The 106754-nt window shown below is 59.8% G+C and carries 126 protein-coding genes, 2 tRNA genes and 1 other RNA gene (2 of these 129 only partly in view); 59 read left to right on the top strand and 70 right to left on the bottom strand.

Annotation, left to right across the window (positions count from 1 at the left end):
• Positions 1 to 889 carry the 5' portion of an SLC13 family permease gene (locus V5N13_RS14140; protein WP_442904963.1) on the bottom strand. The gene continues 638 nt to the left of window position 1, outside the view, so 889 of the gene's 1527 nt are visible here — the first part of the coding sequence; the start codon lies at positions 887 to 889; the stop codon falls past the left edge of the window.
• Between the two features lie 156 nt (positions 890 to 1045).
• Positions 1046 to 1297 (bottom strand): hypothetical protein, encoded by a 252-nt coding sequence (locus V5N13_RS14135; protein WP_336361280.1) that lies wholly within the window; start codon positions 1295 to 1297, stop codon positions 1046 to 1048.
• Between the two features lie 100 nt (positions 1298 to 1397).
• Between V5N13_RS14135 and mvaD the strand changes: the two genes are divergently transcribed.
• Together mvaD and V5N13_RS14125 are read left to right on the top strand one after the other, a co-directional pair.
• Positions 1398 to 2369, top strand: coding sequence for a phosphomevalonate decarboxylase MvaD (mvaD, locus tag V5N13_RS14130; protein ID WP_336361279.1), 972 nt, complete (start codon positions 1398 to 1400; stop codon positions 2367 to 2369).
• A 32-nt stretch (positions 2370 to 2401) separates the two neighbouring features.
• Positions 2402 to 3526: an NAD(P)/FAD-dependent oxidoreductase gene (locus V5N13_RS14125; RefSeq protein WP_336361278.1), complete on the top strand. Its 1125-nt coding sequence runs from the start codon at positions 2402 to 2404 to the stop codon at positions 3524 to 3526.
• Positions 3527 to 3528: 2 nt separating this feature from the next.
• Here V5N13_RS14125 and V5N13_RS14120 read toward each other — a convergent pair whose 3' ends face one another.
• Complete coding sequence (locus tag V5N13_RS14120) at positions 3529 to 3876, bottom strand: hypothetical protein (protein WP_336361277.1); 348 nt, start codon at positions 3874 to 3876, stop codon at positions 3529 to 3531.
• Positions 3877 to 3985: 109 nt separating this feature from the next.
• On the opposite strand from V5N13_RS14120, the gene V5N13_RS14115 reads away from it, so the two are divergent.
• Complete coding sequence (locus V5N13_RS14115) at positions 3986 to 5035, top strand: NADP-dependent oxidoreductase (protein ID WP_336361276.1); 1050 nt, start codon at positions 3986 to 3988, stop codon at positions 5033 to 5035.
• A gap of 52 nt (positions 5036 to 5087) precedes the next feature.
• On the opposite strand, the gene V5N13_RS14110 is transcribed toward V5N13_RS14115, so the two are convergent.
• The 4 genes from V5N13_RS14110 to V5N13_RS14095 form a co-directional block, all read right to left on the bottom strand.
• Entirely contained in the window at positions 5088 to 5669 is a 582-nt protein-coding gene (locus tag V5N13_RS14110; RefSeq protein ID WP_336361275.1) for a DUF7344 domain-containing protein, read from the bottom strand.
• A 358-nt stretch (positions 5670 to 6027) separates the two neighbouring features.
• The gene (locus V5N13_RS14105; protein WP_332898564.1) at positions 6028 to 6351 is read right to left on the bottom strand and encodes a hypothetical protein; all 324 of its coding nucleotides are present in this window, start codon (positions 6349 to 6351) and stop codon (positions 6028 to 6030) included.
• An 85-nt stretch (positions 6352 to 6436) separates the two neighbouring features.
• A complete protein-coding gene (locus V5N13_RS14100; RefSeq protein ID WP_332898563.1) occupies positions 6437 to 6712 on the bottom strand; it encodes a hypothetical protein in 276 nt (91 codons plus the stop codon).
• 1 nt (position 6713) lies between these two features.
• A complete protein-coding gene (locus V5N13_RS14095) occupies positions 6714 to 7409 on the bottom strand; it encodes a succinylglutamate desuccinylase/aspartoacylase domain-containing protein (protein ID WP_336361274.1) in 696 nt (231 codons plus the stop codon).
• A 206-nt stretch (positions 7410 to 7615) separates the two neighbouring features.
• Between V5N13_RS14095 and V5N13_RS14090 the strand changes: the two genes are divergently transcribed.
• Positions 7616 to 7942, top strand: coding sequence for a hypothetical protein (locus tag V5N13_RS14090; protein WP_336361273.1), 327 nt, complete (start codon positions 7616 to 7618; stop codon positions 7940 to 7942).
• Here V5N13_RS14090 and V5N13_RS14085 read toward each other — a convergent pair.
• Both V5N13_RS14085 and V5N13_RS14080 read right to left on the bottom strand, forming a co-directional pair.
• The gene (locus V5N13_RS14085) at positions 7939 to 8307 is read right to left on the bottom strand and encodes a VOC family protein (protein ID WP_336361272.1); all 369 of its coding nucleotides are present in this window, start codon (positions 8305 to 8307) and stop codon (positions 7939 to 7941) included. The two genes, V5N13_RS14090 and V5N13_RS14085, sit on opposite strands and share 4 nt — an antisense overlap.
• Before the next feature lie 143 nt (positions 8308 to 8450).
• Positions 8451 to 8525: transfer RNA gene (locus V5N13_RS14080), tRNA-Arg, on the bottom strand.
• A 94-nt stretch (positions 8526 to 8619) separates the two neighbouring features.
• Between V5N13_RS14080 and V5N13_RS14075 the strand changes: the two genes are divergently transcribed.
• The 3 genes from V5N13_RS14075 to V5N13_RS14065 all read left to right on the top strand — a co-directional run bounded on the left by V5N13_RS14075 (position 8620) and on the right by V5N13_RS14065 (position 10688).
• Positions 8620 to 9465 (top strand): geranylgeranylglycerol-phosphate geranylgeranyltransferase, encoded by an 846-nt coding sequence (locus tag V5N13_RS14075; protein WP_336361271.1) that lies wholly within the window; start codon positions 8620 to 8622, stop codon positions 9463 to 9465.
• Between the two features lie 127 nt (positions 9466 to 9592).
• Positions 9593 to 10213, top strand: coding sequence for an RAD55 family ATPase (locus V5N13_RS14070; RefSeq protein WP_336361270.1), 621 nt, complete (start codon positions 9593 to 9595; stop codon positions 10211 to 10213).
• A 67-nt stretch (positions 10214 to 10280) separates the two neighbouring features.
• The gene (locus V5N13_RS14065; protein WP_336361269.1) at positions 10281 to 10688 is read left to right on the top strand and encodes a CoA-binding protein; all 408 of its coding nucleotides are present in this window, start codon (positions 10281 to 10283) and stop codon (positions 10686 to 10688) included.
• A gap of 1 nt (position 10689) precedes the next feature.
• Here the strand turns inward: V5N13_RS14065 and V5N13_RS14060 are convergent, their stop codons facing one another.
• Together V5N13_RS14060 and V5N13_RS14055 are read right to left on the bottom strand one after the other, a co-directional pair.
• The gene (locus V5N13_RS14060; RefSeq protein ID WP_336361268.1) at positions 10690 to 11670 is read right to left on the bottom strand and encodes a PLP-dependent cysteine synthase family protein; all 981 of its coding nucleotides are present in this window, start codon (positions 11668 to 11670) and stop codon (positions 10690 to 10692) included.
• Positions 11671 to 11716: 46 nt separating this feature from the next.
• Positions 11717 to 12028: a DUF5798 family protein gene (locus V5N13_RS14055; protein WP_336361267.1), complete on the bottom strand. Its 312-nt coding sequence runs from the start codon at positions 12026 to 12028 to the stop codon at positions 11717 to 11719.
• 84 nt (positions 12029 to 12112) lie between these two features.
• On the opposite strand from V5N13_RS14055, the gene V5N13_RS14050 reads away from it, so the two are divergent.
• Positions 12113 to 12562, top strand: a complete 450-nt coding sequence (locus tag V5N13_RS14050; protein ID WP_336361266.1) for a DUF7548 family protein — start codon at positions 12113 to 12115, stop codon at positions 12560 to 12562.
• Between the two features lie 44 nt (positions 12563 to 12606).
• Positions 12607 to 12919: signal recognition particle sRNA (gene ffs, locus V5N13_RS14045), an RNA gene on the top strand.
• A gap of 75 nt (positions 12920 to 12994) precedes the next feature.
• Here ffs and V5N13_RS14040 read toward each other — a convergent pair.
• The 3 genes from V5N13_RS14040 to V5N13_RS14030 all read right to left on the bottom strand — a co-directional run bounded on the left by V5N13_RS14040 (position 12995) and on the right by V5N13_RS14030 (position 14471).
• The gene (locus V5N13_RS14040) at positions 12995 to 13867 is read right to left on the bottom strand and encodes a mechanosensitive ion channel family protein (RefSeq protein WP_332898553.1); all 873 of its coding nucleotides are present in this window, start codon (positions 13865 to 13867) and stop codon (positions 12995 to 12997) included.
• The gene (locus V5N13_RS14035; protein WP_332898552.1) at positions 13868 to 14113 is read right to left on the bottom strand and encodes a YhbY family RNA-binding protein; all 246 of its coding nucleotides are present in this window, start codon (positions 14111 to 14113) and stop codon (positions 13868 to 13870) included.
• Positions 14114 to 14195: 82 nt separating this feature from the next.
• The gene (locus tag V5N13_RS14030; protein WP_336361265.1) at positions 14196 to 14471 is read right to left on the bottom strand and encodes a ribonuclease P protein component 4; all 276 of its coding nucleotides are present in this window, start codon (positions 14469 to 14471) and stop codon (positions 14196 to 14198) included.
• 173 nt (positions 14472 to 14644) lie between these two features.
• Here V5N13_RS14030 and V5N13_RS14025 point away from each other — a divergent pair, with 173 nt between their 5' ends.
• On the top strand, positions 14645 to 15697 hold the full coding sequence (locus V5N13_RS14025; RefSeq protein ID WP_336361264.1) for a glycosyltransferase family 4 protein: 1053 nt from the start codon (positions 14645 to 14647) through the stop codon (positions 15695 to 15697).
• Positions 15698 to 15724: 27 nt separating this feature from the next.
• Positions 15725 to 16840 carry a glycosyltransferase gene (locus V5N13_RS14020; protein WP_442905102.1) on the top strand — a complete coding sequence of 372 codons (1116 nt, stop codon included), beginning with the start codon at positions 15725 to 15727 and terminating at the stop codon, positions 16838 to 16840.
• Here the strand turns inward: V5N13_RS14020 and V5N13_RS14015 are convergent.
• Positions 16828 to 17685: a 3-hydroxyacyl-CoA dehydrogenase family protein gene (locus tag V5N13_RS14015; RefSeq protein ID WP_336361262.1), complete on the bottom strand. Its 858-nt coding sequence runs from the start codon at positions 17683 to 17685 to the stop codon at positions 16828 to 16830. The two genes, V5N13_RS14020 and V5N13_RS14015, sit on opposite strands and share 13 nt — an antisense overlap.
• Positions 17686 to 17806: 121 nt before the next feature.
• Between V5N13_RS14015 and V5N13_RS14010 the strand changes: the two genes are divergently transcribed.
• The 5 genes from V5N13_RS14010 to V5N13_RS13990 all read left to right on the top strand — a co-directional run bounded on the left by V5N13_RS14010 (position 17807) and on the right by V5N13_RS13990 (position 22210).
• Positions 17807 to 18118: a hypothetical protein gene (locus V5N13_RS14010; RefSeq protein WP_336361261.1), complete on the top strand. Its 312-nt coding sequence runs from the start codon at positions 17807 to 17809 to the stop codon at positions 18116 to 18118.
• Between the two features lie 73 nt (positions 18119 to 18191).
• Positions 18192 to 18977 (top strand): class I fructose-bisphosphate aldolase, encoded by a 786-nt coding sequence (locus V5N13_RS14005; protein ID WP_336361260.1) that lies wholly within the window; start codon positions 18192 to 18194, stop codon positions 18975 to 18977.
• Positions 18974 to 19822 (top strand): class 1 fructose-bisphosphatase, encoded by an 849-nt coding sequence (locus V5N13_RS14000; RefSeq protein WP_336361259.1) that lies wholly within the window; start codon positions 18974 to 18976, stop codon positions 19820 to 19822. Before V5N13_RS14005 ends, V5N13_RS14000 begins: the two co-directional genes overlap by 4 nt.
• A gap of 65 nt (positions 19823 to 19887) precedes the next feature.
• A complete protein-coding gene (locus V5N13_RS13995) occupies positions 19888 to 21606 on the top strand; it encodes an acyl-CoA carboxylase subunit beta (protein ID WP_336361258.1) in 1719 nt (572 codons plus the stop codon).
• Positions 21607 to 21814: 208 nt separating this feature from the next.
• Positions 21815 to 22210, top strand: coding sequence for a DUF5658 family protein (locus V5N13_RS13990; protein WP_336361257.1), 396 nt, complete (start codon positions 21815 to 21817; stop codon positions 22208 to 22210).
• On the opposite strand, the gene V5N13_RS13985 is transcribed toward V5N13_RS13990, so the two are convergent.
• On the bottom strand, positions 22211 to 22726 hold the full coding sequence (locus V5N13_RS13985) for a MaoC family dehydratase (protein ID WP_336361256.1): 516 nt from the start codon (positions 22724 to 22726) through the stop codon (positions 22211 to 22213).
• A gap of 24 nt (positions 22727 to 22750) precedes the next feature.
• Between V5N13_RS13985 and V5N13_RS13980 the strand changes: the two genes are divergently transcribed.
• Both V5N13_RS13980 and V5N13_RS13975 read left to right on the top strand, forming a co-directional pair.
• Positions 22751 to 23602, top strand: coding sequence for an HpcH/HpaI aldolase/citrate lyase family protein (locus V5N13_RS13980; protein ID WP_336361255.1), 852 nt, complete (start codon positions 22751 to 22753; stop codon positions 23600 to 23602).
• Between the two features lie 65 nt (positions 23603 to 23667).
• Positions 23668 to 24924, top strand: coding sequence for a Glu/Leu/Phe/Val family dehydrogenase (locus tag V5N13_RS13975; protein ID WP_336361254.1), 1257 nt, complete (start codon positions 23668 to 23670; stop codon positions 24922 to 24924).
• Between the two features lie 69 nt (positions 24925 to 24993).
• On the opposite strand, the gene V5N13_RS13970 is transcribed toward V5N13_RS13975, so the two are convergent.
• Positions 24994 to 26136, bottom strand: a complete 1143-nt coding sequence (locus V5N13_RS13970; protein ID WP_336361253.1) for an acyl-CoA dehydrogenase family protein — start codon at positions 26134 to 26136, stop codon at positions 24994 to 24996.
• A 124-nt stretch (positions 26137 to 26260) separates the two neighbouring features.
• Here V5N13_RS13970 and V5N13_RS13965 point away from each other — a divergent pair, with 124 nt between their 5' ends.
• Positions 26261 to 27058, top strand: coding sequence for an RIO1 family regulatory kinase/ATPase domain-containing protein (locus V5N13_RS13965; protein ID WP_336361252.1), 798 nt, complete (start codon positions 26261 to 26263; stop codon positions 27056 to 27058).
• A 255-nt stretch (positions 27059 to 27313) separates the two neighbouring features.
• On the opposite strand, the gene V5N13_RS13960 is transcribed toward V5N13_RS13965, so the two are convergent.
• The 3 genes from V5N13_RS13960 to V5N13_RS13950 form a co-directional block, all read right to left on the bottom strand.
• Positions 27314 to 27751: an SRPBCC family protein gene (locus tag V5N13_RS13960; RefSeq protein WP_332898536.1), complete on the bottom strand. Its 438-nt coding sequence runs from the start codon at positions 27749 to 27751 to the stop codon at positions 27314 to 27316.
• 105 nt (positions 27752 to 27856) lie between these two features.
• Complete coding sequence (locus V5N13_RS13955) at positions 27857 to 28081, bottom strand: DUF7123 family protein (RefSeq protein ID WP_332898535.1); 225 nt, start codon at positions 28079 to 28081, stop codon at positions 27857 to 27859.
• 42 nt (positions 28082 to 28123) lie between these two features.
• Positions 28124 to 28312: a DUF7525 family protein gene (locus V5N13_RS13950; protein WP_336361251.1), complete on the bottom strand. Its 189-nt coding sequence runs from the start codon at positions 28310 to 28312 to the stop codon at positions 28124 to 28126.
• 95 nt (positions 28313 to 28407) lie between these two features.
• On the opposite strand from V5N13_RS13950, the gene V5N13_RS13945 reads away from it, so the two are divergent.
• The gene (locus V5N13_RS13945; RefSeq protein WP_336361250.1) at positions 28408 to 29580 is read left to right on the top strand and encodes an LEA type 2 family protein; all 1173 of its coding nucleotides are present in this window, start codon (positions 28408 to 28410) and stop codon (positions 29578 to 29580) included.
• Between the two features lie 120 nt (positions 29581 to 29700).
• Positions 29701 to 30066 (top strand): DUF7528 family protein, encoded by a 366-nt coding sequence (locus V5N13_RS13940; RefSeq protein WP_336361249.1) that lies wholly within the window; start codon positions 29701 to 29703, stop codon positions 30064 to 30066.
• On the opposite strand, the gene V5N13_RS13935 is transcribed toward V5N13_RS13940, so the two are convergent.
• Both V5N13_RS13935 and V5N13_RS13930 read right to left on the bottom strand, forming a co-directional pair.
• On the bottom strand, positions 30067 to 31101 hold the full coding sequence (locus V5N13_RS13935; protein WP_336361248.1) for a PhoU domain-containing protein: 1035 nt from the start codon (positions 31099 to 31101) through the stop codon (positions 30067 to 30069).
• Between the two features lie 86 nt (positions 31102 to 31187).
• Entirely contained in the window at positions 31188 to 32252 is a 1065-nt protein-coding gene (locus V5N13_RS13930; RefSeq protein WP_336361247.1) for an ATP-NAD kinase family protein, read from the bottom strand.
• Between the two features lie 116 nt (positions 32253 to 32368).
• On the opposite strand from V5N13_RS13930, the gene V5N13_RS13925 reads away from it, so the two are divergent.
• Together V5N13_RS13925 and V5N13_RS13920 are read left to right on the top strand one after the other, a co-directional pair.
• Entirely contained in the window at positions 32369 to 32758 is a 390-nt protein-coding gene (locus tag V5N13_RS13925; RefSeq protein ID WP_336361246.1) for a hypothetical protein, read from the top strand.
• Between the two features lie 45 nt (positions 32759 to 32803).
• On the top strand, positions 32804 to 32932 hold the full coding sequence (locus tag V5N13_RS13920; protein ID WP_332898528.1) for a hypothetical protein: 129 nt from the start codon (positions 32804 to 32806) through the stop codon (positions 32930 to 32932).
• Here the strand turns inward: V5N13_RS13920 and V5N13_RS13915 are convergent.
• The 3 genes from V5N13_RS13915 to V5N13_RS13905 all read right to left on the bottom strand — a co-directional run bounded on the left by V5N13_RS13915 (position 32923) and on the right by V5N13_RS13905 (position 34521).
• On the bottom strand, positions 32923 to 33615 hold the full coding sequence (locus V5N13_RS13915; protein ID WP_336361245.1) for a competence/damage-inducible protein A: 693 nt from the start codon (positions 33613 to 33615) through the stop codon (positions 32923 to 32925). The genes V5N13_RS13920 and V5N13_RS13915 overlap by 10 nt on opposite strands.
• 48 nt (positions 33616 to 33663) lie before the next feature.
• Positions 33664 to 34077, bottom strand: coding sequence for a hypothetical protein (locus tag V5N13_RS13910; protein WP_336361244.1), 414 nt, complete (start codon positions 34075 to 34077; stop codon positions 33664 to 33666).
• 177 nt (positions 34078 to 34254) lie between these two features.
• The gene (locus V5N13_RS13905; protein WP_332898525.1) at positions 34255 to 34521 is read right to left on the bottom strand and encodes an HAH_0734 family protein; all 267 of its coding nucleotides are present in this window, start codon (positions 34519 to 34521) and stop codon (positions 34255 to 34257) included.
• Between the two features lie 138 nt (positions 34522 to 34659).
• Here V5N13_RS13905 and V5N13_RS13900 point away from each other — a divergent pair, with 138 nt between their 5' ends.
• The 7 genes from V5N13_RS13900 to V5N13_RS13870 all read left to right on the top strand — a co-directional run bounded on the left by V5N13_RS13900 (position 34660) and on the right by V5N13_RS13870 (position 38134).
• A complete protein-coding gene (locus V5N13_RS13900) occupies positions 34660 to 35043 on the top strand; it encodes a hypothetical protein (protein WP_336361243.1) in 384 nt (127 codons plus the stop codon).
• Positions 35044 to 35233: 190 nt separating this feature from the next.
• On the top strand, positions 35234 to 35515 hold the full coding sequence (locus tag V5N13_RS13895; protein WP_332898523.1) for a 50S ribosomal protein L44e: 282 nt from the start codon (positions 35234 to 35236) through the stop codon (positions 35513 to 35515).
• Positions 35516 to 35519: 4 nt separating this feature from the next.
• Positions 35520 to 35693, top strand: coding sequence for a 30S ribosomal protein S27e (locus V5N13_RS13890; RefSeq protein ID WP_332898522.1), 174 nt, complete (start codon positions 35520 to 35522; stop codon positions 35691 to 35693).
• Positions 35690 to 36490, top strand: a complete 801-nt coding sequence (locus V5N13_RS13885; protein WP_332898521.1) for a translation initiation factor IF-2 subunit alpha — start codon at positions 35690 to 35692, stop codon at positions 36488 to 36490. The genes V5N13_RS13890 and V5N13_RS13885 overlap by 4 nt, the downstream gene beginning before the upstream one ends.
• Positions 36487 to 36669 (top strand): RNA-protein complex protein Nop10, encoded by a 183-nt coding sequence (locus tag V5N13_RS13880; protein ID WP_336361242.1) that lies wholly within the window; start codon positions 36487 to 36489, stop codon positions 36667 to 36669. The genes V5N13_RS13885 and V5N13_RS13880 overlap by 4 nt, the downstream gene beginning before the upstream one ends.
• Positions 36670 to 36675: 6 nt before the next feature.
• The gene (locus tag V5N13_RS13875; RefSeq protein WP_336361241.1) at positions 36676 to 37425 is read left to right on the top strand and encodes a proteasome assembly chaperone family protein; all 750 of its coding nucleotides are present in this window, start codon (positions 36676 to 36678) and stop codon (positions 37423 to 37425) included.
• Positions 37426 to 37600: 175 nt separating this feature from the next.
• On the top strand, positions 37601 to 38134 hold the full coding sequence (locus tag V5N13_RS13870; protein WP_336361443.1) for a J domain-containing protein: 534 nt from the start codon (positions 37601 to 37603) through the stop codon (positions 38132 to 38134).
• Here V5N13_RS13870 and V5N13_RS13865 read toward each other — a convergent pair.
• A complete protein-coding gene (locus V5N13_RS13865) occupies positions 38131 to 38907 on the bottom strand; it encodes a DUF7839 domain-containing protein (protein WP_336361240.1) in 777 nt (258 codons plus the stop codon). The genes V5N13_RS13870 and V5N13_RS13865 overlap by 4 nt on opposite strands.
• Positions 38908 to 38964: 57 nt before the next feature.
• Positions 38965 to 40221, bottom strand: a complete 1257-nt coding sequence (locus tag V5N13_RS13860; RefSeq protein WP_336361239.1) for an NAD(P)/FAD-dependent oxidoreductase — start codon at positions 40219 to 40221, stop codon at positions 38965 to 38967.
• 84 nt (positions 40222 to 40305) lie between these two features.
• Here V5N13_RS13860 and V5N13_RS13855 point away from each other — a divergent pair, with 84 nt between their 5' ends.
• Both V5N13_RS13855 and V5N13_RS13850 read left to right on the top strand, forming a co-directional pair.
• Positions 40306 to 41496, top strand: coding sequence for a threonine synthase (locus V5N13_RS13855; RefSeq protein WP_336361238.1), 1191 nt, complete (start codon positions 40306 to 40308; stop codon positions 41494 to 41496).
• Between the two features lie 44 nt (positions 41497 to 41540).
• Positions 41541 to 42218 carry a LysE family translocator gene (locus tag V5N13_RS13850; protein WP_336361237.1) on the top strand — a complete coding sequence of 226 codons (678 nt, stop codon included), beginning with the start codon at positions 41541 to 41543 and terminating at the stop codon, positions 42216 to 42218.
• Positions 42219 to 42229: 11 nt separating this feature from the next.
• Here V5N13_RS13850 and V5N13_RS13845 read toward each other — a convergent pair whose 3' ends face one another.
• Positions 42230 to 42910, bottom strand: coding sequence for an HD domain-containing protein (locus V5N13_RS13845; protein ID WP_336361236.1), 681 nt, complete (start codon positions 42908 to 42910; stop codon positions 42230 to 42232).
• Between the two features lie 113 nt (positions 42911 to 43023).
• On the opposite strand from V5N13_RS13845, the gene V5N13_RS13840 reads away from it, so the two are divergent.
• Together V5N13_RS13840 and V5N13_RS13835 are read left to right on the top strand one after the other, a co-directional pair.
• Complete coding sequence (locus V5N13_RS13840) at positions 43024 to 43734, top strand: alanyl-tRNA editing protein (protein WP_336361235.1); 711 nt, start codon at positions 43024 to 43026, stop codon at positions 43732 to 43734.
• A gap of 127 nt (positions 43735 to 43861) precedes the next feature.
• A complete protein-coding gene (locus V5N13_RS13835) occupies positions 43862 to 44038 on the top strand; it encodes a DUF7501 family protein (RefSeq protein WP_332898512.1) in 177 nt (58 codons plus the stop codon).
• A 2-nt stretch (positions 44039 to 44040) separates the two neighbouring features.
• On the opposite strand, the gene V5N13_RS13830 is transcribed toward V5N13_RS13835, so the two are convergent.
• The 3 genes from V5N13_RS13830 to V5N13_RS13820 form a co-directional block, all read right to left on the bottom strand.
• Positions 44041 to 44526 carry a peroxiredoxin family protein gene (locus V5N13_RS13830; RefSeq protein ID WP_332898511.1) on the bottom strand — a complete coding sequence of 162 codons (486 nt, stop codon included), beginning with the start codon at positions 44524 to 44526 and terminating at the stop codon, positions 44041 to 44043.
• Between the two features lie 75 nt (positions 44527 to 44601).
• Positions 44602 to 44766, bottom strand: a complete 165-nt coding sequence (locus V5N13_RS13825) for a DUF1059 domain-containing protein (RefSeq protein WP_332898510.1) — start codon at positions 44764 to 44766, stop codon at positions 44602 to 44604.
• Between the two features lie 83 nt (positions 44767 to 44849).
• Positions 44850 to 45077 carry a hypothetical protein gene (locus tag V5N13_RS13820; protein ID WP_332898509.1) on the bottom strand — a complete coding sequence of 76 codons (228 nt, stop codon included), beginning with the start codon at positions 45075 to 45077 and terminating at the stop codon, positions 44850 to 44852.
• A gap of 195 nt (positions 45078 to 45272) precedes the next feature.
• Here V5N13_RS13820 and V5N13_RS13815 point away from each other — a divergent pair, with 195 nt between their 5' ends.
• Positions 45273 to 46835: a pyridoxal phosphate-dependent decarboxylase family protein gene (locus V5N13_RS13815; RefSeq protein ID WP_336361234.1), complete on the top strand. Its 1563-nt coding sequence runs from the start codon at positions 45273 to 45275 to the stop codon at positions 46833 to 46835.
• Positions 46836 to 46849: 14 nt separating this feature from the next.
• Here V5N13_RS13815 and V5N13_RS13810 read toward each other — a convergent pair whose 3' ends face one another.
• The 4 genes from V5N13_RS13810 to V5N13_RS13795 all read right to left on the bottom strand — a co-directional run bounded on the left by V5N13_RS13810 (position 46850) and on the right by V5N13_RS13795 (position 50740).
• The gene (locus V5N13_RS13810; RefSeq protein ID WP_336361233.1) at positions 46850 to 47203 is read right to left on the bottom strand and encodes a hypothetical protein; all 354 of its coding nucleotides are present in this window, start codon (positions 47201 to 47203) and stop codon (positions 46850 to 46852) included.
• 56 nt (positions 47204 to 47259) lie between these two features.
• Positions 47260 to 48060 carry a formyltransferase family protein gene (locus V5N13_RS13805; protein WP_336361232.1) on the bottom strand — a complete coding sequence of 267 codons (801 nt, stop codon included), beginning with the start codon at positions 48058 to 48060 and terminating at the stop codon, positions 47260 to 47262.
• Entirely contained in the window at positions 48053 to 49024 is a 972-nt protein-coding gene (locus V5N13_RS13800) for a hypothetical protein (protein ID WP_336361231.1), read from the bottom strand. Before V5N13_RS13800 ends, V5N13_RS13805 begins: the two co-directional genes overlap by 8 nt.
• Before the next feature lie 219 nt (positions 49025 to 49243).
• Complete coding sequence (locus tag V5N13_RS13795) at positions 49244 to 50740, bottom strand: hypothetical protein (protein ID WP_336361230.1); 1497 nt, start codon at positions 50738 to 50740, stop codon at positions 49244 to 49246.
• Positions 50741 to 51555: 815 nt separating this feature from the next.
• On the opposite strand from V5N13_RS13795, the gene V5N13_RS13790 reads away from it, so the two are divergent.
• The 3 genes from V5N13_RS13790 to V5N13_RS13780 are packed head-to-tail and all read left to right on the top strand — an operon-like array spanning position 51556 to position 53364.
• Positions 51556 to 52125 (top strand): DUF2732 family protein, encoded by a 570-nt coding sequence (locus V5N13_RS13790; RefSeq protein ID WP_336361229.1) that lies wholly within the window; start codon positions 51556 to 51558, stop codon positions 52123 to 52125.
• Positions 52122 to 52724 carry a hypothetical protein gene (locus V5N13_RS13785; protein ID WP_336361228.1) on the top strand — a complete coding sequence of 201 codons (603 nt, stop codon included), beginning with the start codon at positions 52122 to 52124 and terminating at the stop codon, positions 52722 to 52724. Before V5N13_RS13790 ends, V5N13_RS13785 begins: the two co-directional genes overlap by 4 nt.
• Positions 52714 to 53364, top strand: coding sequence for a hypothetical protein (locus tag V5N13_RS13780; protein WP_336361227.1), 651 nt, complete (start codon positions 52714 to 52716; stop codon positions 53362 to 53364). The genes V5N13_RS13785 and V5N13_RS13780 overlap by 11 nt, the downstream gene beginning before the upstream one ends.
• Before the next feature lie 56 nt (positions 53365 to 53420).
• Here the strand turns inward: V5N13_RS13780 and V5N13_RS13775 are convergent.
• The 8 genes from V5N13_RS13775 to V5N13_RS13740 all read right to left on the bottom strand — a co-directional run bounded on the left by V5N13_RS13775 (position 53421) and on the right by V5N13_RS13740 (position 61773).
• A tRNA-Gln gene (locus V5N13_RS13775) sits at positions 53421 to 53493 on the bottom strand.
• Between the two features lie 142 nt (positions 53494 to 53635).
• Positions 53636 to 54094 carry a universal stress protein gene (locus V5N13_RS13770; RefSeq protein ID WP_336361226.1) on the bottom strand — a complete coding sequence of 153 codons (459 nt, stop codon included), beginning with the start codon at positions 54092 to 54094 and terminating at the stop codon, positions 53636 to 53638.
• A 49-nt stretch (positions 54095 to 54143) separates the two neighbouring features.
• Complete coding sequence (locus V5N13_RS13765; RefSeq protein ID WP_332898501.1) at positions 54144 to 54602, bottom strand: metal-dependent transcriptional regulator; 459 nt, start codon at positions 54600 to 54602, stop codon at positions 54144 to 54146.
• Positions 54599 to 55090, bottom strand: a complete 492-nt coding sequence (locus V5N13_RS13760) for a ferritin-like domain-containing protein (RefSeq protein ID WP_332898500.1) — start codon at positions 55088 to 55090, stop codon at positions 54599 to 54601. Before V5N13_RS13760 ends, V5N13_RS13765 begins: the two co-directional genes overlap by 4 nt.
• Before the next feature lie 102 nt (positions 55091 to 55192).
• Positions 55193 to 56404 carry a Fe-S cluster assembly protein SufD gene (gene sufD / locus V5N13_RS13755; RefSeq protein ID WP_332898499.1) on the bottom strand — a complete coding sequence of 404 codons (1212 nt, stop codon included), beginning with the start codon at positions 56402 to 56404 and terminating at the stop codon, positions 55193 to 55195.
• 1 nt (position 56405) lies between these two features.
• Positions 56406 to 57836: a Fe-S cluster assembly protein SufB gene (gene sufB, locus V5N13_RS13750; protein ID WP_336361225.1), complete on the bottom strand. Its 1431-nt coding sequence runs from the start codon at positions 57834 to 57836 to the stop codon at positions 56406 to 56408.
• A gap of 32 nt (positions 57837 to 57868) precedes the next feature.
• Positions 57869 to 58789 carry an ABC transporter ATP-binding protein gene (locus tag V5N13_RS13745; protein WP_332898497.1) on the bottom strand — a complete coding sequence of 307 codons (921 nt, stop codon included), beginning with the start codon at positions 58787 to 58789 and terminating at the stop codon, positions 57869 to 57871.
• Between the two features lie 290 nt (positions 58790 to 59079).
• The gene (locus V5N13_RS13740) at positions 59080 to 61773 is read right to left on the bottom strand and encodes a DNA-directed DNA polymerase (protein ID WP_336361224.1); all 2694 of its coding nucleotides are present in this window, start codon (positions 61771 to 61773) and stop codon (positions 59080 to 59082) included.
• A gap of 117 nt (positions 61774 to 61890) precedes the next feature.
• On the opposite strand from V5N13_RS13740, the gene V5N13_RS13735 reads away from it, so the two are divergent.
• From V5N13_RS13735 to V5N13_RS13725, 3 genes are all read left to right on the top strand, one after another.
• Positions 61891 to 62076, top strand: coding sequence for a DUF7331 family protein (locus V5N13_RS13735; protein ID WP_332898495.1), 186 nt, complete (start codon positions 61891 to 61893; stop codon positions 62074 to 62076).
• A 70-nt stretch (positions 62077 to 62146) separates the two neighbouring features.
• Complete coding sequence (locus tag V5N13_RS13730; RefSeq protein ID WP_336361223.1) at positions 62147 to 62461, top strand: DUF7322 domain-containing protein; 315 nt, start codon at positions 62147 to 62149, stop codon at positions 62459 to 62461.
• Positions 62462 to 62486: 25 nt separating this feature from the next.
• A complete protein-coding gene (locus V5N13_RS13725; RefSeq protein ID WP_336361222.1) occupies positions 62487 to 62909 on the top strand; it encodes a DUF7346 family protein in 423 nt (140 codons plus the stop codon).
• On the opposite strand, the gene rad50 is transcribed toward V5N13_RS13725, so the two are convergent.
• The 4 genes from rad50 to V5N13_RS13705 are packed head-to-tail and all read right to left on the bottom strand — an operon-like array spanning position 62889 to position 67670.
• Positions 62889 to 65558 (bottom strand): DNA double-strand break repair ATPase Rad50, encoded by a 2670-nt coding sequence (gene rad50, locus V5N13_RS13720; protein ID WP_336361221.1) that lies wholly within the window; start codon positions 65556 to 65558, stop codon positions 62889 to 62891. The genes V5N13_RS13725 and rad50 overlap by 21 nt on opposite strands.
• Positions 65555 to 67021, bottom strand: a complete 1467-nt coding sequence (gene mre11, locus V5N13_RS13715; RefSeq protein WP_336361220.1) for a DNA double-strand break repair protein Mre11 — start codon at positions 67019 to 67021, stop codon at positions 65555 to 65557. Before mre11 ends, rad50 begins: the two co-directional genes overlap by 4 nt.
• Positions 67022 to 67028: 7 nt before the next feature.
• Positions 67029 to 67379, bottom strand: coding sequence for a hypothetical protein (locus tag V5N13_RS13710; RefSeq protein WP_336361219.1), 351 nt, complete (start codon positions 67377 to 67379; stop codon positions 67029 to 67031).
• Positions 67380 to 67406: 27 nt separating this feature from the next.
• Complete coding sequence (locus V5N13_RS13705; RefSeq protein ID WP_332898489.1) at positions 67407 to 67670, bottom strand: MarR family transcriptional regulator; 264 nt, start codon at positions 67668 to 67670, stop codon at positions 67407 to 67409.
• Positions 67671 to 67834: 164 nt separating this feature from the next.
• Between V5N13_RS13705 and pan1 the strand changes: the two genes are divergently transcribed.
• Complete coding sequence (gene pan1 / locus V5N13_RS13700; protein WP_336361218.1) at positions 67835 to 69046, top strand: proteasome-activating nucleotidase Pan1; 1212 nt, start codon at positions 67835 to 67837, stop codon at positions 69044 to 69046.
• Positions 69047 to 69154: 108 nt separating this feature from the next.
• On the opposite strand, the gene V5N13_RS13695 is transcribed toward pan1, so the two are convergent.
• Positions 69155 to 69289, bottom strand: a complete 135-nt coding sequence (locus V5N13_RS13695; RefSeq protein WP_336361217.1) for a hypothetical protein — start codon at positions 69287 to 69289, stop codon at positions 69155 to 69157.
• A 40-nt stretch (positions 69290 to 69329) separates the two neighbouring features.
• Positions 69330 to 69530 carry a DUF5800 family protein gene (locus V5N13_RS13690; RefSeq protein WP_332898484.1) on the bottom strand — a complete coding sequence of 67 codons (201 nt, stop codon included), beginning with the start codon at positions 69528 to 69530 and terminating at the stop codon, positions 69330 to 69332.
• 102 nt (positions 69531 to 69632) lie between these two features.
• On the opposite strand from V5N13_RS13690, the gene V5N13_RS13685 reads away from it, so the two are divergent.
• The 3 genes from V5N13_RS13685 to V5N13_RS13675 are packed head-to-tail and all read left to right on the top strand — an operon-like array spanning position 69633 to position 72103.
• A complete protein-coding gene (locus tag V5N13_RS13685; RefSeq protein ID WP_442905080.1) occupies positions 69633 to 70490 on the top strand; it encodes an acyltransferase in 858 nt (285 codons plus the stop codon).
• 39 nt (positions 70491 to 70529) lie between these two features.
• Positions 70530 to 71711 (top strand): redox-regulated ATPase YchF, encoded by a 1182-nt coding sequence (locus tag V5N13_RS13680; protein ID WP_336361216.1) that lies wholly within the window; start codon positions 70530 to 70532, stop codon positions 71709 to 71711.
• Entirely contained in the window at positions 71708 to 72103 is a 396-nt protein-coding gene (locus tag V5N13_RS13675; protein ID WP_336361215.1) for a hypothetical protein, read from the top strand. The genes V5N13_RS13680 and V5N13_RS13675 overlap by 4 nt, the downstream gene beginning before the upstream one ends.
• Here V5N13_RS13675 and V5N13_RS13670 read toward each other — a convergent pair whose 3' ends face one another.
• The 4 genes from V5N13_RS13670 to V5N13_RS13655 form a co-directional block, all read right to left on the bottom strand.
• Positions 72104 to 73045 (bottom strand): ornithine cyclodeaminase family protein, encoded by a 942-nt coding sequence (locus tag V5N13_RS13670; protein WP_336361214.1) that lies wholly within the window; start codon positions 73043 to 73045, stop codon positions 72104 to 72106.
• A gap of 36 nt (positions 73046 to 73081) precedes the next feature.
• Positions 73082 to 73933 carry a UbiA family prenyltransferase gene (locus V5N13_RS13665; protein ID WP_336361213.1) on the bottom strand — a complete coding sequence of 284 codons (852 nt, stop codon included), beginning with the start codon at positions 73931 to 73933 and terminating at the stop codon, positions 73082 to 73084.
• 53 nt (positions 73934 to 73986) lie between these two features.
• Positions 73987 to 75108 carry a pyridoxal phosphate-dependent aminotransferase gene (locus tag V5N13_RS13660; protein WP_336361212.1) on the bottom strand — a complete coding sequence of 374 codons (1122 nt, stop codon included), beginning with the start codon at positions 75106 to 75108 and terminating at the stop codon, positions 73987 to 73989.
• A gap of 90 nt (positions 75109 to 75198) precedes the next feature.
• Positions 75199 to 75348, bottom strand: a complete 150-nt coding sequence (locus V5N13_RS13655; protein WP_336361211.1) for a hypothetical protein — start codon at positions 75346 to 75348, stop codon at positions 75199 to 75201.
• A gap of 307 nt (positions 75349 to 75655) precedes the next feature.
• Here V5N13_RS13655 and V5N13_RS13650 point away from each other — a divergent pair, with 307 nt between their 5' ends.
• On the top strand, positions 75656 to 75892 hold the full coding sequence (locus tag V5N13_RS13650) for a hypothetical protein (protein ID WP_336361210.1): 237 nt from the start codon (positions 75656 to 75658) through the stop codon (positions 75890 to 75892).
• 304 nt (positions 75893 to 76196) lie between these two features.
• A complete protein-coding gene (locus V5N13_RS13645; protein WP_336361209.1) occupies positions 76197 to 77126 on the top strand; it encodes a calcium/sodium antiporter in 930 nt (309 codons plus the stop codon).
• 366 nt (positions 77127 to 77492) lie between these two features.
• On the opposite strand, the gene V5N13_RS13640 is transcribed toward V5N13_RS13645, so the two are convergent.
• Complete coding sequence (locus tag V5N13_RS13640) at positions 77493 to 78233, bottom strand: proteasome assembly chaperone family protein (RefSeq protein WP_336361208.1); 741 nt, start codon at positions 78231 to 78233, stop codon at positions 77493 to 77495.
• A gap of 89 nt (positions 78234 to 78322) precedes the next feature.
• On the opposite strand from V5N13_RS13640, the gene V5N13_RS13635 reads away from it, so the two are divergent.
• Together V5N13_RS13635 and V5N13_RS13630 are read left to right on the top strand one after the other, a co-directional pair.
• The gene (locus tag V5N13_RS13635; protein ID WP_336361207.1) at positions 78323 to 79249 is read left to right on the top strand and encodes an RsmB/NOP family class I SAM-dependent RNA methyltransferase; all 927 of its coding nucleotides are present in this window, start codon (positions 78323 to 78325) and stop codon (positions 79247 to 79249) included.
• Entirely contained in the window at positions 79246 to 79752 is a 507-nt protein-coding gene (locus V5N13_RS13630) for a DUF7122 family protein (protein ID WP_332898474.1), read from the top strand. The genes V5N13_RS13635 and V5N13_RS13630 overlap by 4 nt, the downstream gene beginning before the upstream one ends.
• A gap of 1 nt (position 79753) precedes the next feature.
• On the opposite strand, the gene V5N13_RS13625 is transcribed toward V5N13_RS13630, so the two are convergent.
• Positions 79754 to 80299: a hypothetical protein gene (locus V5N13_RS13625; RefSeq protein WP_336361206.1), complete on the bottom strand. Its 546-nt coding sequence runs from the start codon at positions 80297 to 80299 to the stop codon at positions 79754 to 79756.
• Between the two features lie 24 nt (positions 80300 to 80323).
• Positions 80324 to 80803, bottom strand: coding sequence for a VOC family protein (locus V5N13_RS13620; RefSeq protein ID WP_336361205.1), 480 nt, complete (start codon positions 80801 to 80803; stop codon positions 80324 to 80326).
• Between the two features lie 185 nt (positions 80804 to 80988).
• On the opposite strand from V5N13_RS13620, the gene V5N13_RS13615 reads away from it, so the two are divergent.
• Positions 80989 to 81507 (top strand): Lrp/AsnC family transcriptional regulator, encoded by a 519-nt coding sequence (locus V5N13_RS13615; RefSeq protein ID WP_336361204.1) that lies wholly within the window; start codon positions 80989 to 80991, stop codon positions 81505 to 81507.
• 260 nt (positions 81508 to 81767) lie between these two features.
• Here V5N13_RS13615 and V5N13_RS13610 read toward each other — a convergent pair whose 3' ends face one another.
• Complete coding sequence (locus V5N13_RS13610) at positions 81768 to 83264, bottom strand: DUF790 family protein (protein ID WP_336361203.1); 1497 nt, start codon at positions 83262 to 83264, stop codon at positions 81768 to 81770.
• An 82-nt stretch (positions 83265 to 83346) separates the two neighbouring features.
• On the opposite strand from V5N13_RS13610, the gene V5N13_RS13605 reads away from it, so the two are divergent.
• Positions 83347 to 83823: a hypothetical protein gene (locus V5N13_RS13605; protein WP_336361202.1), complete on the top strand. Its 477-nt coding sequence runs from the start codon at positions 83347 to 83349 to the stop codon at positions 83821 to 83823.
• A gap of 1 nt (position 83824) precedes the next feature.
• Here the strand turns inward: V5N13_RS13605 and V5N13_RS13600 are convergent, their stop codons facing one another.
• On the bottom strand, positions 83825 to 85174 hold the full coding sequence (locus V5N13_RS13600; protein WP_442905079.1) for a DEAD/DEAH box helicase family protein: 1350 nt from the start codon (positions 85172 to 85174) through the stop codon (positions 83825 to 83827).
• Between the two features lie 123 nt (positions 85175 to 85297).
• On the opposite strand from V5N13_RS13600, the gene V5N13_RS13595 reads away from it, so the two are divergent.
• The 3 genes from V5N13_RS13595 to dnaK all read left to right on the top strand — a co-directional run bounded on the left by V5N13_RS13595 (position 85298) and on the right by dnaK (position 88360).
• A complete protein-coding gene (locus V5N13_RS13595; RefSeq protein WP_336361200.1) occupies positions 85298 to 85666 on the top strand; it encodes a hypothetical protein in 369 nt (122 codons plus the stop codon).
• A 6-nt stretch (positions 85667 to 85672) separates the two neighbouring features.
• Positions 85673 to 86320 (top strand): nucleotide exchange factor GrpE, encoded by a 648-nt coding sequence (locus V5N13_RS13590; protein WP_442905078.1) that lies wholly within the window; start codon positions 85673 to 85675, stop codon positions 86318 to 86320.
• Positions 86321 to 86479: 159 nt separating this feature from the next.
• Positions 86480 to 88360, top strand: coding sequence for a molecular chaperone DnaK (gene dnaK / locus V5N13_RS13585; RefSeq protein WP_336361198.1), 1881 nt, complete (start codon positions 86480 to 86482; stop codon positions 88358 to 88360).
• Between the two features lie 219 nt (positions 88361 to 88579).
• Here the strand turns inward: dnaK and V5N13_RS13580 are convergent, their stop codons facing one another.
• The 4 genes from V5N13_RS13580 to V5N13_RS13565 all read right to left on the bottom strand — a co-directional run bounded on the left by V5N13_RS13580 (position 88580) and on the right by V5N13_RS13565 (position 91640).
• Positions 88580 to 88873, bottom strand: coding sequence for a GYD domain-containing protein (locus tag V5N13_RS13580; RefSeq protein ID WP_336361197.1), 294 nt, complete (start codon positions 88871 to 88873; stop codon positions 88580 to 88582).
• A 208-nt stretch (positions 88874 to 89081) separates the two neighbouring features.
• Complete coding sequence (locus V5N13_RS13575) at positions 89082 to 89564, bottom strand: hypothetical protein (protein WP_336361196.1); 483 nt, start codon at positions 89562 to 89564, stop codon at positions 89082 to 89084.
• Between the two features lie 64 nt (positions 89565 to 89628).
• Positions 89629 to 89841, bottom strand: coding sequence for a hypothetical protein (locus V5N13_RS13570; RefSeq protein WP_336361195.1), 213 nt, complete (start codon positions 89839 to 89841; stop codon positions 89629 to 89631).
• Positions 89842 to 89903: 62 nt separating this feature from the next.
• Positions 89904 to 91640 carry a Rieske (2Fe-2S) protein gene (locus V5N13_RS13565; RefSeq protein WP_336361194.1) on the bottom strand — a complete coding sequence of 579 codons (1737 nt, stop codon included), beginning with the start codon at positions 91638 to 91640 and terminating at the stop codon, positions 89904 to 89906.
• A gap of 128 nt (positions 91641 to 91768) precedes the next feature.
• Between V5N13_RS13565 and dnaJ the strand changes: the two genes are divergently transcribed.
• Positions 91769 to 92917, top strand: coding sequence for a molecular chaperone DnaJ (dnaJ, locus tag V5N13_RS13560; RefSeq protein WP_336361193.1), 1149 nt, complete (start codon positions 91769 to 91771; stop codon positions 92915 to 92917).
• A 79-nt stretch (positions 92918 to 92996) separates the two neighbouring features.
• Here dnaJ and V5N13_RS13555 read toward each other — a convergent pair whose 3' ends face one another.
• Both V5N13_RS13555 and V5N13_RS13550 read right to left on the bottom strand, forming a co-directional pair.
• Positions 92997 to 93713 (bottom strand): AMP-binding protein, encoded by a 717-nt coding sequence (locus V5N13_RS13555; protein WP_336361192.1) that lies wholly within the window; start codon positions 93711 to 93713, stop codon positions 92997 to 92999.
• Between the two features lie 54 nt (positions 93714 to 93767).
• Positions 93768 to 95756 (bottom strand): AMP-binding protein, encoded by a 1989-nt coding sequence (locus tag V5N13_RS13550; protein WP_336361191.1) that lies wholly within the window; start codon positions 95754 to 95756, stop codon positions 93768 to 93770.
• Positions 95757 to 95899: 143 nt separating this feature from the next.
• On the opposite strand from V5N13_RS13550, the gene V5N13_RS13545 reads away from it, so the two are divergent.
• Positions 95900 to 96478, top strand: coding sequence for a GNAT family N-acetyltransferase (locus tag V5N13_RS13545; RefSeq protein WP_336361190.1), 579 nt, complete (start codon positions 95900 to 95902; stop codon positions 96476 to 96478).
• A gap of 1 nt (position 96479) precedes the next feature.
• Here the strand turns inward: V5N13_RS13545 and V5N13_RS13540 are convergent, their stop codons facing one another.
• Both V5N13_RS13540 and V5N13_RS13535 read right to left on the bottom strand, forming a co-directional pair.
• Complete coding sequence (locus V5N13_RS13540; RefSeq protein ID WP_336361189.1) at positions 96480 to 98009, bottom strand: class I adenylate-forming enzyme family protein; 1530 nt, start codon at positions 98007 to 98009, stop codon at positions 96480 to 96482.
• A gap of 74 nt (positions 98010 to 98083) precedes the next feature.
• Positions 98084 to 99298 carry an acyl-CoA dehydrogenase family protein gene (locus V5N13_RS13535; RefSeq protein ID WP_336361188.1) on the bottom strand — a complete coding sequence of 405 codons (1215 nt, stop codon included), beginning with the start codon at positions 99296 to 99298 and terminating at the stop codon, positions 98084 to 98086.
• Positions 99299 to 99406: 108 nt separating this feature from the next.
• Between V5N13_RS13535 and V5N13_RS13530 the strand changes: the two genes are divergently transcribed.
• A complete protein-coding gene (locus tag V5N13_RS13530) occupies positions 99407 to 100561 on the top strand; it encodes an iron-containing alcohol dehydrogenase family protein (protein WP_336361187.1) in 1155 nt (384 codons plus the stop codon).
• Here V5N13_RS13530 and V5N13_RS13525 read toward each other — a convergent pair whose 3' ends face one another.
• Positions 100562 to 101008, bottom strand: coding sequence for a MaoC/PaaZ C-terminal domain-containing protein (locus V5N13_RS13525; RefSeq protein WP_336361186.1), 447 nt, complete (start codon positions 101006 to 101008; stop codon positions 100562 to 100564).
• 106 nt (positions 101009 to 101114) lie between these two features.
• Between V5N13_RS13525 and V5N13_RS13520 the strand changes: the two genes are divergently transcribed.
• On the top strand, positions 101115 to 102683 hold the full coding sequence (locus V5N13_RS13520) for an acyl-CoA synthetase (protein ID WP_336361185.1): 1569 nt from the start codon (positions 101115 to 101117) through the stop codon (positions 102681 to 102683).
• Position 102684: 1 nt separating this feature from the next.
• Here the strand turns inward: V5N13_RS13520 and hutI are convergent, their stop codons facing one another.
• The 3 genes from hutI to hutU are packed head-to-tail and all read right to left on the bottom strand — an operon-like array spanning position 102685 to position 106549.
• The gene (hutI, locus tag V5N13_RS13515; protein WP_336361184.1) at positions 102685 to 103899 is read right to left on the bottom strand and encodes an imidazolonepropionase; all 1215 of its coding nucleotides are present in this window, start codon (positions 103897 to 103899) and stop codon (positions 102685 to 102687) included.
• Complete coding sequence (gene hutG / locus V5N13_RS13510) at positions 103896 to 104810, bottom strand: formimidoylglutamase (protein ID WP_336361183.1); 915 nt, start codon at positions 104808 to 104810, stop codon at positions 103896 to 103898. Before hutG ends, hutI begins: the two co-directional genes overlap by 4 nt.
• Positions 104807 to 106549: a urocanate hydratase gene (gene hutU, locus V5N13_RS13505; protein WP_336361182.1), complete on the bottom strand. Its 1743-nt coding sequence runs from the start codon at positions 106547 to 106549 to the stop codon at positions 104807 to 104809. Before hutU ends, hutG begins: the two co-directional genes overlap by 4 nt.
• A gap of 88 nt (positions 106550 to 106637) precedes the next feature.
• Between hutU and V5N13_RS13500 the strand changes: the two genes are divergently transcribed.
• Positions 106638 to 106754, top strand: partial view of a helix-turn-helix domain-containing protein gene (locus tag V5N13_RS13500; RefSeq protein WP_336361181.1) — the start only. It continues 528 nt past the right edge of the window; 117 of the gene's 645 nt are visible here — the first part of the coding sequence; it begins with the start codon at positions 106638 to 106640; the stop codon falls past the right edge of the window.

The raw sequence follows: 106754 nt of genomic DNA, 5'->3' as shown, positions 1-106754 counted from the left end.
GTGGCAGAATCCCCTCAAAGAGGATGTCGAGGCCGCCGAGCACCCAGAGGAACGCTGTCGCACCAAAAATCCACGCGACGCGGCGGCCGCGAGTGGAGAGACTTCCCTCCTCTTCGAGGTACTGTTCTGCCTTGCGGCGTGCGCCGCTCACGTCTTTCACTTCCGGCGGGTAGAGCCGGAAGGTGAGGATGTACCAGACGAGCGGCAGGGTCACGAAGACGACTGGAATGCCGATGACGAGCCAGTCGAAGAAGGTGATTTCGTAGCCGAGGAGTTCTTTGAGTTGACTCGCCACGATGGCGTTTGGCGGCGTCCCGATGAGCGTGCCGACACCGCCGACGCTCGCGGCGTACGCCGTCCCGAGCAGCGTCGAAATCTGCATGTTCGAGAACGCTGCGGCGTCGTCCGTGTCCTCTTGAATCTCGTCGCGACCGATGACTTGCCCGAGCACCCCGAGGGCGATTGGTGTCATCATTGCCGTGGTCGCGGTGTTCGACACCCACATCGAGAGGAACGCTGTGGCGAGCATGATGGCGAGAATCAACAGCCGAGCAGAAGAGCCCATCTTCGCCATGAGCCAGAGGGCAATCCGTCGGTCGATGTTGTACTTCTGCAGCGCATTCGCCAGCATGAACCCGGCGATGAACAAGAAGATGAGGTGGTCTGCGAAGCCAGCCAACGCGGGGTCGATGTCGTCGTAGACGCCGAACGCCGTGAGTAACACGGGTATCGAGAGCGCCGTGACCGGGAGCGGCAATGCCCCCGTAATCCAGAGCGACCCGGCGAAGAACATGGTCGCAATCGCGTACTGACCGCGAATGGTGAGTCCGTCAGGATTCGGCGCAAGGGCGATGAGCGCCGTTCCGAGGACAGCGATACCGAACAACATGACCCGTCTACGAGACGTGCCGTCACCCGCCTGTATCATTGATACACCGGCTCATTCCAAATGATGATATTTAACGATTGTCTTACGTGGTTTGTAAAAAATGATAAAAGTAACTGTTAGAAAAGATACGATAATTACGTATCGGTGGGAAAATAATTAGAAGTGAGCCACGATGGCATGAATCTGCGGCGAACGCAACTGTTCTGCGTACAGCGAGAACAGCGCCGTGCGCCGTGAATGTGACAGCCCGCGACTGCCGCCTTCGAGCATCGAGATGTGCGCCTGGAGCAACCCGTCGATTTGCCGCTCGACTTCGCGCTGTTCGTAGCCCGCTGCCGTCCGCAGAAGTCGCCACGCCATCGGCGAAATCTCGTCTATCTCGACCCCCGGCTCCTCACCCGCGCCCATTGGTCTCAGTCTTGTGAACGACCTGAAAACAGTTGTGTCTCACGACCCACCGAGACGACAGAGCGGAGGAATTAAGCGCGCTTCTCTCACCTCACGAAGTATGAAAGCGACGGCGAAAGCCCACCCAATTCAGGGACTCGTCAAGTATCACGGGATGCGAAACGAGGAACTCAGACTGCCGTATCACGACAGTATCAGCCTCTGTACCGCCCCGAGCCATTCGAAGACGACCGTCGAGTTCGACGACGAGTTGGCGGAAGATATCTACCGCGTGGACGGCGAGGAGATCGCCGGGCGCGGCGCAGAACGCATCAAGCACGTCGTAGACCACGTCCGCTCGCTCGCAGATACCGACACGCGCGTCCGCTTCGAGAGCGAGAACAACTTCCCGAGCAACGTCGGGTTTGGCTCCTCCTCTTCCGGATTCGCCGCCGCCGCGCTCGCCGCGTGTGAGGCTGCAGGCCTCGACATGACGCTGCCCGAAATCTCGGCAGTTGCCCGCCGCGGCTCTTCCTCTGCTGCCCGCGCCGTCACCGGCGGCTTCTCCCACCTCCGAACCGGTCTCAACGACGAGGACTGTCGCTCAGAGCGCATCGACTCCGACTTAGCGGATGAGGTTGCCATCATCGCCGCACTCGTCCCGGCGTACAAGGAAACCGAAGAAGCCCACAAGGAAGCCGCGGACAGCCACATGTTCGACGCGCGGATGGCTCACATCCACGGCCAAATCGCCGAGATGCGCGACGGCCTGCGCGAGGCCGACTTCGACCGTGTGTTCGAACTCGCAGAACACGACTCGCTCTCGCTCACCGCAACCACGATGACCGGGCCTGCAGGCTGGGTCTACTGGAAGCCGGACACCCTCCGCGTGTTCGAAACCGTCCGCGAACTCCGCGACGACGGCGTGCCCGTCTACTTCTCGACCGACACCGGCGCGAGCGTCTACGTCAACACGAAACCCGAGTACGCAGACCGCGTTGAGGAGGCGATTGCCGCCCTCGACATCGAAACGCACGTCTGGGAAATCGGCGGCCCCGCCCACATCCTCGACGAATCTGAAGCCCTGTTCTAGACCGTTTTGAGGCTGGCGGCGCTAGAGGGCGTATGCGCGTCCTCGTCCTCGGCGCTGGCTACGCTGGCCTGACCCTCGCCCACCGACTCTCCCGCTCGCTCCCCACAGACGCAGAACTCACACTCGTAGATGAGACGGGAAGCCACCTCATCCAGCACGAACTCCATCGCGTGATTCGTCGTCCGGCACTCGCCGCGGAGTTGACGATTTCTCTCACCGACCTGTTTCCCGAACACACGATACTGCGCGCCCGCGTCGAACACGTTTCGCCCGAAGAAAAGACGGTGGCGCTCGACACGGGCGAGACACTCTCTTACGACATCTGTGCGGTCTGTCTCGGCGCGGAAACCGCCTACTACGGCTTACCCGGGCTCAGCGAACACGCGACGCCGCTCAAAACCGTTGCGGACGCGACGGCGATTCACGACCGCTTCGTCGAACTCGGCCCCGAAGACGGCCACGTCCTCGTCTGTGGAGCCGGGCTGTCCGGCATCCAAACCGCCGGTGAACTCGCCGCGCTCGCCACAGAACGCGGCTGGGAGTCGAAAGTCAGACTGCTCGAACAGGCCCACAGCGTCGCGCCAGGCTTTCCGAAAAACTTCCGGCGGGCCGTCCGTGACGCACTCACGAGCGAGGGCGTTACCATCGAGACGGAAACCACGGTGCTGCGCGCGGACGACACGGCGGTTCACCTCGAAGACGGAACGATGGCCTACGACCAACTCATCTGGACGGGCGGTATCGCTGGCCCCGCTGCCCTCGACGGCACGCGCCACCGCGTGCGGTACACGTTGGAAGTCGCAGACGGCACGTTCGTCGTGGGTGATGCCGCGGACGTCATCGACGCAGACGGCCAGCGCGTTCCCGCGAGCGCACAAGCGGCCATCCGCGAGGCGCGTGCGGTCGCACGAAGCATCGAGAAAATCGCAGCCCACGACCCTGCAGACGCGTTCTCGCCGCGACGGTCGGCGTTTCGCTTCGACTCACCGGGTTGGATTGTCACCGTTGGCGAGCAAACGGTCGCACAGGTCGGCCCGACAATTATCACCGGAACGCCGGCGCTCGCGCTCAAGGCGTCGATTGGCGCGGGCTATCTCACTCAAATCGGGGCGGTCGAAGAAGCGCTCGACCTCGTACGCGCGGAGTTTTCCGACTGAACTCAGACGCCGGGAATCCCAATCGCGCCGAGCGAGATGATTCTGAGCGCGCCAAGGAGGAACAGGACAATCGTTGCGGTAACCCACGCGACGAGCGCGATGCCGATGGCACTGCCCCAGCCGCCGGGATACCGCCAGTTGACCACCGCAATATAGGCGATGAGCGCGAGCAGCGTCCCGATGAGCGGGATGAAGCTCAATATCGCCCAGACAACCGCTCCAATGAGCGCCGTCACCACCGCGTGACCGTAATCGTCCATGTCGGTCAGTACACGAGCACCGACGTACAGCCCAAAGCCACCGACGAGCAGGCCGACGACGAACACGATGAGTGAATCAATAACTCCCATAGCCGTCCGTAACTCCGAGCGAACGGAAATACTCATTGGCCACCTGACGTGTGAGGTGGCCACATCCGCCACCCGAAGCGTCAAACCTCCGGCGGCCACAAACCCTGCTATGACCGAATCCAATAGACAGTTCCGTCTCGCACAGCGACCGACCGGCACGCCGACGCGCGAGGACTTCGATCTCGTCGAAGCCGACGTTCCCGAACCCGGCCACGACGAAGTACTCGTAAAGACCTGTTATCTCTCCGTTGACCCGTACATGCGCGGTCGAATGCGCGACGCAGACTCCTACGCAGAACCGTGGGACGTAGGCGACGTGATGAGCGCAGGTGTCGTTGGCGAAGTGGTCGAATCGAACAACCCACGATTCGAGACCGGAGACATCGTCGCCGGGAATCTCGACTGGGCCGAGTATGCGACCGCGAAGGGCCACGAACTCACGACCGTTGACCCAGATTATGCACCTATTTCGACCGCACTCGGCGTCCTCGGCATGCCGGGGCGAACCGCCTACTTCGGTCTCCTCGAAGTCGCAGAACCAACGCCCGGCGACACCGTCGTCGTCTCGGGGGCGGCCGGAGCAGTCGGTTCGGTCGTCGGCCAGTTGGCGCAACTCGCGGGCTGTCGCGTGGTCGGGACCGCAGGGAGCGACGAGAAGGTCGCGTGGCTGACCGAGGAACTCGGCTTCGACGCGACGATCAACTACAAAACCACCGAGAGCATGCCAACGGCACTGGCAGACGCGTGTCCGGACGGCGTAGACGTGTACTTCGACAACGTCGGTGGCCCCATCACCGACGCCGTGATGCAACAGCTCAACGTCGGCGCACGCGTGGCTGTCTGCGGGCAGATTTCACAGTACAACGCCACAGAACCGCCACAGGGACCGCGAAAATTCGGCCAACTTATCGTGAGTCGAGCGCGGGTCGAGGGCTTTCTCGTCTCTGATTTCGCCTCCGAGTTCGAAACGGCCACGGAACGCCTCGCGTCGTGGGTTGCCTCCGGTGACCTCGTCTACCGAGAATCAATCGTGGAGGGATTCGAAAATGCGCCAGCGGCCTTCCTGGGACTGTTCGAGGGCGACAACATTGGAAAGCAACTCGTGAAGGTTGCCGAACCATCGCTCACGGATGCAGAAAGCGTGAGGACGGAAGCGTAACGCTGCGACCGCACGGTCGCGCGCTAGCTTGTGATTGAAGGGTTCTTTGTGGTCAGAGGAACCGTTGTCCGAGGGCGGTGATACCGAAGGCGGCGACCGTAAGCACGCTCAGGAGGTAACTCGAGATGAGCGCGGCCGGGACGAGGCTGAGGGAGGTCGCGCCGAGGAGGAGGGCGCTCGCAGAGGAGAGACCAAGGTAGTAGTTAGACCACGCAAGGTCTTTGTCTGCGTCTGTCTCTGGCGCATCGGAGGCGTCAGCGCCGTCTGCAGCCTCTTGGCTCGACGTGGCGGCGTCGTGGGAGTCCGTGTCGATGAACGGGTAGAGCTGAGCGGCGTTCGCCGTGGGGGCGACGATGCCGCGGCTCTGGTTGTATTCGATGACGCCTTCGTCGTCGAGCTTTGGAAGATGCGTCTGGTACAGCGCGATGTAGACACGCTGGCGCTCGTCTGAGTGCAGCTGTTGAACCGTGGTGTCGTTTTCCCACGCCGCAACCTGCTCTGCAACGTCGCGCATGCGGACGCTGTCCTCGTTCGTCTGCGCGAGGTAGCGGAGAACCGCACGGCGGCGCTCGTTTTGCAAGAGATGGAAGATCTGGTCTTGCGACAGCGGGGAGTCGTCTGTGTCTTCTGGCATACCCGTGAGGGCATCAGTCTGCACGTTCGCGTTTGGGGAGTCGGTGCTTACCGTCATCACAATCTGCTCAAGAAGAGGGGAGATAATAAAGGGGGTCAGTGGTTTCGACCCGTTTCTTTCTGTTTCGAACCGTTTCAACCGTTTTCCGTCTGGCGATTAAACGGTATTGAACAATCTGTGAGTGAGGCTGTCAAGCGTGTGTGAATCGGCTGCAGTCAGGGGGTTTGTTCTGGCTTAATTTTCAGGAGTCTTGTAACCCCAACCTACTGCCAGTTCGTTCGTCTGGTGTGCACTGATACCACGCATCATGTGCCACTCTCACGGTGGTTTCTGTACGGAAAGACAGGAACGCGGGAAGTTACCGCGTCGCGGTAAGTCCCCGCTGGGCGGCTCCGATGAGGAGCACGGCGAAGAACGCCACGATAAGCCACTGGCCTGTCTGTGAGCTGAGCGCGTCTGCGACCATGCCCAGCAGATTCGCACCAACGGCCTGCCCCAGGGCGAACAACAGCAAGATAAAGCCGATGACGATGACGCCAGTGCGGACCGCGGTCGTTGCAAACCACGACGCCTGGGACGATTGGGTCGGCTGACCCTGCTGTGAGCCCTGTTGATTCGCACTCTGCTGTTGTGAGCGCTGTTGGCCGGACTGAGTCCGGGTGTTTGTTCCTGATTGGGGCATTGTAGGTCACCCCGTTTGGGGACACACACAGTACCTACCTTATTATTCGGCCGCTAAGACGCGTGAAAATGAGGAGTAAGAGGTCTCAGCCGCCAAACCCGGCGGCAATCCAGCGGTAAGTCGCCCCGACGCCGACGGCAATCAGGTAACTCACAATGACGTGTGGCACCCAGAACACGTAGAACTCGAAGGTCGGAAACAGGGCCTTGCCAAGCGCAGAGCCAATCGTAAGGATGAGATAGCCCGGCAGCGCAAGCGGCGTCATCCACTGGGTGTTGCGCGCACCGAGCGCGAGCGGGACGACCAACAAGAGGAATACGGAGATGGCAATCGGGTCTAGTAAGACGCGCTTTAGCTCCATGTCAGTTCCCTCCCGTCCGCTCGATGCCGTGGCGGGCGAGCAACGCTTCTGCCGCGCGCGTCGTCCAGTCAGTGCGCGTATCGAGGTCGAGCAGGAAACTCGTCGATTCGACGATGTACGCGGGCGTGTCCCTGTCCTGACCGACCTTGTTCGCGATGAGTGGGCCCGACTCCGGCATCGGGTCGCCTGCGCGATACTTGTGCAACGGCATATACCACGGCACTTTTTCTTCGTTGAGCAGGGCTGCGACGTCCCGTGCGTGTTCGAGCGCATCACCCGCCGCCGTCGGGAAGATGGCCTGCCCGACGTAGCCGGGCTGGACGTTGTAGATGCCAAGCGACCGGTGCAGGTCGATATACACGTCCGGGTCGTGGCGCTCAATCGCTTCCCAGAGCGCCTGTGCAAGTTCTGAGTTCGGCTTTTTGCCGGGCGGGAACAGCCGGTTCAGGTCACCGCTGGTTCCCTCGCGCGTGCCGCGTTCGATGGCGACGGTGTTCGCCCGCGGGATGACGATGAGCGTTCCCTGTGCAATGTCCCACCCAGAAACGGTCTCTGCTGCGCGATACCCGGAGATTTCGTCACCGTGGATCCCGCCCGTGACCATCGCCGTTGGCCCCGACTGTGCGCCCTCGATAACGACCACCTCAGTCGCGTGTTTGGTTCCGTCGAGTAGTGTGTAAGTTTCGCGGGTTGCCACAGGAGAGCCACGACTAGCGCCGGTTGCTGGAACGCTGCCCGCAACAGCGATTCCAACGACACCGCCAGCCCGAGATAATACGGCGCGACGTTTCATCGACTTGAGGTTGTAACGAGACGACTAAACTTATACGGCCGGTATCGGTGTGACAACCGACAGAGTGGTTGGGATAGTAACTATAAATTCTCCGCGTGTGAATTAATTACATGGACGAATGGGTCGAAAATCGAACAATTGGCGAGGGGCAACGGTACCGTGTCTCGATAGTAGAGCTGTCCGATGTCGTTGGCGTCTCCATTCAAACGCGTGACGACCCAAACGAAACGTTTGGCGAGCGCACGGTGCTCAATCCAGCAGAAACCGAAAGCTTCGTCGAATTTCTCGAAACGGGCATCACCGCCGCCCGATATCGCGCGCTCGCAGAAGTCGTCGGCCCCGACGCCCTTGATCTGTTCAAACGCGGCGAAATCACAGCCGACGAGCTCGCAGAAAACTTCGGCAATGAAATCGAACGAGAGATAAGCGACAATTAGTCAGTCCGTTCGAGCAGTTCAAGCCGATTCCCGAACGGGTCGCGAACGGAAACTCGCTCGCGGCCCGGTATCGGCGTTTCTTCGTTGATAGGCACGACGTGGGCTTCGAGCACCGCCCGTGTCGCATCAAGGTCTGCAACTTCGAGTGCGACGTGCTGTCTCGATTGAGGCTCCCTCGACGCTTCGACGCCAAGATGCAGTTCGATTGCCCCGTTCTGCAGCCACACACCGCCGTTTTTCCGGAGTGATGCGGGTTTCTCACATTCCTCGAAACCGAGTATCTCCACGTAAAACGCACGCGCACCGTCCTCAGTGCCGGGTGGAATGGGCAACTGGACGTGGTCGATTCGCTTCCACTGAATCATTGGCTTTCTGAGGTGCGGTTGGGGAGTGAGTGTGGTGGTAGGCGCAGCCAACGAGAGTTGAACCCCGGTCGCTTCGCTCCCTCGTTCAAATCTCTCAGTGAATCCGAGCGCCGTGGCTCACGAGTTTGTGAGCCGCGAAAGTACGAGCGCTGAGAGATTTGAACTCCCGACAACTTGGTCCGAAGCCAAGCACTCTGTCCAGGCTGAGCTAAGCGCCCTCATCCGATTCTAAGACGACGGACTATTTTAAACCCCGCGATTCGCCCCGCGAGATTCGCGCCATTTAACCGCGCCCCGCGAAGAACTCCTGTCATGTCGATGGGAGACCGTGTCCGCGGCTTGCTGGAGCTAACCCGCCCAGTCAACGCCGTCGCGGCGGGCGTTCTGACGTTTATTGGCGCATTTGTCGCAGGCGGCGCGTTCGCGCTCCCGATCGAAACGGGCGCCGCGGTCGGCGCAACCATCTTCGCAACGGGCGCGGGCAACGCCATCAACGACTATTTCGACCGCGAAATCGACCGCATCAACCAGCCCGGGCGCGCCATCCCGCGTGGAGCCGTCACCCCGCGCGAGGCACTCGTGTTCAGCCTCGCGCTCTTTGCGGGCGCGGTCGTTCTCGCGTTGCTCTTACCACTTGCCGCGATTGCGATTGCGGTCGTGAACCTCGTCGCGCTCGTCGCTTACACCAAGGTGTTCAAAGGCCTCCCGGGCGCAGGGAACGTGGTCGTCGCGTATCTCGGCGGGAGCACCTTCCTGTTCGGCGGCGCGGCGGTCAACGTCCTGAACGAGGCCGTCGTCGTCTTGTTCGCGCTGGCTGCAATCTCGACGCTGACCCGCGAAATCGTCAAAGACGTAGAAGACATCGAGGGCGACCGCGAAGAGGGACTCAATACGCTGCCGATTGCCATCGGTGAGCGAAATGCGCTCGGCCTCGGCGTCGTCTTGCTCGGGGTCGCCGTCCTCGCCAGCCCAGTTCCCTATCTCCAAGCGACGTTCGGCCTCGCCTACCTCCTCGTCGTGGTTCCCGCAGACCTCCTCATGTTGTATGCGGGGTACGAGAGCTTTCACGACCCGACGGCGAGCCAGTCCCATCTCAAGTATGGGATGTTCCTCGCGGCAGCGGCGTTCATCGCGGGGCGCATCGGCGTCATCGTCTGAGCGTAGTTGAGTACGATAGGGGTTTATGAGGCTGTGTCCCATTATCATGAATAGATGCGAAGGTGTGAACGGGATGTTCACCACTCTTGTCCATCGATGTCCATACGTGCAGGGGTGAAACTCCGAGATGTATAATCTCGGACCGAAACTCGATGGACAGTCGATAGCGGCCGGGTCGAACCTCCTCATTACTGGGCCGCCACTTTCTGGCAAGCGACAGCTCGCGCTCGATATTCTCAAACAGGGGTTCGAAGACGGCGAGGGCGGCATCGTCATCTCGACAAAAGACAGTGGCGACCGCATCGTAGAAGAGTATACGCGGACAGGTGACTCACTCGACAACGTGCCACTGGGCATCGTCGATTGCGTGACGAAACACCAGGGAATCGGGACGACCACCGAGACTGCGACGCGCAAGTTTGCCTCCTCGCCCCACGACATGACCGGCATTGGGATTAAACTCTCAGAGATACTCGAACACTTCTACGGCAATCAGGGCATCCACCGCAATCGTGTGATGCTCCACTCGCTATCGACGCTCATCATCTACTCGAACATCCAGACTGTGTTTCGCTTCCTCCACGTGTTCACCGGGAGAACACAGAGCGCAAACGCCCTCGGAATCTTCGTGATGGAGTCTACGGCCCACGACCAGCAGACGAAGAACATGCTGACCCAACTGTTTGACGGTGTCATCGAAACCAGCCAAGAGACGCCACAGGTCACGCTCAGGTCGTCAACAGCGTAGAGGCGCTTCTGTGTCTGGCGTACACACCTGCAGTGCCCTTTTGCAAGCCGCTCTCGTTCGTACGGTTATGCCAGTCGAGACGGACGCCGAACTCCGCGAGATTCTTGGACTCAAAACGATTGCTGTCGTTGGCTGCTCTGCGACCCCCGGGAAAGACGCTCACAGCATTCCAAAGTATTTGCGAAATCACGGCTACACCATCATCCCCGTGAACCCATACGCAGACGAGATTTTCGGGATGGAACCCTACGACTCACTTGCTGACGTAAAAGAAGAAATCGACATCGTAGACGTGTTTCGCCCGTCCGAAGAAGTCGCGTCTATTGTCGATGCTGCGATCGCCCGCGACGACGTGAAAGTCATCTGGACGCAACTCGGCATCCGCGACGACGACGCGGCGAAAAAGGCAGAAGCCGCAGGGAAGCAATTCGTCCAAAATCGGTGTTTGAAAGTCGAACACGCCCGGCTGCTGTAACCTAGTTTTCCCAATCCTCGAACGAGCGATAGATACCCTTCGAGAGGTAGCGCTCGCTCGAATCGGGGAAGATGGTGACAACGGAGTTGTGCGGGGCGGCAATTTCGCCTGCCTCGATTTTCGCGGCGAGACGCTGGGCGGCAACGCTCGCAGCACCTGAACTTGAGGCCACGAGATGGCCTTCCTCGCGGGCAAGCCGTTTCAATTCGGTATGGGCGGCCTCGTCGCTCACCTGCGCAACGCTGTCCACGAGATCAGGGTCGAACAACTCGTTGGTGGCCACGTTGTGCGTGCCAATCCCTTCGATTTTGTACTCGGCTTCTTCTGCAGATTTCCCCTTCGTTGTCGAGTAGAGCGAGCCTTCGGGTTCGACCGCACAGATGTGAATGTCCTCGTCCTGTTCGAGTGCGTAGCGGGCGATCCCCATGAGCGTCCCCGCGGTGCCACACCCGGCGACGATGGCTCCGACGTCGCCATCGAGGGCGTCGAAAATCTCCGGGGCGGTGAGTTCGTAGTGTGCCTCCGCATTGAGGGGGTTTGCGAACTGTTGGGGGACGACGGCGTTATCGAGTTCCTCCGCAAGCTCGTGGGCGCGGTCGATTGCTCCGCCCATCCCGTCCTCGGTCGGCGTGTTGATGATTTCCGCACCGAGGGCGGCCATAAGCTGTTGCTTTTCGACACTGAATCGCTCGGGAACGACGAAAATCGCGTTCACGTCGAGTTGGCCCGCCGCGATGGCGAGGCCGATTCCGGTGTTTCCGGCGGTTGGCTCGATGACCGTCCCGCCCGGCGAAAGCTCGCCACGGTCGAGCATCTGTTCTAACATATACAGGCCAATGCGGTCTTTCACGCTCGCGCCCGGATTGAACGATTCGAGCTTCGCGTAGACGCGTACAGTGTCAGGGGAGGCTGTGACCCGGACGAGCGGGGTTTCGCCAATCGTCTCAAGAACCGAGTCGAGCGGTTCTCGGTGCGTGGTCATACCCGATGGTTCGCACCCGGCCAGTTAAAGCGGCACGTTTTGCCAGTCAGTCGCTACTTTCTGCTGGCGTTTCGGCGGGCGGCGCGACATCTTCTTCCTCCATGTCATCCGTTGTGGCTTCTGCTTCGGCTTCCGCGAGCAGTTTCTCTACGTCGAGGCCCTCTTTCTCCGCGAGCGCTTCCAAGAGAACGCGCTGTTCGGTGAGGTCCGCTTCTATCGACTCGACTTTCGCGCCGGTCGATTCGACCTGCTGTCTGAGCGCGAGAATCTGGTCGCGCAACTCGTTTAAGCGCTTATAGAGTTCTTCTGCGGTGTCTGCGACTTTTTGCAACTTCTTTGCGGTTCCACCAAGTCCCATGGTCGGGCGTATGGAGTGGAACTACGTGTGCGTTGCGGATTTCAGAGCGGGGCGTTTAATTCGATTCCCCGACAACTCCCGGCAATGGCTGAGGATTCTGCGTTTCACACCCCTGCACCTTTGCTTGGTATCGCCGCCGACATCGCCGTTCTCGCGGCGATTCTCGCGCCCTATCTCATCTTGCCCGCAAACGCGGCGTCCGGGTTGACCGTTTACTACACGAGCGGCCTCGCAGGTGTGTTCGGCGCGGCCGGGTTCGCGCTCGTGACGCTCATCGCCTTTGCGGCGGGATACAACCAGCGCACCGAGCCGGTGACGGTTGCGGCAGCGACAACTGCCCTCGGCGTCTTCATGGTGCTGTTGACGCTGCTCTGGGCGCTCGCGGTGCCGGTAGACGTACTCGGCAGTCTCACGACGGTCGAGAGCGCCTTTGGCGCGACGCTCATGGAGAACCACCGCTGGATTGTGCTGTTCTGCTCGCTTGGCGTGCCTGTGAGCGGCGTGTGGTACGCCCGCGCCCTCAAGTTATTTTAGCGCGAAAAGTCGAAAGGCCCTTAAACCGGAGACAGTTATCAAATAACTGGACTAGGTCGGGCAGTTAGGCCCTGCTCGTCACCCACGCTATGGTCTTTAGTGGGGACCGAACAACGGGTGCGTCCGGTCAGACCGGCACGGGCCCCGGGAGCCAACGTAGAAGCCTCGTCCTTCGGGGACAGCGGTCTTTCGGTGAACGTCTGCAGGGACGTCTCACCGTGGTTAACCGCGAGCAACCCGTCAGGCGCGGAAGCGAGCAGCGAACTCGTGGACACCTGTCGCTCGAAGGGGTGCGGGGTGGAGGCGGCAACCGGGATTCCCCGTGGTGGAACGCCAGGCAACTCCGTCCGTCCGCATTCATACCGTATTCACACCCGTGAGCCGCGGCGCTGTATGCTGCTGTCGGAGACAAAAACTCGAAAAAAGGGCCGCTTACTGTTCGACCGCGCCGAAGTCAGACCCGTTCTGGAGAACCACAGCCCCAGAGAGGTCGCGCTGTGGGTACGGAATCTCGATGTCGGCTTCGTCGAATCGGTTTTTCACGTTCGTGACGTACTCGCCGCGCGTTTTGACGAAGTCTGCGCGGCTCGGATTGTCGATCCAGATGCGCGACTGGAGGCCGACGTAGGAGTCTGCGAGTTCCGTGAGGCGAACCGTCGGCGCTGGTTCGTCCATGATGCCCTCGTGTTTCTCGGCTTCTTCGACGATAATCTTAGACGCAAGGTCGATGTCGTCGTCGTAGCCGATGCCGAAGACGAACTTCAGGCGAAGCCTGCTCTTGGCGACCGGATTCTTGATGACGCCGTCGGTGAGCGTCGAGTTCGGGACGGTGAGCAGTTCGTTGTCGAACGTGCGCACGCGGCTGACCCGCAGACTGATGTCTTCGACGATGCCCGAGTAGCTGTCCCACTCGATCCAGTCACCGACGCGAAACGGCTTGTCCGTGTAGATGAAGATGCCCGCGACGAAGTTTTTGATGACGTCTTGCATCGCAAAGCCGATGGCGAGCGTGGCGGCCGCCGCGATGGTGGCCAGCGAGGTGAGGAAGCTGCCGAAGCCAGCCGCGCCGAATGCAACGGAGATGGCCGTAAAGAGGACGATGATGGAGACGAGGCGACGAAGTGGCTGGCGAGCGTGTTCGTCTAAGCCCCGAGAGCGAACCACGCGGTCGAAAAGTGGCGTGACGATGATTTTTCCGAGCAGGAACACCGCGATGAACGCGCCGACGAACAGCACGAACTGCGTGGCGATGAGGCCGTACGTCGCCCCGAGAAACTGCTCGAAGATGGGGAGTGTTCCAACCATCTAGTGGAAAACCGCCGTGTTCCCCCGCGTATCAACGACCTCCGCACCGGCGTTTTCCGCGAGTTCTTCGGCCATCTCTTCGACCGTCGTTCCGCCCCGCGAGGCGCGGAGGAACTTGACTTTCACCAGCTTTCGGTCTTGGAGTTGGGTTTTCAACTCTTCGAGGACGGCACCGTGGCCGCTCTTGCCGACCCAGACGGTGACTTCGACATCGTGGGCTTCTTTCCGCAAGTCTTGATTTACCATTGGCTTATGCGCTTTATTAACCGGAGCTATGTGAATATTGAGGTATGGCCGTCGTGCCCGGTGTCAGGTTAGGGAAAACAGTTTAGTATGGGTGTCGTGCGTGATGGCCACAATCACAGGAAATGACGACGTGCCCGTCTTGCAGCCTGACGCGTGCGTTGCGCCCGGGAACCAGGTACGCGTCGCACGAGGCGCACGTAAAGCGTTTGAACTCCCGGGGGAGACGCAACCGATGTCGCTCGGCGATGCGTCTGGCCAGTCTCACGTACTCGCGTGCCCGGTCATCGTGACCGGTTTTGACGGCGTCTCTTGAAAGGTCGTGCAGGCGCGCAATCCGCTCTTCGGCAATAGTAGTCATCGGAAACGAGGGGTGGGGTGGGGGGTTTCCGGGGCCGAACACATAGGAAAGAAAAGCTCCTGTGTAGCCCCAAGCGAATTGATTTGTTGTTGCATATAAATAGATTCCGATTAACGGGATTATAAATCGCTGTTACCGCAACAGTTAATCGGCATCCGTGGGTCGGTTTTGCTGTGCGCGCGCTCAACTATCTCGAACTCGAATCGGCACTAGCGCGGAGCGGGATTGGCACCGCAACTGACCAGCAACGCTCGGCGCTCGAACAGACCGATGTAGAGGTCATCACCTCCCCGTGGGTGGGTGGGAATGTAGACCGCGGACTCAGGAGCGCGCTGTACGGCGGCCCGCTGCTCGAATCGGTCGATGTGGTGCATCTGAACACGATTGGACCAGTCTCGCTTGCACTTGCTCGCCGCGCGAAATCGAAGGATATCCCGCTCATCTTACACGCCCACACGACGGGCGAAGACTTCGCAGAGAGCTTTCGCGGGTCGAACCTCGCCGCACCCGTGCTCGCGCGCTACCTGAAGTGGTTTTACTCGCAGGCAGACCTCGTGCTCTGCCCGAGCGAGTTCACGAAGAACATCCTCGAATCGTACCCTGTGACCGCCCCGATTCGCCCGATAACGAACGGCGTGGATATCGACGCGCTCGAAGGCCACGATGAGTTGCGCGAGGAGTACCGGGACAAATACGACCTCTCGGGAATGGTCGTCTTCGCTGTGGGGAGCGTCTTCGAGCGAAAAGGCCTCACCACGTTCTGTGAACTCGCAGAAGAGACCGACTACGATTTCGCGTGGTTCGGCACCTACGACACCGGTCCACAAGCGAGCGCAACCGTCACCGAGTGGGTGAACAACCCACCGGAAAATGTGACGTTCACCGGGTGGGTCGAAGACATTCGCGGCGCGTACGGCGCAGGCGACGTGTATCTGTTCCCGACGAAAAACGAGAATCAGGGCATCGCCGTCCTCGAAGCGATGGCTTGTGGCAAAGCCGTCGTCATCCGCGACATTCCTGTCTTCTCCGAGTTCTACACCCACGGCGAAGACTGCCTCAAGTGTTCGACTCACGAGGAGTTCCGCGCCGCACTTGACAGATTGGCAGCAGAACCAGCGCTCCGAGAACGACTCGGGGAAAACGCGAGGCAAACCGCGGCCGACCACGGCTTAGACCGCGTTGCAAGCGAACTTCTTACAATCTATCGTGATGTCACAAACCATTAAGTCTCGGCTGAACAAGGGTGAGAAATGATGCCCCGGGTCGCCGCCTTCACGGATACCTACCTGCCCACGGTAAACGGGGTCACGTATACGGTCAAAACGTGGCGCGACCGGTGGCTCGCCCGCGGCGGGCGCATGGACATCGTCTTTCCCAAAGCGCGCGGCTACAGCCCCGACCCGGGCGAACATGCCGTCAGAAGCCTGCCGTTCCCCTTCTATGATGGCTTTTACCTCGGGACGCCATCAGTTCCGGAGGCAGTCGAAGACGTAGACATCGTCCACGCCCACACCCCGTTTTCTCTCGGGCTTGGCGGCCTTCGACTCTCACGGGAGGTCGACGCGCCGTTCATCACGTCGTATCACACCCCGACGAGCGAGTATGCAGACTACCTCGCTCAGCGCGAGTTTCTCTCGAACGGCCTTGGCCGCATCGCGGAGTCCTACGAGCGCTGGTTTTTCGGCCAAGCAGACACCGTCCTCGTCCCGAGTGCAGACACGAAACGGCATCTCACGGACGAAGTCGGCATCGAAAGTCGGGTGGAAGTCGTCCCGAACGGGGTTGACATCGAGACGTTTCGCCCCGCAGACGGCACAGAGTTCCGACACAAACACGGCATCGACACGGACCGACCGCTGATTGGCTACACCGGCCGCCACGGCTTCGAGAAGTCGCTCACCTCCATCCTCGATGCCATCGACGGAATGGACGTGACCGTCGTCTTCGGCGGCGACGGCCCCGCCCGGGAAACGCTCGAAGCGAGAGCCGCAGAGATGGACATGGACATTCGCTTCCTCGGCTTTCTCGACCGCGAAGACCTCCCGTCGTTCTACGCCGCCCTCAACGTGTTCGCGTTCCCGAGTCCGGTCGAAACCCAAGGCATCGTCGCGCTCGAAGCGAACGCTGCCGGGACGCCAGTCGTTGGAGTGAACGCCGGTGCGCTCGAAGACACGGTCATCGATGGCGTAACTGGCTACCACTTCGAACCCGGCGACATCGCCGGCTTCAGAGACGGCTTAGAGCGGGCGCTTGCGAACAATGCAGAGCTAAGTGAAAATTGTGTTTCTCGCCGCGACCAGATTAGCGTCGAGGCGGCGGTCGACCAGTTGTTGGACGTGTACGAACGCGAACTCGCTCAGTACTCGTAGAAGCCGTTGCCGGTCTTTTTCCCGAGGTCGCCCGCGGCGACTTTGCGCTTTAACAGGTAGGCTGGCTTGTAGCGGTCGCCAAGCTCTTCGAACAGCGTTTCGCTCGCATGCAGACAGACGTCGAGGCCGATGTGGTCTGCGAGTTGGAGCGGCCCCATCGGGACGTTCGTCCCGAGGGTCATGCCCTTGTCAATGTCCTCTTTCGTGCCGAGGCCTTCGTCGTAGGCACGGATGCCCTCGTTCAGCCACGGCATGAGGATGCGGTTGGTGATGAACCCCGGTTTGTCGTCGGACTCCCACGTCTCTTTGCCGAGTTTCTCAGAGAGTTCGTGGGCAAGTTTCCCGACTTCGGGGCTCGTCTTCTCGCCGATGACGACTTCGACGCCCTTCATGATGGGAACCGGGTTCATGAAGTGAAGGCCAACGACCTGTTCTGGGCGCTCGGTGGCGCTTGCGATGGTCGTAATCGAGAGCGTGCTCGTGTTCGTGGCGAGAACCACGTCTTCGGGCATGAGGTCGTCTAAGTCCGAGAAGATGTCCTGTTTGACGTCCATGTTTTCGACTGCGGCTTCGATGACGAGGTCGCAGTCTGCGAGGTCGTCGAACTCTGTCGTGCCCGTGATACGGTCGAGGGCGGCGTCTTTCTCGGTTTCACTCAGCTTCTCTTTCGAGACAAACCGAGTGAGCGAGTCGTCGATGGCAGACAGTCCGCGTTCGACGAACTCGTCTTTGATGTCGCGCATCACGACTTCGTAGCCCGAGGCGGCCGCGACCTGCGTAATCCCGTTGCCCATAGTTCCCGCGCCAATCACGCCAATCGTGTTGATGTCGTCCATTCCGCGCATACGAAAGACACTCTCGGCAGGGGGTGTAAACGTGCCGAAGTCGTGGGAGACACTGCCACAAACCGGCAGGTGTGTCCACGAATACCATATTTTATTGCGAACGGACCGACTATGGTAATTCATGGCATCGCATGGTGTCCGCGACCAGTCTGGTGGCTGCGGCGTTCCGTTTGACATCGAATCTGCCCATCGGCTGAGCTGTGAGTTGGGTGAATACTTGACCGAGCACGCACCAGTAGACCAGTCCGTCTCGCTGCGCTACGGCACGGGGAAAACGCTCACCGCGTACACGCTCACCGAACACTCCTGTGTCGTCAAAATCCAGACGCCCGTCGGCAGACTCCGCTTTTTCGAGCTGCCACGCGACACCGTCGAGGCGACGATCGACCGCCTCAGACGCGACGACTGGCGACAACTAGATTCGGGCGCGTAGGGTGGGATACGTGGGCATACAGCACAATCCGACCCAATAGACTATTAAGCAAAGTCACCCCAGTTTTAGGCGTATGATTCCGGTTGACGACTCCCCAATTATCCGGGATGGAAAGTCACTCATTCTCGCGTACGACCACGGTCTCGAACACGGTCCGGTGGACTTCACCGATGTCCCAGAGCGGATGGACCCCGAGACGGTGTTCGACATCGCAACGCACGACGCAGTGAGTGCCTTTGCCGTCCAGAAAGGGCTCGCAGAAGCGTACTACCCCTCTTACGAGGACGACGTGAACCTCCTCGTCAAGATGAACGGCACCTCGAATCTCTGGATGGGCGAGCCAGACTCGCCGGTCAACTGCTCTGTGGACTACGCCGCAGAGATTGGCGCAGACGCCGTAGGCTTCACCGTCTACAGCGGCTCGAACCACGAAGTCGAGATGTTCGAAGAGTTCCGCGACGTCCAAGAGAAAGCCCGCGAGTACGACCTCCCCGTCGTCATGTGGTCGTACCCACGCGGTCAGGGACTGAAAAACGACACCTCCCCGAACACTATCGCCTACGCGACCCGCATCGCCCACGAAATCGGCGCGGACATTGCGAAGGTCAAGTACCCCGGCAGTCAGGACGCCATGGAACTCGCCGTCAAGGCCGCAGGCGCGACGAAAGTCGTCATGAGCGGCGGGTCGAAGACCTCCGACGAGGAGTTCCTCTCGACGGTCAACTCCGCGATGAACGCCGGTGCGAAGGGCCTCGCCGTGGGCCGCAACGTTTGGCAGCGTGAGGAGCCAGAGCACATCCTCGATGCGCTCGAAGAGCTCATCTTCAACGGCAAATCCGTCGAAGCCGCCCTCGAATGAGCACACTCACTCGCATCATCGACACCGTCGCCGCGACGGCCCCCGACATCCGTGCGGGGCTGACCGGGCGGCGCACCTACGAAGCCGAGGAGAATCCGTCCGGAGAGGCGCAACTCGCCGCTGACCTCTACGCGGACGACCTCCTCAGTGAGCGCCTGCTCGCACTCGACGGTGTTGCGACCTACGCCTCGGAAGAACGCGACGATATCGACGGAAACCCTGACGCAGATGGGTATCATCTCGCGTGTGATCCCCTCGATGGGTCGTCGAATCTCAAGTCCAACAACACGATGGGGACGATTCTCGGCGTCTACGACGCCCCGCTCCCCGCGAGTGGACACGACCTCGTCGCCGCCGCCTACGTCCTGTTTGGCCCCATCACGACGATGATTGTGGCCGAGGGCGACAGTGTGACCGAGTACGTCATCGAAGACGGCGACAAGCGCGCCGTCCGCGAGGACATCACGCTCCCCCCAGAGCCGGTCACCTACGGCTTTGGCGGGCGCGTCCCCGAGTGGACGCCCGCGTTCACCGAGTTCGCCCGCGAGATAGAACAGGAGTTGAAGCTGCGCTACGGCGGGGCGATGATAGGCGACGTGAATCAGGTGCTCACCTACGGTGGCATCTTCGCCTACCCCGGCCTTCAGTCGCGCCCGGAGGGCAAACTCCGCCTCCAGTTCGAGGGGAACCCGATCGCCTACATCGTGGAGGCCGCAGGTGGCCGTTCCTCCGATGGAACCGGGTCACTGCTCTCGGTTGAAGCGACCGGCCTCCACCAGCGAGTTCCGGTTCACGTTGGCAATTCTCGCCTCATCGACCGGCTCGAAGCCGCACTCGCAGACTGAGGCCGAATAACCCTCATCAATTTTCAAGGGAAACGGTTTCAATCCCCTACCACCTCTGGTTTTTCATGAAAGTCACCATCGCAAAGGGTGCAAACGAGGAGGAAGCCGCAGCCATCGCGGAAGCCCTCGCCCAAAACTTCCGAAACGAGGTTGAGGTGTACGTGCACGGAGCGGACGAACCCGCCGCAACCGCGGACGGGAGTGACCTGCCGGAGCCAGAACCGGAGCCGGAAGTCGATGACTTCGGGCCGACCGAGCGCGAGGAGCAGCTCTGGGCGGAAATCGAGGAAATCGACCTCGGCGGCCCGGAGAAGTACAAACAACGCCTCCCCGACCAGGGTAAACTGTTCGTCCGCGACCGGATGAAGCTCTGGTTCGACGACGGACTGCTGTTCGAGGATGGGAAGTTCGCCCAGTTCGACGCCGAGGACAAACTCCCCGCAGACGGCCTCATCACGGGCGCGGCGGAGTTCGAAGGGCGCGAGGTACACTTCATGGCGAACGACTTCACCGTCAAAGCGGGTTCGATGGCGCGTCACGGGGTTGAGAAGTTCCTCCGGATGCAGCAGCGGGCGCTCAAAAGCGGGAAACCCGTCCTCTATCTGATGGACTCCTCCGGCGGGCGTATCGACCAGCAGACCGGCTTCTTCGCCAACCGCGAAGGCATTGGCAAGTACTACTACAACCACTCGATGCTGTCGGGGCGCGTGCCTCAGATTTGCGTGCTCTACGGGCCGTGTATCGCGGGGGCGGCCTACACCCCGGTGTTCGCCGATTTCACCATCATGGTCGAGAAGATGAGCGCGATGGCGATTGCCTCCCCCCGCATGGTGCAGATGGTCACCGGCGAGGACATCTCGATGGAAGACCTTGGCGGCCCGATGGTTCATGCAAAACACACCGGCAGTGCCGACCTCGTCGCCCGCGACGAGGAACACGCCCGCGAACTCGGGGCGAAACTCATCTCGTATCTGCCGAACAACGCAGACGAAAAACCGCCACGAGCAGAGCCAAAGCCACCGGCGAAATCGCCAGAGGGCATCGACGGCATGATTCCCCGCGAACCGAATCGCGGCTACGACATGGTCGACCTCATCGAACGCATCGTCGACCGCGACTCCTTTTTCGAACTGCAAGCCGAGTACGGCAAGGAGATTATCACGGCGTTCGCCCGCCTCGACGGACGACCGGTCGGCATCATCGCAAACCAGCCCGCCCACCGCGCGGGCGCAATCTTCCCGAAGGCCGCAGAGAAGGCCGCAGAGTTCGTCTGGAAGTGCGACGCCTTCGACGTGCCCCTGCTCTACCTCTGTGACACGCCGGGCTTCATGGCCGGGTCGCAAGTCGAGAAAGAGGGCATCTTAGAGCAGGGCAAGAAGATGATTTACGCCACGTCGTCTGCGACGGTACCAAAGCAATCGGTCGTCATCCGCAAAGCGTACGGTGCAGGCATTTATGCCATGTCCGGGCCCGCCTACGACCCGGAGGGCGTCATCGGGCTGCCAACCGGCGAAATCGGGATTATGGGGCCGGAAGCTGCGATTAACGCCGTCTATCGCAACCATTTGGACGCCATCGAAGACCCCGAAGAGCGCGCAAAACGCACCGAAGAACTCCGCGAGGAGTACCGCCACGACATCGACATCCACCGCATGGCAAGCGAAGTCGTCGTGGACGAAATCGTGCCACCGAGCACGCTTCGACAGGAACTTATCAACCGATTCAACTTCTACGAAGACGTCGAAAAAGACCTGCCGAGCAAGAAACACGGCACGATTCTCTAATCGGCAGAGCGTCCGGTTTTTCGAACACTCTGGGTTGGGAGAACGTTATGTCAGTGCTAGCAGCGAGGCGCTGTTGTAAGCGACATGTAACTATGCGGTCAGTCTGCTTACCTGTTTTTGCCGTTGTGGTGCTGTAAAACGCCCCATCGCGGTCTGTGTGTGAGTTGCACACCGGCTCTCCCCACGGAGCACCCCAAGAGTATCTACAATGTCCCATACTGATGAGTCTCGTCGTCTTCGACAGACGCGCGCTGACGTTTCATCGACACCCCCCGATGAGTCCGACGGTTGGATTACCCACGTCCTTGGCCCGCTCCAGTACAAACTGTGGTTCATCGTGGTGAGTGCCATGGCTGCCGACGTATTGCTCACGATGTACGGTCTCGAACTCGGATTGACGGAGCTGAACCCCATTGCTGTCCGCGCAATCTCGGCGTTTGGTTACGCGGGACTTGGCTTACTCAAATGTCTGGCCCTCGGAATCGGAGTGGTGTGTTGGGCGCTCACCCCACACCACTACGCCCCAATTATTCCGCTCGGGCTTGCCACACCGTCGATTATCGCGGTGTGTATCAATACGGTGCTCGTGTTCCTCGTTATCTAGTTATTCGGCTGGCTTTTTGAGCGACAGCGTGGTTCGGTCGAACTCACAGACCAGTTCGTCGTCCTGATTGAACACTTCGACGTGCATGGTGACGACACCGCGTTCGCCGTCTGAGGTCTCGCGCTTTTCTGTTACCGTCGACTGGACGCGAATCGTATCGCCGTGGAAGACGGGGTTCGGGTGGCTGACGTTGTCGTACGAGAGATTTGCGACGATGGTGCCGTCGGTCATGTCGGGGATGGTGAGACCCACCGCGAGACTCATCGTGTAGAGACCGTTTACGAGCCGTTGACCAAACTGCGTGTCCTTTGCAAACTCCGCGTCGAGGTGGAGTGGCTGTTGGTTCATCGTCATGTCACAGAACGTCTGGTTGTCGCTCTCTGAGATGGTGCGACGAACGGCGTGCTCGACGGTTTCGCCAACCTCGAACTCTTCGTAGTATCGGCCGGTCATATCCGCACATGCGCGAAGTGAGGTGAAAAATCCCGCCGATTGGCCGAAGAGAGGTACGTTCAAACCGTCTCCGCGAGAGGGTTGAATATGGCACGACGAAGCCTCCTGTTCTCCCCCGGCGACCGCCCGGAGATGATGCAGAAAGCGCCCGGTGTCGGCGCGGATGTAGTGATTTTCGACCTCGAAGACGCCGTGGCCCCAGAACGCAAACAAGCCGCACGCGAGGCGGTAAACGAAGTGCTCACAGACTCGTCGTTCGACCCCGACTGCGAGGTCTGTGTTCGCGTGAACCCGATTGGTACCGTCACGGACACCGACCTCGATGGCGTTCTCGCTGGCGACCCGCGCATCGACGCCATCATGCTTCCGAAAGCGACGGGTGCGGCCGACGTAGACGCACTTCAGACCCTGCTTGCAGAACGTGGCTTCGACCTGCCCGCGTTCTCGCTGGTCGAATCCGCGGCGGGCGTGTTGAACGCCGTCGAGATTGCGAATGCGGAGGCGACAGCCGCGCTCGTATTCGGCGCAGAAGACCTCGCCGCAGACATCGGCGCGACCCGCACCGAGGACGGGACGGAAGTGCTCTACGCGCGCGAACACGTCGTTCTCGCGGCGAGCGCGGCGGGTGTCGATGTCATCGACACCGTCTACACCGCGATTCGTGACACAGACGGTCTCGCAGACGAGACAGCGTTCGCCATCGAACTCGGCTACGACGGCAAGATGGCGATTCACCCAGCACAGGTGTCGGTCATCAATGACGCGTTCACGCCCGAGCCCGACCAAGTCGAGTGGGCGCGTGCCGTCCTTGCCGCACGCGATGAGGCCGAGGCGGAGGGTCGCGGTGTGTTCCGTGTCAACGACGAGATGATAGATGCCCCGCTCATCGCCCAAGCAGAGCGAATCGTCGCGCGAGCACGGGCTGCAAACTTGCTATAGGGAAGACCCTTCATACGAAAAATTGCCGGTACGTTTAACCGTATCGTGTCCCATTTTTACAGGGTATGTCTGAAGAGGCGAACCCATTCGAAAGCCTACAGCGACAAATCGACAACGCGTCTCAGTTCCTCGACGTTCGATCGGATGTTTTAGAGCGGCTCAAACATCCCCAGCGCGTGCTCGAAACGAATCTAAGCGTGAAGATGGACGACGGAACGATTGGCGTGTTCAAAGCCTTCCGCTCGCAGTTCAACGGCGACCGCGGCCCGTACAAAGGCGGGATTCGCTATCACCCGGGTGTCACCCGCGACGAAGTCAAAGCACTCTCAGGGTGGATGGTGTACAAGTGCGCCGTCGTGGACATCCCGTACGGTGGCGGCAAGGGTGGCATCGTCATCAACCCCAAAGACCACTCGGAAGGCGAACTCGAACGCATCACGCGGTCGTTCGCAAAGGAACTGCGACCGATTATCGGTGAAGACCGCGACATCCCCGCGCCCGACGTGAACACCGGCCAGCGCGAGATGAACTGGATTAAAGACACCTACGAGACCCTCGAAAACACGACCGCACCCGGCGTCGTGACGGGGAAAGCTTTAGAAAGTGGCGGCAGTGAAGGCCGCGTCGAGGCGACCGGCCGTTCGACGATGCTCACCGCCCGCGAGGCATTCGACTATCTCGACAAAGACATGGAAGGCGCGAGCGTGGCCGTCCAAGGCTACGGGAACGCCGGCTCCATCGCCGCCTACCTCATCGAAGACCTCGGCGCGAACATCGTCGCCGTGAGCGACTCGTCGGGTGCCGTTTACAACCCAGACGGCTTAGACGCCCGCGCGGTCAAGGAGTTCAAAAACGACACCGGCTCGGTCACGGGCTACGCCGAAGCCACCGAGGAGCTGACGAACGAAGACCTCCTCACCCTCGACGTGGACCTGCTCGTCCCCGCAGCGCTCGAAAACGCCATCGACGGCGACCTCGCAAAGCAGGTTCGCGCAGACGTCATCGTGGAAGCCGCAAACGGCCCACTCACCCCCGAGGCCGACGAAGTGCTCACCGAGAGCGACGTGTACGTCTTCCCCGACATCCTCGCAAACGCCGGCGGCGTGACGGTCAGTTACTTCGAATGGGTACAGAACCGCCAGCGCTTCTACTGGTCTGAAGAGCGCGTCAACGACGAACTCGAGACGGTCATCGTCAACGCGTTCAACGGCCTCGTGGACGCCTACGAAACCCACGGCCTGCCAAGCTTCCGCACGGCAGCCTACGTCGTCGCTATCCAGCGCGTCGTCAAGGCGTTCGAAGAAGGCGGCACCTTCCCGTAAAACCGCTCGCGCCCGCTCGTTTTCCGACAATTCTGAAAAATCTGGTTAGTGACCGCTCGGTGTGTCGCCTTACAGCCCGAGTTCGCGGCCGATGACGAGGTGCTGAATTTCTGAGGTACCTTCCCCGATTTCCATGAGCTTTGCGTCGCGGTACATCCGCTGTGGGGCGAAGTCCGTGGTGTAGCCGTAGCCGCCGAGCACCTGCACGGCGTCCTCTGAGACCTCGCGGGCGACCTCACTCGCGTCGAGTTTGGCGAGCGCCGAAGACTTGGTCACGTCCATGCCCTGGTCGTACTGCCACGCCGACTTGTGGGTCAGGAGGCGTGCGCGTTCGATTTTGCGGTCCATCGAGACGATTTTGTCGCGGATGGCGTCGAACTTCGAAATCGGCTGGCCGAACTGTTCGCGTTCTTTCGAGTACTTGTGGGCGGCTTCGTAAGAGCCCTGTGCGATGCCAACGGAGAGGGCGGCAATCGAGATGCGCCCGCCGTTCAGCGTCTTCATCGTCTGTTTCCAGCCTTCACCAACCTCGCCAAGGAGGCGGTCTTCAGAGACACGGACGTCGTTGAACTGAATCTCGCAGGTCGGGGAGGCGTTCAAGCCCATCTTGTCCCAGATGGTCGTGACTTCGAAACCGTCGTCGTTGCGCGGGTCGACGATGAACGTCGAGATGCCGTCGTACCCGGCGTCGGGGTCTGTGACTGCCTTTACGAGCACCGAACCGGCCTCGCTCGCGTTCGTGATGAACTGCTTCGTGCCGTTGATGACCCACTCGTCGCCGTCTTTCACGGCGGTGGTGTCCATGTTTGAGGCGTCACTGCCGCTGCCCGGTTCGGTGAGCGCCCACGACCCGAGGTACTCGCCCTCTGCGAGCGGGCGAAGCCAGCGCTCTTTCTGTGCGTCGGTACCGAACATCTCGATAGGTTTCGAGGCAAGCGAGATGTGTGCGGCATAGGAGAGCCCGACAGAGCCGGAGGCGCGCCCGATTTCTTCGGTCGTGAGCGCGTACATGAGTTGGTCGCCGCCAAGCCCACCGTACTCCTCGGAGATGGGGACGCCCATCATGTCGAGGTCTGCGAGGGCGGAGAACACTTCGGTCGGACAGCGGTGCTCGTCCTCGATTTCCTGTGCAATGGGGACAATCTCCTCGTCACAGAACTCCCGGACGGTATCTCGAATCATCCGGTGTTCTGCAGGTAGGCTGAAATCCATACCCGAAGATTCGGGCAACGGAAGATAAAAACACCGACAATCATTAACGACTGTGCCACGCGGTGATACGGCGCATAAGCGTTCTGGCGAAGACATATGTCTCCGGGCCGCCCGTATTTTTCAAATGGCATTCAGGCGGTTCCTCCGCGGACGGATTGAATGGGACCGATTAGAGTCGGTCGCAAGAGCAATCGCCGAGCGCTACGACGAAGACGAGGTTCGCATCGAGTTTCTCGAAGCCGACAACTGGCTCTCTACACCCTGTGTCATCAACGAACGCTGGTTCGTGAAAATCATCACCGAGCAGAACTCGTTCGTCCACGCCCTGCTCACGACGGGCCGCAACATCGGTGCGTTTACGAGCGGAACGGAGGGCTTTTTCGACCACTTTGGAACCGCCTACGGCATGGCCGAACACGAGTTCGAGGCGACGAAGAAACTGCGCGAAATCGGCATCAACGCCCCCGAACCCGTCGAAGCCTTCGAATTCGAAGACCTCGGCGTGCTCGTCCTCGAATATCTCCCCGAATTTCGCACGCTCAACGAGCTGTCGGGCCGCGAGGCACTGTCCTACGCGCCGGAGATGTTCGAGTCGCTCGCCACCATGCACGACAACCGCCTCGCCCACGGCGACCTCCGCGGTGAGAACGTCCTCATCGCCAACAACACGCTCTACTTCATCGACGCGACCAACGTGAAAGAGTCCGGCCTCGCAGACGCCCGGTCGTACGATCTCGCGTGCGCGCTTGCGGCGCTCGAACCGCTCATCGGCGCAGGATCGGCCGTAGACGCCGCACTCGAAAGTTACAGCGTAGACGAATTGCTGGCCGCACAGGACTTTCTCGACTTCATCAACATGCGCCCCGACCACGATTTCGAAGCTGGAGTCGTGAAGGGTGAAATCGAAAAGCGCGCGACCTGACGGCGACGACGAACGCTTTTTCCGGCGCAGTGGCTCACGGCTGAGAGCGATAGTGAACAAGTGATGATGGCTGAGTCGCGTGTGCGCCCTGCACGCGACCGAGCCGTGGTGACGCTGCGGCGGGCGTCGGTGGACCGTGGCCATGACGGTCCGATGTGGCGGTGCGTTGTTACCGGTCTGACGAGAAAAGCGTCGTCCCGGTGTCTGAGATAAGACACTCACCACACATAAATTCGCGCATTGCCGACCCGGTTGTTACTCGGCTGAGTCGCGGAGGTCTGCGAGCAACGCAGCTTCGAGATTGGAGAGCTCTTTGCTCAGATTGCGTTTGAAAAATCGCTCGACACCCGGCACTTTGCCTTCGACGACGAACCGATTTGCGAGTTTCGTGCCAGTCTCCGTTTCCGTGAGTTCGTGTTCGCCAACAACGTGCATCACCGACGACTTGCCGACGAACTTGATGAACGCCGGTTCCTCGCGTTTTACGTCCTCTGTGCGCACGGGAACGGTTTTATTGATAAACGGAATGGGGAGGCTGATTTGCCACGTGGCTTTCGTCCCCTCCTTGTTGTCGATGGTGTAGGAATCGACCACGCTGATGTACTCTGCGCGTTTGGCCGGGTCTGCGATGAACTCCCAGACGCGAGCGGGGGTGGCGGGCAACTCGAACGTTTCTGAAACCCGGACGGTCATACGACACTCCTACTTGCTCGCCACGTAAAAAAGGCGCTGACTGGGGAGTACGCCCTGTCCGAATAGGCGTGTCGTAAAACGACGGTGCAGAAAGCGGGTGCCCGATTAGCCAAGCGTCACGCGCCACGTCGTCGAGCGGGCGCGACCCCATTTTTCGATTTCGATGTCCTCTGACTTCTCAGAAAGACGGGGAAGGCGGACGCCAACCTGCTTGGCTGTAAGCCCAATCTGTTCTGCGATGTGCTTCGCCCGGAAGTAGCGTTCTCCCTTGGCGACGCTCTCTCGCAGGTGCGCGAGAATTCGCAGGTCCTCATCTGTGAAGTCTGTCATCAACAAGTAAATACGACGCTCAACGGTTTAACCGTTACCGACTCAGTTGCCGTAGACGTGCAAGGTGGTAATCAAGATACACCCAAACACAATGGCGGCAGCGAAGCCGTAGGCGGCGTTCAGCGTCTCTGGGAAGACGTACATCACGAGTGCTCCAACGAGGGCGAGTGCGCCAAACAGCATGGCCATGCCAATGCCCTTGTCCGTCGCGGCGGCGGATTCTGCGGTCATATCATGTGGTAACGACAGGAGGGTCTTAGTTCATTCTTTTCCGGCGACGGCCTGCCGTCCGAAGAACTATACAGGAAAGCGCATATCTGAGCATAATGGCAGGGGCAAAGACACTCGTTTTTGGGAGTAAATTGAAGGTTCTCGTCGCAGTCGTCGGCCTCCTTGTCGCAAGCGTTGGCGGCGCGTGGGCGCTTGGCATCATCGGCGTCCCGGTCGTCGGCGGCGTCGAGAACCGATTTACGGGCGTGAGCGACACCCAAACCGCCATCCAGACCGACCTCGTCGTCTCGAATCCGAACCCCATCAGCCTCCAGCTCGGGGGTACCTCGGTGGAGTACGACGTGGCGATGAACGACGTGTCCATCGCCCACGGGAAAAAAGAGGGACTCAACATCGAACAGGGCAACACGACCCTCCATTTCGAGACGCGAATGGACAACGAGAAGATACCGGCGTGGTGGGTCACGCACATCCAGAACAACGAGACGACGAACGTGAACATCAACGCGCAAGTTCACTCCTCGTTGCTCGGGCGCACGTTCAACGTCCCCCAGTCACAGCAGATCCACACGAATCTGATTGGGCAGTTGAACTCAGACGAGACGCGGCCGATAAACGCCAATCAGGCGGTCATCTCAGACCCGGTGCTCTACATCAACCAGACGAGCGCGACGTGGGGGACGGTCACCGACCAACAGACGCCAATCGACCTCCAGTTCGTCCTCTACAACCCGAAAGCCACTCCCTACACCATCACCGAACTCGGCTACACGATTACGATGAACAACATCACCGTGGGCGAGGGCGTGACCGACCGCTCGTACGTCATCCCCGGCGGCGCAACGGAGACCGTTGCCACGACGGCAAACATAAACAACCAGCTGCTCGATGACTGGTGGGCCTCCCACCTCAGAAATAATCAGGTCACAGAACTCCGCATCGACTTCTACGCGAAGGTGCAAGTCGGCCAGAGCGGCCCCTCCTTTAGACTCCCACTCGACGATTTGACCCACACCCAGACCGTCGAAACGGACATCTTCGGCACGAAAGAACAGACGGACATCGACACGAACCTGAACAGCAGTACCTCGACAGACGACGAGCAGACGCAAACCGCAGAGACCACGACAACCGAGCAGTCGGTTGAAACGACAAAGTCGACCACGGAAACCACGACCACAGAGACGACCACAACCGCGACCGAGACCACCGACGACGGCGGCATCCTCAACGTGCCACGCTCCCCGCTCGCGCTCGTTCGTCGGTAGGCGATAGCATTTTATTTCGGTCTCGTGTAAATTAGGCTACAATGACGCGGAGTACCCACACTCCTGGTCGCGTTCTTCTCCCGTGAGCATGGCGTAACGGCGGACGGTGACTCGGTGTTCGTGACAATCGACGGGGAAACTCACGAGTTGCCACGCGCGGTCGCCCGGCAGTTGCATGACGACCTCGGCGACGCGCTGTGCCAGCGGACGGAGTTTTTCAGAACGGTTTCCGAATACCGCGAGAATGGCTCGTATCGCGTGAGTCGCCGGGCGGGGAGTTCCTCGGGCAACGCAAAAGTGTTCCAGCGTTTCGAGGAGCTAGAGCGACTCTACGACCGACTGCCAGAGACGTTCACCGCGACGGACGTCGACAAAAGCGGAATCACCGGGTCGCGTCGCCACCTGTTGGTCCGACACGTCGCTGAGCAACCGGCGTTCGATTGCCGTATCACGCGGCGAAATCCGTTGACGGTGAAAAAAGCGTAGTTACCGAATCGTCGTGTGTTCTGACTCCTCGTTCAGCGCGAGGTTGGTGGCGATTTCGGCGTTGCGGACGGCGTACTGGGCGGTCTGCTGGAGGCTTACGAGCACTTCGCGCACCTGAAGGAGGTCTTTGTTCGACATCTCCGGGAGGTCGTCGAGAATCTCGTGTTCCTTATCACCGATTTCTGCGAACATTTTGCGCACCTCGATGGTCATATCGAAGTCACGCTCGACCGCAGAGCGGACGGCGAGTTCCGTGATTTCGTTCACTTGGTCGGTGAACTCGCGGATGCGGCGCATCGTCGCCGAGTCGACGTTCAGGGTGTGCCCGTCGGTTTCGATGACGGTCTTTGCGATGTCTTCTGCGTTGTCAGCCGTCAGTTCGAGGTTTTTCGCAATCGACCGGTAGCCGATGAGCGGGAAGCCGTCTGCGAGACCAACAGCTCGGGCGAGGTTCGGATTCTGGTAGGCGGTGAAGATGAGGCGAAGCAGGAGGACGAAAATCTTGTTCGCCTGGCGTTCGCGATTGAGCGCGCGCTGGGCCAAGTCGGGGTTGCCGTGGGCGAGTGCCTTCACGGCCTCGTTTCGCATCGTGCTGCCCGTCGATTCGAGGCGCTCTAAGAGGTTGTCGAGGGTGAAGTCTTCGGGGTCGACAGAGCACCGAATCGCGATGCGGTCTGGGGTTTCTTCGATGACGCCGAGGCCCATGAGCTGGGTCTCTGCGTTGTACACCGCGTTGATGTGCGCGCTCGTAAGCGTCTCACCTTCGTCGGCTTCGACATGAATGACGCGGCGTCCGAGGACGTACTGTGCCACGATTGCCCGTTCGACAGAATCCGCATCGAGGTTTTTGGCGTGGATAATCGCTTCTGACTCTTCTGTCTGCGCGGACTCCGGCATGACCGTGAGCGTCCCCTTTCCACCCATCCGAATCGTTACCTCATCGCCCTTCTCGACACCGTGTGCCTTCGCCCACTCTGCGGGCAACGTCATTGCTAACGTCGAGGGGCCGAGTCGCTGTACCTTACGTGTTTCCATAGGGAGATTACTCTATTTGCACGACCTTATATCTCACTATATGGGAACCCCATACCCCATGCTTCGTACTAGGGACCTATGCATTGTTAAACCGTTTTCAGCATCCGCCGCTCGAATCGCCCGACTCGAACCTGATACCAGCCCTTTAACTCCTCGTCAAGCGCCGCATCACCCGTGTCAACGCGGAGGACCCCGATGTCGTCGATTTTCTCCCGCGAGCCAACGACGTCGATGTCACACCGGCGAATCACGGCCGGTGAGAGTTGGTGGTTCCCGCGCCCGAAGATGAAGCCTTGTCCGCCTATCGGGGACACGACGATGCGATTTTGTTCACCGAGCGCGTCGAGAATCTGTTGTTCACGGGCGTCTTTGACGAGCAGGTCGCCGTCTTTCCACACGTCGACGCCCAGCGGCGAGCCGTCGAACCCAAGCGCTGTTTTGATTGCGCCGACTGTGCTGCCGGGGCCAAGTACGTAGGTGACCGTTGGGTCTACATCTTCGACGAACCCCTCGACGAGCGTTTCGATGGTTCCCGATGAGAGCTGTTTTGACGATTGGAGGCCCTCTGCGACCGGAACGTTCACGACGGCTTTGAGTTCGGCGCGCACCTCGCCTGCTCGATATGCCTCCTCGTCTATGTCCATCACTTCGTTTGGCTCGCTGCGGGTGTAGGTGGCTGCGATTCGCCCGGCCTCCGCAGGCGAGACGGCGAACACAGACGAGTAGATTTTCACCCCCGCCGGGACGCCGAGCACGGGTGTGTCTGCGTCCAGTTCCGCGAGTGTCTCTGCAACGTCCACGGCGGTGCCATCGCCGCCGACGAACAGAATCAAATCAACGCCTTCCGCGACGAACCGACGGACGGTTTCGCGGGTGTCGGCGGCGCTCGACGCTGCAGGCGGTTCGTAGACGAGTTCGGGGTCGAATCCGGCAGCGGTGACCGCGAGTTCTCCCATCTCACCGGCGGCAGTGAGAATCGTGGTGTCGGGGGCGTCAGTTGCGAGGCGCTCGATGGCGGTGCGTGCGCGTTCGGGTGCGCGCGGCTCTGCGCCGAGTTCGCGGGCACGCTCGACTGCGCCGTCGGTTCCCTTGAGGCCGACGCGCCCGCCCATGCCAGCGATTGGGTTGACAACCACGCCGATGCGTCGCATACCTGCTCATGTGCGAGAGCGATAGAAAAGGCATGCGGTGGCGCCATTCGAGTTCCGTTAAGGCCAACTCTTATAGTCCTTGTTTGTGACATATACACCGACTTATAAACACCACCATGGATATTGAAGGCCTACAAGCGGTTTTGGAGTATGCGACGGCGTGTTTGGGGGAGAAGTTGCGAGCGGTCGGCTACGCCACAGAAGCGGAGATAACGTACACGTTCATGCGAGAGGATGTCTCTGAACTCTACGATGAGCTTGCGCTTTCGCGTATCCGCGACGAACTCGTCTTGAGTACGCTCGAACAGCGCCACCACGAAGGGCTGTACGCCGTCGGGTCGCTCAAGGCCACAGTGCGTGTCTTCGAACAAGCGGTCATGGTAATCTTTGACGATTTGGTCGAATACGGCGCGGTCATCCTCTCGTTTGACACTGACGCCGAATGTTCGTTCGTGGAGTTTCTCAGCACCTGCCGGTCGCACCTCGAAGCGGCTGAGTCCCACTGAGCCAACGTATCAACATTTATGCGAACCCGCTTGTAACGGCCATTCATGTATGTTCCGCTCGCTGAGATGGGAGAAACGGCGTTCACTGCAGGACAAATGAACCTTATTGGTGGGGGTGTCGGGATTATCGGCCTCGCCATCGTCGGCGCGTGGTGGTACTCGCTCTACCGATAGGCTTCCGTCACACGTTCCTGTAACCACGCTTTCGCCGCTGAGACGGCGTCTTCGTCCTCGCTTTCGAGTTTGATGCGAACGTTCTCACCGGGATAGCTCCCGACTTTCACGCCGAACTTTTCCTGGACCTCGTTCATCCGGTCGATGAGCGCGCTCTCTGGCTCTGCAGCAATCACCTCGTCTGTGTAGCGTTTCACACCCGAAAACTCGTCTGCGACGAGGTCGAACATCCCTTTCATCTCGGCGGGCACGCCCGGGAACACGTAGACGGCGTCTACGACACACCCCGGCGCGACGCCGACTTCGTTCGGGAGCATCCGCGCGCCGACGGGCAGGTGGGCGGTTCCCGTGGCGAGGTCATCGTGAGAGTAGCCGCCGTGGGTCGTGAGCCACGCAAGAGCTTCTTCGTGGCGTTCGACAGCGCGGCCGAACGCAGCCCCGATGCCCTCCATCGTCAGGTCGTCGTGGGTCGGGCCAAGCCCGCCGGTCACGATGACGGCGTCGTATTCTGCGTGGTACTCGTTTACGACGCGGGCGATGTCCGCGATGCGGTCGGGGACGACTGTGATGCGTTCGACGGTCGCTCCCCGAGCGTTCAGTTGCTGGGAGAGCCACGTCGCGTTCGTGTTGACGGTATCACCCGCAAGTATCTCATCACCGACGGAAACGAGGGCCACGCGCATAGCAGTCGGTAGGTGTGGCACTCGTAAAAAGCCACAGTTGGCAGTGACTTACGTCACCACGAAGTCTGTGAACATCCTCAACTCGTAGTGCGAGGGAAGATTACAGATGAGCGCGTAGTGACCCGCGTCAAGGTCAAGTGTCAACGTCGCTGTCGCCTCGTCCTCAATATCTTCGACTTCGTCTACGAGTTCGATACCTTCTGCACCCGCTTCGTCTACCGCCCCGTCTTCGTCGGTCGGTAGCTCTCCAGCCATAATCTCCGTCTTCAGTACTACGAACTCATGGAGCGATGGCCCCATGTTCGTGATGTCGAACTGAATCCGGCCAGCGGAGACTGAACTGTCACTCAATTCGATTTTGAAGTCGGACAGCGTCACATCCACTGTCGTGTCCGCGCTTGGGCCGGAACCGCCCGTACAGCCAGCGAGTGCGACAATGGCGAGTCCCCCAGTTGCCTTCAAGAAGGTGCGTCTGCCAGTACTATCTCCCCGTTCCCCACTCGGTACTCCTCTTGACGCAGCCGTTGTGCTGGCCATACGATATGATAGGCTGTTTAGGGGAATACACCTATCGTCAGGTCTCAGAACGTGAGACGTACTTTTGGGCCAGAACCAGGTTCGAGAGGAAAACCGAGTTTCTCAAACAGCGAGGTCGCCTTTCGCTTTCACGACGACGATTTCCGAGGCGTCTACGGCGTCCACGTCTAAGTGCATCGGGATGAACTCCCGGCGCTCGAAGGCCTCCAGTTCGTCTTCGGTACCGATGGTACACCAGAGCTGGACGCGGTCTGGGCCGTGGTAATCGCCCTGTCGTGCGACACCAAAGCAGTGCATTTGTTCGCCGTCGTATTCGATGATACCACCCTTACGGATGCCGGGGTCCCCGTGGATGATGAGCCGCTTCATGGTCTCGGATATGGACGTGGGTGAAATTATACTGTCGGTTGTCGGTGACTGTTGTAGGCTAGCAGTGAGCCGGCAAACCGAACCCGTGCGTCCTGTAGTCACAGAAGGATTTTCGTCGTAGAGTGCGTGGGTGGTGTAATGTACGGTCGTCGCCCATTTCTCCTCGTCCTCGCAGCTGCCTTGTCGGGCTGTTCGCTTATCCCAACCCAGTCCACATCGCAGTCGAGTTCGCTCTCGCTTACGATTCAAAACGAGAGCAGTTCACCGACCGACGTGACCGTCACGGTCACCGACGCAGATGAGACGGTAATAGACGAAGAAACCGACCGCCTTGACGGAAGCGTTGGTCGAACCTTCGATTTCACCGTCACAGAGCGAGGTCGCTACACGGTGACTGTGTCAGGGATCGACTGGAAAACAGAACAGACGTGGGACACCGAGACCTGCGCGTCGTACAGTGCGACCGTCCGATTCACCGACGACACGCTCGAAAATTCTGGAGAGTGCGTCCAACCGCGATAAGGCGTGACGAGACAGCGCACCGAGAGCGAAGTCACAGAGACACAGAAAATTGGCCGATAGTTGGTACTCTGTGTGTGAGCGAGTAGCGCGAGGACTCCCGGAGGGCGGGCGGACGCGCCGCGCGTGAGACACGGATAAACCAAATGCGTTTTAAGGCGTGGCACGTTACGGCTGAAGTAAGGGATTAGCTATGCAGATGCCACGACGCTTCAATACGTACTGTCCGCATTGCCAAACGCATCACGAACACGAAGTCGAGAAAGTTCGCCGCGGTCGCGAGACCGGGATGAAGTGGATCGACCGCCAGCGTGCCCGTGGCAAAGCCACGATTGGTAACGCCGGTAAGTTCTCGAAGGTGCCTGGTGGCGACAAGCCAACCAAGAAAACGAACCTCAAATACCGCTGCAGCGACTGCGGCAAAGCCCACCTCCGCGCTGGCTGGCGGGCAGGCAAGCTTGAGTTCCAGGAGTAATCTCATGGCAGGCTCTTTCATCACCGTCAAATGCGCAGATTGTGAGAACGAACAGACCCTCTTCGAACGCGCAGCCACCGAAGTTGCGTGCGCCGTTTGCGGGCACACGCTCGCCCGCCCGACCGGTGGCAAAGCGGCCATCGAGGGTGAGGTCACAGAGGTCGTCGAGTCACGATGAAATACAGCGGCTGGCCCGAGCCGGGCGAACTCGTCGTCGGGAAGGTCGAAGACATCGAGAACTTCGGTGTGTTCATCGACCTTCAGGAGTACGACGAAAAGCGCGGACTCGTCCACATCAGCGAGGTGGCCAGCGGATGGATCAAGAACGTTCGTGACCACGTCCGTGAGGGACAAACTGTCGTCTGTAAGGTGCTCTCTGTCGACGAGAGCTCCCAGCAGATTGACCTCTCTATCAAGGACGTAAACGACCACCAGCGCAAAGACAAGATTCAGGACTGGAAAAACGAGCAGAAGGCCGATAAGTGGATGCTCATCGCGTTTGGCGAGGACATCGCCGACGACGAGTACGCCGCCATCGCAAACGAACTGCTCGACGAGTACGGCAGCCTGTACGCCGGGTTCGAGGCCGCCGCGATTCACGGCGCAGAAGCCTTAGAAGAGACGGGATTGGACGATGACGAAGTCAGCGCCATCGTCGAATCCGCCCGCGAGAACGTGTCGGTGCCGTACGTGAACGTCACGGGCTACATCGACCTGCGCTGTCCGGACCCGGACGGCGTGGACGTCATCAAAGAGGCGCTCAAGGTTGCCGAAAGCGACGACGACCTCTCCGATGACATCGAACTCTCCGTCAGCTACGTCGGGTCGCCCGAATACCGCATCAAGGTGAAGGCACCGGACTACAAGCTCGCAGAAGACGCGCTCGAATCGAGCGCCGAGCGAGCAGCCGACTACATCAAGGCAAACGGCGGTACTGCCCACTACCACCGCGAGCGCCACGAAGACGACGAATGAAATCCGACATCCGGGTGTGTTCGGCGAGTGCGACCGCGCACGACCGCCCGGTGTACACGCTTTCTGCGACCTGTCCCATCTGTGGAGCCGAGGCCGTAAATTCAGCCCCGGCGAAGTTCAACCCTGAAGACCCCTACGGGGAGTACCGACGCGCACTTAAGCGCCGAGAACACGAGTAGGGCCATATGGACGAGTTTGATATCGAGGTCTTCGCAGACCCAGACCTCTCTGAGCCGATTCTTGTCGAGGGGCTGCCGGGTGTTGGGCACGTTGGAAAGCTAGCCGCAGAGTACCTCGTTGAGCAGTTAGATAGCGAACTGGTACGCCGCGTCTACTCAGAGCACTTCCCGCCACAGGTGACCCTCGAAGACGGGATTGCAGAACTCACCTGCGCTGAGTTCCACGCCATCGAAGGCGACGAACAGGACTTGCTCATTCTCACGGGCGACCACCAGGCACAGGACAACGCCGGCCACTACCACCTCACGAACGCCTTCCTCGACATCGCAGAAGAGTTCGACGTCTCGCAAATCTACGCGCTCGGTGGCGTGCCAACCGGCGAACTCATCGAGGAGTACGCCGTCCTCGGCGCGGCGACGAACGAAGACCTCGTCGAATCGCTCGAAGAACTCGACGTTGAGTTCCGCGAGGACGAGCCTGCAGGCGGCATCGTCGGCGTGAGCGGGCTCATGCTCGGCCTCGGTCGCCGTCGGGGGATTCCCGCGGCCTGTCTGATGGGCGAGACGAGCGGCTACCTCGTCGACCCAAAAAGTGCCCAAGCCGTGCTCAAAATCCTCGAATCCGTGCTCTCGGTCGAGCTCGACTACGAGGACTTAGAGGAGCGCGCAGACGAGATGGAAGACGTGATGGGCAAAATCAAAGAGATGGAGCAGGGTTCGAGCGCGACAGACGAAGACTTGCGCTACATCGGCTAACGACACCCCCATTTTCACCCGTCTGCGGACGAGTTTCTTCGAGTAGCCAGCCACCGCACCTGCTGTGCGCGACGTGCCCACACGGTTCTTAGTCGTCGCGCCCAAAGACACCGGTGTGATTGGTGAGCTGTTGGCGGTGTTGCCAGACTGGCTCGTCCTTGGAGTGGCCCTCGGCATGGTGTTTTCTGTCGCCATCGCGGCCACTTTCATCGTCGGCGAGCGGTTGTACCCGACCGCTCCGATAGACCCGAGGCAGGTGTGGAGCGGCGACGAGCGCAGGCGCGCCGAAATCCGCGAGTTTCTGCGAACCATCAACGAACCATTTGCAGAGAATCACTTCGTGGAAGGCCAAACCGTCGCCTTCTACCTCCCGATGCGCGACGTAGCGATTACGTTCGACGCCCGGGCGTACTACCGCATTGAGCGCTCGCCAACCTACGCCGTCCTCGTCGAACACGAGATGCCGGGCTTCCAGCTCGCCGGACGCCTCCCCTTTGAGACGCCGGAAATCGAACTCACCGATGGGACGCCGGATGCGACGAGTATGGCGTTCGCCGTGCTTGGCGTCCCGAAAACCGCAAGCAGCAACGAGTTGAAACAGGCCTACAGAAAGCGCATCAAAGAGGTCCACCCCGACCACGGTGGCGACTACGAGACGTTCACGCGGGTGCGAGAAGCCTACACGACGGCGAAAAAGCGCGCCAATTAGAGGTCTGCGACTTCGTAGGCGAGGCCAGAATCGCGGAGCGCGTCCGTAACACGCCCGGCGGTATTGATGGTGGTGACGACGACCACGTCCAGTCCGCGGCTTGCAGCGTCTGCAGCGACTTCACCGGCGGCGAAAATCGTGTCCGGTGTGAGCGAGAGACTGCGAAGCGTGCCAACCGCTTCGACGCCCATCGCGGCAACGAGGTCTGCGCCTTCACACGCCTTTGCGAGCGTCTCTAAGTCTACCTCGTCGGTGCCCGCACGGATTGGTGGAACCTGATAGACGGTGACGAGGCCGGGTTCTAAGTCGATAACACCCGAAAAGCCGGTGACGCCGACGACCTTCCCTTCCTCAGCAAGCGTCGTCGTCACGCCGGTCGCCGGGCCGTCGTCTCCGGGCGTTGCGTGGAGGAGGCCATCCACAATCGAGAGCGTCACCGTCTCGCCTGCCTCGACCGAGTCGGTGGCGATTGCGGCGTCTTCACCGACGTTGCCGAGCACGTCGTCGGTGACGTGTTCTGCGAACCTCCGCACGTCGGTCGCGGCCTGAAACAACCAGTCGACACCCTCTTTGGTCACGCGGTAGCGAGAGCGCCCCTCTTTGCGGACGAGGCCTTCATCTACGAGGTCGCGGATGTATTCACTCACAGCCTGACTCGTCACGCCAACCGCGGTAGCAATCTCGCCTTGACTCACGGCTGGTTGCCGATCTGCGATTTCGACGAGGATACGAAACCGTGTGGCAGCGCGCTTGTTTTCGAGAACATCCGCCATGTCATAACCTACGGACGGGGGGCTATAAATTGCGTCGCCTTACTGAGAGGGTGTCCGCTACCGGTTGTCTGCAATCACCGCTTCCGCGGCCACCCGCCCACTTTTCAACGCACCTTGAATCGACGACCACTGCGTGTAGTCGCCCGCGAGGTAGACGTTCTCGCCGCCGTCGCGCACGTCCGGTAGGCGGTCGTGGATGCCCGGTGGCTGGCTGAACTGGGCGAAATCGATGCGATCTGTGTGGATGTGGCGAAGGCTGCCGAAGGACTGCTCGGGGAACCACGAGGCAAGCGCATCGCGCGTCTGCTCGGTGAGCGCCGCGTCCGTTTCGTCAGGCAGGCCGAGGTACGTCGCGCTCACGAGGTTTTCACCGCCGGGGGCGTAGTTCGGACAGACCGCAGAGAGTGGCGCGACGTGGTTCGGCCCCTCGTCGGTCGCATTGAGCACGAGTCGTCGGTGGGTTTCGAGCGGCACGGAAATCGAGTAGTACTGGGTGACACAGGAGTGGGCCTGCGTTGGAATCTCCGAACTACCGGTTAACTCGCCTGCGGCTTTCGGGTCAGTTGCGACGACGACGGCATCTGCATCGAGCGTTTCACCCTCCAATTCGACGGTTGGTGAGTCGCCGTCGAAGACGCCAACGGCGTGCGTTTCGAGGCTGATGTCGGCACCGGCGCGCCGGGCGCGGGCTGCGAGTTGTTCTGCAATCTCTCCCATTCCCTGTTTGGGCACCACCGTATCGCCCGTTGCGAGCATGCTGAAGGTGTAGTCGAACACCGCCCCAGAGGTCGAAAGCGACCGGTCGAGCGTGATGCCGCCGTAGAAGGGTGCGGCAAAGTTGTCGATGAACGCCTGAGAGAACCCACGCTCACGCAGCGAGTCCTCGATTGACTGGTCTACACCGTCGAAGAACGTCTCAGGGTCGGTGCTTGTGAGTTCACGCCGAAGTTTCAACACGCGGGCTTTGTCGCGAAAGGTCACCTCGCGGTTGAACAGCGATTCGGTGAGGGCGCCGGGATTCTTAAACGGGTCTGCGAGTGTAGCGCGGTGTCCGGGCCGGGCAATCGTCGCGCCCGGGGAGAAGGCGTGGAGGTCGAGCGCGTCGAAGTCGAGTTCGCGTCGGGCGGCGGGGTAGGCCGTAAACAACACCTGAAAGCCGCGGTCGAGGGTGAAGCCGTCTTTCTCGATGGTCTGGACGCGGCCGCCAACGGCGTCCTGTTGTTCGACGACGTGGACAGAGAATCCGGCGTCAGCGAGACGACGGGCGGCGACGAGTCCGGCGAGTCCGGCTCCCAGTATCACGACTGTGGTCATGGAAATTTGTTGGCAGGCAAGACACTAAACCGTGTTGCGCGTCTAGACAGACAGCGATTAGTCGATTGGTTCGAACACACAGGTATGGAGACGACTGCGGCCTTCCGCGGCCTTACGTGCACAGAGTGTGGCGAGGCGTTCGACGCCGAGGACGCGCCTCACCGCTGTCCCGATTGCGGCGGGATTTTGGATGCGACGTACGACTACGACGCCATCGACCTCACGCGCGAGGAACTCGAATCGCGCCCGTTCACGGGGATGTGGCGCTACGAAGAACTCCTCCCGTTCACCCGCGCATCGAGCGTCACGATGGACGAAGGCGCGACGGCGCTCGTCGAGGCTCCCGACCTCGCAGATAGCCTGGGCGTCGGGCGCGTGCTCATCAAAGACGAAGGTCGGAATCCAACGGGGACATTCAAAGACCGCGGGCACGCCGTCGCAGTCACCGCCGCCGTCCAGCACGGTGCGACCGACATCGCCCTGCCCTCTGCGGGGAACGCGGGCCAGTCGGCGTCCGCCTACGCCGCCCGCGCAGGCCTTGCCTCCCACGTATTTCTCCCCTCTCGTTCGCCGTTCGTGAACAAGGCGATGGTCAACGTCCACGGCGGTGACATGACGGTGGTCGAAGGGCGCATCGACGACGCGAGCGAGCGTTACAAGAGCGAGATGGAAGATGAAGACTGGTACTCGACCGCTACCTTCGAGACACCCTACCGCCACGAGGGCAAGAAGACGATGCTCTACGAGATTATCGAGCAGCTTGACTGGGAGGTCCCGGACGCCATACTCTATCCGACCGGCGGCGGTGTCGGTCTCATCGGGATGCACAAAGCCGCCACCGAGTTCCGCGAGTTGGGACTCATCGACGAGTTTCCGCCGATGTACGCCGCCCAAGCATCCGGCTGTGCGCCAATCGTCAAAGCCTTCGAGGAAGGCAACGACCGCCACGAGCCGTGGGAGGTGCCGGACACCATCTGTGGCGGCATCGAGATTCCGAATCCCGGTGCGAGTCCGTTGATTCTTGACGCCATCCGCGAGTCGGGCGGCGGTGCGGTTGCCACTGACGACGACGACATTCTCGACTCGGCCGTCGCGGTCGCCCAACAGACCGGCGTCGAGATGGGCGCGACCTGCGGGGCCGCCGCAAGCGGCGCGTGGGAACTCGCAGACCGAGGTGAATTTGACGAAGATGACACCATCGTCCTCATGAACACCGGCGCGGGCAACAAAGAAGACGACATCCTCCGCAGTCACCTGATGGGCCTCGGCTTCTAACCGGGAACACCACCCTTTTCGCAGTTTCACCCCTATGTCCACCAATGCTGGAAGCCCTCTCGACGCTCTTTGCGGGCGTTATTTTCGGTCTCGCAATCGCTGCGCCCCCCGGCCCGATGAACGCGGTTATCGCAGAGGAAAGCGTCCTCCGCGGCTGGCTCGCGGGCGTTCGCGCCGGACTCGGCGCGTTCACGGCTGACGTGGTGTTCTTCGTGCTCGCGCTGTACGGAGCCGTGACGTTCGTCGAAACCTATCCCACCGTCCGTGGCTTCATGGTCGGCGCGGGCGGCATCTTGATGTGTTATTTCGCCTACGGCGCAGCAAAGAGCGCGACACAGAGCTTTACCGGAACCAGTCACGGCGATGAGCAAAACGGCTTCAAAAAAGCGTTCGTGCTCGCGCTCACGAACCCCTACCAAATCGTGTTCTGGCTCACGATTGGCGTTGGCCTGCTCCAACCCGGCACTATCGACGTGTTCGCACTCGTGCCCTACGTGGGGGACTCACTGACCGGGTCGCTTGTGGTCGAAACAGGAAGCGTGATGCTTCTCGCCGGATTTTTCGGCGGTATTCTCGTCTGGGTCGGCGGCTTTCCGGCAATGCTCGTGGCTGCCGAAAACCGGATGGACGCCGTCGCGCCCGCCGTCGCCTACGCGAGCGCGGGGATTCTCGCGCTGTTCGGCGTCCTCTTTCTTTCTGACGCAGCGAGAACGCTACTCTAAAGCGAATCGGCTTACAGCTCGCTTTCCATCTCAGCGATTTCGCCTTCGAGCCACTCTTGGAACCACTTGACGCGCTTTAAGCGCTCGAAGGCAATCGAGCGAGCGGTGTCGCTTTCGACGCGCTGGGCGGCGTCGCGGCCGCGTTCGAGCACGCGTCCGACCATCTCGGACGAATCCATGTGCGTGCGCGCCTCGTACCCCATCCGCAGGAGCATGAGCGCCGTGCCGTTCGCGCCGACCTTATCGAGCAAGTCGGCCTCGATGAGACACCGGGTTTCCAGTGTAAGGTTCGAGAGGTCGCCCTGATAGGAGTGGTCGGTAATCGAATCACACACTTGGACGATGAACGACTCTGGGTAGTCGCCGTGTGATTCGAGGAACGCGCGGGCGACGCGAGCGCCCTCTTCTGCGTGAATCTCTTGGTCTGCTTCGAGTTTGGCAACGTCGTGAAACAGCGCGGCGACGCGCGTCACGTCCACGTTTGCTCCCTCTCTGCGTGCGATTTTCGTTGCAATCGCCACCACGTTCAGGATATGGTTGTATCGGTACTCCGCAGAGTGCCACGGGTACCACCGCATTCGGCCACCCTCGTCTTCGTTTCGGACGGACGCTTGGAGATAATCAAAGACAAACTGCTTCATCTCCTCGAACGCCTCGTCTGTGATGGGTGACTCCTGGATCTCAACTCCCACAGAATCGCCCCCGGAGCGTTGGTGATGTGTTCATGTTACGTAGAAAAACGTATGTACCACTCTTTAGCGTTACGACAACCCGATTGATTAATAACGAGCCTCCTCTAGCAGGTATGGACACGACTCCACAGTATCTCACCGATACTGCCGCGCGGTCGTTCGAGACGACCGTAACGCGCGTCAAAGACGACCGCGTCGTACTGGCTGAAACCCTCTTCTACCCCGAAGGCGGCGGTCAACCCGCAGACCACGGCACCCTTCGCGCAGACGGCACTGAGTGGGCCGTCACGGACGTCCAGAAAAAGGATACCATCTACCACACGCTCGCAGGCGACCCACCCAAAGAGGGGACGACCGTTTCGGGCGAACTCGATTGGGAACGGCGCTATGCGCATATGCGCTATCACACCGCCCAGCACCTCCTTTCGGCGTTGCTCATCGAGGAGTACGACGCCCCGACGACGGGGAATCAACTCTACACCGACTACGCGCGCATGGACGTCGAACACGACCGATTTGACGCAGCCGACCTCGCGCACATCACCGACCGGATGAACGACCTCATCGCAGACGCGAGGCCGGTGACGTGGTACGAGTTAGACCGCGAGACCGCAGAACGCGAACTTGACCCCGAGCGCACGCGCATCGACCTGCTGCCGAAATCCATCGACCAGCTCCGTATCGTGGAGATTGAGGGCTACGACCGCACCGCGTGTGCGGGCACGCACGTCGCCAACACCGAGGAGCTAGGCGAATTCGAGATGCAAGGCAGAGAGTCGCGGGGCAAGGGCTTCGAGCGGGTGCGATTCGTGCTCCACGACTAACCATCCAGAAAACCCCTTATTTTTGGACGTTTGTCTACGAGAATGCGCGAATTATCTGCGTTAACGGCCAAAGAATTATCTAGTAACACATCGAAACACAGTCCATATGGCGCAATCAGCTGAACATATGCATACTTCCCCGGTGTGGAGTGACCCGGAACACTGTCCGTTCTGTGAGGCAGCGTTGGTCGATGGTGGCTCCGGCTTCATCGACCACATCGAGACGAGTCAATCGTGTAATCAAGGATTCAGTCTGTGGCGCCAGCAGGTCGCAGACGACATCGGCAGCGAGTGGGGTGGCTAAGCCTAGTCGGTGTACGGTCGCTCGAAGCCGAGGTTAATGAAATGTCGCGCGTAGTTCGCGTACGTCCGGTCTGCGGCGTTTTCAGCGACCTGTTCGTACTGCACGATACCCTCTTCGTCTACGATAAACGTCCCCGAGAGCGGAATCTTTCCGTGTTTTTTCGACTGTTCGGTGCCCGAGTAAGCAGACACCATCTCGAAGTCGGGGTCTGAGTAGAGTTGCAGCTTCAGGCCAAATCGGTCGCGCATCTCTGTGAGTTTCGAGACGGGGTCGTGGCTGACCGGAATGATGGTCGTGTCGTGATTTCGCCAGAGGTCGTAAGCGTGGTTACTGAACGTCTGGAGCTGTTCTGCGCAGTACGAACACCAGTGACCGCGGAGCGTGAGCACGACAACGGGGCCGTTTTCGACCGCGTCTGCGAGCGAGAGCGTGCTTCCGTCAGTGCCGGTGACCGTAAACTCCGGTGCTGGTGTGCCTTCGAGTGACATGCTCGTTCTTGTGAAAGCCCCGGCTTTACGCTACGGGTTGTGGCAACCTGAAAAAGGACGAGTTGAACGGGTGATTTAGGCCGACTTCATGACGCCTTTGACGTCGTCTGTGGAGTAGTCGAGAGCGTGGGTCTCTTTTGCGTGCATTTTGACCATCTCGATGAGCTCGTCTTGGTTCTCAGAGCGAACCATGAAGTCGCAGTCGTTGCCAGCGTCGCGGCAGATTACTTGGTGAGCCATTGGTGTAGCCTCCCACAGAGAATGGCGAGCGTTTCACGTAGTTATTCGTCGCTTGCAGCCGCGTAGTCAGGAAATGTGGCGTATTAAGCTTCGTCGTCACGCTGTTCGCGGTGGAGTTCGAGCGCCTCTTCCGGGGTGACGGTTTTCCACTCACCGTCACCGAAGCATACCTGTACCATCCCCGCAGGGATTGTCGTATCGACCTCGACTGCGTGTTCGACGGCGATGTGTTCTGCGAGCCTGTCCTGTGCGGCCTGTGTCGTCGGCGCAACGGCGTGCCAGCCGCAATCGTCGTGGGGACAGCGAAGCATTCGTGGCTGGACAAGCAAGGGGAGTGGCTTAATGCTTTCTTAACCGGTGCTAGCATGACACACAACCCGCACGCCCTCTGCGGTAGCCACGAAATCGGGAGACTCAGCGCCGCGAGAACACCCCAGCAGCAGGTGTATCGCTATTTCAAGAGTGTCGCGGTGCTTACTTATCGAATCGCACAGCCAACCTCAGCTATGGCATCGCGCGGCCACCAATTTTCGACCCACGACCTGACACCCGCAGAGTTCCGCAAGCTTGGGTACCAAACCGTGGACATGCTTACGGCGTTCTACGAGGACATTGAGACTCGTCCCGTCTTCCCAGCAAAGTCAGAGCAGACGGTCGAAGCACTGTTCGACGAACCGCTTCCGGAACGAGGGCAGAACCCGGAGACGATTCTCCGCGAGTGGGAGACAAAAATCCTCCCGAACGCGACCCACAACACCTCGCCGCGCTACTTCGGCTATGTGATGGGGTCTGGAACCATGATGGGAACGCTCGCAGAGGCGCTCGCTGCGGCGGTGAATATGAACACCGGCGGGTGGAAGCCCGCACCCGCCGCGACGGAAGTAGAGCGCACGGTCCTCTCATGGCTCGCAGAGCTTATTGGGTACGACCCGGACTGTGGCGGCCTCTTGACCAGCGGCGGGACGATGGCGAACTTCGTCGCCATTCTCACCGCGCTCAGGAACACCGCCGAGTACGACACCACCGCAGGGGGTCTCCAATCGCCCACCCGAACCGGGCGCTATACGCTCTACATGGCCGACCACGAGGGTCACTCCTCCATCTTCCGCGTGGCCGATATGCTCAACCTCGGCCGCGACGCCGTGCGTCTCGTCCCGAGTCACGACGATTTGACGATGGACACGGACGCACTCGAAACACTGCTCGACGCAGACATCGAAAACGGCGATATCCCCTTCTGTGTCATCGGACAGGTCGGCTCAATTAACGTGAGCGCCATCGACCCACTTCCAGACATCGCGCGCATCTGCGACGAACGCGGCCTGTGGTTCCACGCTGACGGCGCGTGTGGCGCAGTCGGCGCGATGCTTCCCGAATTCGCCACCAAGTACGAGGGATTAGACCGCGCAGACTCGATAACGCTCGACCCGCACAAGTGGCTCTACGTCCCCTACGAGTGTGGCGCGATTCTCGTGCGCGAGCCAGACCGCCTCCGCCGGTCGTTCGACATGGACGCGCCGTATCTCCACGGCACGCTCCCCACTGCGTACGAAGGCCACGACTTCTACCAACACGGCCCACAGATGTCACGCGGCTTCCGGGCGCTCAAAGTCTGGATGAGCCTCAAACACTACGGCGTACAGGGCTACCGCGATCTACTTCGCCAGAACATCGAGTGTGCCCACCATCTCGACACGCTCGTGCGACGGGAACCCGACTTAGCGGCGATTCAAGAGCCGAACCTCTACATCTATTCGTTCCGGTACGTGCCTGCAGACCTCGGCACAATCGAGTCGCTCACGGCCGAGCAACAAGACGCCCTCGACTCGTATCTCGATACGTTAAATCAGAAAATAACCGACGCAATCCAAGAAAGCGGTCTCGCGTTTTTCGGCACGAGCGCCATCCATGGCCGCACCGTGTTGCGCTTCTCGATTTGCTCACACCGGACGACGCTCACTGACATCGAAGATGTCGTGCGCGCGATTCAAAATGCGGGTGTAGCGCTCGACCGAGCGGACAGACCGACGCTCGCTCGCACGTATCCGGTGTTCGCGCGCGAGGAGTAAACAATGCGCTGGGGTTACTGCGACCGGTCTTCGTCTTCGATATCGACGTGAATCGACTCTTGGGTCTGTTCTTGAGACTGTGACTGTTCGTCGCCCATGATTCGCGTTCTAAGGTCGTCGGTGAACGACTGGACGCGGTCTTTCAGCGTCTCAACTTCGTTTTCGAACTGCTCTACGTTCCGTTCGACGTAGTGGACACGCTGGTGCGGAATGCGTCGGATGGTGTCGTTGCCGTGGTCGTCTTCGCCGGTTTTGACGATCCAGTGGTCCTGAAAATACGCGACATGCTCGTTATCGACCGTCTGTTCGATGGTGCCGTCGGGGCTGTCATACACGATGGTCGCCTGACCGAGGTCGTTTTCAACCATACAGGCACACACCCCCAGACACAGAAAGGTGTGTGGGCCAATTATGTTCGCGAAAATCAGGACAGCCGAGCCGCTGCCAAGATGGATTTAGCGAGGTACTTTAGGACTGGCTTGCCTTTCGGGATGCGATATATCTGTCCGAGTTCGGTTGGCGTCTCCGGTGTGAACGATTCGTCACGAACTCGTCGCACACCCTCAGAGAGCATATTAACCGACTCTGCAAGGAGGAGGGTTTTCACTTCGCGCAGATACCGGGCGTTACTGATGTCAACTTCTTTCAGATAGATGATTTCTCCACCATCGAGTTTTTCGGTAAGTCTCTGGAGCGTTACGCCTGCTGTCTCTTCGCCGCGGAGATACTCCCAGAAGCCCATGGGCTGCCCTCGGTACTTTCGTAAGTCGCCGTGATGGAAGCTCAATACGCCGTGTTTTGGGGCAGTTAGAATCGAACCTATGATGAATCCGAACCCGCACAGAAGCGCGATGTCAGCCTTCGCTGCAACTTCGTCAGCGATTTCTGGTTGTATTTGGTACTTCCAGCCATTGATGATGTCAGGCGTACACGCGACCTGTTCGATACCATTGAGTTCCGAGATTTCGTGGAGGGGAATCGATTCGGTCAATGGATGGGTTCCTCGTAGCTTGCGCATGAGGGCAAGTCCGCCAGCGACGAGTGTCCACTCACGAAGCTGAATTGCGCGATCGAGCTTTTCTTTACGCGTGCGGCTGCGTGGGTGGTGAACCACGACCAGACTGATGACGACATCTTGTTCGTTGAGCAATTTTCTGACCGCTTCGAGTTGCCACCGACTCATCGACGATTCTGTGAGTAGACAGAGACGAAGCGGTTCAGCCATTGATTCCCTCCACGAGCTCGACGCCCGTTGCGCGTTGCGTCCTGACGTGGTTATTCAGTTCAGACATTGTCAACACCTGTAGCCCCTCCATATCACGGTACGTCGCAAGCATGTCAAGGAACGGCTCAACAACTCCCCACTGGTGTTCGTTCGAGAGATCCCAGAGGTGACACCAGAAGTGAGCATAGCCATCCTTCTCGACGACAGCTTTAAGCTCGGTTTCCATACGGCGGAGGTGAAGCTGCTGTCTGAGGCTGCGCGGGATTGGTTTGAACACCGCATGGCTTTCTCGCTGACCTATTGGAAGTGAACTTGCAGTGAGCGACTGGTAGCTCGTACAGTACGTTTCGACAATCCCGTCTACTATCTGTGGCTCATCGAGCAACGGGGGAGAGACTAGCAGCTCGAAAAAGCGGGTCACTTTGTTACTCGTATCGGTATGAACCGATTTTCGAACGATTTCGATTCCGTTTTCTCGTAGAACGGTCGCTGACGGTTCGAAGTGTCGAGGGGGAACGAATGAGACCGATTTCTTCCCGAATTGAGTCTCGTGAATTCGTTGTGCGTGAGCGATATCGTCGTTGACACAGTCGTCTCCCATTCGGTCGCAAAGAACATGCGAGAAGGTGTGCGTACAGAGTTCGTGACTTACTTTCGACGCCTCGATGGCTGCTATCATATCCGGCGCGTAAAAGTCTGGATTTGTCTCAAGGTTCGTACCAGGATCGTTCGCAAACCAGTCTGCTGGGTAGTGACCCTCGTGTGTCCCATCACATTCACTGAGGGTGAGGTGACCGACGATGTCGAACGAGATAGGAATGCCCACCTCGTCGCATTTGAGGAGAAGGTTTTGGAGATACTTTCGTTCCTCTTCACATCGATCGCTCAGCCGCTTTGGACCGCCAATATCGTGGAATCCCCATCCAAGTTCTACTTCGATACTAATTGTAACCACGCCACTCATTGGTTCCCAGTCGGATTCTGACGACTTTGTAAATATGAGACGAATTAAAGAAGGAATGACCTAACAAGGTGTTATCAACCTGTTAATCAAATTGCCGTCGGGACTGTCATACACGATGGTCGCCTGACCGAGGTCGTGTTCGACCATACAGGCACACACCGCCAGACACAGAAAGGTGTGTGGGCCAATCGTGGACACCGAAACGGCCAGAAGAGTTAATTAACTTAATTCGAACTCGTTGCCGTACATCCGCGGTCCGTCAGTGCTCTTGTCCCAGATGCCGTTTGCGATGGTGCTGCGCTTGATGGTTACGTCAGAGCTCGTGCTGTTGAGCTTGATGCCTTCGCGCCCGCTGAACGACTCCGCTTCGATGCGTTCGATCCATGCGCCCGCACTGTTGACCACGATTGGGACGTGGGTTGCGGCCTGCTTGCCACGGTAGACGAGCACGTTGTCGCCGTTGAGCACGAGTGCGCGTCGGAAGTAGTCGCCCGGCTGGTTGACGTTCACGACGCGAAACTCGCAGTCGTTGCGGTTGCAGCGAATAGCGTGGCGCCACGAGTCGCCGTCTGCGTTACCCGTGATGTCGACGTACTCACAGTGTACTTTGCCCGCGTCGGTGCCGTTGATTTGGATGGCGTTGCCGCCGCGCTGGATGTCGATGTTCGTGTCAACAATCTCGGTTGGGCCGGCCTGCGACTGGACAACAATACCGTGGCAGACTTCGTCGCCGATAGAGATATCGAGGCCGCGGAGGTACGCGCTTTCACAGTCGTTCATCACGGTGAGCGCGTGTCCGTTGGGTTTTTCCAATCGGATCGTCGTATCGACGACCGCCATGTTGGGGCCTGCGTCGAGCCGGATGCCCCGCTGGTTCTGATTCTGTGGGTTCTGCTTGTCGACGACGACTTCTGCGCCCGTGACGATGCAGTCGTGGCCACCGAGGCGGATGCTCGCTGCCTCGCTGTTGGCGTAGCGCCCACCGTTCACGATGACGCGACCGTTGGTCACCGCGTAGAGGCCGTTGTCCGGCCAGTCGTCGAGTTCGCAGTTTTTGAACTCGATTTGGCCCGTGTGGTACTGGCTGCAAAGGATGCCCGTTGGCCCCCGCCAGAGGTCGCCAGGCGTGTTTTCGTCCCACGCACCACCGTCGTTGGCGCGGAAGCGCTTGACCATGCCCTTGCCGTCTGGAGACGTAATCGAGAACAGCGCTGGCCCGAACGTGCCCGTGTCGTGGCGGCCAACGATGGTGATGTCGTCTACGAACAGGCCGTCATCGACCATCGCGTCGATTGCGCGAATCCCGGTGCGTTCTGCGGTGAGGTCAACGGTGAACCCCTGGACACGGAGGTCGACGCCGGGGTTGTAGTAGATGCCAAGTCGGAACAGACGGTACTGCGGGCCGTCGAACTCGTCGTAGTTCGCGGGGACGAGCGTGGCGTCGTCGCCAACCAGCCCGAAGTTCCGGAAGCCCGTAAATCGGAACTGTGAGTCCATGTAGTATCGGCCCGGTGGGAACTTGATGAGCGTATCATCGCCCGCGTACTTGCGGAGAATTGGCGTGATTGACTCCGTGCCAGTGTTGTCAGCCCCTGCGTCCTCGACGATGTCGATGACACGACTGTAGCCGTCTTCAATGCTGGTCGTGGTCGCTGCTTTCGCGTTCTGCGAAGAGAACAGTGTTGCGCCCGCGGCAGTTGCCCCAACTGCGCCCATGAATTTGCGTCGCCCGATGTGCGAAGTAGAGTCGTCCTGTGCTGCCGATTGAGAGATGTTGTCGAAGTGTTCCATGTTTTTCTGTAGCGATTCTCGGGCACGTCGAATGCCGTATGAGTGGAGTTGGGACTATACCCGTAGCTATCGCCAAGCCGTATTTTCTTATTCTCGTGATAGTAATTCCCGTTTGAATTACTTTCTAATATTAACATTCTTACAAGGATATAAAATTGTTATGCTTTCAGTAATATCCTGACATGGACTGAATTATGTCCGATTCCATAGGTGATACTAGGCAGTGCTTAACGAATCGTTTCACACCGTTGCATTTGTGTTTTTCAGCGGTTTCAAGGCCCGAAAACCTAGATTTCGGATTATGGACATTCCGCAATTATCCGAATCCATCACGATTTCACACACTTATCAACAATTGTAGTGGTTCCTCGTCCAGTCACGTTTAGAGAGGTCATAACCTCCGATTTTTAGGGTTTTCATACCACAGGATTGAATGAACACTGACATGATGTGTCACTGTGAGACTGACGAAAAATAATATCAATTGGATAATCATTTCTGGCAATATTCGCCACAAAAATTTGTCGGTCGGGTGTTGCGCGCGCCCCAGATTGTGAATGATTGATTATTATATACTTGCCGACTCATCAGGAACTGTGACTGCCACACTCCAATCTCTGGGCGGATCGCCGGGGAAATGTCGGCATAAAATGTTTTAAATCATGCTATCCGCATTTGTCAAATCCGTGTGACCTATTATAGTTCCAACAGTAACCATATTGATAGTTGGTGGGAAAGACATGAACGATACGAGCGGTTCCAGTACGCATCGCGTCTTGGTCGTGGAAGACGAGAAAGATATTGCAGAGCTCTATGCCAAGTGGATAGGGTCGACATACGACATCGAAATTGCATACACGGGTCGGGAAGCACTCGACATCCTCGACGACTCTTTCGATGTTATTCTCCTTGATAGGAATCTTCCACAGATGGGTGGTGACGAGGTGCTCGCTTGGATTCGCGACCAAGGATTCGACTGCACCGTCGCCATCATCTCTGCGATAGAGCCAGACTTCGATATCTACGAAATGGGGTTCGACGACTATCTCGTCAAACCCGTCGGAAAAGACGACCTCGAGAACATCATCAATCGCATGTTGTCGCGCGCTGAGTACGACGACCGCCTCAAACAGCTGTTCTCCGTCAGCTCAAAGCTGGCGTTGCTTGAAACGCACAAATCTAGTGCGGAGCTTGCACATAGTGAGGTGTACCACTCGCTCAAACAAGAGTGGGAGCGATTAGACCAACAAGCCGGTGCCGCACTCTATCAGCTTCCGAACGATGACGTCTTTGCAATCCTTCGAGAATGACTACTTCTACGCCCACTGAGAACAACGCACAAGACGCGCGCGGGGTTCCACACGAGGAGTCGAGCCTCCCCCGAGCAAACATCCTCGTCGTTGGTGAACCAGACCAAAGTTGGGACTACTTTCACAGCCATATAGAAGACGCGAACAGCGGTCTTGGCATCGCCATTTCGAGCTGTGACCAGCCGTTTTACACCGAAAAGCTCACCGACGCATCGTTCAACCTGCCACTCACCAAAATCGGGTTTTCTGGCGACGGCTCAAACGACCCTGCGACACACATCCCCATTCCAGAACTCGGGAAGCAACTGTTCGAAGCACTCGACGCGACTCCACGCTGTGATATCCTCTACATCACGAACATCAATGCGCTGCTCAAACACGAACCCGCCCAATCGATTTATCGACTCCTCTATCTGGTCTCAAAGCGTGTCACATCGACCCAAAAAACCGCACTGTACGTGATTTCTGACACCGTTGACCAGAAAACGAGACGAATCCTCCAACAGCCGATGGATTTCTGCGTAACGTTCGACGCAACTGACTCACCATCGATTCAACCGCTCAAGTCAGCCACTGGAACCACGAACGATGGCCGATAACCTCGGTTCAGGAGGTTCAGCGAAAACGTTTGACGCCGTCTGCACCCTCCTGGATAGCTGGAATCCGGAGGGTGCACAACAGACCGACACGCTGGGGCAACGACTGAGCAACTACCTCGATGCGAGTCTCAACACCGACGACCGACCCATTTGGGAACAAGATATCATCGAACGCCGCCGCGGCAGCCTCTCTGCAGACGTGGTGGTAAACGGTGAGACTGGTATCGCAATCATCGGCGACACCCGCGCCTCCGGCATGAAGGCCTTTCAGTTCCAGCTCAAGGCACTCGGCAAGCAGTTCAACTACATCGCCATCTACTGGTGGGACATCTCCGACGGAAACGCAGACGTCCGACGCATCGCAGAGCAACGAAACGTAGCAAGTCGATACGGTTTGCAAGGACTCTCGTTTCACCGTAGACCGTACACGCGTGTCGCACACACTCGCAATCGCACATCCCTGAGGCCCGTCCTCGAACCGTGGATGGTGCTCGCCTTCGTCACGGTCGTCATCGCCGCCCTTGGCTACGCCTACGTCGGACAACTGCAGGAGAGCTACCCGCTCATCAAAGTGTTCTTCGGCCTCGTTGGCGGCTTACTCCTGATAACGCTGAGTTTGGGGATTTTCCTGAGTCGGTGACGTGAATGGTGGAGTTTTTCTCACAGAAACGGCTCAGGGTTGTGCTTCGGGAAAAGTAGTCCCACCCGGATTCGAACCGGAGTCAACGGCTCCAAAGGCCGCTATGATTGGCCACTACACCATGGGACTGCACTTCGTTTGCCCCATCAGCCTTCACGCGCGGCGTGAAGACACCATGGGACTTCTGTCACGCCTTCGTACGCGACTTACTTCGACGTATCTTTGCAGGATACTTGAACGCTTCGAGAATCCGCAAGCCCGTGAAGGTGTGTCACTCTCGGTCTTGCATCAACACAGTGACCGGCCCGTTGTCGAAGTTGAGGAGGATAGACTGCGCAACGTCGCCAAACAGCGCCTTCCCAGAGGGCGACCGGCGCGTTCCGACGAGGAAGATGTGGTCTACGTCGCGTTCCGCTGCGGTGGCGAGAATGCGCTTTGTGAGCTGCCCGACGACACCAATCGTCTCGTAGGGCACGTCGAGGGGCTTCAGTTCCTCGAGGCCAATCTTGCGTGCAAGGCGTAGGGCTTCGTCTTCTGCCTCTTCTAACGTGTAGGTGGTCTCGAAGTCAGAACCCTGTCTGCGGGCCTCGTGGCGCTCGTCGTACTCCTCTTCGGGGAGGATAGAGAGAAGGATGAGCCGACCGTCGCTCCCTTTGGCGAGCGCACCGGCTTCGCGGACGAGTTCTCGTGTGCTGTCGATGGGTTCGACGACAACCAATCCAGTGTCCATGCCAGTGGCTACTCAAGGAAGTGTGATAAAAGATGCCGACGGAACCGGGTTACTTCGCCGGACTCGACTGCGAAGACGACTGGGAGAATTCGAGTTCGGAGACGAGCAACGAACACACGTCGTCCTCTGCTGAGAAGCAGTCTGGACACTGTGAGTCACGGTCGATAATCGTATCGAGGCGGTCTGCCACCGTCTCGTCGATGACGCTTTCGAGCGCTTTCGCCTCGGCGTTAAACTCCTCTACGCCGAGCACTTCGATGAGGAAGCGCTCGATGATGCAGTAGGTCTGCAGCGAGTCGCGTGCGCGCATGATGCCCTCGTCGGTGAGCGACGCGCCCTTGTACTTCTCGTGGATGAGCAGGTCGCGGGATTCGAGTTTCCCGACCATTTCGTTGACGCTCGCGGGACTCACTTCGAGCATATCTGCGAGTTTGCCCGTGGCGGCCGGGCCGTCTTCCATCTGTTGGACGAGGTAGATTGCTTTCAGGTATTGGTCGGCGGTGTTCATTCGCGCGTCTCCATGAGTTTCGTCACTGCTTCTACGCCCTCTGCTTCCTCCTCACGGATAGAAGCTAGGGTTTCGATGAGGCGATTCCGGTCGATGGTAAAGGCGGTGTCGCTCGCTTCGATGGCGTCAATGAGGTCGTCGTAGAACTTGTAGGCCGTCTCCTCGTTGCACAGTTGGTCGTAGAGCAGGCCGTCGAAGTCCTCTGGTTTGGTGCGCCCGTAGCGCTCTGAGACGAGCATCTCGATTTCTTCGTAGCCGATGACCTCAGCGTCGAGTTCGTCGATGAGCGCAGAGAGTCGTTCGCGGTGCTCGGCTGACTCCTCTGCTGCGTGTTCGAGCAGGTGGACGATCTCGTCGTCCAGTTCATCTTTGCCGAGCGATTCGTAGTGGTGGTGGGCTCTCGCTTCGACCACTTCTTCTAAGACGACTCCAATCTGGAGCAGTCTGGCGAGTTGGTGGTCCGACGAGACGCGCTGGCCAAGGCTCATAGCGCGCACCCCGCATGACGACCAGAGACCGTCGCCGTCGTGACCATTCGCATAAGGGTAGTTCAGAGCGAGGGGAACTTAAGCAGTTCCCTACTCACCCGTTTAGGGAGAAAGACGCTCTACGATGAGCGATTCTAAGTCCGTGCGGAACTCGTCGACTTCGATTTCGTCTAAGACGGGGACGAAGAAGCCTTCGACGAGCATATTTTTGGCAACCTGCTCTGGAATCGACCGTGAGGTCATGTAGAGAAGGTCTTCTTTATCAACCTGTCCGACGGAGGCGGAGTGACTTGCCTCTGTGTCGTGGTTGTTGATGATGAGCTTCGGACTCGCGTCCGCTTCGCTCTGGTCTGAGAGCATCAGCGTGCTCTCACGCTGGTAGGAACTCGTGTCCCAGGCCTCGCGGCCAACGTCTTGGACACCCTCGTACACAGAGCGTGCGGCGTCGTCAAGGACGCCACGCGTGACGAGGTCTGCGGTCGTGTGCTCTGCGTTGTGCCAGACGCGCGAGGCGATGTCGATGTGCTGGTCGTCGTGACCGAAGAACGCACCGACAATTTTCGTCTCCGAGGTGTCTCCGTTGAGCTGCGTCTCGACCGAGGACTTCGTCATGCGAGAGCCGATGTTGCCCTCGATGAAGTTGATAGTCGAGTAGGTGTCAGTCTGGCCGCGCTTGAGCTGGTAGTTGTACGTTTCCTCGTCGAGGTTCTGGAGCGAGCCGTACTGGACGTGGCTGTTCTCGCCCGCGACGATTTCGACGATACCGCTGTAGTAGCGCTCGCCCTCGACTGCCTCGCCCGTGGACTGGCGTTCGAGGATGGTCACCGAGGAGGAGTCCTCCGTGATGACGAGCGTGTAGTTGAACAGCGACCGGGAGTTCATCGTAGTGCGAATCTTCACGTCCTCTGCGTCGACGCCCTCGGGGACGTAGACGACGGTGCCCGTAGTGAACAGGGCCGTAGAGAGGGCCGTGAGGTAGTTCTCCTGGGTCGGGATGACCGAACCGAAGTGCTCTTTGACGAGGTCTTCGTGTTCGGCCAGTGCCTCCGCAAAGGAGAGGACTTCGACGTTGTCAGGGCCAACCTGGTCTTTGTCTTCGGCCGCGTTGAGCGGATCGACGAACGACTCGAAGTCTAAGTCTGCGAGGTTGGTCCAGTTGCGCCCGGGCGTCCGGATGACGTGGGGCATCTCGGCGTCTTCGAGCGCCGCGAGGGCGGAAAGACGCGTGTCGAGCATCCACTCGGGTTCGTCGAGTTGCTCGCTGATCTGGCGAACCTGTTCTTCGCTGAGGTTGGCGTGTACTTGCGCACTCATGTTATCCGAGGCTGCCCTCCATTTCGAGTTCGATGAGCCGGTTCAGCTCAACGGCGTACTCGATTGGCAGTTCTTCCGTGATGGGTTCGATGAACCCGGCGACAATCATCTGCTTTGCTTCGTCATCATCGAGCCCACGGCTCTGGAGGTAGAAGATGTCCTCGTCGCCGATTTTCCCGACGGTTGCCTCGTGGGCAACGTCGACTTGGGACTCTTGAATCTCCATGTATGGCATCGTGTCCGAGGTGGACTGGTTGTCGAACATCAGCGCGTCACACTCGACACTCGTAGAGGAGCCGGTTGCTCCCCGAGAGATGTGGACGAGGCCACGGTAGTTCGTGCGGCCGCCGTCCTTGCTGATGGACTTGGACTCGATGGTGGACTTCGTGTTTGGCGCATTGTGGTACACCTTCGCGCCGGTGTCGATGTTCTGGCCCTTGCCAGCGAATGCAATCGTGATGTGGTTGTCACGCGCACCGGGGCCTTTGAGGATGGTCGCGGGGTAGAGCATCGTTGCTTTTGACCCCATCGACCCGGAGACCCACTCCATCGTCCCGTTCTTCTCGACGATGGCGCGTTTCGTGTTGAGGTTGAACGTGTTCTTCGACCAGTTCTGGACGGTCGAGTACTGGACGTGTGCGCCCTCTTTGACGAACACTTCGACGCCACCGGAGTGGAGGTTGTGGACACCGTACTTCGGTGCCGAACAGCCTTCGATGTAGTGGACTTCGGAGTTCTTCTCTGCGATGATGAGCGTGTGTTCGAACTGGCCCATCCCCTCCGAGTTCATGCGGAAGTACGCCTGGACTGGCATCTCGACGGTTACGTCCTCTGGGACGTAAACGAACGAGCCACCGGACCAGACCGCACCGTGGAGTGCCGCGAACTTGTTGTCGCTTGGCGGCACGCATTTGGTCATGAAGTACTCTTTGACGATCTCTGGGTGTTCACGGACCGCTTGGTCCATGTTGCAGAAGATGACGCCCTTTTCCTCCCACTGCTCTTGCATGTTCTGGTAGACAATCTCGGATTCGTACTGCGCACCGACGCCCGAGAGCGCCTTGCGTTCAGCTTCCGGAATGCCGAGTTTGTCGAACGTGTCTCGAATCTCCTCTGGCAGTTCGTCCCAGTTGTCGACACCGCCGCGTGTCTCCACGTCCGGGCGGATGTACGGGACAATCTCGTTGATGTCGAGCTCCGTCAGGTCGGGCTGGCCCGGCCAGTCGGTCGGCATCGGCATCTTCTGGAACTGCTTCAGCGCGCGCAGACGACGCTCGAACATCCATTCGGGCTCGTCTTTGTCTTCGCTGATGAGACGAATTGTCTCTTCATTGAGGCCTTTTTCCGTTTTGAACGCCGACTTCTGCTCCTTTTTGAACTCGAAGCGGGCCTCGGTGTCGGTTTTCTTGAGGTGGTCTTCTTGTGAACTCATAATCTTGTGTGGGTGTTTGTCTTACAGTCCCTTTACGCTGTCTCGTAGACTTCTTCGCGAATCCAGTCGTACCCTTTGTCTTCGAGTTCCTCTGCGAGCGACGCGTCGCCGCTCTTTACGACCTTCCCGTCCATCATGATGTGGACGTGGTCAGGCTCGACGTAGTCGAGGATGCGCTGGTAGTGGGTAATCTGGAGGATGCCCGTCCCGACCTCGTCACGGAGCGCGTTGATGCCCTTCGAGACGTCCTGCAGGCGGTCGATGTCCAGCCCGGAGTCGATTTCGTCGAGCACGGCGATGGACGGTTCGAGGATGGCTGCCTGAAGCACTTCGTTCTGCTTTTTCTCGCCGCCGGAGAACCCGGCGTTCAGGTAGCGCATGGCGAACTTCTCGTCCATGTCGAGGAGTTCCATCTTTTCTTTGAGGATCTGCTGGAACTCAGCGACGCCGACTTCGCCGTCGTCTGCTGGTCCTTCCATCGGGGAGGTGGAGTAGCCGGATTCTTCTTCTTCTTCGGCTGCTTCCTCGTCGTCCTCACCGAACAGGAGGTGTTCGCGCTCTTCGAGTTTCGCGTTGAGTGCGGTGCGAAGGAAGTTGACCATCGTGACGCCCTCGATCTCGGCTGGGTACTGGAAGCCGAGGAAGATGCCGAGTGCGGCACGCTCTGGTGGTTCGAGTTCGAGGAGGTTCCAGGTGCGACGGGCCTCTGGAATTGCCTCTTCTAAGTCGGCGTATTCGTCTGCTTCGAGGTGGAGCAGAATCTCACCGTCGGTGACCTCGTAGGCCGGGTGACCGGCGATAATCTTCGCCATCGTCGACTTCCCGGAGCCGTTTGGTCCCATCAGCGCGTGAATCTCGCCGGATTTAACTTCGAGATTCACACCGCGGAGAATCTGCTCGCCGTCCTCTTCTGCTACTTCTGCGTGTAGGTTTTTGATTTCTAGCCTAGCCATTCTGGAGACACCTAAGTCGTCCTGAGATGGGTACGTCGCGCCCATAATCCTTTCGCAATCTTGCGCAAAGGTTTTCGATTTGAGCAAACAGAAGTTTTCGCTTCAGAAAAGCAATTGTGCATATTCAGAAACAGTTGTTGTTGGTAACGGAACGGTGTTCCCAATAACACAGTCTCAGTGTGTCGATTTTTGCTAGAGATACTCAATCACGGATGGAAACCCAGAGAAAATCGACCGTCTGCACCGTGATTTCGCATTACGAACCAGACTACCCATCACATCACAGACAGTTACATGAAGCTGCCAAGCCCAGTCTGCTCCTGCCCGGATTTGACCTCTTCCCACGAGATGTCGAGCGCTTCTAAGATGCGCTCGATAGGTCCTTGAAGCGTCTTCTCTAGCATCTTATCCCAATCGACGTGGAACTCTGGGGGAACTTGGTCTTCGTACTCGAAGCAGATGACGTCCGGGTCGCGCTTGAACTCGCCATAGAGGAGTTCGTCGGCGCTCATTCCCGCTGGGTCAAGCCCTCTCTCTTCCTCGATTTGCCGGAAAAAGGACGGATGGACCTTTGCGAGGTAGAGGCGCTTTGGCTTGCTCCCGCGCTGGAAGTTCGTGCCGAGTAAGAGATTGGCGTACTTCGCCCCGCGCACCTGTGCGGTGTCGGTGTCGTAGTTGTCCAACTGCTTGCCGATACCACCGGGAATCGCCACGTCGTCGAAATTTACGTTCCCTTCTTTGAAATCTGCGATGATGTCGTGGACGTAGGTTTTGACCTCCTCTAACGGTTCGCCGTGGACGATCATCTCGATAACTCGAAGCTGGACTTCCTTCGTAATCGGCGCGATGTCAGAACGCTTGTACTCGAAGCCGGTGATGTCGATGTCGTCTACGTCCTTGCCTTCCTTCCAGATGATGTGGCCCGCGTACCGCTTTTTCTTGCCCGCCTGGAAGAACCGGCGATAGAGCTTCTCGAACTCGATTTGGAAGCGGTGTTCGTCGGCGTTCAGTTTCTCGCGTGCGAAGGCGTCGTACGCCTCGTTGATGTGGCTCTCAATCTCGAACGACTGTTCGATGGCCGTCTCCTTGTCCACGTCCGGCCCAAGCGAGAGCATGATGGAGTCCGTGTCGCCGTAGATAACGTTGTAGCCAAGGTCGTTCGCGGACTGTTCGGTGAAGTTGATAACCTCACGGCCCGTCGCCGTCACCGCCGCGCCCATCTCCTTGTCGTAGAGGCGGAAACGTTCCCAACCCAGCACCCCGTATAGCGAGTTCATGATGACCTTGACCGCCGCCTGCTGGCGGTCGAAGCGGTCGTACTCCGCAGAATCGGGGTCGTTCTGGTTCCGGAGTTCTTTCTTCTGCTCGCGCTCGGTGAGCAGTTCGTCCACCATCTCCCGGATGATGCCGTCCGGTTGTTTCCGGAAGTGCGTCCCGTTCGGTGCGACGAACGTCTCACCGTCGTAGTCGGAATCAACCTTGGAGTCGGGCGAGGCGTTGATGGTGACCATGCACATCGGGTACAGCGACTTCAAGTCGAGCACCGTCACGTTCTCGCGGACGCCCGAGATTGGGTCGAACACCGCTCCGCCTTCGTAGTCTTCGCTCTCTGCGCGTCCCTTCGAGGGTAGCGCGAAACTCCCGTGTACCTTGTGGAGCACGTAGAGGTCGACCGCGTCGCCCGGCGTCGGCGCGTCTTCGAGTTTACACCCGACGAACGACGCCACCTCGCGCCAGAAGGGGATGATGCCTTGCTTGCGGTCGAGTTCGACACAGAGTTCCACGTCGCGCAGGTTGTACTCTAGGAGCTTCGACGGGTTTTCCTCCCAAAGATCGCCAATGCTGCCCGCATAGCGTTCTTTCCCGATGCCGAGTTCGACTTCACCAACCGCGTCGAGTCGGTAGGAGTCGAGTTCGGTGAACTGCGTGCGTTTGTAGCCGTACAGCAGGTCGAACACGACGCGTCCTTTGATGTTCGGCCCTTGCCAGTCAGAGCGCCAGACTTCGTCTACGCGCGAGAGGCGGTTGTAGTTCAGGTCGTACTCAGAGCCGCGTTCGAGTTCTTCGAGGCGGTCTAAGAGATACGGCGCGTCGAAATCCGCGAAATTCCACCCGGTCAGGACATCCGGGTCGGTTTCGATGAGGTAGTCGAGAAATGCGGCGAGCATCTCGTCTTCGGCCTCGAAACGACGAATGTCGAAGGTGATGTCGCCCTCGATTGGGTCGTAGTCGGGGAGTTCATCGGGGCCACGCTCGCCGCCGGGAGCCTCGTAGAGCCACATGATGTACTCGTCGTCGAACGAGTCGTGGCTGGTGAGGCAGATAATCGGCTCCTCGCCGTCTTCCGGGAAGCCGTTTCGGTCTTCGACCTCAATGTCGAAGGTGTTGATGCGGAGGTCTGCGTCCACATCGACGGCTTCAATTTCGGTGTGGGGGACGTGAATCGCCCCGTCGTTGCCACGACGCTCAGGCACGGAAATCCCGCTCGTGATGTCCTTGTCGATGAGCAAGCGATTCGGGAACAAGATGTCCGCCTCGAAGTGGTCAAAGCGGTCGCGCATCTGGCCCACGTCGCGGGGGGTGCGCCCGTAAATTTTCGTCAGTTTCTCGCCGCGGATGCTCTCGTAGCCCTCCTCCCAGCCGGTGATGGTGTCGAGGTCGAGTTTATCATCCGATAGCGACGCTGTCGGCGCGTAGAAGTAGGGGCGGAAGCCAGAGACGATGACGTGTTCTAACTCGTTTTCGGTGGTGCGCCCGAACACGTGCAACATGGGCGCTTCTTGGTCGCCACTCCCGACGAGCGTGTAATCGACTTGCGAGACCGTTAGTTCGACGGTGCCCGTCGCATCCGGGTATTTTTTCGCCGCCGAATCGACGACGACCGCACCCCTCCCGTCGTCGCCTGCGACTGCTCGTGCCTCTGCGGCGAGCCGGTCTTCGTCCTGCTCGTCGGCGGCAAACTGGTTGAGCCCCGTCTGCGTCATTGTCTCATCAAAGTCGTTCGGCTGATAAAAACACCAGCGGTCTGTCGCCCGCGCTTGCTTCATCCACAAAACATATAATATGATAACACATACCATACTTCGAGGTGAAATGGCCTAATGTCAAACCACGCAAGTCCGCGTCGGCAGCCAGATAGCGCTGACAGACCAGAGCCAGCCGTTCCAGACGGAGTCGAGACCACAGAGGTCTATGAGACAGAGGACGGAATCGTGCTCTATGACGCAGAGAATCCACTTGCGTGGGTACAGGCCACGCACGCAGTTCTACTCCGCGACGTGGCATAAGAGGGGTTTGGGGTACCGAAGCGAAAACACACGTCGGAGAATACTTTTTTACCGACATCGTAGGGCAAGTGTGATTGACCTAGAGGAAGAGCAATCCGACGCCTGGCCGGATGAGCCAAAGGAGTTCAACCCCGATACGGACATCGGCCCGGAAATCCCCTCGGTCAAAATGCCGAGCTCGGACGTCTCTGACATTCCTGACGACGTTTTTCGCACGTTCTGGTCGCTCGTCCTCACGTTCAACGTCGCCCTGTTCGCCCTCAGCCTCGGTGCGATGTTGATGTACTTCAGAGCCGATTACTGGACCGGCGGCCCCGTGTTCGCCATCGGCGCGCTCTCGCTCGTCTACGGGCTCGCAAAGTACCGCGCCCACCAGAACCGATAACCCTCGCGGACACCTGTTGCTACCCATGCGGACGGTCACCGACGACACAGGACGCCACCTCGTACTCATCAGCGAATCGAGCGACGCAAGCCGCGTCCGCGACCCAGAAACCGGCGAGGAGTTCTACGTCGAAAACGACCGTCTCACGCACGCTTCTGGCGAATCCACCTTCGAAACCCTCGCGCGAACGGTCCCCGAACCCACAAGAAAACTCCTCTCTGCGACCCGTGACGACTGGGCGCTTGGCCTGCTCATCCATCTCGAAGAAACCGGCCCGCTCGCCGCCCGCGAACTCATGGAAACGGACGACAAGTGCGAGAGCACGCTGTATGGAACGATGAGCGAGTTTCGCGCGGCTGGCCTCGTCGAAGAAACGGACGTGTTTGGCGAGCGCGGCTACAAAACAACTGCTCGCGCAACCGAGGCGCTACAGCAACTCCGCGGGTAACTCACGGGTTTCTCGCTCCGCGTGCGACCGGTTGCTCGTCGAATCTTTTTCCACCACGACGAGGTCGTCTGCCGCCCCGACCAGTTCCTCGTCGTGCGAGACGACCACGATTTGCTCGACGCCGAGCGTTCGCATCGAGTCGATGAGTTCGATGAGTTGGGTGACGTGCCCGTCGTCTAAGAACACCGTCGGCTCATCGAGGATGAGCGGCGGCATCGGTGCGGCCCCGTCGATACCCTCAGAGAGCAGTCGGTAGATGGCACACCGCAGACTGAGGTTGAAGATGGCGCGTTCGCCACCCGATAGCTGCTCTGGGGCGAGTGCCTCGCCGTCTTTCTGGTACACGGTGAGTTCGTAGTCGCCGTCGAGTTCAATGCGCGAGTACGAGTCGTTCTGGTAGACGAGGTCGAACACCTCGTTTAGCATGCGTTCTAACGTCTCGACGTTGCGCTGGCGAAGCTCGCCGCGAAGGTCACCGTACATGTTCTGGAGGTCTTCTGCCTCGTCGTAGAGCGACTCTAAATGCGAGACGGCGTCTGCGACGCGGTCGCGCCGTTCGCGGAGGTTTTCGAGTTCCTCGATGGCGTTTTCGAGTGCGCCAATCTGCCCTTTGAGCGAATCACGTTGCTCGGTAAAGGCATCGAGTTTCGGTGTGTTCTCCTCCAGATACTTCTCGGCGCGAGCTTTCTGGTTCTTGGCGTTCTCGATGGCTGCCTCGTCGAATGCCTCTTCGAGTTCGGATTTTCGCGACGTGAGGTCGGCTACTCGTTCCCGACGCTCTTCGTTTATCTCTTTCAGATGTGACCGCCGGTCGCGCTTCTGTTCCATCTGCGTCTCGTTGTCTACGATGTCAGCGAGGAGTGCCTGAATCTCAGAGAGCCGGGTCTTCTTCTCTCTGAGCGCCGTCCGCTGTTGATTGAGTTTGGCAATGGATTGACGGGCCTCGGTTGCTTTTGCTTCTGCGGCCGTCGTTGCCTCACGCTTTTTCTCGGCTCGTTCGTCCAACTCTTCTGCGTCTTTTCGAAGCATCGAGACTGCTTCTCTCCGTTCTTCGAGCGTCGATTCGCGCTCTTTAGCGAGTTGCTCGAAGTTTTCCTTCTGGCTTTCGAGGTCGGTAACCGTTCGCTCGGCTTCGCGGAGCGACTCGGCCGTCTCGATTCGCGTTTCGAGAGCTTCCTTCTCCTCGATGAGCGTTTCGAGTTCCACTTCGAGTTCTGCAAGGGTCTCGCGGTCATCCTCCAGTGAATCGACGTGAGGTGAGCCCTCGACTGGCTGACCACACTCTGGACATTTACCTTCGGCGAGCAGTTGCTCTGCCTCTTCTATTTTCGAGCGTAGAGTTTCGATTCGGGCGCGCAGGTCGGTCTCCGTCGAGGCCAATTCTGTTCGTTCCTCGGCTAACTGCTCGCGGAACGTGGCAGCCTCGCCAAAGTCGATTGGGGCGTCGTCGAAGGTCGCTCGCACGTCGGCAATCTGGTCTTCGATTTCGGTGACCTTCTCCCGGCGCTCGGTGAGCGTCTGCTCGTCGGATTCAACGGCTTCAGCGGTTTCCGTCGCTTCCTCGCGCTTCTGTTTTGCTTCAGCCGCCAGTTCTGCGGAGCGCTCTTCATGCGATTCTGCCTCGCTCGTGTGCGACTGGGCCTCGACGCTCTTCTCACGAATCTGGTCGTGCAAGTCGTCGTCTTTGGCTTCAAGTTCGGTGAGCGCCGATTCGACTGCCTCCTCAGTCGCTTCTGCTAAGTCGCTCGTTGCGACCTGTTCGTTGAGGTCGTCTCTAAGTTCGTCTGTGGCCTCTCGGAGATTACGAATACGTTCTTTTAGCGCGTCGCGTTCGCTCTCATCTTTTCGAATACTCTCGCGAACGTCCGATATCTCGTCTGCAATCTCGCTGAGTTTCTCCCGTTTCTCCTCGTACGCGTCAAGGATTTCTGTGGCCTCATCGCGCGTGTTCTCTGCTGTTTCGAGCGACGTTTCAAGTCGCGAGATGTTCGATTCGGTCTTCGACAGTTTGGTCTCGGCCTCGTTCAGTTGCTCGTGGAAGTTCTTCGCCTCTTTTTCTGCAATCTGGTCGTCGAGTTGCGTGAGACTCCCGTGGCGGTCGTCGAGGACGCTTTTGACCCCAAGACGTGCGTCGCTCGCGCGTTCGCGGTACTCCTCTAGCTTCCCGAGCTGGAGGAGGTCGTCTATCATCGACTGGCGTTCGCGTGCGGAGGCGTTGATGAGTTTGTTCACCTCGCCTTGGCGGACGTAGGCGCAGTTGACGAACGCATCCGCGTCCATCCGGAGCAGGTTGCGGATGTGCGCTTCCACGTCGTTTACGCCGTCGATGGTTCCCTCGGGAGTGTCGAGCACGCAGGCTGTCGTCTGGGCGCGCTCGCCGCGCAGTTTGATACGGCGCTCGATGCGGTACTCTGCGCCAGCGTGTGCGAACCAGAGTTCGACCGCGGCCTCCTCTGCGCCGATGGTGATGAACTCGTCTAAGCTGCGGTCGAAGCCACTGGGGCCGTAGAGTGCGAAGAAGCACGCTTCGAGCAGCGAGGATTTGCCGCTCCCGTTGACGCCGTGGATGACCGTCACGCCATGTTCGAGGCCGAGGTGGGCGTCGTCGTAGCACTTGAAGTTCTCCAAGCGAATCTGCTCGAATCTCATAGGTACTCCTCCATGGAACGTTGGGAGGCACCGCCGGATGTGTCACTCGTCGCAGGCGAGTCATCAGGTGAGTCTTCGGCTGTCTCTTCTGTCGCTGCTGAATCCGACTCTTCGGCTGTATCTGTGTCGCCTACAGCGTCAGGTGTAGCTTCCATTCCCGCCTCAGACTCAGGCGCTGATTCAGCGGTCGCGTCGTCCGTCTCGTCGGTGTCGTCGGCATCTTCGCTCGCGGCAGCGGCTGCTTCCGTTGTCGCTGCTTCGGGCGCATCTCCGTCAGTCTCGCCATCGGTCACGTCGTCGTCCGCATCGGCAGGTTGCTGGCTCGCTTCGTTTGGCTCCTCGCGTTGCGCGGGCGAAAATGCCGCGAAGTCGTCGTCTTCGAGCAGTTCGCGGACGCGCGTTTCGACCTCGTCTCGCACGTTCGCGTTCGCAAGTTTGCTCGCGCGAACCACCTCGTCGAGTTCGATGGCGGCCCCGCTCAGGCCGAGTTCGCGCACGCGCTCGCGAACGGCTTCGTCCGGGTCTGCAAACGAGACGTTCGAGACGGTTTCCGGGGCGTCGTACTCGCGTTTGTCGGTCACGCGCGCGACGAGCGCGCCGCGGTCGGTTGCGAATTCTTCGACCGTGGCTTGGGAGAGGGACTCCCCGTCGCCGGTGATGGTGATGAGCGCGACGGCGTCGTCGAGGTCGTATTCGCGGATGCGGTCGCGCACGTGGTCGATGCCTTCGCCCTCACCGAGTTCGATGTCGATAAAGTGGAACTGGCGGGTCAGCAGTCCTCGACGAGTGATGTCTACGCCATTATCGAAGGTGACGATGTTGTAGCCGCGGTCGTCGCGCTCGGTGGCACTCGCGCGCTCGGTTGAGCCACAGTAGGTGACCCACGTCTCGCCGACCTGCGTCTTGCCAGGCTTGTGGTTGTCCCCGAGCAACATCGCGTCGAAGTCGATTGACGCCGTTTCGAGGAGGACTTCGGTGTCCCAATCCCCGAAGTCGAAGGGCGTGAACAGGCCGTGGGTGACGAGTGCGGCGTGCGCAGCGTCGTGTGGAGCGAAGTCGTACGCGAGTTGGTCGCGCTGTGACTGCGGGACGAAGTCAAGGCCGTAGAAGGCGGTGTTTCCGAGAAGGTATGGTTCACTGCCGAGACGGGTGGCGAGGCCGAGGTTCTCATAGAGGTCGAGCCACTGGCCGTTGCGTTTCCCCTCGTGGTTGCCGACGATGGCGAGAAACGGGATGTCGGCGTCGTCGAGCGTTCGCAGGACAGAGAGCGTCCCGAGCAAATCTTGTAAATCCGGTCTGCGGTCGTGAAAGAGGTCGCCAGCGTGGATGACGGCGTCAACGTCCGCCGCCACCGCGTCGTCTACGACCTGTCGAAAGGCAGCGAGGAAATCCTCTCGGCGCTCTGCAGCATGGTACTGCTGATAGCCGATGTGGGTGTCCCCCGTGTGAATCACCCGAGTCATGTCGAAGCTATTTCGCGTCTCGACGTAAAGGGGTTCCGCGACCAGAGCGGAAGTGATTGGCCGCGCGACGATACGCCCGGTACGCCGCTGCAGCCTCGCGTCCCGATTGGACGAGCGAGGTCGTCCCTGCGCGTTCGCACTCTGTGAGTGCCTGCTCGAACCGGTCGATGCCAACGTGTGTGAGAAAGTCCGCCGCCTGTTCGATGTCGTCTATCGCCGCGACAGCGCGAGTGATAATTTGAGTCGAATCCGGGCATGCAGCCGGGTCACGACTGGCTGACTGGGGAGCTGAAACGGAAAAAGCGAGCCGTCTGAGCGCACGTTTTACCGTGACGGTCGATGGGTCTGTGTCGGGCACAGTCCCCGCTGGTTCGGCTTCCTATATCTATTCGAGGTCGAGCGAGTAGAGGCGCTTTCGGGCATCGGTAAACGAGAAGCGAGAGGAGACAGCGCCCGCGTCTTCGAGCCGGTTGAGCGCATAGCGCACCGTCCGCGGTGGCAACAGCGTCTCTTCGACGAGTTCGCTCTGGGTGAGCGTGTCGTTGTAATCGAGGATTTTCGCGACGAGTTTCGCACTTGGGGGAAGTTCGCGTACCAGTTCCCACCGATCTTGCTCTTCGTCCGCCACGACTGGCTCTTGTGTACTCATTATCAGAGGTGTGCAGATACTCGATATTAATAATTCCGGATAGTGATTATTACTTTAGAGCATATTGCCTGCGTTTCTGGAGAGTCAATCCGGCCGTCATATGTGTCATATGTTGGCGGGGATTACCCGAAGCCTCTTATGAACTTGCGACCTAAGCCGGTGTAATGACTGATACTGTTGACGACGTGGACCTTCCCTACGATGAGGACGCGTCACAGCAGGAGAAAATTGAGGCTTTGCGCCAGCGCTTGCAGGTGGTCGAATCACAAAACGAGGAGATGCGCGACAAGCTCCTCGACGCCAACGCAGAGAACAACAAGTATCAACAGAAACTCGAACGACTGACCCACGAGAACAAGAAATTAAAGCAGTCTCCGCTGTTTATTGCGACGATTCAGGAAATCACCGAGAAAGGTGTCGTCATCAAACAGCACGGGAACAACCAGGAGGCGCTCACCGAGGTCACAGACGAGATGCTCGATCAGATCGAACCGGGCACGCGCGTCGCCGTCAACAACTCTCTTTCCATCGTCAAAACGCTAGACGACGAGACGGACGTCCGCGCTCGGGTGATGCAGGTCGAACACAAACCCGACGTGACCTACGAGGACATTGGGGGACTCGAAGAGCAGCTCAACGAAGTGCGCGAAACCGTCGAGATGCCGCTCGAAAGCCCCGAGATGTTCGAACAGGTCGGGATTCAGCCACCGTCCGGCGTGCTGCTCTACGGCCCACCGGGCACGGGGAAAACGCTGCTCGCGAAAGCCGTCGCCAACCAGACCAACGCCACCTTCATCAAGATGGCTGGCTCGGAACTCGTCCACAAGTTCATCGGTGAGGGTGCAAAGCTGGTGCGCGACCTGTTCCAGGTCGCCCGCGACCACGAGCCTGCGGTCATCTTCATCGACGAAATCGACGCCATCGCGAGCAAGCGCACGGACTCGAAAACCTCGGGTGACGCTGAAGTCCAGCGCACCATGATGCAGTTGCTCTCCGAGATGGATGGCTTCGAAGAGCGCGGGGAAATCCGCATCATCGCGGCCACGAACCGCTTCGACATGCTCGACCGCGCCATCCTTCGTCCGGGCCGGTTCGACCGCCTCATCGAAGTGCCAAAGCCCGGCCCTGAAGGCCGCGAGAAAATCTTCGAGATTCACACGCGCAAAATGAACGTCGATGACGACGTGGACTTCTCGAACCTCGCAGAAGTGACGAACAACGCCTCCGGTGCGGACATTCGCGCGATTTGCACGGAAGCCGGGATGTTCGCCATCCGCGATGGGCGCACCAACGTTGCGATGAAAGATTTCCAGGACGCGTGGGCGAAAATTCAGGCCGAAGAAGAAGACGAGGACGTCTCGAAGACGTTCGCCTGAAACCGCTGTTTTTCTGTTTGGCGCTCGATTCGAGCGCTTGTGCTCTGCCTCGTTATGAATTGATGAGCGCGGCGTGTGGTCAGATGGCAGAAAAGCGCAGTCGCGTAGCTACAGGGCGAGGAAGGCGAGGTACGGAATGGCGAACAACAACAGTGTCATCGCCGCGAGGATGACGCCGTAGCCGAGAAACGCGCCAATCGCGGCCGTAAACGAGTCGTGGTCGAACTGCGCGGGAAGGTTCATACGCAAACCGTTGCTCGGTCGTCTCTTGAGTCTTTTGCCGTTACGTGCGAAGGATGTCTTCGATGCGGCGGGCCGGGCCGTTGAGCGAGGGGTTTTTCTCGATGATTTTGAGGATTTCGTGGTCGGTGATGTCGGGGTAGGATTTCCCGATTGCTTCTTCGACGAACGCACGCTCTAAGCGAAACTCAGACCCCTCGTAGACGACATCAACACCCTGCTTATCAAAGGAAAGAACCGTCATAGGGAAGGGTACTATCTTGCAGAGTAAAAACCAACCGACCTCGTCAGCCACTCGTCAGACATTCACGGAGGATTAATACGAGCAGAGAGACGAGTTTGTTTCGTGCCACTGCGTTCGGACCCTCTCGACAAATTAGCCATCCCAGACGGGACGACGGTTGAAGAACACGACCTCGTGACCGACGGCGACGTTTTCGTCGGCGCGCGCAGCACGGTCGAGTTTGGGGTTCGCGGACGCAACGTCATCGCCGGTGAGGGCGTCACCTTCGGCGGCGATATCGAAGCGGAGGGCGACTGTCGTATCGACATGTGGTCTGACATCGCCGGAAACGTCCTCGTCGGCCAGGACGCCTACCTCGGCGAGCGCGTCCACATCGAAGGCCAACTCATCGTCTCTGGAGACTTGGACATCGGCGACGACGTGAACATCGAAAACGGCTTCGAAGCGAACGGCTGGATCGTGATTCGCAATCCGGTGCCGACCATTGTCTTCCTGTTCATCTACCTTTCACAGCTCCTCCGGCTCGGTGAAGAAGAGGCTGCAGAGTCCGTCCTCACCGAACTCGCAGACGGCGGCGAACCGGAGGACGAACCGGTCGTCATCCCACGAAACGCCCACGTCAGCGACGACGCGTGGCGGGTTTCGACGCCCGCAACCATCGGCAACGAGTGTCGCCTGCACGGGAACATCCGCGCAGAATCCATCGAAGTCGGGGATGACAACAACATCTTCGGCAGCCTCCGCGGTCGCGGTGACATTTCGATTGGCAAGGGAACGCAGATTCACGGCGACGTGACGACGCGTAGAGGAACCGTCTCGGTGACGGAGGGAAGCCGCATCCTCGGCGATGTTGCCTGTGAAGACCTCTTGCTCCACGATGGCGCGGTCATCGACGGCTCGATTCGCGCCCGCGGCGAGATTACGCAGGTCCGCGACACCGAAGACGAAGCCACCGAATAGACCGAAAGGCAATTTTGGGTAACCACGGTATGTGAGCACATGCTCTCTATCGCGCTTGCCGGGAAGCCAAACGCCGGCAAGTCAACCTTCTACAAAGCCGCTACCCTCGCCGAGGTGGACGTAGCCAACTACCCGTTTACGACCATCGACCCGAATCGCGGGGTGAGCTATGTGCGAACGGAATGTCCGTGTCTCACCCGCGAGGAACGCTGTAACAACGAACACTGCCACGATGGCAAGCGCTACGTCGCCATCGAGTTGCTCGACGTGGCTGGCCTCGTTCCGGGCGCACACGAGGGACGTGGCCTCGGCAACCAGTTTTTGGACGCGCTCACGAACGCCGACGTGATTCTGAACGTCGTGGACGCCTCTGGCGGGACGAACGCCGAGGGCGAACCCGTCGAAATCGGTGACCACGACCCCGTCGAAGACGTGACGTTCATCCAAGAGGAGATGGACCTCTGGCTCGCCGGTATTTTGAACAAGAATTGGGAGTCGGTCACGCGCCAGTCGCGCTCGCCCGGCTTCGACATCGACGAGGCGCTCACCGAACTGCTCACGGGCGTCGGTGCGACCGAACACGACGTGACCACGATTCTGCGCGACCTCGACTATCCGGACAACCCACAGGAGTGGACCGACGCAGACCGCGAGCGCCTCGCGCGCGACATCCGCGCCCAGACGAAGCCAATCGTCATCGTCGCAAACAAGGCGGACATTGCGCCGCTGGAGAACGTAGAACGCCTCCGGGAGGCCGCAGACCTTGTCATCCCGACCACCGCAGACGGCGAACTCGCGCTGCGCCAGGGCACAAAATCCGGACTCATCGCCTACGACCCCGGCGACGAGGACTTCGATATTCTCGGTGACCTTTCTGGACCGCAGAAAAAAGGCTTAGAGAAAATTCGCGACGTGATGGCCGAGTTCGGCGGCACGGGCGTCCAAAAGGCGCTGAACATCGCCGTTTACGACCTGCTCGACCACTTTACCGCCTACCCCGTCCAGAACGAGGGCAAGTGGACCGACGGCCAAGGAAACGTTCTCCCCGACGCCTTCCTCCTGCCGCGGGGGTCGACGCCCCACGACCTCGCCTACGCGGTCCACTCGGACATCGGCGACGCGTACCTCCACGCCGTCGATGCAAAGTCGAATCGACGCATCGCAGAGAACCACGAACTCGACGAAGGCGACGTCATCAAAATCGTCTCGTCGGCCAAATGAGCCACACTGCGTGGGTGGAGCTGGCCGAGGTGAAGCCAAGCCAACTCTACCTGTCGAGTGAGAAACTCACTGCCGTGATGAACTGGTTCGACTTCGACGGGCCGACGTTCGGCCCGCTGCCGGTGTTCGAGTACGAAGGCGAGACGTACCTCGCAGACGGCCACACCCGGGCGTTCGTGGCGCACCTCGCCGGGTGTATGAAACTCCCGGTCACCTACGACCCGGAAATCCGCACGAGCGACGACTTCCCGGTGTACGTCGAATGTATTGACTGGTGTGCAGAGGAGGGCGTCGAAACGATTCCCGACCTTTCGGGTCGCGTGCTCTCACCGGAAGCCTACGACGTGGAGTGGATAGACCGCTGTCACCGACTGGCGACGCGACTCGACTGATTACTCGCCGACCCGCCGCAGGATTTCGTCGGCCAACACAACTTCTGTCCCAGCGAGGCCGACCGAGCAGAACACGGTCAGGTCGGTCTCGCGCTTTCGCCCGGCGTGGTCGCCCGCAACCACCGTCGAAAGTTCGACTATCTCGGCGCGTCGGTCGCCTTCTACGAAAAACGGCTGTTTGTACTCGGCGTAGCCCTCGACCTGTACGAGCGAGTCGGTGACCACGGTGTGAGCGCGTTTGACCGTCTCCATCGGGAGTTCGTGAGCGCCGACGTACTTCGGGCCGAGCGTCGTGACGTGCGCACCCGGCGCGAGCCATTTGTGTTCGAACACCGGGTTGCGACTCGTCGTCGCGCAGATGACGATGTCAGCCTCCTCAACGGCGGCTTTCGCGCTCTCGACGGCGACGACGTGGGCATCTAGTTCGGCGTTGAGTTCCATCGTCGCATCCGTGCGGCTGTCGCGCGTTCGTGAGAAGACGCGTATCTCATCGAGGTTTCGAACGCTCGCAGCGGCCCGTGCCTGCATCCGACCCTGCGTTCCAGCCCCGATGAGCGCGAGCGTCGCCGCATCCTCGCGGGCGAGGTGTTCGACCGCGACGCCGCCAATACCCCCGGTTCGAAGCAAGCCAATCTGGTCGCCAAGGGCGAGGCCTTTGAACGCACCTGTCTGGCTGTCGAAGACGGCGACGAGTTGGGTGTGTTCCGGCGAGTCGTCGCGGAAGGTTTCGTACACGCGGAAGCCGAGCGCCTGCACCTCGCCCGTCGCGGCCCCCGCGGTGAACACGAGCGACCCATCTTCGACATCGACGCTGAATCGTGGTGGCGAGACGAGATTGCCAAAGGCGTGTTCGCGGATGGCGAGTGCCATGGTTGCGACGACGTCTGCGGTGTCGATTGTTGCGAGTACGTCGTCGTCAGAGAGAATGGGGAAGGTCTGCATGCTACGCTAGAAAACGGTCGGAATACTGAAAACTGTTCACCCGAGCGGCCGAAACCAAACGGCGACGAGCAACAGCGCGAGAAAGACGTAGGAGCCGCGAATCAGGAGCATCGTAGCGAGTTCGGGGCCAGCACGGCGGGCGAACAGGGCGACGATGCCGAATCCGAGCACAGCGAGTACTGCACTTTTTGGGAACACCGAGAGTGCAGAGAGGCAGAGGATAGCGAGGAGGCCGAGAGTCATGAGCAGATACGCGACTCGCCGCGACCGGGTCGTACCGAGGACGACGACGGCCGTGTGTTTCGAGATGGAGCGGTCGTAGTCGTAGTCCTGTGCGTCGTCGATGATTTTCACCCCTGAAAGGATGGTGAGAAAGACGGCGGCGAAGGCGAACACCGGGAGCGTGAGCGTCTGCGTCTGGACGTAAAACCCGCCGAGGAGCGAAATCGAAATCCCGAGCGGGTAGCCCATCGTCGTCGTGAGGGCGTGCATGTCGAGTTGGGGCGCGTGGAGGTAGCCGATGAGCCAGCCCGGCAGCGTAAGTAGGGCGGCCCACACGTCCACGACGTATCCGATGGTGAGCAGGCAGACGAAGAATCCGGCAGACGAAAGGGTGAGTGCGAGTTTCGCGCCCCCTGACGAGAGGGGGTGTTCGTCGTCCTCACCGCGGATGTAGAAGTCAACGTAGCCGTCTTTGACGTGGGCGGTGTAGAGCGCGAAGAACGCGGCCGTCATGTGGAGCGCCGCGAGCGAGGGCGAGAGGTCACGTGCGAGTACCGCACCGAACCACGACGCGGCGATGGGTGGGAGCATGAACACCGGGTGAATCTGTGAGGCGAGGGCCCGAATCGCCGCGGCGAGACCGGTTCCGTGGCGGGCGACGTGCATACTCGTACCATTGACGTGTTAGCTGATAAACGTGTGCAGGGTGGAAAAACGCGTTACTGCACGGCTGCGACCGCGTCACCCATCAGTTCGAGAGCGGCTTTCAGGTCCTCGATGCCGGTGGCATAGGAGATGCGCGCGTAGCCCGCGCCGTTCTCGCCGAACGCCTCACCGGGGACGAGGATGACGCCGCGTTCGATGACTTCGTCGACGAAGCCCTCGGGGACTTTTGGCATGGCATAGAACGCACCGCGAGGTTTCGGCGTTTCGAGGCCGATGTCCGCGAGGCCGTCTAACACCACGTCGCGGCGCTGTTCGAACGCAGCCACCATCTCTCCGATGCAGTCTTGTGGCCCCGAGAGCGCGGCTTCTGCGGCGTACTGTGAGGGCGCGGCGGCACACGCCTGTGCGTACTGGTGGACGCGAAGCATGCGCTCGACGCGGCGGTGGCTGCCGGTGACCCAGCCGAGCCGCCAGCCGGTCATCGAGTACGCCTTCGAACAGGCGTTGACGACGACGACGTTGTCCGTCTCGGCGAATTCGAGCGGTGAGTAGTGCTCGCCCTCAAAGACGATGTGTTCGTACACCTCATCAGAGATACAGAGCACGTCGTGTTCATCCGCGATGCGCGCAAACTCCTTGATGTCTGCTTTCGACTGCACCGCGCCGGTCGGGTTCGCGGGGCTGTTGACCACGAAGGCCGCCGTGTCTTCGGTAATCGCGTCTTCGACAGCTGCCGGGTCCATCGTCAGGTCGTCGCGCAGGCCGAGCGGCCGGGGCACACCACCCGCAATGTGGGTGAGCGCGTCGTAGGAGACGAAGCCGGGGTCGGGGAAGATGACCTCGTCGCCCTGGTCGACGTGGGCCTGGAAGGCGAGGTGGAGCGCCTCGCTGCCGCCCGAGGTGGCGATGACGTTCTCGGGGTCGACCGCGATGCCGTTGTCGCGTTGGTGTTTGGCCGCGATGGCCTCACGCAGCGGGAGGATGCCCTTGTTCGGCGTGTAGGCGTCAACCACGCCGTCTGCGATGGCCTGCTGGGCGGCCTCGCGGACGTGTGCGGGCGTTGGAAAATCGGGTTGTCCGATGCCGAGGTTGATGGCGTCGGGGCCTGCGGCCTCGAACACCTTGCGAATGCCACTAATCGAGACGCGCTCGACTCGACGAGCAAATTCAGTCATAGGCGAAGTCGGGTGGGGGAGAGAATAACTCTGATGTGTGGTGTGTGGACAGGGTGCGTGATTCGGGTCGAGAGATAGCCAGCCGCTAGGTTAGTTTTCGAACTCGTCGCGCAGTTCCTCGATGCGCATTTCGAGCACTGACAGGGCGGCGTCGGCATCGGTGTAGCCGCGTTCGTACTCGTTGTAGACGCTCTTTGCATTCCGCAGGAACTCTGAGACGGCGTCTTCTAGCTCGGTCATACAGAGAGGTTGAACCCGACCGTATTTCAAACTGGCAGAATGCGTTGGATGGACAGCGGTTTGGTTCGCAGTGATAGGACAGAAAAAGGAATGTGGCTCTGTTGAAAATATTGCATGTTGACAGGGATAGGGTGCTGAATAGAGAGGCTGTATGCAGCAAACTGTGGTCGTTCCTCTCACGCCTTCCGTGACAAAACGGAGGTGAGCCCCCTATCCGTCTTGCCGATCCAGAGTAGTACGCTGATGTAACCAATACCCAACCGGTTTAGGTGTAGAAACCTCTCTATGAAGAGAGGTCGCTTACTAAATGGGATTCCTTGATTCGTTCGGTGCGTTAGCGAGTAGTATCGTCGCGGCAATTGTTATGTTAGCGCTTGCCATCCTCAGCTTCTTCGTGACGGTTTTCATCGTGCAAGTAGGGGCTGGTTTGGCTGGCTACTCACCGAGCGGAGACTTCGTTGTTCTGTCTGCCGCATTTCTCGCAACAGGTGCGATCGTCGCTGGAGCGACGCCGATGACCAGTCTCAGCGGGATCTCCGGGTAAATTCGACCGAAGATTCGGTCGTTCTTCAGGACGTTGTGATTCACCCGTTGCACTTGGGGGTGAAATGCATGTCCAAGTCGCGCTCTGTATGCAGCACGGCCACTGGAAGCTACCCGGTCGCTGTCAGGAGAGGTATGCGAGATACAGTGGGTGAATTCAGCAAGACGCCAAGATATTGAATCAGTCGTCAGGAAGGGAGTGGGTGTGTCTCAGGTGGGTGTAGCCAGAGAGCATGCGTTTATTGTGTGTGGATTTTGATACAGACAGACATGACAGAGAAGGACTCCACGAGCCAGAGAGTCAGATGACGAGTAGCGAACTCGTCGCTGTCGGCACGCTCGTTCTCAGTATCGGGGCACTGTGGATTGGGGCAGAGGCGTTCGTCTCCAACGCGGCACAGGTGGCTCGACGCTTTGGCCTATCGGAACTCGTCATCGGCTTGACGGTGGTCGCAATGGGCACCTCGGCCCCCGAGGCAGCGGTTAGTATCGATGCCGCACTCGTTGGAAATGGTGATATCGCGGTGGCGAACGTCGTCGGCTCTAACCTCTTCAATATCGGAATCGTTCTCGGTGGTATTGCCGCTGTGGTCCGTGTTCAGAGTTCGGCCCGGATGGTTCGTCGAGACGGAGCCGTGATGGTCGCCTCCACGCTCTTACTGCTGGCGATTTTGTGGGACCTCCGAGTGAGCCGTCTCGACGGAATCGTTCTGTTGTCAGTGTTCGCTGGCTATCTCGCCATCCTGTTCGTTCGTCCCGATACGCCGGCACCGGTGCAGGATGACGGAAAGGGAGTCACATGGAGCACGGTCGTCTTCCTCATTGGCGGGCTCGGTACTGTCATCGTCGGTGCCCACTTTCTCGTGGAGTCAGCAGTGTTCGTTGCCCGGGCGGCGGGACTCTCCGAGTGGGTAATCGGGGAAACCATTGTAGCGGTCGGTACCTCTACCCCAGAGATCGTTGCATCTGTTGCTGCCGCTCGGAAGGGGATGGGCGACATCGCGGCCGGCAACCTCATCGGAAGCAACGTATTCAATATATTGTTAATTCTGGGAGTTACATCGACAGTCGCGCCGATTGCAGTCGTCAAGACTGCCATCGGAACTACGACGTGGTTACTCGGACTCTCCGTGCTCACCGCCATTCTCCTTGGAACAAGGGGGTACTTGGATCGGCTTGAAGGAGCATCGCTCTTGGCCATCAACCTGAGCCGGTGGATACTCGACCTGTTGTAGCCGCAACACAGGTTCGACGACCTGTCCTAACTGTTCGGACTGCCTCGATACGCCACCTGCGAGACCTACGGTCTGTATCCTCCAACTCACTCCATTCAGCTGTTGACCGGACATTCACCGACTTGCGCTCTGTATTCAGCACAAACCTCGAAAAACTACCAACAACGGAGGGTTTCAACAGAGCCGAGAAGGTGAAATCGGTGATACGCACCCAAGACAGCAAACTTTCGGTAGCTGTATTGTGCGATAGTGGTCGCGGTGCTGCAACCCTCAGCACAGCACTCGAACGCGACAGAGTCGCGTTCGGTGCGGCCTTTTTCATGAAAGTTTTTCGAGCGCGGCTTTATGCCGCGCTCTCAAAAAGTTTCATTGGAACATCCGAAGCGGCTTCGCCTGCGTGCTCTCCTCGTCTGCGTCCTGCATGCGCTTTGCGAACTGTTCTTTCGCGGTGCGAATCTCCTCTGCGCGAGCGACGAGGTCGTTGGTGTCCACGTCGATGCCCGCGAGCGGTTCGATGCCGTGCAGGAGGAGGATGCGGGCGGCTTCGGGGTCGGGGAAGCGTTTGTCACTCTCGACGATGAGGCCGATGCCGGTGATGTCGAGTTCGGCGGCGCGGTTTATTAGCGCGCCCGTCGGACCGGAGATGAGGCCGCTTTCGGTCGGAAATGAGATGTCGGCGGCGTCAAGGAGCGACGCGCCGTCGCCGGTCGAGACGCCGTAGAGGGCGGGTTCGTCTGCGTCTTTGTCGGTCGGGAGGCCGGAGAGGAAGATGGGCGTTGCGTCGTGTTCTGCGATCCAGCCGGTGAGACAACTCGAAAACTCGACGGCCTGAGAGGGGGAGACGGGAATGTCGCTCTGGAGGACGACGAGGTCGCGCGCTTCGTCGGCGTAGAGCCGGACAGGGGCTTTGACGGCTCCGTCGCCTTTGCCGTACACCGCAACGCGGGGGATGCCCTCACAGTGGAGCGACCCGTAGTGGGTCATCTCGAACTGTTCGACGAGGTGGTCGGCCGCGATTTTCCCGACGAGGCCAACGCCGGGGAGTCCTTCGACCAGCGTTGGCTCTGTGAGTTCGAGCGAATCGTCGTGAAGTTGGACGTGCGCCATGAATTGGCATACTCACCGGACTTGCATAAGGGCCCGGGCAGTGTGCGCGTTCGAAACCCACAAGCGGACGCCGAGAATAGAGACGGTAAATGGAGGCTCTTGAGCGGTACGAACCGCTGATGGACGACGTGGAGGCCTATCGGGCAGCCTGTGAACGCCCGCTGCCCTCCGTCGTCAGGGTGAACACGCTGAAAGCAACGCGAGAACAGGTCTGTGCCGCCCTTGACGAAGAGGGGGTCGGCTACGAGCAACTGGCGTGGAACCCAGACCTGCTCAAACTCGAAACGAGCAGCCCGGGAAACACGTGGCCGTACTTCCACGGCTGGATTCACGGCCAAGAAGAAGTGTCTGCGCTGCCGCCGCTCGCGCTCGACCCACAACCGGGCGACCACGTCTTTGACACTTGCGCCGCGCCGGGGAGCAAGACCACGCAGATTGCCGCCCAGATGGACGACAAGGGCGTGCTCATCGCCAACGACAACAATCTCGGTCGGCTCTCTGCGCTGCGGTTCAACGCCGAGCGACTGGGCGCAACCTGCGTCGCGGTCACGAACCAGGACGCGCGCAACTTCTCGATGAAGCCGTTCGACTCGCCCGACGACGGTGGCTTCGACCAGTTCGACCGCGTGCTCGTGGACGCGCCGTGTTCGTGCGAAGGCACGGTTCGAAAGAATCCTGACGTGATCGATGAGTGGACGCTCGACCACGTCGAATCGATTGCAGGTATTCAGAAAGGCATCCTCCGGCGAGCGCTCCAAATCACGCGCCCCGGCGGCACCGTCGTCTACTCGACGTGTACGTTCGCCCCCGAGGAGAACGAGGCGGTTCTCGACCACATCCTCGACAAAGAGGACTGTCGCGTCGTAGACTACGACCTCGGCCTCGAACACGTCCCCGGCATCACCGAGTGGCAGGGAGAGGAGTACGACGAGCAGGTGACCAATGCAAAGCGCGTCTATCCGCAGCACAACGACACGGGCGGCTTCTTCTGTGCGAAGTTGGAGGTGGGCCAATGAGCGACGGAAACGTGGGCCAGCAGTTCGACCGGCTCCCAGAAACCCTCGACGAACAGGAAATCGACGGTCGGGCCTCGCGCGAGCAGGTCGTGAACTTCTGGCACGACCGTTACGGCGTCCCAAAGTCCGTATTCTCCGACTTCACGCTCTGGGAGAAGGGCGCGGGGAAAATCTGGATTTTCGGCGGCGACGTGGCCGCACCAATCAGCATCGAAGGACTCGGCATGAAGCTCATGCGCACCCGCCAAGAACACTGGAAGCCAACGACGAACGGGGCACAGCGCTTCGGCCGCCACGCGACCAAGAACGTCATTCTCCTCGACGCAGACCAAGCCGAGAAATTCGCCCACGGGACGGACATCGACTACCCCGACTGGGACGGCGACTGGGGCTATCTCATCGCCGCCCACGAACTCGCGGGCGTCACCGAGCCAATCGGCGTCGGTCTCTACCTCCACGGCGAACTGCGCTCGGTCGTCCCGAAGGGACGCCAGTTCGACTGAGCTATTTGAGCTGATTTTCGAGTGTTTCGACGCGCTTCTCAAGGGCTTCGTAGCGGTCTTTCGAGACGTATTCCTCAAGTTCTAATCCCTCGACCGGCAGACCCTTGAAGTCGATTTTTGGCTGTTCGCCGAGGCTGATTTCGAGGAGTTCTTTCTTCCGGCCAAGGTCGTTGATACGTAGCGAGTTGCGGTCGCTATCGACGTAAATGACGACGCGCTCATCCGCCTGCCGACTCCGCAAATCGAGAATCGGCTGTTCTTCCGCATCGACCCAAATCCGCACGTTTTCGGGGCTCATGAACCGGGCGATGGTGTCTGCCATCCCACCGCTCATCGAGAGCCGTTTGACGCGCTTTCCCGAAGGGTTGTCAAGTGGATGTTTGCGTGTATACACGCCCCAGTGGTTGTGCTCCGCATCGGCGGCCGTCCGCGCGAGGAGCGTCCCGTTTGAACTACAGTAATCGACGAAGCACGCGTACGCGTCCGAAGAAGTGCCTGCTGCGTCGTCCAGCGAGTGGAGGCACAGCGAGTGTTGTCTGTCGGCCATACGGCTGTAGAAGCCTGACGATGGCTATTCGCTTTCGGCCGACGTGGCCTCGTCCCACTCGTAGCTCTCCGAAGTTGAGTCACCCATGACTTCGGCAAACGAGCGAGCTTTGTCCGCGACTTCGGTGAACACGACTCGGTAGCCATCCGGGTCGCGCACGGTGACTTCGCGGGTGTTCCACGGCGTGTCGGTCGGCCCGTTCTCGATGTCCACACCGTACGCTTTGGCCCGTGCAGCAACGTCATCGACCGACTCGTTTTCGACGTTGATGTAGATTGAGAGGCCGCTTCCCCGCGACGCGGGAAGTTCCTCGCCAACGCGCATCTCGTCTGCGACGAGCATGATGTCAGCGTATTTGCGATAGCGGACGTGGCTCATCACCGGCATTCCGTAGATGGTGGTGAAGCCGAGGGCGTCGTACCACGCCAGCGAACCTTCGATGTCGGAGACGGCAAGTTGGCAAAACAGCGGCATCGGATACGCCTCAGTGTCGGTCGGAGCCATGCGGAGTGTACGGCAGAACGTAGAATAATTATTGACCACGCTCGCTCATTACCGGATGAGTGGAACTCCGTACGATCGTCTATAGCAGGGATACGTAGTAGCCAGTCCAGCGTTCGAGTGTTTGAGACCAATTTGAGCGGGTGAGAGCGAGAAAGCGTAATAGCGAACGCTCCGTACTTCCTCTCATGGGTCGCGACCTCGACGATGTTGATCGAAGTATTCTCTATATGTTACAACGAGACGCTCGGAATACGACTGCCCAACAGATAGCCGATAGGGCTGGCGTTTCAGCGAGCACAGTTCGCAATCGCATCGACCAACTCGAAGCAGACGGCATCATCAAAGGATACCATCCAGAGATTGACTACGAAGCGGCAAACCTCCCGTTACAGGTGACGTTTATCGTGAGCGTACCGCCGACGGTACTGGAGGAATATTCGACGAAATTGCGAGGGATTCAAGGCGTTATCGACGTTCGTGAGATGCTCACGGGTCGTCGGAATCTCCACGTTGACGTGGTTGGAACGAGTTCGGGAGATCTGACAAGGATTACTGATTCCATCCACAACATCGGTGGCGAAATCGAGAGCTCGGAAGTGATGAGAAAACGCCACGTTCAGCCGTTTAACCATTTCTTCTTGCAAGGAACCGAACAGAGCAACGCGCACGCTGAAAATACCTCAGTCACTGAGTCTGATAAGTGACTGATCCGAGACGATGATTCGGAATCCGCAAAATAATCGCTTCAAATGCAGATAACACACACAATTGTTTGCGAAAACAGCAATTTAAGGGAGTTCTCTCTGTTGAATCCAGCATAGTGAATATAAAGTGTACGATGGGTTTATCGTCGGATGGAGTATTTTAGTATATGGGAGAGCGCAAGGAAAATCAGAATCCCCCACCCCCCTCTTTCCCGTTCTAGACCTCTCCCATTTCCTCCCCAAAAGAGACTGCTTGTACGTTATTTCTCACGAATCGTCCCGCCGCTCAGTCCTTCCCACGCCACCCGGAACCCCAATCTGGAGAGCGCCGCACTCACGTCATCCACCTCGTACCTCGAAAACATAGTTTCGGCTTCACTCAGCGACATTCCAGCGTGGAGTTCACTCCGTAGTGAATCGAGAATGTGCGGACGGACGAGCGTCCGCCCCACACGTTCGTGGTCAGGAAACATCTTGTCAGAGAGCACCGATTCGCTCACGCCAAGGTCATGGGCGAGCGTTTCGAGGGTAATCACAGCTTCGTCGGGCGAGAGTTCTACTGGGAGGTCTGCGGCGCTCTGTTCGACCAACTCCTGTTCGTACTCACGGAGCACGTCCACCACGTCTTTGACGCGGACGGAGCCGGTGTAGGGAATCGCGCGGTGGTCGCGGGCGGCGATTTCTTCGCCGACGCCGAGGGTGCTATCGACGGCGACGAGGAGTTCGACGTCTTCGACCACGTCCATCTGCCCGAGTTTCTTTGCGACGTATTCGGGCGTCCAGAAGCCCATGATTTCGAAATAGATGCGAAACGGCGCGTGCTTCCAGTCGAAGGCGAAATCCGGAATCATCACGCTCGCGCCCGCTTCGAGTGGTTCGGGTTCGCGCACGAGGTTCCAATCGAGGTCGAGGGCGGTAAAACGCGCCGCGAACTCGGCTTCGACGCCGCTGTCGAACGTCACGTCGGTGACCGGCTCCGTGCCGGGGACGGACACGTCGTCCTGCGTGAGGGTCAACAGGCGTTCTGTTCCGCGGTCGTCGATGGTGGCTTCGATGCGCCACTCGGGAGCCTTTGCGACCGACCTGAGCAGGCGGGCAAAGCGCGTGCCGTAGCGCCGACTCGTCTGGAACAGGCCGGTCGGGCCGGTGACGACCACCTCACGGCTCGCATCCGTCTTGCGAATCTCGTACATCAGCCGGAGGCGCTTGACGGCGGAGATCAGCGCCTTCGGGTCGCTGCTTCGGATTCTGAGTTCCGTCGCGTCGAACAGAGCGGTTTGGGCGAGCGAGAGATTGTACTGCGCAAGTAGTTCGTCGGGAGTCCAGCGAACAGACAGCGAGGTGAGCACCTGTCGTTCTTCGAGGTCTGCGTAGAGCGATTGGGAGACGGTTTCCGTGGTGGTGGCCAGCGACTGAGCAGCTTGTTCGAGAGCTTCTGCGCGTTCTGCTTCCGTCACTACGCCGACGGCTTCTGCGGCGGCGAACACGCTTGCCCGAGTGCGCTCCGGCGGGAGCGGCGCGTCCGTCTCGAATACGGCCTCGCGTTCAACCAGTTTGGCAAGCCCGCGAACGAGTTTGAAGTCGGCATCGGCTTCGAGGCGAGTGAGTGCCTCCTCTAAGCGGGCGCGAGTCTCGCCGACGTGGCCTTGATAGGTTCCGATGACGCGCGCGGCGAGTGGGCGCTCTTCGCGACTGGCAAACTGTGGCGTGTAACCACCGCCCGCCCGCGACACCCGGAGGAGGTCTTTCGTGAGCACACGTAAGATTGGGTGCGGGTTACACAAAAATCGTCTGACAATGGCCCCAACGTTCTTACAAGAGAATGGATACGTGATAGATATGGAACGTCGGACTTTCCTTCGTACTGTTGGCGCGACAACGACAGTCGCGTCTCTGAGTTTTGCCGCAGGATGCTCTTCTTCCAATGGTGGGGATGATACCGAAACCAGTTCAACTGGTGGGGGCTCTGGAGACACAACTACGACTGTCGACTACCCGAACGATTGGACAGGAGACGTACAGAGCATCGACGACGGCGAAGAACGCGAGGGGCCAACGCCAATCGAAGTGGAAGCGTTCGATTTCAAAGCAGACGACGCTGGCAACCTCGTGATTACTGGCACCGCGAAAAACGTGACCGAAAAGCAGGCCAAACAGGCGCTCGTCATCCACATCAGCGTTGGCGAAGACAGCTACCAAGCGGGCAAAATGTTCGACCTCGGTCCCGGCGAAACCGCGTCGTTCGAAGTACCCTTCCCCGTCACCATGGAAGCGTTCGACGCCAAAGGCAGTCTCGTGATTAAATTCCCAAAATAAGCTATCGCCGTCTGTTTGCGACCCCTTCTTCGGCCGTCTCCTTGCTCACGAGTTCGTACAACACCGCCCGACCACCGTCGGCCTTCGGCCGGAGGATTCGCCCGAGGCGCTGGGTGAACTCGCGCTCGCTCCCGCTTCCCGAAAGGACGACGGCGACGTTCGCGTCTGGTACGTCCACGCCTTCGTCGAGCACGTTCGCGGTGACGACCCGCGAGAACTCGCCGCTTCGGAATTTTCGGAGAACATCGCGGCGCTCTTTTGTTCCCGTCCGGTGGGTAATCGCTGGGATGAGAAACCGCTCTGAGATGCGGTAGACGAGGGCGTTGTGCGCGGTGAAGACAATGATGCGGTCGCCGCGATGGCGGTTGAGAATGGTCGCGAGGGAGTCGAGTTTCGCCTGTGAGTTCATCATCACCTCACGGGCGCGTTGTTTGGCGAGCAGGGCTTCGCGGGCGCGGGGGTCGGTGCCAGAGCGCATCACAAGTTTCTGGTAGTCGCTCCCGCTTCTGAGGTGGATGTTCGAGGCGGCGAGGTAGTCGGTGAACACCGACTGGTGGCGCTCGTACTCGCGGCGTTCCTCCGGCGTCAACTCGACGGTGAGCCGTTTGATGTCGTAGTTCGCGAGGTGCTCGCCCGCGAGGTCGTCTATCTCGATGGTGTAGCAAAGCGGGCCAACGAGCGTCTCGATCACCTCGTGGGCGTCGTCTTCGCGCTCGAACGTCGCCGTGAGTCCGAGCCGAGCGGGCGCGGCGAGCAGGCGAGCAATCTGGCGAAACCCTTCGCCGCCGAGGTGGTGAACCTCGTCGAAGATGACGAGGCCGAAGCGGTCGCCGATGGAATCGGCTTTGAGATACGCCGAGTGATAGGTTGAGACGGTGATTGGTTCGAGCGTTTGCTCACCACCGCCGAGCTGGCCAATCGGGCAGTCGAACTCGGTTTCGAGTTCGTCGCGCCACTGGGTGAGCAGGTCGATGGTCGGAACGACAACGAGCGTCGGGGTCTGCAAGGCTTCGATTGCGCCGAGGCCGATGACGGTTTTCCCGCTTCCCGTCGGCAGTTCGAGGACGCCACGGTTGCCCGCCGCTTGCCACGCATCGAGGGCAGCCTGTTGGTAGGGTCGAAGGTCGTACGTGGAAGAAAGGGAGGGGACGGCCGCAAGCGAGAGGACGCAGTCGTCTACGTCGGCGGCTGCGGCGAGCGCGTCACGAATTTCTGGGTAGTGCATCGCCGGTGCGCGCGCCGTCTTCGAGCGAGGGTCGTACTCGACGTGCGGGAGGTCGCGGGCGGTTCGCTCTGTGAGTCCGGACACGCGAATCGTCCCGTCTTCGAAAGTGAGAGTGACCGCAGACACGGGTGAAACTCGGCGGTGGGGACACTTAACGTTCGCCACCCGTCAGTGGAATCGCACAGTTTAATACGAAAAAATGTAGTATTGCAATAAACATATATGCACGTACAGGCACTTGCCCATTTCGTGCAGCGCTCTGCTGGCCGCGCTGTTCGTGGTGTCGTCTGCTACGACGAGCACTCCTACCACGTCGTCACTCTGCGAAAAGACGTTGCACAGAAGCACGACGAAGCCTACTTCGCCCGTCTCACCAACCGGTTTCGTCGCGTCGCGCCCACCAACGCAGACGAGACGACCTTCGAGCTTGGTGAACTTGCCTCGTCGCTGCACGTCTTTGAAGACGCGCTCATCATGCACCTGCCGTGTGGAGAACACGAAGGCATCCTCATCTCGTTGGAGCAGACCGTCGGCCGCCAGCTCGTGGGCTTTTTAGGCGACTGTCGAACTGTGCTCGAAGCGGGAACTCAGGGCCACCCAGCCGAATCGCATTTCTGAATTTTTATGGCCGCTGGCGCGTCTGTGTTAGGCATGAGTGAAAATCAGGGCACAGAGGAGCCTGTGCCTGACGCAGAACCCGAGGACGCCCCAGAGGCCGTGGCAGACACCGAGGACGATGCGTTTTCTGAACTCGTTGCCCGCGTCGCGGAGACGGAGCCAGAACAACTGGCCCGCGAAATCGAGTCGCTCCGCGAGCAGGCAGCGGCTACAGAAGAACTCGAAGCAGAACGCGAGGACTTAGAAAGTCGCCTGAAGCGAAAACAAGCCGAGTTCCAGAACTACAAAAAGCGGATGAAAAAACGCCGCGAGCAGGAAAAACAGCGCGCGACCGAAGACCTAGTCGAACGCCTCATCGACGTGCGCGACAACCTCGCGCGAGCGCTCGACGAAGCCGACGAGTCTGCAGACTCGGACATCGTGAGCGGCGTCGAATCGACGCTTCGGCAGTTCGACCGCATCCTAGAAGACGAAAACGTAGTCGAGATCCGCCCAGAGCCGGGCAGCGAGGTAGACCCCCAGCGCCACGAAGTCATGTTGCGTGTCGAGAGCGACCAGCCCGCAGACACCATCGCAGAGGTGTTCCAGTCGGGCTACGAGATGGCAGACCGCGTCCTGCGCCCGGCGCAGGTGACGGTCAGCGACGCTGAGTAACCGGGCGACTGCGGCGGTTGAATTGCGGTCATCATATAAGCACAGGATGTGAGACAGACACACATTTTGAAATCGCCCGACTGAGGCGCTGTGTGGCGTGGGTGTGAGGCAACGTATCTAGCAACTTTTAACCGGACGAAGGCGATAGTGCTCACCAAGATGGCGAGCAACAAGATTCTCGGTATCGACCTTGGTACCACGAACAGCGCGTTCGCGGTCATGGAGGGCGGAGACCCCGAGATTATCGTCAACAGTGAAGGGGACCGAACCACGCCCTCGGTGGTCGCGTTCACCGACGATGGCGAACGGTTAGTCGGGAAACCGGCCAAAAACCAGGCCATCCAGAACCCAGAAAAGACCATTCAATCGATCAAGCGCCACATGGGCGATGAGTACGCCGTCGATATCGACGGCGAGGACTACACGCCCGAGCAGATTTCGGCGATGATTCTCCAGAAAATCAAGCGAGACGCCGAGGACTACCTCGGCGACGAACTGGAGAAAGCGGTCATCACCGTTCCTGCCTACTTCAACGACCGCCAGCGCCAAGCGACGAAAGACGCCGGCGAAATCGCTGGCTTCGAAGTCGAGCGCATTGTCAACGAGCCAACCGCCGCGTCGATGGCGTACGGCTTAGACGACGACTCAGACCAGACAGTCCTCGTCTTCGACCTCGGTGGCGGGACGTTCGACGTCTCTATCCTCGACCTCGGCGGCGGCGTCTACGAAGTGGTCGCCACGAACGGAGACAACGACCTCGGTGGCGACGATTGGGACCAGGCTATCATCGACTGGCTCGCAGAAGAGTTCGAAGCCGAACACGGCATCGACCTCCGCGACGACCGGCAGGCCCTCCAGCGTCTGAAGGACGCCGCAGAGGAGGCCAAAATCGAACTCTCCAGCCGCAAGCAGACGGAGATTAACCTCCCGTTCATCACGGCCACGGACGATGGCCCGGTTCATCTCGAAAAAGACCTCTCTCGTGCGAAGTTCGAGAACCTGACGAAAGACCTCATCGAGCGCACCGTCGGCCCGACGAAGCAGGCCCTCGAAGACGCGGGCTACTCCGCCTCCGACATCGACGAGGTCATCCTCGTCGGCGGCTCGACGCGCATGCCACAGGTCACCGAAAAGGTGGCAGACGTCGTTGGCCAAGAGCCAAAGAAGAACGTCAACCCGGACGAAGCCGTCGCGCTCGGCGCGGCGATTCAGGGTGGCGTTCTCTCCGGAGATGTGGACGACATCGTCCTGCTCGACGTGACGCCGCTCAGCCTCGGTATCGAGGTCAAAGGCGGCCTGTTCGAGCGCCTCATCGAGAAGAACACGACCATCCCGACCGAGGAGTCGAAGGTGTTCACCACCGCCGCGCCGAACCAGACCTCGGTGCAGGTTCGCGTGTTCCAGGGCGAACGCGAGATTGCAAACAAGAACGAACTCTTAGGCGAGTTCCAGCTAACGGGCATCCCACCCGCACCCGCCGGAACCCCACAGATCGAAGTCACGTTCAACATCGACGAAAACGGTATCGTGAACGTCGAAGCAGAGGACAAAGGCTCCGGCAACGCAGAGTCCATCACCATCGAAGGCGGTGCTGGCCTCTCCGACGATGAAATCGACCGCATGACCCAAGAGGCAGAACAGCACGCAGAAGAGGACAAAGAACGCCGTCGCCTCATCGAGGCTCGCAACGAGGCAGAAGGCTCCGTCCAGCGTGCAAAGACCCTGCTCGACGAAAACGAGGAGAACGTGGACGACGAACTCCGCGAGGAAATCGAAGCGTCAATCGAGGAAGTCGAGGCAACCCTCGAAGACGAGGACGCAGACGCGGACGAACTCGAAGCCGCGACCGAAGACCTCGCAGAGAGCCTCCAAGAGATTGGCAAGCGCATGTACCAGCAACAGCAGGCCCAGCAACAGGCCGCAGGCGGCGCTGGTATGGGCGGCATGGGTGGCATGGACGGCGACGCCGATGCCGAAACCAACGGTGGCGACGAGTACGTCGACGCCGACTTCGAAGACGTTGAAGACGACGACAAGTAGTCGTCTTCAGCCCATCAGAAATCTCCGATTTCTGAGGACGTAGACGAGAAGGACGAGAACTAACGTCGGATCCTAATTCACCGTATTTTTCGAATTTTGTCGTGTGGATGACGACCGCTTCAGCTAGGTTCGAGTTTCAGCGACTAATTTGCCTCTGTTCCCACTATCGTCACACATCCCGCAGGTGCACGCAAAAAGTAGTACACGTCGTGTGCGAGTTCAGGGCAGACTCGCAATGAGGTCGCGGTAGTCTGCCTCCGGCCACGCCTTCATTGTGTGGGGACTGACTGACCCACCCTGACTGATTCGAAGCAGTACTTTCGCCGCTGCGTCGTCGTCTGGGAATTCGGCGATGGTCACGATGTCGTACGCCCCCATCGTGAGATAGAACGCCGTCAATTCACCGCCGACTGACGAAATGAGGTCAGTGGCCGCATCCAGTCGGTCGGGGCTGTCATCGATGTTTTCGATGCCTTTCTGGGTGTACTTCCAGAGTGTGATGTACGTTGGCATAGTCTTCGGTTTCAATAGCGTCCCTGTGGCATCTCGGCGGACCCCCACCTGCATGCAAAATGAACGCCAGTTACTAGTTGGCGAGAATATGTGTTAACTGTTGACACATACGTCAGAAAGGCCGTTTGTCACGTTTATCAGCCCGATGCCCACGGCGAGGCAATGGTCTCAGGAGGAAACCGAGTCTCTCCTGTGGTTCGGGCTATGATTAAAACTCCTCGTCACGCGATCCGTACCTGTTTTCGGACACGTCATCAGCGAAGAAGCCGAACGTCTCGTCGTCACGCAAGAGGTAGTCATTTTCGAGCATTTCAGTGACGACCCTGCCGAGGGAGTCGAGTTCTAACTCGATATCGTCTACGATTTCTGCGTCGAGTTGGTCGCGAGCAGTCTGTGGGAGCGTTGGCGACCGGTAGCCCACTTCGTCCGTTTCCGCATCCCAGTAGAAGTCGAAGTCGTCTACGAGGTTGTACTCGACGACGACGGCGAAGTTGTCTTCGGACATTCCAGTATGAGCCGCCCATTCGTCGAATGCGTCTTCCCACGCACCACTCGCAAGGATGGTCGCGAGTTCTTCCCGGCGATAGTCGTCTTCCGGGTTTTCGACTGGGTTGTCAATCGCCTCGTACGCACCCCGTGACTGTGGGCCTGAGAGTGATGGTGGGTCTGGAATCAATACGTCAAGAGCCATGCTAGAACTTCGTCGGTTGGTGAGAAATACACACCGCCCTCGGAACGCCAGTCCGTATTATGTGTTACAGATTTTCCTGCACGTCGATGTGGTGCACCGCGTTTGGCGAGAGCAGCCGTCCTTCCGGTACTTCGACCCAGCCGTTCGCGCGGATGTGAGCCGGGCCTTCGTGGAGAATCATGGATTTTTCCTCGTCGCCGTAGATAATCACGTCGTCGTACTCGTCTTCGAAGATGTTCGCGAACTGGTCCGCGAGTGATTCTGGTGAGAGGACCATACTCCACCGTCAAACGGGGTGATAATAAGGGTGGTGTCAGATAGGGTCGAGTTTGTCTGTCCTTACGCCTCGTAAATTTTCTCGCCGCGGTGCAAGCGCGAGGCGATCGTGAACGTCTGTTCTGCCTCCCGGCGCGTCGGGAAGTGAGCGGCCATGTAGCGCGCGACGGTCATCAACGCGAGTCGTTTTTCAGACTCGGATTCTGCCACCTCGAACTGCTTGAAGCAGGCTTCTAAGTTCTGGAGCGTGTGGAAGTTCGCGTCCTCGCGGAGCAGGGCTTCGCCGAGCGTCTGCATCAGTTCGGTTGGGTCGCCGTCCGCATCGAAGTGCTCGCTCACGAGTGTTGCTGCCTTGTTCACCTCGCCTTCCTCGTCGAACACGTCCATGAGGCGGGCGCGAATCTCGGCCGGGTCGGCGTCGGACTCACCGGGTTCCGGGAGTGGTGCGGGAGGCATGTTGAGGAACCGGTCGAGATACACCGAAATCGCGCCGTCGAAGATTCCCCGATACAGTTCTGTGGCGTCGGTGCGACGGGTGGCTTGCTCCACCGCGTTCGCGTAGGTGAAGGTGTGGTGGACGGTGTTCCAGTCGGTGAACTCGTTTGCCGTGCCAAAGTGGGCGACTCGGCGCATCGCCGCGATGGAGACGGCGTGGGCGAGTTCCGTCGTGGTCGCGCCCGATTTGACGGCCTCGACGAGCGCATCGACAATCGCGTGTGGGTCGTCCGCGAGCAGGGTTTCGGTGAAATCGGCGGGTTCCTCCCACGTCTTTCCTGCGCCGGTTGCGACCATTTCATCGAGATTGTCGTATGCCTCAGAGAGCAGGCCGGCCACGTCGATTGGCTGTCGCCACGAGGAGAGTTCCTCACTGCGCGTCGCGCCCGTGAGTTCGTCTACGAGCGTCGGGAGGACGTTTGGGGCGTTCTCCCAGCCGATGTGGTCGAGCACTTCGAACGCCTTGTTCACGAAGTCAAAGGAGTGGCCCGCGTTCAGATACCGGTGGTCGGTCGCGGCGGTGTACATGATTTCTGCGACTTCCTCCGGTGAGAGCGTACCGATGGCGGTGCGGAGAGTGCGCTCTGAGGGGTCGTTGTCCCGGACTTCGATTGTCTCACGGAACCACGTCTTCAGGCGATCTTTCGACACGTCCGTGGTGGTGAACCCGGGTTGCTCGAAGCGCGGCGGCTCGCCTGCGGCGTCGTTTGCGACGTACCTGAGCCCGGTGTAGAGGGCGCGTTTCTGGTCTACGTCTGAGAGCGCGGGGAGGATGTTCGCCATCGCGGCGTGGACGGTTAGGCCACTCCCCCAGCCCGCGTCGCGGTACTTGGTGCCGAAATCGACGCCGGTTTTGATAGGAACTGCGACATCTTCACCCTCGTCTGCGAGGCCGATGACGGCTTTGGCGATGACGAGCCGTAAATTCTCTTGCAGCCCGTCTGCCAGTCGATTTCGCCAGTGGGTGGCCGGTGGGACGGTCGGTTCGGGGTCGGGGTCGATGAGGATGTCGTCACCCTCGACGCGGACGGGGAACGTTTGCACGTCGTCGGCCCACGGGTCGAAGGTGTCGCCACAGGAGAGTTCGAAGCGAGCGTGGTGCCAGTGGCAGGTGAGGACGCCTTCATCGACCGTGCCTTTCGAGAGCGGAAAACCCATGTGCGGACAGCGATTGTCCACCGCATACACCTGGTCTTCGTGGTAGAACAGCGCGACCGAGCGGCCGTGGTGTGAAACGATGGTCGTCCCGTCTGCTTTGAGGGCTGCGAGCGAGGCGACCGGGACGAAGTCGGCTTCTGTAGCCATATGCGTCAGTTGTTGTCATGCGAACATAACCGTTCGCTGAACCTGATTTTTGTAAAATTGTTGACTCGAATATGTGTCGGTGTGACCCGTTCTTTTCAAGTATTTCCGGGATTTACCACGGGTAACGAATGAGCGAGGACTTCTACGAAGTGCTCGGCGTCTCTCGTGACGCTGACGAAGATGACATCAAGAGTGCCTTCCGCAAGAAGGCCGCGAAGTATCACCCAGACGTCAGTGACGAACCCGACGCAGAAGAGAAGTTCAAGCAGGTGAAGAAAGCGAAGGAGGTTCTCTCTGACGAGGAAAAACGAAGCGCCTACGACCGGATGGGTCACGAACGCTTCGAGCAGGCAGAAAAGCGCGGCGGCTTCGACGGAGGTGCGGGCGGAGCCGGTGGCTTTGGCGGCGGTTTCGGTGGCGGAAGTGGCGGCATGGGCGGGATGAACGACATCTTCGAGCAGTTCTTCGGCGGCGGTCGGAGCCAGCGCAACGGCCCGCGACAGGGCCAGAACCTCCGCACGTCGATGACCATCACCCTCCAAGACGCCCACGACGGCCTCCAGCGCCAGTTCACGCTCACCCGACCCGAGGCGTGTGACGACTGTGGCGGCAAGGGCTACCCCGAAGACGCAGACGCAGAGACCTGCCCGCAGTGTGACGGGCGCGGCCAGACCACACACGTCCAACAGACGCCGCTCGGGCGCATCCAGCAGACTCAGACGTGTAACCACTGTGGCGGCGAAGGAACGCTCTACTCAGAGACGTGTGACACCTGCCACGGCGACGGGCGCGTGCGCCGCGAAGCAACCCTTTCGGTCGATGTCCCCGCGGGCATCCGCGACGGCCAGACTCTCCGGATGGACGGCGAGGGTGCACCCGGCGAGAAGGGTGGCCCCAACGGTGACCTCCTCATCGACATTCAAATCGAACCGCACCCGGACTTCGAACGCGACGGCGACGACCTCTACTATCGCCACCCAATCTCCTTCCCACAGGCCGTCTTTGGTGACAAGGTTGAAATCGAGACGCTGGAGGGAAGCGTCACGATGGACATCCCAAAGGGGACGCAGTCGGGCGAAACCTTCCGCCTGAAGGGCAAAGGGATGCCACGCCTCCGCCGTCGGAGCAAGGGAAGCATGTTCGTCCAAGTGCAGGTCGTCACGCCAGAGAAACTCAACAAAGAGCAAAAGAAGGCACTCAAGGAGTTCGCCGAAGCAGGCGGCGAGGAAGTCGAAGTCAGCGAAGGCTTCTTCGAGAAGTTGAAAAACAGTTTCTAAGCAGCGACTCGGTTTTCCACGCCGTTATCGCCCGAGCGTCCGTCGCATTATTCTCGTATAGTAATCGACTAGAAGATACTCAGTCGACTTGCACGTCTGCTAACTCAATCACGCGCGACTCGGGAGCGTCACCGTCTGCGACCGCAACCGTCCCCTCCCCATCCTCGCCGGGGAACACAATCGTCCCACCGACCACGAGCGGTGCGAGAATCCCGGCGACCACCGTTCCGGGTTCGGTGAGCGGCGTGCGAATGATGACTTCGTCCTCGTCGGTGATGTCGTATTCCTCAATCACTCGCTCAGCCGCTGCAAGCAACTGTCCCTGCGTGTAGACCTCGACATCGGCCGCCAATACTGCGTCGTCTGATGAAATGTCGATGGGTGGAATCACCGGGTTCTCGCTCCAGACTTCCTTCTCAAAAAACATCGTGGAAGGGTCGTCGGGGCGTTCGCCGTAGGCGATTCGCTGGCCGCCCGGCGGGAGTTCGTAGTCCGCGATGGTTGTAGAAGGTGCGACGAGCGCGCGAGCGTCCACCTCTGTGTCGGGTTCGAACTCAACCACTGCGCCGAGGAGGCCAGCGCCGAGGAAGGTGAGCACCGGCTCAGGAGACTGTGAGGCGGCGAGCGCGACCTTTCTTCCCTTGGCGACGCCGACGTGGCGAAGGACGCTCCCCGACTGCCACGAGAGGGTACACAGTTGGGTGTAGGTGTACCGCCGGATGCGACTCCCGTGTGTCCGAAGGGCGGGAGCACCACTTCGGCGCTCTCTTGCCAGCAGGTCGGCGAACGTGTCCATGACTGATCGTAACGAGTCCGCGAGCAAAAATGGTGCGAGTCGGGGCCGCGAGGCTTACCGCGCGTTCTTGATGGCGTCTAAGGCGTCGGGGTTCTCGATGCTCGAGAGGTCGCCCATGGCGTCGCCGTCGTACGCCGAGGCGATAGCACGGCGGATGATTTTCCCGCTCAGCGTCTTCGGGAACTCGTTTACGAACAGAATCTCGCGCGGGCGGAACGGCTTGCCGAGTTCCTCGCCGACTTGGTTGGTGAGTTCCGCACGTAGGTCGTCCGTCTCTTCGACACCATCCTCTACGATGACGTAGGCGACGACGGCAGTGCCCGTGGTGTCGTCATCAACGCCGACGGCGGCGGCCTGATTCACGGCGTCGTGTTCGATGAGCGCACCTTCGACCTCTGCGGGACCGACCTTGCGGCCTGCGACGTTGAGCACGTCGTCAGAGCGGCCGTGAAGGAACCAGAGGCCGTCGTCGTCAATCTGCGCCCAGTCGCCGTGATTCCACATGTCGCCGAACTTAGACCAGTACTCTTCTAAGTAGTGTTCGTCGCCGTCCCAGAGACTCTTGGTCATCGACGGCACGGAGTCTGTGGCGACGAGGTAGCCGCGTTCGTGGTTCGCGGCGATGGACTCGCCCTGTTCGTTCACAATGTCGATGGCCATCCCGAGCCCAGGACCGCCGAGCGTACACGGCTTGAGCGGCTGAATCGGCATCGGCATGAGGAAACAGCCACAGATTTCGGTGCCACCAGAGATGTTGATAATCGGCGTGTCGCCACCGCCGACTTCGTTGAAGAACCACATCCACGATTCGGGGTCCCACGGTTCGCCGGTCGAACCGAGGAGGCGAAGCGACGAGAGGTCGTGGCCCTCAACCCAGTGGTCGCCTTTCTTGCGAATCGCGCGGATGGCTGTTGGCGAGATGCCGAACGTAGAGATGTTGTGGCGGTCGATCATCGACCAGAAGCGGTCTGGGTTCGGGTAGTCCGGCGCGCCTTCGTACATCACAATCGTCCCGCCGAAGGTGTGGTTCCCGATGAGCGTCCACGGCCCCATCATCCAGCCGATGTCGGACACCCAGAAGAAGCGGTCAGACGGCTTCTGGTCGAAGCCGAAGTGAATCTCCTTTGCAGTCATCGTCTGTGCGCCTGCGTGGGTGTGGACGATACCCTTTGGCATGCCCGTCGTCCCCGAAGAGTAGAGGAGCATCGACTCGTCGGCCGAATCCATGGCGACGGTGTCGAACTCGTCGTCTTGGGTCGCGACGGCGTCGTCCCACCACTCGTCGCGGGCGTCGTCCCACGGCGCTTCGCCGTCGTCGAAGCGGTTGTAGACAATCGTATGTTCGACGTGCCCGGCCTCCTCGATGGCTTCGTCTGCCTGTCCTTTCAGGCGCACCTTGCTGCCCCGACGGTAGAACCCGTCGCCCGTAAACAGGACGCGACACTCGGCGTCCTCGATGCGGGTTGCGGTGGCGTCAACGCCGAAGCCGGAGAAGATGGGAACCGCAATCGCTCCGACTTTGAAACAACCGTAGAGAATCGAGATGACTTCGGGAACCATCGGCATGTAGAGGCCCACCGTGTCGCCCTTCTCGATGCCACGGTCGCTGAGCGCGTTTGCGACCTGATTCGACTGGCGGTACAGTTCGTGGTAGGTGAGTTCCCGAACCTCGCCCGGCTCGCCTTCCCAGATGCAGGCGACCTTGTTTCGGTTCGGTGAATCGACCGCGGCGTGGCGGTCGACCGTGTTGTGCGCGATGTTGAGTTTGCCGCCCGGATACCATTTCGAGAACTGTGGCCCGTCCGTGTCGTCGCGCACCGAGTCATAGTCCTCGTAGAAGTCGATGCCCATCCACTCAACAATCTCGTCCCAGAACCACTCCACGCCCGATTCGCCATCGCCCGCATCGACGGTCGTGCGTTCGATGAGTTCGTCATAATCAGCGATGTCGTGTTCTTGCATGAACCGCCAGACGTTCGTCGATTCGACGAACTCCTGGGAGGGTTCGTACACGATGTCGTCAAAGTCCTCAAGGGATTCCATGATTAGCCTATATGGAGATATTCAAGCGAATACAAAGTAGTTGTGCCACGACATCCCAACGCAGTGTCACACGCCGGCTAATTTTTCTCGTGGACATCGAGTCGCGCCAAATCCTTTTGCTCATTGCGAGACAAGCTATTGCCATGTACGTCCGAGAAGCGAAGAACCGAGATGAGGTCTGGTTGCTCGACCACATCGAGGCGATGGGGCTCGACGGCACGGCTTTTCGCTCTCGTGATTACGTGATTGCGGTCGATGAAACCACCAACGAGCGCGCCGGGTTCGGCCGCATCCGCATCCACGTTATCGACGACGGCGAGCTGTGTGAACTCACGTCCATTGGCACCCTCCCCGACTGGCGCAGGCAGGGCGTCTCTGCCCACGTCGCCGAACGGCTGCTCACGCAAGCGACAGACAACGACTTCGACACGGTGTATGCGCTCACCGACACACCCGAATATCTCTCGCAGTTCGGCTTCGAGCCGGTTTCGACGAGCGACCTCCCCGAGAAACTCAAAGAACGTCTCGAAGAGAAACGACAGCATCAGTCACCGGACGTGATTTCCGTCGCCATCTCGCCCGAGGAGTTCGTGATGCCAGAGACGCTCCGTGAACGGTTCAAACAGGCAGCAAAAAAGCGCGAACCGGAACCAGAAGACACGCCCGAAGACTTCGGCATCGACCCGGACGACGCGACTTACAAGTACGACACCGGGCGCTGAGTCACTCCGGGCGCGACCAGTGGCTCGGGCGCTCTTCTTTCTCGCGGGTGCGGAGTTTCTGTTTCTGAATCTTCCCAGTTGGCGTGTACGGGAACTCGTCTACAAACTCCACGTACTGGGGCACTTTGAACGACGAGAGAGCTGCTTCACACGCTTCAATTATCTCCTCAGGTGTGATGTCGAAGCCCTCCTTTTTGATGACTAGCGCCTTTACGACTTCGTCGTAGAACTCGTCCGGACTCGGGATGATGGCGACTTCTTCGACGCCGTCTAACGCCTTGATGACGCCCTCGATTTCGTAGGTGGAGATGTTCTCCCCGCCGCGGCGGACGATATCTTTCTTGCGGTCTAAGAAGTAGACGAAACCGTCCTCGTCAATTTTCGCGTAGTCGCCGGTGTAGAACCACCCATCGACGACTGCTTCGTCGGTCTTGTCCGGCTGGCGGTAGTAGCTCGCGAGCATCGCCGGGCAGTTCTGGATGAGTTCTCCCTTCTCGCCGCGTGGCACCTCGTTGCCGTCGTCATCGACGACCTTGACGCGCTTTTCTGCGGGTGGGAGGCCAATGCTTCCGACGCGGCGCTTGTCTTTGTCCGTCGGATTGAGCATGAGCAACGGGTCTTCGGTGAGCGAGTAGCCCTCGACAATCTGGATGTCGAATCGCGCTTCGAACGGCTCGAACAGGTCTTTCGGCGTCCCCGCAGAGAAGACGTACTCGACCGGGTTGTCGGCGTCGTCGTCTGCCGGTGGCATGTTGTCGAGCATCTTCAGCATGCTCCCCATCGCGTTGAACTCGGTGACGCCGTGTTCGCGACACCAGTCCCACCAGTTAGACGAGGAGAATTTTTCGTAGATAACGACCTCGGCTCCGGCGGCTGCCGCACCGAGCGTCGAGTAAATCTGGGCGTTGGCGTGGAACAACGGCAGGGCCGTGAACAGCACGTCGTCGTGGGTAAAGCCCATCCGCTTCTGGAAGTCGATGGCCGAAATCGTCCAGTTGCGGTGTTCGCACTCTACGGCTTTCGGCGGTCCCGTCGTCCCCGAGGTGTACATGTGCAGGCCAATTGCCCGGTCGTCGTCGGACGGTGGCGTAACCTCAGTTGACTGGTTTTCGGCGAGGTCGGGGAGCGACTGATAGCCCTCAACGTCGTCGCATACGAGAATTTCTTCGACGCTCGTTCCACGCGCGGCTTCGACCGCCGTGTTGAGCAAGTCTGCTGAGGTCACCAGCACGACAGGTTGTGAGAGTTCGAGCGAGTGGCGGAGTGCGCTTGCCTTGTACTCCGGATTCGACGGCGCGGTGATGCTGTCGAGGTACGCGTTTGCGAACATCGTGAACAGGAACTCGGGTCGGTTCGGGAGAAAGAGCGCCACTCGGTCCCCCTGTTCGACACCCCACTCTGCGAGCGCGTTCGCGTAGCGTTTCGAGGCCGCGACGGCGGCTGCGTAGCTGTACTGCTGGTCACCAAAATTCAGAAACGTCTTCTCTGGCGTCTTCTCGACGCGCGCCTCCAGCAAGTCGTCGATTCGCATGTGTGCTGTGGTATGAAATACCAGTATAAGGGTGTTGGCAACGCGCCGTGCGTTGCCGCCGGTAGCTGTGGGTTTTAGCCGTCGAACCGAGTGACCGTCGAAATCTCTTCGGGGTCGATTTCGTCGAAGGCGTTGCGGGCGATGACGCGCTTGTGCACCTCGTCTGCCCCGTCTACGATGCGGAACTGTCGAACCTCCTCGTAGAAATCAGAGATTGGCAGGTCTTTGCCCATCCCGTTTGCGCCACAGAACTGGAGCGCCGTGTCGATGGCCTCCTGTGCGACGTTCGCGGCGAACACCTTACACATGGAGACGGGGATTCGGGCTTCGTCGCCCTCTGAAACCTGCCACGCGGCGTGGCGTACCATCGTTTTCACGGCGTGGAGTTTCGTCTCGTGTTCGGCGATGGCAAAGCGTGGGCCCTGCTTCTCTGCGACGGGGCCACCGAAGGCTTCACGCTCTGAAATGTAGGCTTTCGCCACATCAAGCGAGCGCTGGGCCATCCCTGAAAACCGCATACAGTGCGTCAGGCGGGCCGGACCGAGGCGCTGTTGGGCGTGTTTGAACCCCATGTTTTCGGTGCCGAGCAGGTTCTCTTCGGGGACGCGCACGTCGTTGAACTTGATTTCCGAGTGGATGGTTCCGATGACGCCGCCGCCGGTGTGCGGGATGTCGCGGACGACTTCCACGCCGGGCGTGTCGATTGGGACGAGAATGAGCGAGGCACCCTGGTACGGGTGGGCGTCGAAGTCGGTGCGCGCCATCACGATGAGGATGCTCGCGTCGCTGCCGTTGGTCGTCCACCACTTGTGCCCGTTTACGACCCACTCGTCGCCGTCCTTCTCGGCTTTCGTCTTCAGCATCTTCGGGTCGGAGCCACCGCCCTGAATCGGCTCGGTCATGGCGAACCCGGAGTGGATGTCTCCGGCGACGAGCGGGCGGAGCCACTTGTCTTTCTGTTCTTTGGTGCCGAGCATTTCGAAGGTGTGCATGTTGCCTTCGTCGGGGGCGTCTACGCGCATCGCGGGCGCACCGAGGATGCTGCGACCAGCCTGCTCGAACGCCGGGAGCACGTCGCGGAATTCGAGGCCCATCCCGCCGTACTCCTCTGAAATCTGTGGTGCGTACACGTCGTACTCACGAGCCTGCTCGCGCAGGTCAGCGAGGACGGAATCGGAGACCACGGTGCCCGGTTCAAGGTCACGTTCTGCTGGAATAACCACGTCGTCCATGAACTCTCGCACCCGTCCGGAGACTTCCTGTGCGAGGGCAGAGTCGTTGTACTGCATTACATTGTCAAGGGCCATCATGCCCTAAGACGTTTGGGATGAACGCAACCAGCGCGGCAAATCACCTGAATGCTAACTGCTAACTTTCTGCATATTCCTACATTGTGTATGATTTTTGACCACGAATACGAACGGGCACGATTCGTGTGGGGGCCGAACAGCGTCTCTCAACTCACCGAACGCATCGACGCAGACGCGAAGGTGATGGTCGTCTGTGGGGAACACGTCGGCGCGACAGACGCTGTCATGGAACCCGTCACCGAGGCACTTGGCGAGCACCTCGTCGCAACCTACACCGGCGCACGGCCGAACGTCCCGCACGAAACCGTCGTCGAAGGCGTCGAACGCCTGCACGACTGCGGCGCAGATGCCCTCGTCAGCATCGGCGGCGGCAGTGCGAGCGATACGGCGAAAGCCATCGCCATCTTCGCCGCAGAAGAGACGGACGACCTCAAACAACTCAAAACGAGAACGGTAGACGGGCAGGTCGAAGTGCCGGACTTGCCAGCACCAAAACTCCCCCTCTACTGCGTGGTCACGACGCTCTCTGCAGCAGAGGTGACGAACATCTGTGGGGTGTCCACTCCCGAAGAAAAGGTCGTCCTCTTAGACGAGAAGGTGCGACCGCAAGCGAGCATCTACGACCCGGCCATCGCGGAAACAACCCCCGAATCGGTCATCGGAAGCACGGGCATGAACGCGCTCGACCACGCCGTCGAAATTCTCTACTCAGAGGGCCGAAGCGACAATCCGTTCTATCAGGCGACCGCAGAGAAGGCGATTCGCCTGCTCACAGAGAACCTCCCCGGCGCGGTCGCAGGCGACCCCGAAGCCCGGGTACAGGCACAACTCGGCGCGGCGCTCTCGGGACTCGGCGTCGTCGGTGGCGTCAGCATCAACCACGGTGTGAATCACATCCTCTGTGCGCGCCACCCCGTCTCGCACGGCGACGGCAACAGCATCCTCCTCCCCCACGGCATTCGATTCACCGCACCCGCGGCCCCCGACGCCATCCGCCGTATCGGGCAGGCGATGGGCGTCGACGTGGCCGGGACGGAAGAAGAGATTCTCGACAACGTTCTCGATGCGGTCACGACGCTCCAGGAGACGCTTGGAACGCCCACCCGCCTACGCGACGTAGGCGTCGAGAAGGCCGATTTTGATGCCATCGCGGAAATCGCTGCAGCGGAGCCGTCGCTCGCCAGTCATCCGCGAGATATCACCGAAGCAGACCTCGTCGCGTTCCTCGAAGCCGCGTGGTAGTCAGTCGCGGGTCCGGATGTATTCGAGCGTCTCACAGACGAGGACGACTTTTCCCTCCTCGGTCGTCACTTCGTCGCGGAACGTGACGATGCCGCCGTCGTCGCGGTCTTCCGTGTCGATGATTTTCCGCGAGACGCTGATGGTGTCACCGATGAAGGTGGGGTGTGGAATCCGCATCTTGTCGAGCCCGTAATAACAGATGTTCGAATCCTCGTGGCGGAAGTCGCTCGTGATGAGCCCCTCCATCATCGAGTAGGTGAGCGGGGCGTGGACGGCGCGCTCGCCAAAGCGTGTTTTCTCGGCGAACGCCGCGTTCATCTGGAGTTCGTTCATGTCGCCCGTGTTGCCCGCGTGGGTGACGAGATGGCTCTCTGTGATGGTTCGTCCGCGCGTTTCGAACGTGTCGCCCACCGCCAAATCCTCGTAGAAGTACGCCGTCTGTGGCATAGATACACACGGATTCGAAGTGGCTTGTATCGTCGGGTCTGCCCTGTTCTTGCCGACATCCTGTCGCAGGCGGAATTATTTTATCCCACGTCAGAAACTGTCACGCATGAATTTAGGGCATATCCTCCGGCGGGCCGCGAGGCGCCACCCCAAACGAACGGCGCTGCTCGGGCGTGGGGCAGAAGACGGGCGAACCTACGAAGCACTCGATGAACGCGTGGACCGACTCGTCGCCGGCCTCACGGCCCTCGGCGTTTCACCCGGTGATCGTGTCGGCCTGATGGTGAAAAATCACGCCGCCTTCATCGAAACGTCGGTCGCGGCCTACCGACTCGGGGCGCTCAAAGTCCCGCTCAACACGATGCTCACGCCGGGCGACCACGACCACCTCGTATCTGACGCCGGTATCGACGTGCTCGTCGCAGAATCCCAGTTCGCCGCCCACTGCACGGAGATGGAGGCACGAGCGGGCCACTACGTAATTGTTGGCGACGAAGACGCAGCCTTCCCCGGCGAGACGCACGCCTACGAATCGCTCCTCGAATCTGACGCGGTCCCTCAGTCGGTCGGAAGCGGCGACGACCCCTGCGCGCTGATGTACACCTCCGGCACGACGGGCCTCCCGAAGGGCGTGACCCACACCCACGACACGTGGCTCTCGACTGCGCTCTCACTCAAAGCCGAACTCACACAGCAAGACGGGGACGTGACGCTCCACGCCGCACCGCTCACCCACGGCACGGGCTTTCTCGTCGAATCCACGATGCTCGTCGGCGGGACGAACATCCTCGTCGATGGCTTCGACCCCGACGAGTTCTTGGACGCGGTAGACGCCCACGGCGTCCACTCGATCTTCGTCGTCCCGACGATGATTTACAAACTGCTCGACACCTACGACGCAGACGACGGCCGCGACCTCTCCTCGCTGCGAAACCTCTACTACGCCGGTGCGCCGATGAGCGCCGCCCGCCTGCGCGAAGGCCTCGACACCTTTGGCGACGTGTTCATCCAATCCTACGGCCAGATGGAATGTCCCATGACCATCACCGTGCTCGACCACGAGACCCACCGCCGGGCGGCAGAAGAAAACGAAGAACTGCTCCAATCTGCGGGCAGCGAAGTGGACACCGCGGAAGTCAGACTCGTAGACGATAAAAACGAACCCGTCGAGCAGGGCGAACTCGGAGAAATCACCGTTCGGTCGCCACTCGCCACGCCGGGCTACTGGGAGTTACCTGATAAAACCGCAGAAACCATCGTGGACGGCTGGCTCCACACCGGCGACGTGGGACGCTTCGACGAAGACGGCTTCCTCTACATCTTAGATCGCAAGAAGGACATGATAATCACCGGCGGGATGAACGTCTACCCCCGCGAAATCGAGGAAGTGCTCGCCACCCACGAGGCCGTCTCAAACGCCGCCGTCATCGGCGTCCCCGACGACTACTGGGGCGAGAAGGTGGTCGCCATCGTCGAACCGCGCCCGGACGCGGAGATTGCTGAAGCAACCCTCCGGGAAGAACTCGAAGCGACCTGCGATACGGAATTGGCCGCGTACAAGAAACCGAAAGAAATCGACATCGTCACCGAACTGCCGCGCAGTTCGTATGGGAAAGTTCGGAAAACCGACCTACGAGACGAGTACTGGGACGGCGCGGAGCGAAATGTGAACTGACCTAGCCAAAAACGCGCTCGCCGTTTTTAACAACTGTCTCCACCAGATTCGTCCCGTACTGATAGGGCACGTGGACGTGATTCGGCGCATCCACGACGACGAGGTCTGCTGGCGCGCCCACGTCGAGGCGACCGAGATGTTGCCTATCCAGCGCGAGTGCGGCGTGTTCGGTCGCTGCGACGAGCGCCTGTGCGGGCGTCATACGCATCTCCACACACGCGAGCGACTGGGCGAAGCCCATCGAGTGGCTGTGGCAGTTCGGGTTGAAATCGGTGGCGATGGCGACGGGTGCGCCGTGGTCGAGCATCATCTCCGCGTCTGCGAACTCCGCGCCGAGGCCGAAGGCGGTTCCCGGCAGGAGAACCGGGATGACCCCGGCCTCCACGAGCGCCGAAATGTCGTCTTCGGTCGAGTGGAGCAGATGGTCTGCGCTCGTCGCACCGGTTTCGGCGGCGAGTTTCGTCCCGCCGATGTGCGCGAGTTCTTCTGCGTGAACTTTTGGCGTGAGTCCGTGCTCCATCCCGGCTTCGAGGATGCGTCGAGACTGTTCGACCGAAAACACGCCCTCCTCGCAGAACACGTCGTTGAACTCGGCGATGCCCTGCTCTGCGACGGCTGGCAGTTGCTCGTCGATGACTGCTTGCGTGTAGTCGTCAGCGTCCATCCCCTGTGGCACTGCGTGTGCGCCCATGAACGTCGGAATCACGTCCACGGGGTGTTGCTCGTCGGCCTCGCGGATGGCCGCGAGCATTCGGAGTTCGGTTTCCGTGTCGAGGCCATAGCCTGACTTCACCTCGACCGTCGTTGTCCCGTTGGCGAGCATCCGGTCTAAATGCCCGAGCAAATTCGAGACGAGCGTTTCATCACTCGCTTTGCGAACCGAGCGGACGGATTTGAGAATCCCACCACCGGCTGCGAGAATCTCTTGGTAGGTTTTCCCGCGCAGTTTGGCTTCGAACTCGTCCGAGCGGTCGCCCGCGAACAAGGCGTGGGTGTGCGGGTCAACGAAGCCCGGGAGCACCGTCTTGCCGGTGGCGTTGATGGCTTCCGTTGCGTTCTCTGCGGGGTACTCGCGGGTGACCTCGTCGGTCGGTCCAGCGGCCACGATTTTCCCCTCTGCCACCGCAATCGCGGCGTTTTCGTAGCGTTCGAGCGGTTTTCCTTCGCCTTTCCCGACCACGAGTTCTGCGGCGTCGTGGATGACGAGGTCACTCACGCCGACCACCCCACGAGGAAGTGGGCGACGGTGCGTGCGGCGGCATCCACCGTTCGATTGTTCTCATCGAGTGGCGGTGCGCACTCCACCACCTCAAAGCCAGCGACGCGGTCGTCGCTCGCCGCGAGTCTGACCGCGCGGAACAGGTCGCCCGGCGAGAGGCCGCCGGGTGTCGGGGCGCTCGACCCCGGATACACGGCATCGAGCACGTCGATATCCACGCTCACGTAGAGCGTGTCAACGTGAGCGAGCGCGGAAAGTGCGCGATCGATTGCAGCCACCGGGTCGTCTGTGACCTCCTCTGCGGTCACGACTTCCCCCTCATTTTCGAGCACGAAATCGTGGTACGCCGTGCTCGTCTCGAAGTGGCGCGCGCCAACGCAGGCGTAGCCATCAAGGCCCGCGTCGTGGAGTTGCCGGTAGGGCGTTCCGCTCGTCGGTCCCGTCTCAGGCACTTCGCGCACGTCGAGGTGGGCGTCGAAGTTGATGACGCCCACCGAGCCATCGTCGACCAGCGGAGCCACGTTCGGGAACGTGAGCGAGTTGTCGCCGCCGAGGAACACCGGCAGCGCGTCCTGTGCATGGAGTTCGCTCGTCACCTCTCGGACGGCGGCTTGCACCGCTGCAACGGAACCGTCGGGAATCACCATGTCACCGAGGTCACCGATATTTGAGACCGGTCCGGCGTCGAAATGGTGGCTCTTGGTGCCTGCGAGGGATTTTCGGATAGCAGCAGGGCCTGCCGCCGCACCTTTCCGCGAGATGACCGCGCCGTCGTAGGGTTCCCCGACGATCACGGCGTCGTATTCGCTCGCTTCGGCAAGCGACGTGGTCTCGATAACGTGGCCGAACTGCTCGTCGTTCGGGTCGCTCGACGTGCCCTGCCAGTTTTCGGCTACTTCGAGCGTCATGTCCGGTCTCGCATCGGAATCGGGACGTTCGAGACCGCCGCCTCGTCCAATGCTTCCTCGTAGCCCGCGTCTGCATGGCGAATGACGCCCATGCCGGGGTCCGTGGTGAACACGCGCCGGGCCTTCTCTGCTGCGAGGTCCGTCCCGTCTAAGACGACGTGGTTGTTCGTGTGGAGCGCGTTGCCGATGCCAACGCCGCCACCGTCGTGGACGCTCACGATGTCCGCGCCCGCCGCGCAGTTGAGCAGGGCGTTCAAGATTGGCCAGTCGGCAACGGCATCGGAGCCGTCGCGCATAGCCTCAGTCTCGCGATTCGGGCTTGCGACGCTCCCCGCGTCTAAGTGGTCGCGCGTGACGACGACCGGCGCGGAAATCTCGCCCTCGCGGACGAGGTTGTTGATTTTGAGCGCGAACTTCGCGCGCTCGGTGACGCCGTCTTCATCGGTCGAGTAGCCGAGCCAGCAAACGCGGGAGGGAAGCCCTTGGAAAGCGACCTGTTCTTGGGCGAGGTCGATCCAACGGTGGAGGTGCTCCTTCTCGGGGAACAGTTCTCTCACAGCGTCGTCGGTGCGGTGGATATCTGCCGGGTTACCAGAGAGTGCTGCCCAACGGAACGGTCCCTTGCCGCGGCAGAACAGCGGGCGGATGTAGGCCGGGACGAAGCCCTCGAAATCGAATGCGTTCTCCATGCCACGGTGTTCTTTGACCTGCCCGCGAATGTTGTTCCCGTACTCGAAGGCGATAGCGCCCTGCTCCTGCATCGCTAAGATGCCTTCGACGTGGCGAACCATCGTATCGAGACTCTCTGCGACGTACTTCTCGGGATTTTCGGCGCGCAGTTGGTCGGCTGCTTCGACGGTGTAGCCGCTTGGATAGTAGCCCTCAAGTTCGTCGTGGGCACTCGTCTGGTCGGTGACGATGTCCGGGACGAAGCCGCGTTCGAGCATCCCGTCGAACATGTCGGCGGCGTTCATGTGGAGGCCAATCGAGAGCGGTTCGCCCTTCGCGGCGGCTTCCTCTGCCATCGAGATGGCTTCGTCCAAGTCGTCGGTTTTCGCCATGCAGTAGCGCGTCTCGATGCGACGGTCGATGCGGTGTTCGTCCACCTCCGCGGCGATGCACACGCCATGGTTCATCGTCACTGCAAGCGGTTGTGCGCCGCCCATCCCGCCGAGGCCGCCGGTGACGGTGATGGTTCCTGTGAGTCCCTTGGCTTCAGGGAAGTGCTGGCGACCGGCTTCCGCGAGCGTTTCGTAGGTTCCCTGAATGATGCCTTGGGTGCCGATGTACGCCCACGACCCGGCGGTCATCTGGCCGTACATGATGAGTCCCCTCGCTTCGAGTTCGTGGAAGTGCTCCCAGTTGTCCCACTTGCCCACCAGATTCGAGTTCGCAATCAGGACACGCGGGGCGCGCTCGTGGGTGGTGAATCGGCCCACGGGCTTGCCAGACTGGACGAGCAGGGTTTCGTCGTCGTCGAGCTCGCGGAGTTCTGCGAGAATCGCGTCGTAGGCGTCCCAACTGCGGGCGGCGCGGCCCGTTCCACCGTAAACGACGAGTTCTTCGGGGTTTTCGCCTACGTCAGGGTCTAAGTTGTTGTTGAGCATTCGGAGGGCCGCTTCTTGTCGCCAGCCCTTACATTCGATATCAGTACCGGTTGGTGCACCCTGATACTCGCGCCACTGCGCGGAGGGTTCACCGAGTCGGCTCTTTCGGTCGGTCGGTTGCTTGTGTCCCATGTATACGCATACCAAGTAGGCGAGACGCCGAGAGGGTGGAGTCTCCATATGGAACTGTATTTTTATACTGACGCCCCGAAGTGGCCGCATGTACAAAGCCGTGTTCCGTATCACAGGAAGCGGCCCATACGCCCGGGCAACCGCGCGAAACGACACGGAAATCGAACTCTGGTGTAACGACCACTGCGACCTCCTGCACCTGACT

It is taken from the genome of Haladaptatus sp. ZSTT2 (genome assembly GCF_037081775.1).
GTDB lineage: Archaea > Halobacteriota > Halobacteria > Halobacteriales > Halococcaceae > QDMS2.
This window is presented reverse-complemented; position numbering and strand designations above follow the sequence as displayed.

Excerpts from the sequence above, each read along its gene's own strand:
- V5N13_RS13955 (WP_332898535.1), bottom strand. The coding sequence starts at position 28,081 with ATGACAGACTTCACAGATGAGGACCTGCGAATTCTCGCGCACCTGCGA.
- dnaK (WP_336361198.1), top strand. The coding sequence starts at position 86,480 with ATGGCGAGCAACAAGATTCTCGGTATCGACCTTGGTACCACGAACAGC.
- V5N13_RS13815 (WP_336361234.1), top strand. The coding sequence starts at position 45,273 with ATGGCATCGCGCGGCCACCAATTTTCGACCCACGACCTGACACCCGCA.
- V5N13_RS13920 (WP_332898528.1), top strand. The coding sequence starts at position 32,804 with ATGTATGTTCCGCTCGCTGAGATGGGAGAAACGGCGTTCACTGCAGGA.
- V5N13_RS13525 (WP_336361186.1), bottom strand. The coding sequence starts at position 101,008 with ATGCCACAGACGGCGTACTTCTACGAGGATTTGGCGGTGGGCGACACG.
- V5N13_RS14060 (WP_336361268.1), bottom strand. The coding sequence starts at position 11,670 with ATGACCACGCACCGAGAACCGCTCGACTCGGTTCTTGAGACGATTGGC.
- V5N13_RS13695 (WP_336361217.1), bottom strand. The coding sequence starts at position 69,289 with ATGAACCTTCCCGCGCAGTTCGACCACGACTCGTTTACGGCCGCGATT.
- V5N13_RS13535 (WP_336361188.1), bottom strand. The coding sequence starts at position 99,298 with ATGCAGTACAACGACTCTGCCCTCGCACAGGAAGTCTCCGGACGGGTG.
- V5N13_RS14005 (WP_336361260.1), top strand. The coding sequence starts at position 18,192 with ATGATTCCGGTTGACGACTCCCCAATTATCCGGGATGGAAAGTCACTC.
- V5N13_RS14100 (WP_332898563.1), bottom strand. The coding sequence starts at position 6,712 with ATGGAGCTAAAGCGCGTCTTACTAGACCCGATTGCCATCTCCGTATTC.
- V5N13_RS13905 (WP_332898525.1), bottom strand. The coding sequence starts at position 34,521 with ATGAAGCGGCTCATCATCCACGGGGACCCCGGCATCCGTAAGGGTGGT.
- V5N13_RS13545 (WP_336361190.1), top strand. The coding sequence starts at position 95,900 with ATGTACGTCCGAGAAGCGAAGAACCGAGATGAGGTCTGGTTGCTCGAC.
- V5N13_RS13625 (WP_336361206.1), bottom strand. The coding sequence starts at position 80,299 with ATGGCCGACAGACAACACTCGCTGTGCCTCCACTCGCTGGACGACGCA.
- V5N13_RS14090 (WP_336361273.1), top strand. The coding sequence starts at position 7,616 with ATGGACGAATGGGTCGAAAATCGAACAATTGGCGAGGGGCAACGGTAC.
- V5N13_RS13635 (WP_336361207.1), top strand. The coding sequence starts at position 78,323 with ATGGAGGCTCTTGAGCGGTACGAACCGCTGATGGACGACGTGGAGGCC.
- V5N13_RS13975 (WP_336361254.1), top strand. The coding sequence starts at position 23,668 with ATGTCTGAAGAGGCGAACCCATTCGAAAGCCTACAGCGACAAATCGAC.
- V5N13_RS13830 (WP_332898511.1), bottom strand. The coding sequence starts at position 44,526 with ATGTCACTCGAAGGCACACCAGCACCGGAGTTTACGGTCACCGGCACT.
- V5N13_RS14015 (WP_336361262.1), bottom strand. The coding sequence starts at position 17,685 with ATGCGCGGAATGGACGACATCAACACGATTGGCGTGATTGGCGCGGGA.
- V5N13_RS13550 (WP_336361191.1), bottom strand. The coding sequence starts at position 95,756 with ATGGAATCCCTTGAGGACTTTGACGACATCGTGTACGAACCCTCCCAG.
- V5N13_RS13915 (WP_336361245.1), bottom strand. The coding sequence starts at position 33,615 with ATGCGCGTGGCCCTCGTTTCCGTCGGTGATGAGATACTTGCGGGTGAT.
- V5N13_RS13820 (WP_332898509.1), bottom strand. The coding sequence starts at position 45,077 with ATGCTTCGCTGTCCCCACGACGATTGCGGCTGGCACGCCGTTGCGCCG.
- V5N13_RS13615 (WP_336361204.1), top strand. The coding sequence starts at position 80,989 with ATGGGTCGCGACCTCGACGATGTTGATCGAAGTATTCTCTATATGTTA.
- V5N13_RS13630 (WP_332898474.1), top strand. The coding sequence starts at position 79,246 with ATGAGCGACGGAAACGTGGGCCAGCAGTTCGACCGGCTCCCAGAAACC.
- V5N13_RS14135 (WP_336361280.1), bottom strand. The coding sequence starts at position 1,297 with ATGGGCGCGGGTGAGGAGCCGGGGGTCGAGATAGACGAGATTTCGCCG.
- V5N13_RS13650 (WP_336361210.1), top strand. The coding sequence starts at position 75,656 with ATGGGATTCCTTGATTCGTTCGGTGCGTTAGCGAGTAGTATCGTCGCG.
- V5N13_RS13790 (WP_336361229.1), top strand. The coding sequence starts at position 51,556 with ATGAACGATACGAGCGGTTCCAGTACGCATCGCGTCTTGGTCGTGGAA.
- dnaJ (WP_336361193.1), top strand. The coding sequence starts at position 91,769 with ATGAGCGAGGACTTCTACGAAGTGCTCGGCGTCTCTCGTGACGCTGAC.
- V5N13_RS14070 (WP_336361270.1), top strand. The coding sequence starts at position 9,593 with ATGTATAATCTCGGACCGAAACTCGATGGACAGTCGATAGCGGCCGGG.
- mre11 (WP_336361220.1), bottom strand. The coding sequence starts at position 67,021 with ATGACTCGGGTGATTCACACGGGGGACACCCACATCGGCTATCAGCAG.
- V5N13_RS13945 (WP_336361250.1), top strand. The coding sequence starts at position 28,408 with ATGGCAGGGGCAAAGACACTCGTTTTTGGGAGTAAATTGAAGGTTCTC.
- V5N13_RS14055 (WP_336361267.1), bottom strand. The coding sequence starts at position 12,028 with ATGGGACTTGGTGGAACCGCAAAGAAGTTGCAAAAAGTCGCAGACACC.
- V5N13_RS13995 (WP_336361258.1), top strand. The coding sequence starts at position 19,888 with ATGAAAGTCACCATCGCAAAGGGTGCAAACGAGGAGGAAGCCGCAGCC.
- V5N13_RS14030 (WP_336361265.1), bottom strand. The coding sequence starts at position 14,471 with ATGACTACTATTGCCGAAGAGCGGATTGCGCGCCTGCACGACCTTTCA.
- rad50 (WP_336361221.1), bottom strand. The coding sequence starts at position 65,558 with ATGAGATTCGAGCAGATTCGCTTGGAGAACTTCAAGTGCTACGACGAC.
- V5N13_RS13825 (WP_332898510.1), bottom strand. The coding sequence starts at position 44,766 with ATGGCTCACCAAGTAATCTGCCGCGACGCTGGCAACGACTGCGACTTC.
- V5N13_RS13655 (WP_336361211.1), bottom strand. The coding sequence starts at position 75,348 with ATGACCGAGCTAGAAGACGCCGTCTCAGAGTTCCTGCGGAATGCAAAG.
- V5N13_RS14035 (WP_332898552.1), bottom strand. The coding sequence starts at position 14,113 with ATGGTAAATCAAGACTTGCGGAAAGAAGCCCACGATGTCGAAGTCACC.
- V5N13_RS13840 (WP_336361235.1), top strand. The coding sequence starts at position 43,024 with ATGGACACGACTCCACAGTATCTCACCGATACTGCCGCGCGGTCGTTC.
- V5N13_RS13555 (WP_336361192.1), bottom strand. The coding sequence starts at position 93,713 with ATGGACACGTTCGCCGACCTGCTGGCAAGAGAGCGCCGAAGTGGTGCT.
- V5N13_RS13960 (WP_332898536.1), bottom strand. The coding sequence starts at position 27,751 with ATGACCGTCCGGGTTTCAGAAACGTTCGAGTTGCCCGCCACCCCCGCT.
- V5N13_RS14010 (WP_336361261.1), top strand. The coding sequence starts at position 17,807 with ATGGCATCGCATGGTGTCCGCGACCAGTCTGGTGGCTGCGGCGTTCCG.
- V5N13_RS13705 (WP_332898489.1), bottom strand. The coding sequence starts at position 67,670 with ATGAGTACACAAGAGCCAGTCGTGGCGGACGAAGAGCAAGATCGGTGG.
- V5N13_RS13770 (WP_336361226.1), bottom strand. The coding sequence starts at position 54,094 with ATGGACACTGGATTGGTTGTCGTCGAACCCATCGACAGCACACGAGAA.
- V5N13_RS13855 (WP_336361238.1), top strand. The coding sequence starts at position 40,306 with ATGGAGACGACTGCGGCCTTCCGCGGCCTTACGTGCACAGAGTGTGGC.
- V5N13_RS13540 (WP_336361189.1), bottom strand. The coding sequence starts at position 98,009 with ATGCGAATCGACGACTTGCTGGAGGCGCGCGTCGAGAAGACGCCAGAG.
- V5N13_RS14065 (WP_336361269.1), top strand. The coding sequence starts at position 10,281 with ATGCCAGTCGAGACGGACGCCGAACTCCGCGAGATTCTTGGACTCAAA.
- V5N13_RS14085 (WP_336361272.1), bottom strand. The coding sequence starts at position 8,307 with ATGATTCAGTGGAAGCGAATCGACCACGTCCAGTTGCCCATTCCACCC.
- V5N13_RS13590 (WP_442905078.1), top strand. The coding sequence starts at position 85,673 with ATGGCCGCTGGCGCGTCTGTGTTAGGCATGAGTGAAAATCAGGGCACA.
- V5N13_RS13890 (WP_332898522.1), top strand. The coding sequence starts at position 35,520 with ATGGCAGGCTCTTTCATCACCGTCAAATGCGCAGATTGTGAGAACGAA.
- V5N13_RS13860 (WP_336361239.1), bottom strand. The coding sequence starts at position 40,221 with ATGACCACAGTCGTGATACTGGGAGCCGGACTCGCCGGACTCGTCGCC.
- V5N13_RS13965 (WP_336361252.1), top strand. The coding sequence starts at position 26,261 with ATGGCATTCAGGCGGTTCCTCCGCGGACGGATTGAATGGGACCGATTA.
- V5N13_RS13690 (WP_332898484.1), bottom strand. The coding sequence starts at position 69,530 with ATGACGGTTCTTTCCTTTGATAAGCAGGGTGTTGATGTCGTCTACGAG.
- V5N13_RS13725 (WP_336361222.1), top strand. The coding sequence starts at position 62,487 with ATGCGGACGGTCACCGACGACACAGGACGCCACCTCGTACTCATCAGC.
- V5N13_RS14120 (WP_336361277.1), bottom strand. The coding sequence starts at position 3,876 with ATGGGAGTTATTGATTCACTCATCGTGTTCGTCGTCGGCCTGCTCGTC.
- V5N13_RS13765 (WP_332898501.1), bottom strand. The coding sequence starts at position 54,602 with ATGAACACCGCCGACCAATACCTGAAAGCAATCTACCTCGTCCAACAG.
- V5N13_RS13925 (WP_336361246.1), top strand. The coding sequence starts at position 32,369 with ATGGATATTGAAGGCCTACAAGCGGTTTTGGAGTATGCGACGGCGTGT.
- V5N13_RS13880 (WP_336361242.1), top strand. The coding sequence starts at position 36,487 with ATGAAATCCGACATCCGGGTGTGTTCGGCGAGTGCGACCGCGCACGAC.
- V5N13_RS13660 (WP_336361212.1), bottom strand. The coding sequence starts at position 75,108 with ATGACTGAATTTGCTCGTCGAGTCGAGCGCGTCTCGATTAGTGGCATT.
- V5N13_RS13575 (WP_336361196.1), bottom strand. The coding sequence starts at position 89,564 with ATGGCTCTTGACGTATTGATTCCAGACCCACCATCACTCTCAGGCCCA.
- V5N13_RS14125 (WP_336361278.1), top strand. The coding sequence starts at position 2,402 with ATGCGCGTCCTCGTCCTCGGCGCTGGCTACGCTGGCCTGACCCTCGCC.
- V5N13_RS13580 (WP_336361197.1), bottom strand. The coding sequence starts at position 88,873 with ATGCCAACGTACATCACACTCTGGAAGTACACCCAGAAAGGCATCGAA.
- V5N13_RS13865 (WP_336361240.1), bottom strand. The coding sequence starts at position 38,907 with ATGGCGGATGTTCTCGAAAACAAGCGCGCTGCCACACGGTTTCGTATC.
- sufB (WP_336361225.1), bottom strand. The coding sequence starts at position 57,836 with ATGAGTTCACAAGAAGACCACCTCAAGAAAACCGACACCGAGGCCCGC.
- V5N13_RS13680 (WP_336361216.1), top strand. The coding sequence starts at position 70,530 with ATGCTCTCTATCGCGCTTGCCGGGAAGCCAAACGCCGGCAAGTCAACC.
- V5N13_RS13740 (WP_336361224.1), bottom strand. The coding sequence starts at position 61,773 with ATGACGCAGACGGGGCTCAACCAGTTTGCCGCCGACGAGCAGGACGAA.
- V5N13_RS13670 (WP_336361214.1), bottom strand. The coding sequence starts at position 73,045 with ATGCAGACCTTCCCCATTCTCTCTGACGACGACGTACTCGCAACAATC.
- V5N13_RS14105 (WP_332898564.1), bottom strand. The coding sequence starts at position 6,351 with ATGCCCCAATCAGGAACAAACACCCGGACTCAGTCCGGCCAACAGCGC.
- V5N13_RS13645 (WP_336361209.1), top strand. The coding sequence starts at position 76,197 with ATGACGAGTAGCGAACTCGTCGCTGTCGGCACGCTCGTTCTCAGTATC.
- V5N13_RS13620 (WP_336361205.1), bottom strand. The coding sequence starts at position 80,803 with ATGGCTCCGACCGACACTGAGGCGTATCCGATGCCGCTGTTTTGCCAA.
- V5N13_RS13605 (WP_336361202.1), top strand. The coding sequence starts at position 83,347 with ATGGAACGTCGGACTTTCCTTCGTACTGTTGGCGCGACAACGACAGTC.
- V5N13_RS14050 (WP_336361266.1), top strand. The coding sequence starts at position 12,113 with ATGGCTGAGGATTCTGCGTTTCACACCCCTGCACCTTTGCTTGGTATC.
- V5N13_RS13800 (WP_336361231.1), bottom strand. The coding sequence starts at position 49,024 with ATGAGTGGCGTGGTTACAATTAGTATCGAAGTAGAACTTGGATGGGGA.
- V5N13_RS13530 (WP_336361187.1), top strand. The coding sequence starts at position 99,407 with ATGATTTTTGACCACGAATACGAACGGGCACGATTCGTGTGGGGGCCG.
- V5N13_RS13795 (WP_336361230.1), bottom strand. The coding sequence starts at position 50,740 with ATGGGCGCAGTTGGGGCAACTGCCGCGGGCGCAACACTGTTCTCTTCG.
- V5N13_RS13735 (WP_332898495.1), top strand. The coding sequence starts at position 61,891 with ATGTCAAACCACGCAAGTCCGCGTCGGCAGCCAGATAGCGCTGACAGA.
- V5N13_RS13850 (WP_336361237.1), top strand. The coding sequence starts at position 41,541 with ATGCTGGAAGCCCTCTCGACGCTCTTTGCGGGCGTTATTTTCGGTCTC.
- V5N13_RS13895 (WP_332898523.1), top strand. The coding sequence starts at position 35,234 with ATGCAGATGCCACGACGCTTCAATACGTACTGTCCGCATTGCCAAACG.
- V5N13_RS13805 (WP_336361232.1), bottom strand. The coding sequence starts at position 48,060 with ATGGCTGAACCGCTTCGTCTCTGTCTACTCACAGAATCGTCGATGAGT.
- V5N13_RS13870 (WP_336361443.1), top strand. The coding sequence starts at position 37,601 with ATGGTGTTTTCTGTCGCCATCGCGGCCACTTTCATCGTCGGCGAGCGG.
- V5N13_RS13780 (WP_336361227.1), top strand. The coding sequence starts at position 52,714 with ATGGCCGATAACCTCGGTTCAGGAGGTTCAGCGAAAACGTTTGACGCC.
- V5N13_RS13950 (WP_336361251.1), bottom strand. The coding sequence starts at position 28,312 with ATGACCGCAGAATCCGCCGCCGCGACGGACAAGGGCATTGGCATGGCC.
- V5N13_RS13930 (WP_336361247.1), bottom strand. The coding sequence starts at position 32,252 with ATGCGACGCATCGGCGTGGTTGTCAACCCAATCGCTGGCATGGGCGGG.
- V5N13_RS14020 (WP_442905102.1), top strand. The coding sequence starts at position 15,725 with ATGCCCCGGGTCGCCGCCTTCACGGATACCTACCTGCCCACGGTAAAC.
- mvaD (WP_336361279.1), top strand. The coding sequence starts at position 1,398 with ATGAAAGCGACGGCGAAAGCCCACCCAATTCAGGGACTCGTCAAGTAT.
- V5N13_RS13935 (WP_336361248.1), bottom strand. The coding sequence starts at position 31,101 with ATGGAAACACGTAAGGTACAGCGACTCGGCCCCTCGACGTTAGCAATG.
- V5N13_RS13990 (WP_336361257.1), top strand. The coding sequence starts at position 21,815 with ATGTCCCATACTGATGAGTCTCGTCGTCTTCGACAGACGCGCGCTGAC.
- V5N13_RS13885 (WP_332898521.1), top strand. The coding sequence starts at position 35,690 with ATGAAATACAGCGGCTGGCCCGAGCCGGGCGAACTCGTCGTCGGGAAG.
- V5N13_RS13640 (WP_336361208.1), bottom strand. The coding sequence starts at position 78,233 with ATGGCGCACGTCCAACTTCACGACGATTCGCTCGAACTCACAGAGCCA.
- V5N13_RS13745 (WP_332898497.1), bottom strand. The coding sequence starts at position 58,789 with ATGGCTAGGCTAGAAATCAAAAACCTACACGCAGAAGTAGCAGAAGAG.
- V5N13_RS14000 (WP_336361259.1), top strand. The coding sequence starts at position 18,974 with ATGAGCACACTCACTCGCATCATCGACACCGTCGCCGCGACGGCCCCC.
- V5N13_RS13760 (WP_332898500.1), bottom strand. The coding sequence starts at position 55,090 with ATGAGCCTTGGCCAGCGCGTCTCGTCGGACCACCAACTCGCCAGACTG.
- V5N13_RS13520 (WP_336361185.1), top strand. The coding sequence starts at position 101,115 with ATGAATTTAGGGCATATCCTCCGGCGGGCCGCGAGGCGCCACCCCAAA.
- V5N13_RS14040 (WP_332898553.1), bottom strand. The coding sequence starts at position 13,867 with ATGGTTGGAACACTCCCCATCTTCGAGCAGTTTCTCGGGGCGACGTAC.
- V5N13_RS13875 (WP_336361241.1), top strand. The coding sequence starts at position 36,676 with ATGGACGAGTTTGATATCGAGGTCTTCGCAGACCCAGACCTCTCTGAG.
- sufD (WP_332898499.1), bottom strand. The coding sequence starts at position 56,404 with ATGAGTGCGCAAGTACACGCCAACCTCAGCGAAGAACAGGTTCGCCAG.
- V5N13_RS13570 (WP_336361195.1), bottom strand. The coding sequence starts at position 89,841 with ATGGTCCTCTCACCAGAATCACTCGCGGACCAGTTCGCGAACATCTTC.
- V5N13_RS13970 (WP_336361253.1), bottom strand. The coding sequence starts at position 26,136 with ATGGATTTCAGCCTACCTGCAGAACACCGGATGATTCGAGATACCGTC.
- hutU (WP_336361182.1), bottom strand. The coding sequence starts at position 106,549 with ATGGGACACAAGCAACCGACCGACCGAAAGAGCCGACTCGGTGAACCC.
- V5N13_RS14075 (WP_336361271.1), top strand. The coding sequence starts at position 8,620 with ATGTCGATGGGAGACCGTGTCCGCGGCTTGCTGGAGCTAACCCGCCCA.
- V5N13_RS13785 (WP_336361228.1), top strand. The coding sequence starts at position 52,122 with ATGACTACTTCTACGCCCACTGAGAACAACGCACAAGACGCGCGCGGG.
- V5N13_RS13565 (WP_336361194.1), bottom strand. The coding sequence starts at position 91,640 with ATGGCTACAGAAGCCGACTTCGTCCCGGTCGCCTCGCTCGCAGCCCTC.
- V5N13_RS14115 (WP_336361276.1), top strand. The coding sequence starts at position 3,986 with ATGACCGAATCCAATAGACAGTTCCGTCTCGCACAGCGACCGACCGGC.
- V5N13_RS13835 (WP_332898512.1), top strand. The coding sequence starts at position 43,862 with ATGCATACTTCCCCGGTGTGGAGTGACCCGGAACACTGTCCGTTCTGT.
- V5N13_RS13665 (WP_336361213.1), bottom strand. The coding sequence starts at position 73,933 with ATGCACGTCGCCCGCCACGGAACCGGTCTCGCCGCGGCGATTCGGGCC.
- V5N13_RS13810 (WP_336361233.1), bottom strand. The coding sequence starts at position 47,203 with ATGGTTGAAAACGACCTCGGTCAGGCGACCATCGTGTATGACAGCCCC.
- V5N13_RS13980 (WP_336361255.1), top strand. The coding sequence starts at position 22,751 with ATGGCACGACGAAGCCTCCTGTTCTCCCCCGGCGACCGCCCGGAGATG.
- hutG (WP_336361183.1), bottom strand. The coding sequence starts at position 104,810 with ATGACGCTCGAAGTAGCCGAAAACTGGCAGGGCACGTCGAGCGACCCG.
- V5N13_RS13900 (WP_336361243.1), top strand. The coding sequence starts at position 34,660 with ATGTACGGTCGTCGCCCATTTCTCCTCGTCCTCGCAGCTGCCTTGTCG.
- V5N13_RS14110 (WP_336361275.1), bottom strand. The coding sequence starts at position 5,669 with ATGCCAGAAGACACAGACGACTCCCCGCTGTCGCAAGACCAGATCTTC.
- pan1 (WP_336361218.1), top strand. The coding sequence starts at position 67,835 with ATGACTGATACTGTTGACGACGTGGACCTTCCCTACGATGAGGACGCG.
- V5N13_RS13675 (WP_336361215.1), top strand. The coding sequence starts at position 71,708 with ATGAGCCACACTGCGTGGGTGGAGCTGGCCGAGGTGAAGCCAAGCCAA.